The following is a 115,343-nucleotide window of genomic DNA, read 5'->3' as shown; positions in this document are numbered from 1 at the left end:
GACCCCAGCCAGATAAAGAAAATAGTGCGAGGCAACATACCTATGAGCCCTCCCCAAAAAAAAGATCTGAAACGAACTCCAGATATGGCCAAAACCACATTCATCAATCCGAAAGGTAATGCCGGCGAAATTCTAGCAAGAAATGTAGTTAGCCATTGCTTTTCCCCTACATTTTCAAATATTGTGGTTGATTTTGGAAATTTAGTTTGAACCCAGCTTTTAGTATTGGAGTCCAATTTTTGTGCTAAACTAAATCCAACGAGGGAAGCCAATTGATAGCTAATCACAACAGGAACAACCGCCTGTATTCCTAAAAAATAACCAGATAGTAACGAAATAAAGGTGGTGGGAGTTAAAGCCAATCCCATACTAAAAACACTAACCGTAAAGAACCCAAACCAATAAGAGATAGTGAACGTTCTAATCCACTCCTCTTCTACAAGTGCCAGATAAGAAATTGCCAATGTGGAGACCCAAGGAATTATGGTCATCCAGATCATGAGCATAAAAACGCCAATTGGTTTGTTGAAAAAGGAAGAATATTTGTGGTTATTCAAGTATGAAAATAGTCTAGACGAAAAAACATGGCGAATATGCGATATTGATTACATTTGTCGCTCAAAATCACAGGAGAATTATTTAAATTAAAGTGGTGCTTACCGAAGATAAGTAGTCTGAGTGAAGGCATCACCGCATTAAAAATAAGAAATTATGAAATTTGGTACCAAGGCCATTCATGCTGGTGTAGAGCCGGATCCAACCACAGGGGCAATTATGACCCCTATCTATCAGACTTCTACCTATGTGCAGCCGTCTCCAGGACAGCACAAAGGATATGAATATTCGAGAACTCAAAATCCGACAAGAGACGCACTTCAGAATAATTTGGCAGCATTGGAAAATGCGAATCACGGATTGTGTTTTGCTTCAGGTCTTGCGGCTACAGATGCCATATTAAAGTTGTTGAAGCCTGGCGATGAAGTATTAGCGTCAAATGACTTGTATGGTGGTACTTATAGAATTTTCACTAAAATTTATCAAGACTTTGGTATCAAGTTCAAATTCATCGACATGCGAGATTTGACAAGAATATCAGAGCACTTTTCGAATAAAATCAAAATGGTCTGGGCAGAAACCCCTTCGAATCCAATGATGAATATTATTGACATCAAAGGGCTTTCTGGCGTTTGTAAAAAATTTGGAGCGATGTTTTGTGTGGACAATACATTTGCAACACCCTATCTACAAAATCCATTGGACCTAGGTGCCGATGTGGTTTTACATTCAGTGACCAAATACCTATCTGGTCATTCGGATGTAGTGATGGGTTGTCTGATGACAAATCATGACGTCCTGAAAGAAAAACTAGCTTTTATTCAAAATTCTAGTGGTGCAGTTACTGGTCCTCAAGATTGTTTTTTAGCGCTAAGAGGGATTAAAACCTTGCATGTGAGAATGCAACGCCACTGTGAAAATGGAAGGCGCATTGCACACTTCCTTAAATCTCACCCTAAAGTAGGCGAGGTATATTGGCCAGGCTTTGAAGAGCATAAAAATCATGATATTGCTAAAAAGCAAATGAAAGATTTTGGCGGCATGATATCATTTGTGTTGAAAAATGATAAAATAGACGATGCGATCAAAGTGATGGAAAACTTAAAGCTTTTTGCTTTAGCAGAATCTTTGGGAGGCGTTGAGTCTTTATGCGGACACCCTGCGAGTATGACTCATGCGGCCATCCCAAGAGAAGAGCGAATCAAAGCCGGATTGAAAGATTCTCTTATCCGATTGAGTGTGGGTATTGAGGATGTGGAAGACTTGATTGCAGACTTAGAGAAGGCGCTGGCTTAAAAAAATTAAAGAAATACCGAAAGCCTGATAGTTAATTAATTATCAGGCTTTTTTTATTTCTCAGCCTTGAACTTTTGGGAGAGATATTTATATTTCATGGCCGCAGCAAGGTTGGAGTCAGATTTTTCGTAAGCGAGTTGATAGTAAATAGTTGCATTTTCTTTTTGATCTAAGTACTCATAAACCTCACCAAGGCTTCCATGCAAATCAGCAGAAGTTGGGTGTATAGACAGGCCATATTTTAGAAGGTTTATGGCTTCTTGAGGTCGACTTTGAAACAAGATACCAGCCGACTCACTAAATGCCCCAACGGGAATTTTAACCTGAAAATTATAGTTTTGATCAAGGGATTTGTAATAGTTCTTGATTTGAGTCACCCCTTGAAGAACCACTGAATCAGGAATGTAAAAGTCATTAAAAATAAATTTGAGACCCTCGTAAATGGCTTCGCCTAGAACGTCTACATGTGAAGAAGAATCCATCAATTCGAATTTATATTTCAAGTTTCTAGGTGCTATTTTTACTACAAGATTTTGATACTTTTTATGACCTATAGCTCTTGGGTCGGAACCTTCGGTTCCCACATATAAGTAGTTATTTTTATAGTTATGCTTGGGTAATTCTTCCGAAAGAAATGCCGCATTTTTGGGACCGATACCAGTACCTGACTGGATATGGGCGTCAAATAAATTTGGATTTTTTGCTAGAAATTGGAAGTTGACGTCAGCAGCAGATGACCAGCCATAAAGTATATCAAACCCATTGGTACGATAATTTTCATTGACAAAAGACATCAATTCAGATTCGATAAATTTTAGAAACTTAGCATAGTTGTTTTGATTATTTGGCCTGACATTTACATCCCGTAGGCGATCTATATTCGGTATTCCAACAACGATTAGTGGAGGCATATGCCCGAAAGTATTAGATAAAAAGCTCACTGTTCCTGCAGCAAAATCAAAGGCGTATTCGCCGTCAAGTACATATAATACGCCATAGCTGTCTTCATTGGTTGAATAATCATCAGGCAACTGAATGGTAATCAATCGATCTTCATTTAGTAAATTAGAATGAATGATACGCGATTTTTGTGCATGAGAAGGTAGGAGGTAGCCAAGCGATAAAATAAGGAGAGTAAAAAGCTTCATCAAAATATGATCTGTAGATTAGAAATTATTTCTAATCTACTTACTGGACAGAGGTCACGCAATGATGTGCCGACAAACTGTAATTTACACCAGCCCGAAAACCTAAACTACGTTCTATTCAGACCTGTTGGAAAGCACCTCATTCATATCAATAATGACTTCGTCTATTTCTCTTGCCGATTGTCTAATGTATTCCGCTATTTCTTCCCTTTCAGACGGAATTTCTGTATTGAGAATATCTACTAATCCAAGCAAACGAGCCACAGGGGCACGAGTTCGATGTGAATTGTGATAGGCCGCGGCTTTTATTTTGTCACTTTGCTCTACCACTTCCTTAGTTCTTCTTTCGATTTCACTTTCAAGAGTCTGGTTGATATGTTCGAGTTTATTTCTAAATCGCTTCTGGGCATGCTGTAACCTATAGAAATTGAAAGCAAGCAGACCGATACACAATGCAAGTAGCCCGAGCAACCAGTTGATTACGATATTTTGTCTGTTTTTTAGATTAAGATATTCAATTCTTTCTTCAGCTTGAGAAAGATCATTTTCAGCTTTAGATAGATCAAAATTGATCTGAGTTATGGACTTGTATATTTCATTGATTGCATCATATTGGCGATTCAAAGCCTCAAAAGCTGACTCCACATCGCCAGAAGCTTTATAGTATCTGTGGGCTACGTCCACGAATATTTCATGGAAGTATTTGTTCCTTAGGTGTTTTGAATAATCTTCAGCTTTTTTTAGATGAAACGACGCACTATCAATTTGTCCCAGTTGAAAATAAGAATCGGCCAAGACAGTATGCAGTCCTCCTATGCTTTCCACGCTATTTTTTGAAATAGAATACGATAAATCTTTTAATGCCAAAGGGATCATTTTCTCATATTCATGATTTAAATAATAGATGTATGATAAATTTCCAGTTGAGTTAAAATAAACCTGTTCGTCACCTCTTTCCTTGGCCATTTCAATCACGTACATCAATACCTGTTTAGCAGATTCCAAACTGTCCTTTTGAATATTAGATATGGTAGTTAGTAAGGTGGCTTTTTGATTCCACAAGACCATTTCAAATTTTTCATATTGCTCCTTGGTAGTGAAAAGTTTTGGAGACAGCTTTCGAAAAAGGGTAGATAATAATTGATGGGCAAGATCAATTTGACCTTGCTGAACAAAGAGATTAATCATGTAGTATTGAGCAATGACTTTCATGGTTATTTGATTATTTGCATCAAACTCATTCACAACTTTGGACAGTAGCTTGTATGATTTTTCGTAATCACCAAGTGAGGTATATAATTTCCCTTCTGCCATATCTATATAGGCTTCGTAATGATCAAGATCTTCAGATGCTGCATAAATAGTTTTGGCTTGAATTAACTCTTTCGTAGCGCGAGGAATGTCACTTATGATTAACCTGAGTGACTTTGCTATATGGCAGAAAAGTATGATTTCAGGCAGTTTAGTGTTCGATTGGATTGAATCGTAAAAATCTAGGGAATATTGGTTGTTTTCATCTTGAGCTAAGAATAGAAATGAATTTATAATTTCTTCACGATCTGTGAGATCCGATGAGGCCTTAGTGCTCAATGCAGTAAACGCCAGAAGAAGAAAGAGAAATAGGTTAGCTTTCATTTATTGTAACAGTCTTTTAAAAATAAAGCATTCAAATTCGATTAAAAAGCCGCTTCATATCTTTTTTGGAATCATCAGCTTGCCAAAAGAAATCCGATTGCCAGTTTTGAGAATTGAGGGCTTGTTTACTCGTTGGGATTTCCCAGGGAGGATAAATTCTGAATCCTCTTTTACCTTCTTTTTTTGATGTGGTAATAATGCCTTTTTCAATTAAGACACTTTTTGGGAAAACGAATTGTCCTAATTGTTGACTCTTCTTGATATTGATGACCAATAAGTCGAATACGTCATTTTCATCAAAGGGTTGGGTAATGCCTTGTGGTGACCTTTTCCAAACAGTCACAAACTGCCCCATTTTTTTGGGAGTCATCTTCGCATTTCGACTGATGATTTTAAGCCCATTAATTTCAAATCGACAGGCACCGTATGCCTTGCCCTCAGACTCTGTATTATAATTGGTGATAAAGAGGCCATTTGACTCGAATAAACAAGAATTAATTTCGACTAAAATTTGATCCATCAGCAAATCAAATGTTTATATCATAAACTAAAAAACCCCGATACTTAAACCAACTAGTACCGGGGTTTTAATCCAACAAATGACTTCCGACTAGGTTGAAGCCCCTACCAACTTCTATATGAGAAAACTACTTAGCATTCTATCTAGATTTATCATTTTTATTTGGTTAAGAACTTGTTGACTGAGTAAGCTGCTTTACGGCCTTCGCTGATAGCCCAAACCACAAGGGATTGACCTCTACGGCAATCGCCGGCTGCAAATACATTTTCTTTATTGGTGCGATACATTTCATCCTGAATGTTGCCACGCTGGTTTGTTTCGATGCCTAATTCTTCGAGCAAACCTTCTTTCTGAGGGTGCATAAACCCGATAGCCAGGTAAGCTCTCTCACATGGCAATACGCGCTCGGTACCTTCGATCTCCTTGAATTTGAAAGCAGCTTTGTCCGTCCACTCTACATCTACGACTCTAAGGCCTGTTACTTCGCCCTTATCGTTGCCGATAAATTCTTTAGTTAATACAGACCAGTTTCTTTCGCAGCCTTCCTTTTGTGAAGTAGAAGTTCTCAAGACCATTGGCCATTCGGGCCATGGATTTGATTCGGTTCTATCCTCTGACGGCTTATCCAGCAATTCTATCTGAGTCACACTTTCTGCGCCCTGACGAATGGATGTACCCACGCAGTCAGACCCCGTATCGCCACCGCCAATTACGATGACATTCTTGCCTTTGGCATTCATTTCAGATACTATTTCTGCATCTTCACCGGACACCACTTTATTTGAGTTTTTTAAGAATCTCATGGCTAAATGAATCCCATTCAATTCTCTACCTGGAATAGGAAGGTCTCTGGCCACTGTACTACCTGTACAGATGGCGATAGCGTCAAACTTTGATTCTATCTCTTTGGCAGAAATGTCTTTGCCAATCTCTACGCCACATTCGAATTTGACGCCTGATTCTTTCATTAGATTCACCCGTCTTTCAACCACGGTTTTTTCCAATTTGAAATCAGGAATTCCAAACCTCAACAATCCACCAGGTTGTGTATCTCTTTCAAAAACCGTCACCTCATGCCCTTGCTTGCAAAGTTGATCCGCAGCTGCTAATCCAGCAGGCCCGGAACCAATGACGGCAGCTGTTTTGCCTGACTTTATATTGACGGAATGAGAAGTTTCCCAGCCCTGAGCAAATGCTTCTTCGGCAATGGTCTTTTCGATATGTTCGATACTCACTGGGTCGTTATTCAATCCCAATACACATGAACCTTCACATGGTGCCGGACAGATTCTGCCAGTAAACTCAGGGAAGTTGTTGGTGCTTTTGAGAATGCTCCAGGCTTCTTTGAATTCATTGCGATATACTGCATCATTGAAGTCAGGAATTTTATTGCCCAGTGGACACCCACTGTGACAAAACGGAATCCCACAGTCCATACATCGAGCGGCTTGCTCGTTGGTTTCTTTTGGCGAAACAGGCTTTACAAATTCTTTGTAATGTTTCGTTCTTTTGTCCACTTCCTCATAGTCGAGGGTGTGTCTTTTATAAGTCAAAAATCCATCTACCTGTCCCATATTATGCGATCTTTTCTTGTTCCAACTTTTTCTTTTCCAATATCTGCTTGTATTCGGTAGGTATCACCTTCACAAATTTGTTTTTAGCAGTCTCCCACTGATCCAGGATTTTGAATGCCTTGTTACTCTTCGTATATCTTGAATGCTTGTTTATTTGATCCAGCAAGAATTCAAAATCTTCTTCACCTGGCGATTCTAGTTCGACCAATTCCATGTTGCATTTCGATGCAAAGTCGAAGTCTTCTACAAAGATATAAGCAATACCTCCACTCATCCCAGCAGCGAAATTTTTACCCGTTTCACCTAGCACGATTACTCTCCCACCAGTCATATATTCACAGCCGTGATCGCCGAGACCTTCCGTTACTGCTTGGGCACCTGAGTTTCTGACGGCGAATCTTTCTCCTGCCTTGCCATTGACATACAGTTCGCCTGAAGTAGCTCCGTAGAGACAAACATTTCCTACAAGGATATTTTCTTCAGGTACAATGTCAGATGCTTTGTGCGGGTAACAAACTACTTTTCCGCCAGATAGTCCTTTGCCAACATAGTCATTGGCTTCGCCTTCGAGAATGAAAGTAATTCCCTTGGCCAGGAATGCTGCAAAACTTTGTCCTGCCGATCCTGTGAATTTTACTTTAATCGTATTACGGTCTAAGCCATTAGGGCCATGAGCTTTTGCCAATTCGCCAGAAAGCATGGCACCTGTAGTTCTATTTTGACTATTGATAGGGAGGTTGATTCTAACTTTTTCTTTTTTGGTCAAAGCAGGCTGAGCGTCTTGGATCAATTGTCTATCCAATACCTTAGTCAATTCATGATCTTGGTCTTCCAACTTACAAGACAAGTGATCTTTTGGCTTGAATGGATTCTGAAGCAAAGCGTCCAAATCGATATTGCCTGCGTGATCCTTTGCCTTTTTTCTATCGAAGGTCAATAGGTCTGTTCTACCCACCAACTCAGTGATAGTTTTCACACCCAATTCAGCCATTATTTCTCTTAATTCTTCCGCTAAGAAGTTGAAGAAATTTACAATGTGTTCTACTTTTCCTGAGAATAGTTTTCTCAATTCTGGATTTTGTGTAGCCACACCTACAGGGCAAGTATTTAGATGACATTTTCTCATCATGATACAGCCTTCAACAACTAGCACAGCAGTAGAAACTCCCCATTCTTCCGCACCGAGGATAGCCGCTATGGCTAGATCTCTTCCAGTACGCATTTGGCCGTCAGCTTGCAACTTCACCTTTTTTCTCAAGTCATTTTTCTCAAGTGTTTGGTGCGTTTCCGCCAATCCAATTTCCCATGGAATTCCTGCATGGTGAACTGAACTGATCGGAGAGGCACCTGTGCCTCCATCGTGTCCTGCGATCAAGATGTTGTCTGCTTTCGCCTTGGCTACCCCTGCAGCGATCGTTCCTACACCAGCTTCTGCCACCAACTTCACATTGATGTCTGCTTTTTGATTGGTGTTTTTCAAATCATAAATCAACTGAGCTAAATCCTCAATCGAATAAATATCGTGGTGGGGAGGAGGAGAGATCAGGGAGACACCTGGTGTAGAGTGTCTGATTCTGCCTATTGTTTCATCCACCTTTTTCCCTGGTAACTGACCGCCTTCTCCAGGCTTTGCTCCTTGCGCAATTTTTATTTGAAGTTCATCTGCATTCACTAAATAGTGTGCCGTTACACCGAATCGGCCTGAGGCTACTTGCTTGATCGCCGATCTTGACAAAGTACCGTCTGCATTTGGTGCATATCTGATGGCGTCTTCGCCGCCTTCTCCACTATTCGACTTGCCTCCAATCAAGTTCATGGCTTTAGCAATGGTCGTATGTGCTTCTTCAGAAATTGACCCAAAAGACATCGCTCCAGTGGCGAATCTTTTCATGATTTCGGTAGCAGGTTCTACTTGATCAATCGGAATTGATTTTTTGGCATTGAATTCAAACATACTTCTCAAAGTGATGTTCTTCTCCGCTTGATCATTGATGGCTTTACTATAGGTTTTAAACAACTCATAATTGCCACTCCTTGTTGACTTCTGTAGAGAATGAATGACTTCTGGAGTGAAAAGGTGACGAACGCCATCTCTCTTCCATTGGTACAAGCCACCCGTTTCTAAGTCAGCTTTTTCATTGGCAGGAATGAAGGCTGCTTTATGATTCTCTAAGATTTCTTTTTCGATTTGTTCAAATCCTTTTCCAGAAATTCTGGAAGGCGTTCCTCTGAAACATAAATCTGTTACTTCAAGATCTAAACCTATAATCTCGAAAATCTGAGCAGATTCATAAGACTGAATGGTAGAAATTCCCATTTTAGAAAGGATCTTTCTCAAACCATAGCCAATTGATTTTCTATATTGTTCGAAAAGTTCATTGCCTGACTCACTCAAAGAAGCTCCCTGATGTAGTATAGTTTCTACAGTCAAATATGGATAAACAGCCGTGGCTCCAAATCCTACTAAAGTAGCGATATGGTGTGTCTCGACTACATCTCCGCCTTCGATGACCAAGCTAGTTTTAGCTCTGAGTTTTTTCTTTAATAAATACTGATGGACAACACCAGTAGCCAATAAACTAGGAATTCGTACTCGGTCGATAGATACTTCCCTGTTAGACAGAATCAAGATGTTAGCACCGGATTCAACAGATTTGGCCGCCTTTTTAGACAATGCTTTAAGAGCACTTTGTAAGTCATTGTCTTTGGGATCGTAAGTGGCGTCAATCACTTCAGACACAAATCCACTGAACTTTACATTTCGGATAAATTCAAATTCATGAGCAGAAAGCAATGGATTCTCAATTCTGATCTTTTGTGCATGTCCTGATGTATGCTCTAGAATGTTTTCACTATTTCCTAAATAATTAATAAGTGACATAACCGAACGCTCTCGAATTGGGTCGATAGGAGGGTTACTAACCTGAGCAAAAATTTGTTTCACATACTGCGCTAAGTGAGTAGGGGATTCTCGAAATACAGCTAAAGCCGTATCATTTCCCATAGATCCTAATGGCTCGGTACCATTTTTGATCATTGGCTCAAGTATAAACTTGATGTCTTCTTGAGTGAAACCGTTAGCCATTTGCTTTTGAAGCAAATCATCTGCTTGAAGGGTTTGCTTAAGAGGTTTGTCTTTAATAAAATCAGATAAATGGATTAAGTTTTTTTCAACCCAATCGTGATATGGTTGATCATTGGCCAGTTTGTTTTTAATTTCTTGATCGAATGAAACTATGCCTGTGGTTAGATCGACCATGATCATTTGTCCTGGCCCTAATCTTTCGTTTTTCTTGATAAGTTCTGGTGCAATTTCTACAGCTCCTACTTCTGAACTCAAAACCAATCGATCATCTTTGGTAGCAATGATGCGAGAAGGTCTCAGCCCATTTCTATCCAAACTTGCACCTATCGTGTAACCATCTGTATAGACCAAAGAGGCCGGCCCATCCCATGGTTCGAATATGGTAGAATGGAATTCATAGAAAGCTCGTTTTTCAGGGCTGATATCTGTTTCTTCTTGCCAGGCTTCAGGAACAAGCATGGCCATCGTGTGCTGCAGACTTCTTCCTCCCATGATCAGCAATTCAAGGATGCCATCTAAGTTGGCTGAATCAGAGAATTGTGAGTTACAGATAGGTGTCAGCACAGAAATCTCTTCTTCTGTAAAATCTGTCGATGTCAATAATGCTTCTCTTGACACCATTTTGTTGATATTGCCCTTGATGGTATTGATTTCACCATTATGAGCCAAGAATCGGAAAGGCTGCGCTAATCTCCATTCTGGAAAAGTGTTAGTTGAGAATCGAGAATGAACCATTGCTGTCGCAGAAGTAAATCTCTCATCGTTGAGATCTTTATAGTACTGACTTACTTGCCAAGTTCTCAATTCACCTTTATAAGTAATAGTAGAACATGAGAAAGAAGCAATATAAAAATCAGAAACTGGATAGGTTTCTCTGACCTTATGTTCAATATATTTTCTTAAGACATAAAGTTTTCTATTCAGCTCTTTGCCTTCGTACTCTCCCTTTTTAACAAATAAGTGATAGATCGATGGTTCAGATTGTTTGGCTATCCTTCCAATTTTTTTAGAGTCTACGGGCACTCTTCTAAGCCAGATGTTGTCAAAGTTTAATGCTTCAACAGCATCTTCTACTATTTCAAGAATTCCTTGTTTGTCGTGGCCCTTTGGTACGAATAGTACACCTACACCATATTTATTTTTTGCTGGAAGCGTGATTTTTTTCTCTTTGGCCACTTCATTGAAGAAGTCATAAGGTAGTTGAGTCAATACTCCTGCCCCGTCGCCAGTTTCTCCATCAGCTGCTACTCCACCTCGGTGCTCCATTTTCACCAACATGGTCAATCCATCTTGGACGATTTGGTGAGAAGGCACATTTTTTATCTGAGCGATAAATCCTATCCCACAAGAGTCACGCTCGAAGTCCGGAGAGTATAATCCCGTTGTTTTCTCGTTAATTTTCATATAGATCAAATGCTTACAATGGATAACCTCTCTCATTTTGGGGAAATTGTTGCTTGGGTTGCTAACAAGAGGTTTTCCGATATTGAGGAGTAAAACTAAATATTTTATATATTGCAAAAACTAAGTATCTAGGAATGATATGAAGTTCAACATTAACCCAATAATGTATAATGAATTGATTGTCAAACTATTACGAACTTAGAAAATACAATGGCCAAAACTTCACATGCACAGCCACTTTTTCAACTGATCCACGCTTTAACTAAATCTGAGAAGCGAAGTTTTAAATTATATGCAGGTAAAGTGAGCGATCCTGCAGAAGCAAAATTTGTTAAACTATTCGATGTTTTAGAAGTGATGGAAGTTTATGATGAAGAGCAGATCTTCAAAAAAATTCCAGAACTAAAGCGTTCTCAGTTAGCAAACATGAAGTCTCACCTCTTCAAACAGGTATTGATGGTACTGCGCCAAAGTCAGATTAAAACTGACGTAGATATCATGCTCCGTGAAAATCTGGATTATGTCAGACTACTTTTCAAAAAAGGTCTTTATGGGCAAAGCATGAAAATGCTTCAAAAGACTAAAGCAACAGCTAATAATTATAAGAAAAACATATTTAAGCTGGCATTGCTCAATTATGAAAAGAATATTGAGAATCAGCAGATGCTATCACTGGATCAAACCACATGTTTGAAGTTAGATAAGGATACCAAAAGCCTTTTGCGAAAAATTAATGTGGCTCAGGCTTTTTTCTCTTTGGCGCTTCGAATGAAAGCACACTTTCTCAGAAGCGGAATGGCTCGAAACGAGGATGAGCTGGAGAAAATCAATAAGATCTTTTATGGCAACTTACCTGAACATGATAAGACGCACTTATCATTTAGTGAGCAATACAATATGTGTAGGGCTTATTACTGGTTCTCTTATATCACCCAAGACTTCCAGTCTTGTGTAAAATATACCGAAATATGGGTGAGTATCTTCAAAGAAAGCAATCTTACTCACCTACGCCACGCGGAGTTTTTGAGAGGGTTGAACCGGCTTTTGCAATCACTATTCAGAATCAATGACGTAGACCGATTTAGTATTTATTACGAAGAATTGTTAGAATTCGAAAAGCTCTATGCCAAAGCGATTGATAGCAATAGTAAGCAGCTTTTAGTGAGGTGTTTGACGATTCAAACATTAAACAAATGCTTTCTAGAAGGGGACTTTAAACTATACGGTTCGAAACTCGAACGCTACCTAGGTAAACTAGAAGAGTCCATCGAATACATAGATAGCAACAATCAGTTGGTTGTGTTCTATAAGGCGGCTATTCTCTATTTTGGACTAGGTAAGTATGAAAAAAGTCTAGAATATCTTGATCGTGTGATCGACAATAAAAACGATCAGCTAAGAGAAGATTTGAAGAGCTTCGCCTATATATTATATCTAATCGTACTCTACGACATGCGAGATTTGGAGAACCTCAAGGCCATGAGAAATCGAGCTTTCGTCTATTTGCGCCAGCGTAATATTCTGGGTCAGTTTCATCATATCATCCTGCAATTCTTGAAAAAGACAGAAGACATCATGCCACTGGATGTGAAAGGTGAGTTGATTACGCTAAGAACTAGTCTGCAAGGGCTGCTTGATGATAAATTTGAATCAAAACCTTTACTCTACTTCGACATTATGAGTTGGCTGGAAAGTAAAATTACCAGTCGTCCTTTCCATGAAGTGGTGAAGGAACTGGCGGAGAGTAAGCATTAGATAATAATTCATTGTGGGGTATTTAATAAGGCCTCACAATTCTAAAAACTCTGCTCCCTTGCTGCTACATTCAATCTTATAGCGATTGACGTGAAATTTGTAGTTGAACTAAGTTCAGCAAGGCCGCTTGTTCTGTCTCGATATACATGTCGAAGGTCTATAAATAAATTGTGCTTCAGCATATAGCTAGCGGTTAAATCTAAGTACAACTGATCGTTGGAAACGCCTTGTCCGATCTCATTATTATATTCTTGAGTTCTTGTGGTATAATCTTTTAGTACATCGGCACCTAGGTTTATATTAGGCCCAGGGTCTGTACCGTATTGACTGATGATAAATTTGCTGCTTAAGTAAAGTTTTAGGATAGGCTGATATCGTGCTATAAATACACCTTCTTTGAAATTGGCACCAAGAGGATGAGCGAGTGGTTGCCTGTAATGAGCAAAATTTGTAAAGATCGATTCATGTGAATAGGTAAATGGTCTCGACACATTGTATTCTGCCTGCAGATCTAGATTTTTGATACCAAATGCGTTATAATATTTACCTCCAAGCTGAACCGAGAACTTGTTGCCCCACCAGCCATTTCCTGCTTTGAGTTCACTGATCACCATCTCGTCGAGCAATCCCTGTCCGTAAAATTGTACGCCTTTGGCGATGTTCCACTTCCAGTCAATACCAAAAAGCGCATTGTCAGGGCTGCCTGTGTATTGTTCGATAGAACGATAGAAAATAATAGGGTTCAAGTAATTCCATTCGAAAGCCGAGCCAGTACTATCTCCTCGATTGAAAATAATGGCTTCGAATACACCAATATTTAAATTATCAGTAATATTGATACTCAAATGATGTGAGGTCATGAATTTCTTAGGAAATTCTTCTGTTCCATTGGATCCAAATGAACTATAGGGAGCATCTGCAATAAGCTCAGTATATAAATTGGTGTATTGAATTCGCCAGACTTTGGTTTGAATCTTCAAGAAAGTACTCGGCGCACTAAAATCAGACAGTAACATCGAACGATAGCCATTCCCCACAAAGTTTTTGTCGTACCCAAATTGCAAAGCAATGTGCTTACTGGCGTTGAAAGTGAAGTAGCCTCGGGCGGTAAAAAAATCGACCCCATGTTCTCCGTACTTTTTCCAAAAGGCTTCATTTGGCACTACACCGCGATCCGTCGTATAGTCTTGTACATATTTAGGAAAAACTGCCTGCGATTCTTCTATGGTAGAATAAAACCCAATTTTGTCATCGATGGACCCCCTGATCTGCACACCGCGTGTATTGATGAATGGCGTTGACCCGCTATTGCTATCTCGACCGCCACTCAGATACAAAATAGGATTCACGCGTAGCTTGAAGTCTTTAGTGTTTACATGCAAAAAATCGGCTCTGGTGCGATAAATTTTCTTCAGAAATGATTTTTTGCTTCTCGCAGAATCCTCTCCCCAATATTCCCAATGGTCTGTTTTAATAAATTTTGCATTGAATTGATCTTGAGCAGAATTCAGGAAATCAGCAGAATCAATGGTAGCCACTATGTCTACCGCACGATAAGGCTTGAAACTGGTATGAACACTTTCACTAAAATTTTTATTAAGCACATCTGCCCGATCTATCAGGTGATAATAATCAGCATTCAAAGGCGCATAGATGCTTTGGGCAGTTACCGCAAAAGCTGAAATAAACAGCCCTATGAGTAGTATGATTTTCTTCATTGACACGCTAGCTTGCAATCCAAATTTGAGAATTTAAAATAAAAAGAGGCGCAACTGCTAAAATATTGTTTATCTCAGCCAAAAACAGCTTAAAGCATTTTTATTTAATAGTTTTGCAATTGATTGAGGTTTAAGTACTTTTGCAATCCTTTTCGTTAATAGGCGAAAAATTTAACAGAAAAGCACTATGGCAAAAACCATGGTGCACAAAAGATAAAAACATGAAAAAAGATATTCATCCAGAGTATAAAGATGTAATCTTCTTTGACACGTCAAGCGATTTCAAATTCATGACGAAGTCAACGATGACATCTGAAGAGACGATCAAATGGGAAGACGGAAACGAATACCCTGTGATCAAAATTGAAGTTAGCTCTGCTTCACACCCATTCTACACAGGTAAGAAACTTTTTGTGGATACTGCTGGTAGAGTTGAGAAATTCAACAAAAGATACAAGAAAAAATAATCTCCCCTTTCGGGTAAAAAGATTGAAGTCTTCAGGATATTTGTTCCTGAAGACTTTTTTATTTTCTAGCCCATGAACATTGCTCTAGCAGACCTATCTCAGCATAGGACGAAGTTATTTCCGTTTACACTCACCAGACCAGTGGCTGACCTAAGGGTTGGTATCCTCACTATCCGTGAAAAGTGGGAAAAGTACTTTCAGCAATCCGTAAACTTCCTTACAGTACCAGAACTTGAAGGGAAATACCCAAAACCAAAAGGAGAAACCCAATTGATCATTAATGGAGCCGTTTGTCCAGACGCAGGTTTATTGAACGCTATTCAACAACTAAAGGATAATGAGCTTCTTCGTCAGGGAGAAATATTTATTGCAGCCAAAGGGTTATTTGACGCTCAAGAACCAACCATAAATTTGCAGGGTTTTAATCCTGTGGAATATAATACTGACTGTACAGTGATCAACCGTAGCTGGGACCTGTTCTCTAATAATAAGGCTCAAATTCAATCTGATTTTGAATTACTAACTTCAGGTCGGACTTCAAAAAAAATCACTGACCCCCATACTATTGTATATGGGAAAGATCAAGTCTTTCTTGAAGAAGGTGTAGACATCAAAGCGGCTATACTCAATGCTGAAGAAGGACCTATCTATTTGGCAAAAAATAGCATTATTCAGGAAGGAGCTGCAATCCGTGGGCCATTCGCTTTAGGTGAAAACTCAAGGATTAATATGAATGCCAAAATTCGCGAAGGAGTTACGATAGGCCCCAATTGTAAAATAGGTGGCGAAGTGTCTAATTCTATTGTTTATGGAAATTCGAACAAGGCACATGACGGTTATTTAGGCAATGCTGTAGTTGGCGAATGGTGTAATTTGGGAGCGGACACTAATAATTCCAATCTCAAAAACAATTATGATGAGGTCAAAGCCTATGACTTTGAAACGAATGATTTTATAAAAACGGGTTTGCAATTTTGTGGACTGTTCATGGGTGATCATTCTAAAACGGCAATAAATACAGCATTGAATACAGGTACTACAATTGGCGTATGCTCGAATGTATTCGGAAGCGGTTTTCCTCCAGCATATATACCTTCATTTTCTTGGGGCGGTGAGAAAAAATTAGTGACTTATAAGTTCGAAAAAGCAATTGAAACTGCACGAAAAGTTTGGGCTCGAAAGAATATCGATCAGACAGAGGCCGACGAAAAGATTTTAAAAACTATCTTTGACCGCTCGATCAAAAAATAGTCATGAGATTCGCAGAAATTCCTGGACTTAGCGCGGCCAAACAACAATTGATTCATGCCATCAAAGGCAACCATGTGGCGCATGCTCAGCTTTTTTATGGACAAGAAGGGTCAGCTAATCTAGCTTTGGCATTGGCCTATGCTGCATATATCAATTGTAAAAAACCTACTGATACAGACTCTTGTGGGACTTGCGAATCTTGTAGCAAAATAGATAAATTGGTACACCCAGATTTGCAATTCGTCTATCCAGTAAGTTCAACTAAAAGCATCACTGGAAAGAACGTGGTCAGCTCTAGCTACCTCAAAGAATGGCGGTCTTTTTTAGGAGCCAATAAATATGGTTCATTGGTTGACTGGAGTGCGCACTATGGAGCGGAAAACAAACAAGCGAATATTTCTAAAGAGGAAAGCAGAAACATCATCAAATCTTTGACTTTAAAATCATTTGAAGCAGAATACAAAGTGATGATTATTTGGTTGCCTGAATATATGAATGTATCAGCAGCCAATGGCATATTGAAAATTTTAGAAGAACCTTCAGAGAAGACTTTGTTTCTTTTGGTTACGTGTGAATACGAAAGGCTTCTTACCACTATACTTTCAAGGTGTCAGTTGTTTAAAGTGCCAGCTTTTAGCGACGAAGAATTACAACAATTCTTAATAGATCAGAAGGGGGTAGAAGCAGACAAGGCAAAAAAAATTGCAGCATTAGCAGAAGGCAGCTTACAAGCCGCTGTAGAGCATATAGACAGTACCGAAGATGATGCTCATGTGATGTTTAGAGACTGGATGCGTCAGTGCTGGGGCAAGGATTTTACTGCATTAAATGGCACCAATGATTCTTTCAGCAAATTGAGTAAAACGGCTCAAAAGTTATTTTTGCAATATGCACTAAACATGATGCGACAAGCTGTAGTTTCTGAATATCTGATGGATGAAAAAGAAAAGTTGAATGACTCAGAAAAGGACTTTGCAGTAAAATTTGGTAAAGCTCTGACTACTCAGAAATTAGAGAAAATTAGCGAAGAATTTAGCAAAGCGCACTACCACTTGGAGCGCAATGCAAATGTGAAAATATTGTTTTTAGACTTGTCGCTTACCGTTGGCAGAATAATGACAGCAGCATGAAAATAAAGATTGGAACGAGGGGGAGTAAACTGGCGCTGTGGCAAGCTTATCATGTTCAAAATTTATTGAAACAACAAAGTGTTGATTCTGAGATTGTGACTATTGAAACTAAAGGTGATAAAATTCTAGATGTAACCATTGCTAAGATTGGGAGCAAAGGTGTCTTTACTGAGGAAATTGAAGAGCAACTCCGTGATGGTAGGATTGATATTGCAGTGCATAGCGCCAAGGATATGCAATCTACTTTGCCAGATGGATTTGAGATTATTGCTTTTGGTGAAAGAGAAAAATCTCACGATGTATTGGTGAGTCACAATTCCATTGATTTGGCTCAAAAGAATTTAGTTTTAGGAACCTCTTCAACACGCCGATTAGCTTTTTTGCAAAAATATTATCCAGGAGTCAAGACAGTACCTGTACGAGGTAATTTGCAAACGCGTATTCAAAAAATGAAAGAAGGGGCTTGTGATGCGCTTTGGTTAGCGTATGCGGGAGCACACCGTATGGAATTTGACGATATGATTGTTCATGAGTTTGATCCTGAAAAATTCATACCAGCTGTTGGGCAAGGCAGTATCGCCATCGAAGTGTTTCATTCCTTGGATGAGGAAAAGAAAACGAAGGTAAGAAATGCAGTCAATCATGAAATTAGTGAAAAGTGTTTGTTGGCTGAAAGATCTTTCCTGAAAAAAATGAATGGTGGCTGTAGCATACCGGTTTTTGGGCTGGCAAATATCGAAAATGATGTGCTTACCTTAAAAGGTGGAATCATAAGTCTGGATGGCCAAACTATCATCGAAAAAACCTGTTGCTCCACTACCAACGCCGCCCTAAAAGTTGGAGAAACTTTGGGTGAATATGTGCTAGAAAATGGAGGTCAAAAAATACTAGAAGACATTAGAAAACATCAATCTGACTGAATATAGAAATTAGAAAAAATGAAAAAACACATTTTATACGCTCTTACTTCACTTTTTATCTTTTCGTCTTGTGCCAAAGACAAAAAAGATGCAATCATCACAATTAAAACCTCTTATGGTGATATGAAAGTGCTTCTATATGAAGAAACACCTTTGCATAAAGCAAACTTTATCAAACTAGCAGAGGAAGGTCAGTATGATAGTACGGTTTTTCATCGGATCATCAAGGAGTTTATGATTCAAGGTGGGAATGTAGATGAAAAGAATGGCACGCAATCAAATGAAACCATTAAAGCTGAAATAGTTGATGGGTTTTATCATGAAAAAGGGGCGCTTGCTGCCGCACGACAAGGTGATCGGGTCAACCCAGAAAAGGCATCTAGTTGGTGCCAGTTTTACCTGATTCATGGAAAAACTTTTTCAGAGGCTGAATTGACAGTTGATCAGCGTAAACTCAATCAAGCAGTGAGTCAATTGATGCAATATGAGAGCCATGCTGATCTGCGAGATCAATTTATGGAGCTGCAGAAAAACAAGGACTTTGAAGGCATGAACAAACTGGCCTTAGAGTGTGTAGGATTGGCAGAAAAAGAGCTCAATATCAAATTGAAGAAAGACATCAGCCCAGAAAGATTGAAGCTTTACACAGAAGTAGGTGGAGCACCTCATTTGGATGGAGAGTATACGGTCTTCGGAAAAGTGGTGGAAGGACTAGAAGTGGTTGATAAAATAGCCGAAGTGGAAACCGGACGTGCTGACAGGCCAACAGAGCCAATTTATCTGTCAATGGAAATAGAACGAATTTCTAAAAAGAAAATCACTAAAATGTATGGATATGAATATCCAGAATAAGGCTCAAAAGGATAAATGGCTTTAAATCATTCGATTTTCGTAATTATCTCCTGCTTAAGCTAAATATTGTAAGAATAAATTTTGCTTTCAAATATTTTTTCTATTTTTCGGGATCAACCTGTAAAAACAATTAAGCCATGCCCATCATTGGAGAGCAGAAACTGGTCAAAAAATTAAAGGGTGGCTGTCACCAGTCTTTCACAACACTATTTCATTTATACGGAAAGAAACTTTATAATTTTTCCTATAAGTATACGCAGTCTCATGCAGAATCTGAGGAGATCGTACAGGAGGTATTTCTAAAAATTTGGAACAAGAGAGATACCATTAATGCAAAGCTTTCGTTCAATGCTTTTCTCATTACGATTGCAAAAAATCATATTTTCAATAGAATTAAGAAAGAAGCTAGTCGGCGACTGTATAGAGATCAAATAGAGCCTTCGGAACTTGTGACAAATGAAACCGAAAGTCGAGTAATATTTGCCGATCTGGAGAAAATAGCTAAAAATAATATAGAAAGTCTTCCACCAAAACGGAAACAAATATTCCTTTTAAGAAGGGATTCAGGGCTTTCTGTTAAAGAAATTGCTGACAAATTGGGTATAGCAGAAAGTACTGTTGAAAACCAAATGAACAAAGCAATCAAAACACTGAAATCTAACCTTTCAAATTTTTCTTAAAAAAAGTATAATCAGAGTGGGTGCTACGGGTAGCCAAACTGTATTCAATATGTAAACTATCAAAGAATTGAATTTTTTTAACAAATACAGAGCATTCAAGGCGGGCCAACTTTCTCAGAAAGAGACTGAGGAGTTTGTGAAATGGATGAATTCCAAAGAAGGGGAGGAAATAATTTTGGAAGAAATTGAGGATGATTGGAATTATTTGGATGCTAAGGAGGCGACAGATGAGACTAGGTTAGAATCTATTTTGACTCAGATTAAATCAGAAACTAAAGAAGAAAGAACGATTACTGCTAGAAGTAATTATTTCTCAAAAATAGCAGCTGCAGTTGCATTGTTAGTGCTGTTTGCAGGACTGACTTATTTGATCTTCCCTGAGTTGCAAACCCTAAACCAACCTCACCTAATTGTAAAGTCGAATCCTAGCGGGCAAAAGTCCACTCATTTTTTACCTGATGGTAGTAAAGTGTATTTGAATGCCGAAAGTTCAGTGAGTTTTATTGCTGATTTTGAAGGGGAATCACGAGAAATTGAGCTTAAAGGTGAAGCCTATTTCGAAGTTGCTAAAAACCCCAAAAAACCTTTTGTCGTGAGATCCAAACATTTTTCTACTACAGCATTAGGGACTGCATTTAATATTCGTGCTTATGGATCAGAAAGCAAACTTGAAGTGGCTCTTACCGAAGGTAAAGTCAAGATAGATTCTAAAGTTCTGCAAGACGAAATTTACTTAGTTCCTGGCGAAAAATTGAGCTATTCATCAAATTCAAAAACGACCGAAAGGGGTCAGTTTGATTTAGGAGAAGTGGTAGGCTGGAAAGATGGATTGATCAAATTCAGTGATGCAAGTTACGATGAGGTTAAAAACAGATTGGGCAGATGGTTTGGAGTTGAAATTCGTAGCAATAAGGTGCCTTCTAATGATTGGAGATATACAGGGGTTTTTGAAAATCAATCCTTAGAGATGATTTTAGAAGGGATGAAATTGACTAAAAATTTTGAATATAAAATGGAGCGAAAATCGGTGGAAATTATGTTTAACTAAAATGTAGCCTATGCCAAATACCTCTACCAGACTTATATTTCTTGGATTGATATTTTCATATTCTGTGTTTGCTGTAGCAGGCAACGATAAAAAATATGATAATATTAAAAACACAAAAGTAAGCCTAGAGTTAGAGGAAGCTACTATTGAACAGGTTTTTCGTGCGATTGAAAAACAAACACCTTATAGATTTGCCTACGATATTCGCGATATTGATATCAAAATTAGGATTAGTAACCCTAAGCGTGCCATCCCACTTTCTGAACTGCTCCTTAAAATTTCTGAAAAGAGTCAGTTAAAATTCAAACAAATTAATAAGACCATCAATGTTTATCGAACAGAGACAAATATTGATCCTTCTTCAGTCAAAAATCGCCATTTTAAAGTGGCAGGAAAAATTCTCAACGAAGAAGACGGCTTACCACTTGCTGGGGTATCCGTACGTGTTGTCGGTTCTCAAATTGGAATTATTTCAGATTCGGATGGAAATTTTGAATTAACTATTCCTGGCCAATCGGCAAGGCTTTCTATTTCTTATGTCGGTTTTGAAACGATTAAATTAGACGCAGAACCGTCTATGACTAATCTGCACATAGAGATGAAAATAGATATGCAAAGCCTCAATGACGTAGTAGTGGTTGGCACACGGTTCAATCCAAGATCGGTTTTGGACTCACCAGTCCCAATTGACAATATTTCTAGTCAAGAATTGGAATCTACTGGTCAGTTGACATTAGATCAAATGATTAACTTCAAAATGCAATCCTTTAATGCATCTCAGCAGACGGTGTCGGATGCTACTGCTCATTTCAATCCAGCAGACCTTAGAGGACTAGGCCCTAGTAGAACGCTCGTACTTATTAATGGTAAACGTAAAAACCCTAGCGCCCTAGTTTATATCAATGATACGCCAGGAAAAGGTGAAGTGGGGGTAGATATGCAAAGCATCCCAGTTGAAGCAGTTGAACGAGTTGAAATATTGAGGGATGGGGCTTCTGCACAATATGGTTCGGATGCAATAGCTGGTGTGGTTAATATAATTTTGAAAGAGGATGTAGAATTCACAACCATCAAAGCTTTTTCGGGCATCACCACGCAAGGAGATGGGTTTAATTATGGCTTTAGCGCTAATACTGGATTTGATCTTTTTACAGGCGGATTTTTGAATATAACCACTTCTTATAAACAACAAGAGTATACCAATCGTGCTGGAAAACCGGGTAAAGACGATTTTTTTGAAGCTGAAGGTTATGAAAATTGGGTTGACTCCAATCCTGATTTGGGAATGATTGTAGGTCAGCCGGACATGAGTACATTTGATGTGTTCTATAACGCCGAGATTCCTATCAATGAAAATTCTGAGTTGTATTCCTTTGGCGGTATTACTCTTAGGCAAGGAACTAGTTTTGCGCTGTACAGAGCACCCTACTGGGTTCCTGATCCAGATCATATTTTCCACAAAGATGATGAGGATTATGTTGGTTTTCATCCAACATTCGAAACGGATATAAGCGACAGAACTTTTGGATTGGGGATTCGAAGTGAGATCAAAGACTGGGCAGTAGATATCAGTGCAGTTTCTGGAACTAATACCGTTGCCTACCATATTGGAGAAACTATGAATACCATATTGGGTAGACAATCGCCGACGCGATTTGAGGCAGGCGGATATCAATTTAAAAACTTCATTAATAATATCGATCTGTTCAGAAGCATTAACAACTTTAATATTGGATTTGGATCAGAGTTTAGAGTCGAGCGATTTGAAGCATTTGCTGGCGAAAAAGCGTCGTATCAAGGCAATGGAGCCATATCATTTCCAGGTATTAGGCCATCCGATGAAGTGGATGAAAATAGATTCAACATTGGGTTATATACAGACTTAGAATTTGATAATGATGTTATCCTTATTGGGGGTGCAGCAAGGTTCGAGAATTATGAAGATTTTGGAAAAAACTTTACATGGAAGCTAAACTCAAGGTACAAACCATTCGGTGACTTAGTGTCCTTCAGGGCTTCTGCGAGTACGGGTTTTAGAGCACCATCCTTGCATCAGATCTATTTGAGCAATGTTCAAACACTCGTTTCTGATGGAACGATATCAAATCAAGGAACCTTCAATAATCATAGTCCTATTATTCGAGAACTTGAAGTTCCCAAATTGAAACAAGAAAATTCTTTGAATTTTTCTGCTGGAGTAGCATTACAACCTTTTAGAAGACTAGAATTCACCTGCGATTATTATGACATCACTGTAAATGATAGAATTTTATTCACCAATGAGATTGGTTCCGATGGAAATCCCAATACACTGACTCCGTTAGAGGATACCCTTAGGTCATATAATGTGACAAGTTTAAAATTTTTTATCAATGCAGCTGATACAAGGACAAAAGGTGTTGATGGTGTAGTTAGCTATAAAGAGGTCATTTTGGGGCCAGGCCTATTGGATGTTAGCCTTGCAGCCAACTTGACAACTACCACTATTGAAAGTGCTATAAGAGCTCCTGACCCTTTAAAGGAAACAGGCAATGAGATATTTAATAGGAAAGAACAAGCAAGAATATTATCGGCTAGACCTTCAAGTAAATTCTTGTTGGCGCTGGACTATGGACTTGGAAAACTATCAACAGGGCTACGTTTTACTCGCTTTGGCGAGGTAACATGGAGACATGCAGATGATCCTTTAAAGGATCAGACGTTTTCATCTAGAATAATTACAGACTTAAATATTAACTACAAACTGAGCCAAACGGCAACCTTTGGAGTGTCTATAAACAATTTACTAAATGTATATCCTGATGAAATAGATGCGAAAGGTGATCCATTAACCAATTTGGGAGGACGATTCAAATATGCCTGGGAGGTGAATCAATTTGGATACCTTGGTACGACGATATCTGCTCGATTGAGTACTCGATTCTAATATTTTCATTTATTTTTTTTTGATAGTAGGTGCTAAGGGCTTCTTAGTGGTAATATATATACATGCTTGTTATATCCATGTGCCAACAAATGTTAGTTGGCTTTTTGTTAAACTCTTAAACCAAACTTATGAAAAAAGTTTACTCAGCATTATTTATGATGCTTATGTTATCGGTTTCTGTAGCCTTTGCCCAAAAGACAATTTCGGGTACGGTTACGGATGGTTCATCCGGCGAGGCACTCGTGGGAGTGAATGTGATTGTAAAAGGCAGTGCTGTTGGTGCACTGACAGATTTGGACGGTAATTTTCGATTAGAAGCTGAAGAAGGAGCCGTCTTGATGTTTTCATTTGTAGGATACGCAACTACCGAAATTACAGTAGGTACTGCAACTTCTATTAATGTCACGCTATCTGAAGATGTAACGAACCTGGATGAGGTAGTTGTTACTGGTCTTGCAACTTCAGTAAAGCGATCAAATTTGGCCAGTTCTGTTGCTACTGTAAATGCAAAAACACTTACTGGAATTACTAATCAATCCAATATGGATGGTGCTCTTTATGGAAAATTCAAAGGAGCGGACATACGATCTAATTCTGGAGCGCCAGGGGGAGGTATCTCTATGAGACTTCGTGGAGTAACATCAATATTTGGTGATCAGCAACCTCTTTTCATTGTGGATGGTGTATATGTTGACAATTCATCTGTGTCTATGGGAAACAACATAGTTAGTGAAGCAGCTGGAGGAGGAAACCCATCTACGAATCAGGACGATGCTTCTAACAGAATAGCAGACATTGATCCAGAGGATATTGAAAATATTGAGATTCTTAAAGGAGCTTCTGCTGCTGCTATATACGGTTCCCGAGCGGCTGGAGGAGTGGTCATCATTACCACTAAAAGAGGGAAAGCAGGGAAGACTGTTGTAAACCTCAATCAAACTATAGGATTGAGAAAGCCGACGCAATTGCTAGGACTTAGAGACTGGACGCCAGATCGAGTGTTTGACAATTTTAATGATCCTGATCTAGCGGCAAACGATCCTTCAAACCCTGGAGTTGTACAACGAAATTTATATAATGACGCTGTGGCTAGTGGGTCTTATTATGATTATGAAAAAGAGCTATTTGATCATACCAGAGTATCTACGACAACAAGGCTTTCTGTTTCAGGTGGACAAGGCAATACTGATTTTTTTGCTGGTATAACATATAAAAATGAACCTGGATTGGTTAAGAATACTGGTTATGAAAAAGGGTCGTTTAGATTGAATATTGGTCAAAAATTAAATGATTGGTTAGATATTTATTTGACGAACAACTACATTAATTCTACTTCAGACCGAGGTTTTTTTAACAATGGTAACCAAAATAGAACACTTGGATATGCTTTGGCTTTTACTTATCCATGGGAAGAACTGCATCCTACTAATGGTGTTTACCCAAGTGGTGGTGCGGGCTCTAATGCTATAGAAACTGTTGATATAACGACCAACAGAGAAGAAGTAAATAGATATATAGGTGGAGCTACTGCGAATGTTAAAATTTTATCCCAAAAGAATAATCAATTGAAATTGGTATTACAAGGGGGGCTTGATCAATATACATTGAGAACAACTAGTATTTTCCCACAATCTTTGACATACTTTAGTAGTCCTACTTCATTGAGAGGGGCTTCAATTTCTGGTACAACCATTAATTCTAATTATAACTTTACCGCTACTTTAGTGCATTCTTACTATTTAGACAATGGTTTAAGTTTTACCACTCAGGCGGGTAGTTTTTTACAGGACTTTGATAAAAACACAGTTATTACAACTGCTACAGCTTTAATTGGTTCTCAAACAAACCTTGCTCAATCTACCAATGTTGGAACTCAACAGCTAATAACTCCACAGCGAGATAAGGGATTTTTCGTTCAAGAGGAAATTAATTTTGATGATAAAATTATTGGTACAGTTGGTATTAGGGGTGATAAGTCTACCAACAATGGGGACGCTGATGAGATGTATTTTTACCCAAAAGCCAGTGTTGCTGTAAATATTCACGAATTTGATTTTTGGTCAGTAGAATCGGTTAGTAATATTAAGCCAAGAATTGCATATGGCCAATCTGGTAGGTTTGCTAATTTTAATGATCGTTTTAATTTGACAAATCCTCAATTAATTGGCGTAAACTCAGGAGTAAGCCCTGCTAACCTAGAAGGAAACGCAACTGTAGGACCAGAAAGACAGATTGAATTAGAGTATGGAATTGATCTTGGATTCATTGGAAATAGAATAGGATTAGACGTCACTTTCTATAATAAGCGAATGGAAGATGTTCTATTGAGAGTCAATAGGGAACCTTCAACTGGGTTTACTCAAAAAGTGCAAAATGCTGCAGAATTAGAAAATAAAGGCGTTGAGCTAGGCTTGGATATTTCTGTAATACAGAATTCTGATTTACAATGGAATACGAGTTTTAAGTGGTGGAGAAATAGATCTAAGATTACCAAATTGGATGTTCCGGCTTTTAATGTAGGCGGTTTCGCAGCTTCTTTGGGTCAAATGAGAATCCAAGAAGGAAAATCTGCAACACAAATTGTCGGAACATATATTTCAGAAGGTTTGACAGCTGATGAGATAAGTGCAATTGACCCTGATGGAGATGGTTTTGCTGTATATGGCGATGCGGAAGCTGATTTTCAGACATCATGGTTTAACCAGATCAGTTGGAAGAACTTTGATTTCACGTTCTTGTTCCATTGGAAAAAAGGAGGAGATGCGATCAATTTGACAACTCTTTTATATGATTTGGCTGGTACAACTTGGGACTATGACGATATGGGAATAGATCCTGAAGGCATACTCACGAATGGAGCATATAGATCAAGTCAGGCATTTGCTAATCCAGAACCAATGATAGAGGATGCAGGTTATTTGAGATTACGTGAAATTGGAGTGTATTACACTATTCCAAAGAATGTGTTGCCAATGGTTAACAAATTCAAGGTGGGAATATCAGGGAGAAACTTGATCAATATTTTTGACTACAATAGTTACGATCCTGAGTCTTCAAACTTTGGGAACAATGTATTGGCGAATAATGTGGAAGTAACTCCTTATCCAGCCTCTAAATTTATCAATTTCCACCTCAACGTGACTTTCTAAATTTTAGATATGAAAATTATGAAAACATTAATAAATAACATTTATGCACTAGTTGCATTAATCATGGTCACTTCTTGTGGCCTGGATGATATTCCAAATCCAAATGCACCAACAATAGGTAGTTTTGAAAATGGCGCAACAAAGGCTGATTTGGATGTACTTGTAGTTGGGTTGGAAGCAGTTTCTAGAAATGACTTACACTTTCATTATCAGACTACGAGTATACTCGCTAGAGATTATTACGATTTGACTGGTATCGATCCTCGTTTCACTCAGGAGATATTAAAAGGGCCACTTGATAACAATGGCTTTCTAACTACGAGATCATATTCGGCATGGTATAAAATCGTTCAGTCAGCTAATCTTTTAGAATTAGCTATTGATAATTCTATTACTGACTTGTCTGATGAAGAAATCAATGGTTATTATGCTTTTGCGAAAACGATGAAAGCATATGCTTTGTTGATGGTTGCTAATAGACAATATACAAATGGTATTAGAATTGAAGTATCTGACAAAGATAATTTGGGTGCATTTCAATCTTATACAGACGCGTTGAGTGATATTAGGTCACTTTTGAACGAAGCAAATGATCATCTGACTGATGCAGGAGCTACTTTTTCATTTCCTCTAAGTGATGGATTTGGAGGTGCGACTGGCACAATCATTCCTGTAGTTGGAGACGATGATATTGTAGAAACTTTTGATATCCCTTCTGGTTTTGCTAAGTTCAATAGAGCAATTGCTGCCAGAGCTGCAATATATCAAGGCAATAAGGCTGATGTATTAACTCTACTAGGACAGTCCTTCATGGATTTAACCGCGCCACTAGACAGAGAAGTTGCGCATGTGTTTGGTCAAGGAGGAAATGAATTGACTAATTCGCAATATTACATCCCAAATCAGAGTGCCAATCAATTCATGGCACATGATTCTTGGTATGATGATGCTGAAGTAGGAGACAATAGGTTATCTAAAGTGGGATTGTTCATGGAAGAAAACGCTGATGGTGATGTGGTGCCGACAAGACAAAGTTTTGATGGACTTTCTGCTGACTATCAGGTGAGATTGTATTCAAGCCTTACTGATCCAGTTACAATGATTAGAAACGAAGAACTCATTCTTCTTTACGCTGAAGCGAATATAGGCACAGACAATGCTGAGGCAATAGCTGCACTAGATGTAATAAGAACTGCGGCAGGGTTGCTACCATATTCGGGTGCAACTACTGATGCTGCACTTGAAGATGAGCTTCTCGTTCAGAGAAGATATTCATTATTTGGTGAAGGTCACAGGTGGGTAGATCTGAGAAGATTTAATCGAATGGATGAAATTCCTTTGGATAGAGCTGGTGATAATGTGATTGATGCATTTCCAACTCCGGTTAATGAAAATGAAGTGTTGGGAGGCTAATCTCAAAGCACATTTTTACAATAAAAAAACGCCATTCAAAATGAATGGCGTTTTTTTATCAATTTAAAGGAATGCGATTATTCTTCATCCAACATATCAATATCTTGAATTAATACTCTTTTGGAAATGGCTTGACCTGTTTTAGTTGCGGCTAGACCACCTAAAGCAGTTTCTTTGTAGCGGGTTTCCATACTCTGTCCCACTTCTCCCATAGCTTCGGCGCATTCATCGACTGGGATTACGCTATCTACATCAGAGAGCGCGATTTGAGCTGAAGAATTGGCGATTGCAGCCGCACTTGCATTTCGTACGACGCAAGGTACTTCCACCAAACCAGCCACAGGATCACAAACCAATCCGAGCATGCACTGCAATGTCACGGCTACAGCATTAAATACCTGATCTATAGACCCACCTAAGCAATAAACAATGCTACCTGATGCCATGGCAGCTGCGCTGCCAGTTTCGGCCTGGCAACCACCTACTGCCCCTGCCAAAGATGCTTTTTGCTCTAATATAAGTGCAATTCCTGCACTAACCAGTAAAGCTTCATGAATACTCCGATCTTCAATTTTATGTATTTTTTGCATGGTGGTCAATACGCCTGGAAGGATACCTGAGGCGCCTGCAGTAGGAGCAGCTACTACGCGACCCATACAAGAGTTGACCTCTTTGGCAGCCAATGCGCTGGATATCAACGTCTGAAATTCTTTTGACAGGACAACTGTTTTATTTTGAGCTACTTTTTTAGCACCATTCTTAATCATCCCAGAGTGAGAAGACATATCTTCAGTCAGACCAGTTTCTACCGCTTCTTTCATCACTTGATAGGCTTTTTCTAAACCTGACCAAATGTCTTCTTCAGAGGCACCTTTTTGCTCAATCTCGTAATTCAAAACGGGCTCAAATAATTTTGAGCCTTCTTTTTCACAAAGGGCTTTCCAGCCTTTGAAATCTTCGAATAGAAACGACATAGTATTTTGGGTTAAATGTCTTCTAAAGTTACTAAGAATCTTGGCTGCTTGTTGTTAGGAGCAGCCAAGAATTAATTTGTGAATGTCTAAAACTCTGCGTTGCCTGGAGTTCTTGGAAATGGAATCACGTCCCTGATATTGGTCATGCCTGTTACGAATAAGATCATTCGTTCGAATCCAAGCCCATAGCCGCTGTGTGGGGCAGAACCAAACTTACGGGTATCTAAATACCACCAAAGTTCTTCTTTGGGGACACCCATTTCGTCCATTCTCTGCTCCAGTTTATCCAATCTTTCTTCACGTTGAGATCCACCAATGATTTCTCCAATGCCAGGAAATAAAATGTCCATAGCGGCCACGGTTTTGCCATCCTCATTTTGACGCATATAAAATGCTTTGATGTCTTTTGGATAATCCGATAGGATTACCGGCTTTTTAAAGTGTTTTTCTACCAAATACCTTTCATGCTCTGACTGCAAATCAGCACCCCAGGCATCTATGACGTATTTGAATTTTTTCTTCTTGTTCGGTTTTGAATTACGAAGAATATCGATGGCTTCTGTATAGGTAACTCTTTCGAATTTATTATCAACAACAAATTTTAATCGGTCCAGTAAATACAATTCTGGACGTTCCGTTTCTTTCTTGTTTTTGTTTTCTTCTACTTCTCTTTCATGTAAAAACTTCAAATCATCCTGACAGTTGTCCAATGCATATTGAACCAGATATTGAAGCATTTCTTCTGCTAAGTCAGCATTATCATCCGCATCAAAGAAGGCCATCTCTGGCTCAATCATCCAAAACTCTGCTAGATGACGAGTGGTGTTTGAGTTTTCCGCTCTAAACGTTGGGCCAAAAGTATAAATTTGACCTAAAGCCATAGCGGCTAATTCTCCTTCTAACTGGCCAGAAACCGTTAGGTTCGTTTCCTTGTCAAAGAAATCTTGCTTAAAATCAATTGTCCCTTCATCCGTTTTTGGAAGGTTGTCCAAGTCTAAAGAAGTTACTCTAAAAGTTTCACCCGCTCCTTCTGCATCAGATGCAGTAATGATTGGAGTATGGATGTTTAAGAATCCTTTATCATTGAAGAATTTATGTACCGCAAAAATCATCGCATGACGAATTCTATATACCGCTCCAAATGTGTTTGTTCTTGGACGTAGATAGGCAATATCTCGTAAAAACTCCAACGAATGTTTTTTTGGCTGGAGTGGATATTTTTCTGGATCTGCCTCACCTAACACTTCGAGTTCTTTGACATGCATTTCAACTGATTGCCCTGAACCTTGGGAGGCAACGATTTCACCTCTTGCAGCCACACAAGCACCAGTAGTGACTACCTTTAGAATTTCATCAGAAATGACATTTGGATCAGCCACCAGTTGCAAATTATTAATTGTCGAACCGTCATTGAGCGCAATGAACGCTACATTTTTGTTTTGTCTTTTGGTCCTTACCCAACCTTTTACAAGTAGACTAGTTCCTACTTCTGCCGATTTTAAAACCTCTAATACTTTGGTTCTTCTTTCCGTACTCACGATTCTCTAATTTTTAATTCAATAATTGCCTGATAATGAAGGCGGAACGCAAAAAAAAAGTATTTTAAGTTCCTGTGCAATTAATTGAATTTTCATTCTCTTTGCGCCAAGCAAATTCCACTCTAATAATAGAAATAACAGAATTATGAAGAAGTACGATGTGTATGGCATAGGAAATGCCCTAGTTGATTTAGTATTTGAGGTTGATGAAAAATTTCTTGTTGATCATCAAGTAGAAAAGGGGTTGATGACCTTAGTAGAAGAGGATAGACAAAATCAATTAATCAATGCCATCGACATTCATGAAAATATGATGAAGGGTGGAGGTTCTGCTGCCAACACAGTAGTGGCAACGAGCCAGTTTGGAGGCAGATGCTATTACTCTTGTAAAGTTTCGAATGATAATTTTGGCCAATTCTTTTTAAAAGACTTGGCACACAACAAAGTGGATACTAAACTAACTAAGGAAACTGCACCTGATGGGATTACTGGTAAATGTTTGGTCATGACGACTCCTGATGCTGAACGTACAATGAATACATTCTTGGGCATTACGTCTGATTTTTCAGTTCAGGAAATAGACGAAGAAGCGATCAAACAATCAAAGTATATCTATTCAGAAGGTTATTTAGTGCCTTCGCCTAGTGGTCGTGAAGCTATGCTAAAAGCGATGCAAGTGGCACGTGCTCATGATGTGAAAATAGCATTGTCTTTTTCAGATCCAAGTATGGTAAAATTCTTTAAAAATGAAATGCAGGAAGTGGTAGGTGATGGTATAGATCTATTGTTTTGCAATGAAGAGGAGGCTATGCTTTATACCGAAACTGAGAACTTAGCAGATGCACGTGAAGCTTTAAAAAAGATAGCGAAGAGATTTGCAATTACGCTTGGTAAAAATGGCGCAATTATTTTTGATGGTGATACCTTTATCGATATAGAACCCTATAAAGTTGATGCAATAGATACGAACGGTGCTGGGGATATGTTTGCCGGAGCATTTATGTTTGGTGTTACCAATGGACATTCCTATGCTGAGGCCGGAAAAATTGCCAGCCTAGCTTCTTCCAAGGTGGTCTCTCAATTTGGCCCGAGGTTAGATAAGAGTCTAATGGAAGAGATTCTAAAAAAGGCAATTCCTCAGGATTAGTCATAAAAAAAGGAGATGCTAGCAAGCTAACATCTCCTTAGATTGAGTTCTGAATTGTTTATCAGTGGTTGTTGTTGATAAGTATTTTATGTGTTTTACTTGAATTAGAATTCATATTTCTAACATCCATGAAGTAAACACCTGATTTTAAATAACTAGGAATTTGAAAATCAACTTTATTTTCTCCAGAAAGTAGTGAAATCGCATCGCTGTAAACAATCTGACCAGAGATATTTCTCATGGACAAACTGACGTTTCCAGCATTCAAATTATCGAATTGGATGCTCATGGTGTTTCCATTCACAACCGGATTTGGATATATAGACGAGGCTAATTCTACCTTTTTATTTGCCGACAATACTACATTCTGAATTTCCAGATCATCAATTGACCAACCCCAGCCATTTGTAGACTCATCACTGTTTAGTCTAAATCTTATCAAGATTTCATCTCCTGGGTCAAAAGTATCAGTCAGTGTAATTGATCTTTGCTTGGCATTAGCAGAAACGGGACTTGCACTATCTTCAAATAATGTTTCCCAATCAGAATCAGCACTAGCATCATATGAATCAATCAAAGGAAGCCAAGTTGCACCATCAAGTGAACCTTCAACTACAACATAATCGTTATCTGGTTCAACTACTACAACTTCCGTAAATTCAATTTTGTTTGCTTCTGAGTCTGAACTTACAATAATAGGTGTCTTCAATAAGTACGTATAGTTAGCTCCGTTTTTATAATTATCTGGGGTATTGATAGAGTTACCCCCTAAGCCAGCTCCTGAACCAATTTCAAATCCATACCCATAAAAATCAGAAGTTGTGGATTCAAAATCATTGACATAAGACTCCACGGGATCCTCATATGAAATTGGAGAGCTTGTCGAAATTCTTGAGACGTAGGGTAGATCATCAAAGTAAGATCTGGCATAAATCTCTGAATTTTTTTCTAGCGTAGTGCTTGTAACAAATTCATAGTCTCCAGCACTTCTGGTTTCTTGATCGGAATGAATCATCTCTCCATCGACATAGATTTCTAAGGCGGTTGATTCAGAAATTAGCGATATAGTAATTACAGCATCATCATTTATTGAATTACTAACGAGTGAAATTTCAGGATTATATCCTTGCTCAGGTAATTCAGAAATGGTTGTACTAAATATACCACGTCCATGCGTACCAACAATTATTTGATCATCTACTTGTTTCAATTCCCAAATCGACACTGCAGGCATGTCAGCATCCAATATATGCCAACTAGCACCATCATCAGTTGATTCAAAAATTCCAATTTCAGTTCCTACCCAAATTGTAGAAGTTTCATGTGGCATAACACACAAATCATAAACAGCAACATCTGGAAATCCAGTGGTACTGCTTGATCCAGTTCCGAAGCCAGAAATGTCTTCCCAAGTTTCTCCCTGGTCTTCTGTCTTTAATATTTTTGGGCCTTTTGCAAAGGAGAATAGTGCATATGCTGTTGATTCTTCTGTCGGGTGAGTAGCAAGACCAGAAATCTGTCCTAATGTAACATCTTCAAAATTACTAGTTGCTGTAAACGATGCTCCACCGTCGGTTGATACTTGTAAACTTTCACTATCAGACATTGCTCCACCTGCCCATACGATATTATTATTAGCCTTAGAAATTTTAACATCAAGAAAGGATCTTAATGCCCAATTTTCGGAAATAGGTATTAACTCCCAGTTAGAAGCAAAATCCGTAGATTTGAATACACCTCCTGCACCAACGGCAAATACGATATCAGGATCAGAATCTACATTTTCAATTTTAGTATTAAACGGCGACTGTTCACCGTCACCTGATCCGGTTAAACCACTCGTTGCATTTGTAAATGTTGCTCCACCATCGGTAGAGACCTCTATACTGTTGTAATAAACACAACTTAGCAGCATATCAGGGTTTTGGCTATGCCATGCCACACCAAAACCATCTCCACCATTTGCTCTTCCGTAATCAGCAGTTGCTGATCCTTCTGTACCTGATGGAGTCATCCAAGTTCCATTGTCCTGGGCGCCACCTATGTACCTGTTTGCACCAGGCATTTTATCCACTGCGTAAAACTGTGTTGTATTGTATCCAGATCCTGAGAAGGTCCAATCTCCATCATTGAATCCTGGATCTGTCCCAGAATTTGATTTATATAACCCTCCATCATTAGTCAATATCAATTGAAACTCTTCGTTCTCTTCATCAGTTATAATTGAAACAATGTTATGATTGTCAGGGTGTACGCCTTCAGTTGATGTGGCTCCTTGAGTTTGAGAAAATGAATTTTTTCCACTGAACTGACCGTAAGCATCAGTGATATTATCTGTGGTCATCATTTTTCTAACTATTGTGCCCCAGTTAATGACAAATTCTGATGTTGGTAAGTTTTCAGCATCCCATGTTTCGTCTTCTGCAAGTACTGGCCAAATAAAGAACATATTTTCAAATACATGCCCACCATCTGTAGACATATTAGAATTAGGCGTAGTGTCATCATATTCTTCAGAACTAATAAACAAGTATTCTCTTGAATGATTAGTTCCATCCTCACCATCAGTAAATGCCTCGATTAGATTGAATTCTCCATCCTCCTGCTGATCTCGGAAAGCTGCCATTAGCTGGACATCATTGTCAATATCCCATACTTCAAAAGGAACATCAACATAATCTTCATATTGATAATCGGCATCTGGTACACCTGCAGCTTGTTTGTTTACAGTAAATCTGTGAGCTTTTTGACCAATACCAGAACCAAATCGAATTTCTACAGAAGCGGAAGCACTTTCACCCACAGAAATTGTCCCACCATTGGCATCAGCACTGAAATTCACTAAATCCATGAAATCAGCTCCTTCTTCTACATTAGTCACCTGTGGATCACTTGTTTCTTCTCCTTCAGCCATTGTGAATTTAAACATATTGACTCCTGCGACATACACTACATCCTCATCGAATGGATGGGCAAGTATTGTATGATCATACCACCCTTGATCTCCAAGAAAATTTGGAACGCCATTCGTATCAGTCAGTTGATTCCAATTTGCACCAGCATCTGAGGAAACATATAGCTCAGGAATATATGAGCTTGCATCTTCTGGGTCTCTTGGCCCTTCATTTGAAAGATATAGTCTGTCAGTATTGACTGGTGATATAGCTAGCTCCATTCTGCCACTTGGAAACAATCCTTCACTCATATCTGTCCAAGTATCCCCAGCATCTGTCGATTTCATGACTCCAGTAGAATTTATTGTTACATACTGTATATTGAAATCATCAGGGTCGGCTACTATTTGCTGTACTCTTCCTGAAGTTGAGCTATAAACTTCCGTCCAACTAGTCCCTCCATCTTCGGATTTAAAAATACCAGAAGTAAAAGAAGCAAATAATTGATCATTGTTGTTGACAGATAAAAGTATATCCGCATCGCTAGGGTCTACTATCATACGGTTGACAACTTGGAAGTCATCATTGTCTGCAGTAGCGTCCAGTTGTACCCAAGTTTCGCCAAGGTCAGTTGATTTAAAAATACCGTTTCCTTTTACAAATCCAGCACTTGCACCCCAGCCTTCACCTGTGCCTGCATATAAAATATTTTTATCCGAACCTGCCATTACTATTTGTGAAATAGCAAGATTGGGCATGTCTGTTGATTTGTTAGTCCATGAGCTTCCGCCATCTGTGGTTTTCCATATTCCACCACCTGCTGCACCAGCGACCCATGTATCAGCATCGTCCGGATCAATTACCACTGCACGAGTTCGGCCAGGTACATTGCCAGGTCCTCTTTCATCAAAAGTCAATGTAGGGCGTGAAGCGAATTTCGCTAAAGGATTTACTTTGCTTTCAAGTATTCGAGCCTTGTTAAGTTCATTCATTCTATAATTTGAGCCGTATGCAGGCTTGCCTTCTCCATCTCGAGTTTTAAGCTCATTGAGCATGTTGGCATACATACTTGGCATATCGGATTTTTGGTATCCAGGCGTGCTGTGTTTTTTCTTTTTCAATTCATATTCTGCATCTAGCTTTTCTTGACCAGTTTTAAAAAAAACTTCTTGGTCTGATTCATTTGTAATGAAATCAGAATTTTGAATAATCGATTTGTTCCAAATCAGTACGCCCGATGCAACGACTGAAAGCAGTAGTAGTAATTTTCTCATTTTTCGTAACTTCATGGTTTTTTGGTTTTTTTATTAATGTCGATTTGTACTGTATTGGATTGGTTTTCAGAATTAACAATACCTGGCATGCTTCTCTTTTCAATCGTCGAATTATCTATCCACTTGACATATCCATTCAAAGCTGATCCTTGGTATACAATTTCTTTATTGTCCAATTTATATACTGCAAACTTGATTGTCTTAGCATTTTTTTCACCTGTTTCTTTCCAAGCCAGAACATATGAACCTTCCTCATTTTCTGAAGTTTGAAAGTCTTCACCGACGATCTCAATTAGTTTGGTACTTAAATTATCAACTTGATTGGAAGCGATTTTTTTTGGATTTGAGGTCAAGCAAGAAAGAATAATGCATGACAACAGCAACAGTGAAAATGGTATTTTCATCTTGGGTTTGGTTTTTTTGCTAACAAAGTAGGTATCAAAAATAAGAAGATCATTTGCTTTTATCTTGAAACCAACCTCAATAATATTGAAAATGACTGGAAAAATATTCTAAATCAATAAATTAATTTGGGTTTTGCGAGGATATATGAGTAAGGAAATTAAGTTTCAATAGTTTCACTATTTCTTATTTTTCTTATGAAGCTTAAAATTTTACATATTCCAAAGGATGGCTTTTTCCTTTCTAGGTACATTTGTTGAAAATTAGAGAGATATGAATTCTACACTTAGATATAAAGCAGACAACGAATTTGAAGCAACAAATCAGGCAGGAAATACAGTGGCTATGGATATGTATCCACAAAGCGAAAAGAAGGATCAATCACCGATGGATTTGATGCTTTCAGCAATAGCTGGATGCGCTGCAGTCGACATTGTATCTATGATTAAAAAGAAGCGCAGAACTTTTGTAGATCTGAAAGCAGAAACAACTGGCAAAAGGGCAGAAAATCACCCAAAGAAATTCACAAAAATTCATATTAAATATATTATTACTTCGCCTGATCTTACAGAAAAGGAAGCTGAAAAAGTGATCGACCTAGCTGTGAACAATTATTGTAGTGTGGCATCATCTTTGGATCCATCTATAGATCTGACACATAGTTTTGAACTTGTCAGATAATTTCTATTTCAAAGGGCTACTAACGATATCCAAATCTTTGTTAATAATAAAATGAACGAGCCGCTCTGGAACGGTTTCAAAGTATGGCTGAGCGAGGTCTGAACTGCCAATGATATGAATGGCGTGTTCTCCTGATTTCAGAAAATGTGTAGTTCGGTATGGAGTAGAAGCTCTTAGGAATTTTTCATCCGACCATTTTCCTGAATTATTTATCTTTATTACGTACGATGCAAATCCTCCGTTAACATTAGAATACTTACCAGCGTTGTCCTGAATTTTGGAATAATTGCCTGTGATCAGATATCCGTCATCCAAAGCCACTACACCTACCAGATCCCCGACTACTTCCTTGGTGTACTTCCAAAGTAGATCGCCAATTACGTTATAATTAGCAACTATAACCTGAGCAGATTTATTCATGTCTTTCGTCAATTCACGACCATTAAAACCAATTAAAAATGTGTTGGTTTGTTCTTCAAATTCAATAATTCTTGGAAAATCATCAATTCCCAGATTCCGAACCATTAGTTGTTTTCCCTCTTCACTATAAGTAAAAAGTGTATTTAGTTTTGCACCTGTTTCCATATGAGTGCCATTGAGTACAAACGTACATCCAGCTTGTCCTCCTACCATAGCACTCAGAACGGTATGTGAATCCGCCTTCACACTATCCATTTGTAAAGAAAAATCTTTATACCAACTTACCGTTTGATTTGACTCTACTCGACACACATAGGAAGTAACCAGATTGGATTTATTATCTAAATAGATACCGCCTAAATACGCTGACCCATCTAGGTTGGTTGATTTATGTAAGGTCACTCTTTGGGCTGGTTGAAGGGAATCTAGGTTAGGATTGCTGGTAAAATTGGGTATGGATATTCTACGGTACTTTACAGTGTTTTGAATCGAGTCTGAAGTGTATTTGACTTGAAGTAAACGCCTTGTATCAGCTAAATATGCATCGAATTGACTCTGATTAGTAGATCTTTCTTGTGTAATCGTCTGGTTCAAGCCAGACATACCAGCATAATAGTCGTCAATATATCCTTTGTACTTCTGATAAGAATAACCTGTGTTTCTTGTCTCAACATGTTGTAAGAGCGTATCAGATTTTGTAATTAAATTCAATAAATAGCCATAATGACTTATTTGCCGTTCTGGTAATATTTTCATGGTTTCTGTAGAGACCTTATTCAATTGTTCTTGTATAAGCAATTCATGTTTTTTCTCATTATATAAAAACAGAGGCTCGACCACAGATTTTAAATCATATTTTCTTAAGGTAAAGAGGAATTCTTTATCAACATCTATAGGCTCTATTTTTCCATTTAACACATCTTGCTCTACTTGGTTGATTTTGGCAGATATGATTTTTTCATTTTCAACCATCATTGCTCTAAGAGCCCCTATATTTTTATCTATATACGCTTTAGTATCATCCACCCATTTGGCATAATCCCAAATTGGAATTTCTTTTTGCTTTAGAAAATTGATTTCTACAGCAAGTCCATCTAACTTATAAATGCTAATGGAGTCAATTTTAATTTCTTGATTGTAGCCTATATCATACCTATTGGTTTTTTGCTTGTAAGATTTGAAATATTTTAAACTTTCGTTGTAATTGGATTTTATATCATCAAATTCTTTTTCCATTTCAATGCCATACAACAAGTACAAATCTTTGATCGAAGCATGTTGACTTATGATTTTGGTAAAAGTTTGATTGGCTTTTGAGTAGTGCGTATAACTACGCGTAAAGTCGTCGTAGATGCCTGGCATATTTATTTCAAAGGCATCCATTTCCTGTCGAGCCTCTAGAATGGCTTTTTGTATTGAATCTAATGAGACGCTATATCGCCCTTTTTCGTCATAGATGGCAAAATTGATGTATTCTTCCTTATGTTTCTTGACGTCTTTTTCTGTGATGAGCTTTTCACAATTATCGAAGGCTTCTTTAGCCAAAAGGATATTGGCCATAGCCTTTTTATAGGCAGTAATGGGATCACTTTCTTGGAATCTTTTATTATATATTAATCCCAGTTGAAGATACATGCTTGGATTTTCTGGATCGGCCTCTATCAAATTTTCTAAATCTGCTACACCCACTCCTGGCTCGCTATTTAGAATTCCAGGTAGTAAATCTTCATACTTCACTTTTTTTTGTGCTACAATTGTACCCAAGAAGCTCAACTGAAAAATCAATAAAAGAGAATAGATCAATGTCCTTTTCATGGTCAATTTAGATTTTCAATATTTTTAGGATTACTCTTCTATTTTGGGCTCGACCTTCGTCTGTGTCGTTGCTCACGAGTGGCTGCGACTCTCCATAACCCACTGGAGTGAAACGCTCTCCTTCAATTTCATTTTCTCTTAAAAACTCAACGACACTTATGGCTCGTCTGTCAGATAGAAGCTTGTTGTATCGGGCAGAGCCAACATCATCTGTGTGAGCTGAAATTTCAACAACCATCGTAGAGTTGGCATACATCAGACCTACTACTCGTAATAACTCATCATATGAATTTTCTGTGAGCTGATCTGAATTAGATTCAAAAAGTATGTCTTTCAGTGTGAGGTTGGCGCCTACTAGCAGCGGTTGAAGCTTCATATCAACAACCGCATCTCCAGCTGCTTTTCCATCTTCATGTACTATACCATCTTCAGTCACGTCCAAAACAGTCGTATTGTAGGCATACCCCTGATCGCTAGTAGCTTCGATTTCATAGCGATCGCCTACACGCAATCCGACAGCTTCATTGCCTTCTACGATTATAGTTTCATCTCGATTTCTGTTCCTAATCCTTACTCTGGATCTCACTTTTGAGTTGTTTGTTAAATCAGCTACATTGATGGTGATTTCCTTCTTTTTGGGGATGAGTTCAATATCCTTTTCAAAAGAAGGGTACATCATTAAGCCAGAGGCGTCAAAAACAAAATATTCACTCTCGAAGTTTTCCTTATCAATGAACACTTCATAAGCGGCTCCAAGGGGCAAGTCTAATTCGAGCTGCCCAGTAGCCGGATCACTTTCTAAATCCATTAGTACGCTTCTTTCGCCTTCCACTTTTACTTTTACCAAAGCTGAAATAGGCTCAAAAATTTCTACATCATAAATATTAAGCTGGAGTTTGGCACTTTCGTACAGCACCACATCGTATTCAATTTCTCGATATTCATCAATGTTCGTTAGATCGTATTGCGTGGCGTACGTAGTATAACCTTCTTTTCGAAATTCTACATTGTAGCTGCCTCCCACGGCTAAAACCAAACTGAATTTCCCATCTTTTGGATTGCTATTTAATAGCATCAGCTCCTCTGATGTAAATGCATCTCTCACGATAATTTCAGTCGCCAGACCTTCATTAGTCTTTCCACTTTTTACAATGCCTTGGATTACATTGTTTCTGAATTGCTGAAAACTAGGAGGAATATCAACTTCATAAATGTCATTGGTATGGATGTAGTACATTTTGTCTCCTTGTGCTGCAATGCATGGAAACTGATCATTTTCCGACGTGTTTACATAGGTTAGTGGAACAGGTGTGGTCCAATCTCCAGCATCATCTAAGAACGATTGGTAAAGGTCATATTTACCCAATCCTCCCAGTCTGTTTGATGAAAAGATAAGTGTCCTGTTATCAGCCATTATTCTAGGGGCTTTTTCACAATCTTTGTTGATGGGATAGGGGAGCTTTGTAGGGTTAGACCATTTGCCATCCTTATTAATTTCAGATTTGTAAATAGCATAACAAGTTTGACCCTCAGTCAGATCTCTAAGTTCTTCATCTTCTGGCCCTTCATCATTGACTCGTACGAAATAGAGGGTTTTTCCGTTTGATGAAATGGATGGGAATCCATCAAACCCAGGTGTATTAATAGGTTCTCCAATATTAATTGGGCTTGACCAGCCAAATTCCTCTCTTGTAGCATAATATATATCGTCAGCTCCTATACCTCCTGAAAATGAGCTGAAAAAATACATCGTATTCCCATCAAAACTAATATTTGGTCCTCCTATAAGATCATTGTCACTCCCGTAATTATTGATGCTATCGACAGGAATTGGACTCCCCCAATGTCTATCTTGATCTAAAAGTGCTTCATAAAGCTTATAAGAGCCAGTTTGGTTAGATTCAAATATCATAACCTTGCCATCTGCCGATATAGATGGGGCATACTCGATAGATTCGGTATTAATATTATCAACTCTTTTGCTCGTGTTTTTATAATATTCGAGCGAGTCAAACATGGGTGTTGAATCCACTTCCTGACCATGAGCTATATGAATCATCATTAGAAACGACCATGTAAACCACAGTAGGGGTTGCATAATTCTCATAGCATTTAATTCCCTAGTATCACAAAAGCGCCCCAATAGTAGGGCTGTTTATATTCTTTTTTCAATGATTTGATAGCTTGGCGAAAGGCATCTTTTTTCGTTTCTCCATTTATCCAATTGCTATAAAACCGTGACATTAATTTTTGGGTTGTTTCGTCATTCACTTTCCAGAGGCTCATGATCAAATTATCAGCTCCAGCAACTATAAAGGCTCTTTGTAGGCCATATACACCTTCTCCGTTTTTTACTTCCCCAAGTCCTGTCTCACAAGCAGACATCACAACCAATTCAGTTTCGTCGAGGCTCAAGTTCATGGCCTCATAAGCAGTCAGAATTCCATCTTCATCATATGGAAGGGATTCACCTTGCAATGTTTTTGAGGCACCAGCAAGTAGTAATCCTGAACGAAGTAAAGGATTGAATCTGGCTTCTTGCGTTTGAATACCTTCGTTTGCATCTGCTTTGATGGTCATGTCAGACATAAAAAATCCGTGAGTGGCTATATGAAGCAATTTTGGGTTGTTCACCTTTTTAACATTCACTTCATTGGCTTCTGCAGCTTCATATTTTTCATACTTCCAAAAATTCTGATCTAATGTCTCAGCAATATTATTTATTTCTATTAATGTACCTGGTAGAGAAGAGATGCCAGACTCAAAGCCACGCTCAGTAGAGGCTGTACTTGCTACAGCTTCTCCACTGCCAAGTTCATAGTCCGGAAAGCCGAAAATGGAAGCTCGACTGGACTGAGGTGTTTGGCTGGAAGTTTCATTTTCTGTCAGTTCTTTGGTATTACTCAATAGATCGATAGCATATTTATCAAACACATATTCTTTTTTGTCTGGATCATAAAGTGTGTTGATGTTGATTTTGTTGTAAACTCCGTCTGATGACAAATAGATTCTTTTGGTGTCTTTTAAAAGTTCGTCGATGGGTTTCCAGAATTGACCATAAGACCTTGGGTTTTCTATCTTATAGACGATCATATTTTTGTATTGCTTAAAATACTTCAGCTCCATATTTACCCCATCCTCAATTACCACAAGTTCTGGAAATGTTCCTGGTGTTCCTGAAAGAACCAGAGCTGCGTAGTAAATCGAATCATTTTTGGTATTCTTTTTTATTCTTAGAATTTCAATAGCTTTTTCTTTTTCGCTAATTTTTGATTGCACATCAACCCAACTGATCGTTTGTTGATCATATTCTCCTGCAAATGCCGTTGACATTTTTGAAATCTCTTTTTCCAAAGAATTGGTATTCGCTTGCATAGTGGCAATGCTGATATTATTCCTTTTTAGTTCGTCATTGGAGAGATTCAAGCTTTTAACGAGCTCTTCCTTTGCCGCTTGCCATTCATTAAATTTTGCAATAAGTGCGGCATCACCACTATTCATTATTGCATTTCTAATTTTGTTACTAGCATTAAGCAATAAGGCTTTGGTCTGAAGTTGTAAATCGTATAAGTCTGCCAGCATCTGATTCATCACCAATTGATCTCCACGCTTGTGAAAAACGAATTCTACAGCAAAGTCCTGGTAGGCTTCAAAAACGGGTTTTATTTTGGCATAAAAGGCACTTTTTTCTTCTTCACTAAGCGAAGGGAAATAACTGTTAATACTTTCCAGATAGGACTGAATGGCTGTACGATAATTATTTTGGGCCCCATTAAAATCTCCTGTCTTTTGTTTTACAGATGCTAAACCATAATAGGAATAGGCGAGATCAGGGTGATTGGCGTTGAGTAATTTGGAGCGCAATGCTACGACTTCTTTGAATAGACTTTCTGCTTCTTCAAATTGCTCTTGTTCTTGTTTTAGTACCGCTAGATTATACAATGTACTAGCATAAGAGGGGTGCTCTTTACCAAAATTCTTTTCTGCAATTTCTAATGACTGGGCATATAATCTGGACGCTTCATCGTATGCACCGAGCTCTTCCAGAATAGAAGCTAAGTTGTGCAGCGTTTTGGAGTAAAGGGGGTGCTCAATTCCCAATATGATTTTGTCAATTTCGAGCGCTTCTTCGAGTTGAGTTTTACTCACCTCAACTTCACCTTCCATATAATTCAATGAGGCTAGGTTTTCTAATGCAGAAACATAGTCTATGTGGTATTTCCCAAAAGTGGATTCAAATATGGTCATTGCACTTTCCAGCTTTATTCTTGCCGCTTTGGTATTGCCCATTTTCATGTAGAGCAGCCCAAGTTCGTTGCTGGTGTTGGCATAATAGATATGTTCTTTACCAAGACTTTTTTCATAAAAATCAAGAGATTTTATAAGGTACTCTTCAGCTTCTCCGAAATTTCCCATTGCTCTATTGATGACACCAAGATTGCTTAGCGTGTAACCTTTTGACACATCATCAAAAGCACTCGATTTGATTTTTGTTTGATAGACTGATTCTAAAATTTCCTTGGAATTTGAATACTTCCCGAGCGTGAGATAGAGAACGCCAATGTTTTCGTAAGATGAGATGTAGGAAGGATTTTCAACTCCAAAAAGTTTTTTCTTAGTTTCTAACGCTTGAATTAACTTTTCTTCGGCAAGTACAAACTCATTATTAGCCTGTAGAAATGCCGCATAATTTCCAAGAAAATTGACGTATTGCAATTGGGCTATATCAGCTTGGGATTCATAAAAGGGTCTTATTTCTGCATACAAGGCTTCTGCTTGTGACAATTGATTCATACTTGTATACAGAGAAGCCAATCGAGCCTTTACATCATTCGTTTCGCTTTGATGATTATTGGTCAATGGTAGAATTTGCTTCAAGGTGCTTTCGGCATCAGCATATTGGCCTAATGCAATTTGAGCCGTTGCCTTGGATTTTAATAGAGGTATTAGTTGTGAAGTATTAGAACCTGCTTGTTCAATAGCTTGCTCACTTTTATCCAATGCCTCCTTCGACATGCCTTTATCAATCAAAAGAAGCGTGGCTCCGTTCATTGCCAATAAATAGGGTTTCAAAGCAGCCGGAGAAGACAGATTCGCTTGGTCTATCGTCTTATCAAAAGTGGTTTGGGCCAATTCGAAGTTTTCATTCATATAATAAATATTGCCAAGATTGGCCATTGCGATAAGATAAGCTGGGTCATTTGGGTTTGTGTTTTTGGCTACCACTTCAGACATCAGGTTTTCGGCTTGTTGCAGTTGTCCTGTCCTTTGATACAGCAATGACAAATTATTGAGCGCAATGAGGTAATCTTCATGATCTGTAGCGCTCAAATTTTCAAAAATACCAATGGCGGCTTCATAATAATTAACGGCATTAATCATTTCCCCATTTTCTTCGTAGGCAGATGCTATTTTGACTTCTATGCTGGCGAGTTGCTCTGATGACCCTTGATCTTTGTAAGCTTCGTCGAGCGGAAGTAAAGCTTCAATGGCTTCTTTCGGCTGACCGCTAACTAGGCAATAATCTCCGTAGGTGTATAGAATGTTGGCGTATTCTGGTGATTGTTCTTCTGAACGGTCCATGATGGCAAGAGCAGACTTAAAAAGTGGATCACATGCCTCCCAATCCAAAAGGTAGTAATACGTAATCGCCAGATTGCCTTCTATTTCAGCAATTTCCAGATCATTATCGGCGTGATACTGAAGCATTAAATTTTTTGATTCTTTCAACGCATTTTGTGCAAGCTCAAAATCGCCGTTAGCCGAATAGAGTAATCCAATATTATACAAAGTGATGGCAAAGTTCTCGTCGCCATTTTTTTGTAATTTGATGAGTAGCTCTTTTTCCTTGATTGCATATTCGAGACCTTCTTCAAAAGTCCCCTCATCATAACAAATCAAGGCAAGTTGACGGAGAATAGATGCAATGTTTGGGTGTTCGGCAGACTCTGCCTGAGTCAAAAGATCCAAGGATTGAAGGCATTTTTCTTTAGCAGCTGCGAGGTTGTAATTATTGTAATCTTCTATACTCTGATTGTATAGACTGTGCCAATCTTGCTGTGCCATGGACACAGTCATTGTACCACAAAAAACTATTAAGAAGCAAAAAAATTTCAAAGCGCTCTTCTTTAAAATGTTAAAATCCAAATTGTAAGTAATGCTTCTTTTCTCTAATGAAGAATCTCCCAATCTATACTATATCGTGCTATTTCTTTATCATTTATGGGTCGCATGTCTACTGTATATGGGCCTCCCGGTTTGTCGGGTACTATGTAGGCGGTTCCTAAAAGGTCGTTGGGTGAGATTACATCATGATCCCATACTTCTATGGCTGCTTCCTCGTTGGGAATTAGACCTGTTAGTTCAACCTCCAATGCATGCTTGGTGTTAATTCGAACGTCTTCGTGCTTTTTGTCTATTGGCCAAACTTTCTTTCCTCTAAACTTCAGAAATATATCATCAAACTTTTCTTCATCGTTTTGAAAACAATGCAGCGTTTTTAGTCTAATGGTTAGCTTTTCGCTCATACACGAAGTAATTTAGTTAGTAAAAGAAATTCAAGCAGTTGGGACTAATTTAATAAATTCTGAGAGGAAATTGCCATTCATTGAAAGTATTATACATTCATCAATATTTTAAGAGACCGGAAGATGGTGGGAGCTTGAGATCATACCATTTGGCGAGGGAATTGGTCAAAAGTGGAGTAGATGTTACCATGATAACCGCACACAATCATTCATCCAGAAGACGAAAGATAGTAGCCGGTATTGATGTGATCTATTTGCCAGTAAAATATGGTAATGAGATGAATTTTGGTAAGCGTAGTAGGGCGTTCATTAGATTTATGTTATTGGCTATTTTGGAATCTACTCGTCATCGTCAAATAGATTTCTGCTATGTTATGACAACTCCGTTGTCTACTGGTGCAATTGCCTTATTCAACAAGATAATTTTAAGACGCCCTTATATTTTTGAGGTGGGTGACTTATGGCCGAAAGTGCCCATAGAAATGGGTTTGATAAAGGCTAAATGGAAGCAGAAGTTGTTGGCCTGGTTTGAAAACCGATTTTATCGAAATGCCAAAGGTCTAGTTGGGTTGTCCGAACCCATTTCTAATCATTTGCATTCAATTGCTCCTAGAATTCCTTTTCAAACTGTATTCAATATTTCGGATTGTGGAGGATTTGTTCCATCTGACAAGAAGCAGGTCTGGATTGAAAAATATCAAGTTCAAAATCAGTTTGTAGTGAGCTATACAGGGACATTCGGATTAGCTAATGATTTGATTCAGTTGGTTGATTTTGCTAAGGAAGTAGAAGGTCTGCCAATAAAATTTATGATGGTTGGTAACGGTGCTGAAAAAGAAAAAATCAGAAAGAAGGTTGATGAGATTGGTCTTCAAGATGTTCAAATATTTGATGCAATGGATAAGACTCAATTGCTGGAAGTGATCAATGTTTCAGATGCTATGATGGTTTCGTTTGCAGCCTATGATTCACTGCATACCGGAAGTCCGAATAAATTTTTTGATGCACTGGCTGCTGGCAAGCTAGTGGTGGCTAATTTCCGCGGATGGTTAGGTGATTTGATTGAAAGTGAAAATTGTGGAATTGTGGCTCAGTCTCCTGAAGAGTATAAACAGAAAATAAAAACCTTCATTGACGACGATAAAAAATTGACAACTTTTCAGGTCAATGCACGAAAATTAGCCGAGCATAAATTTGAGCTAAAGATTCAATCCAAAATACAGCAAGACTTTATAGCTCAACTATTTAATTAGATTGATTTCTCGGTTTATAGTTGGATAACTGAAAAACCTTATGTGCATCCTTTTCGGCCATTAGATCTGTGAAAGAAACCTCCGGATTTTCATCCATATACTTTCTTACAATTTGCCATCCCAGCCATGCACCTACTCGACCTGGGCAGTCTTCACTTATTTCAGCAATATTAGGGCGTTCACCAATAAACTTGTTTTTTAGAAAGTGGCTGGTTTCATAGAGCATTTCGTTTTCAATTATATTGGCCCAAATGATCTCTTGATTGGTTTCTACAGCACGAAGTTCATCCGTACTGTACCCAATAATAAGTGAGTCTGCTTTGCAAGGCAGTGCTTGCTCAACGAAATAATACGATTTTCCTAAGTTGACCATATCGGCCAACAAAGTGCCATGTGACTGATCGGCTAGATTAAATTCATTTGAAACAAAGCTCAACAGAATGGGTGATAGGCTTTCCTTCATGTATCGTTTCACAATATACCTTGGAATGTCATTGGGAAAATATCTCCCATTCTCTCCAGCAAAATAATCTAATCCCAAAACGATCAATGAGTCTGAGATGTACATATCGTTATAAAAACCGGTGATGATGGTTTGAATTTTGGGGATTTGAGTCTCTGGATAATGGTATTTGATGAACTGATAGGCTGACGTTAACTCTGAAATGTTATGGTTGAAATTCGAAAAATAGGATTTTGAATCACTTATCAAAGTGTCTATCGAAGGCTGTTGGAGTAATTTGAATAACCTTTTGGCCAAAATAGTATCATTGGGATATTGGTTTGCATCCAAAAAGAAATCCGTCATTGTTCTATATTCCTGAAAAAAAGCTAACGTCTGATCTACGCTCTTCAATTTTTTAAACTCATCCTCAAGCCTTTCTACCTCGATATTGACTGTTATTTGTGTGAATTGGTCTGATTGATCACATTCATCGCTTTCACAAGAGTTTAGCGTTGTGATTCCGATGGCACAGACAGATATTAATAGAATAAATTGATAAATTGTTCGCTGCATCAAGTCTTTGGACTTTAGATTTGTATTGGATCCACCCCTTAATGAGGTGTCCTATAAAGAATGGCAAAACTATTTATTTATTTTAATTTCTCATGAAGAAAGTTATACCTGTATTCCTGATGTCGATTACATTTTTAGGTTATGCACAGCCAAAGTTGGGCTTAGTTGTTGGGCCGAGCATTTCAATGAATCGAGTGACTTATATAGATGACAACAATTTTGATTATAAGAATGATGGCGCAGCTTTCAAATTTAGATTTGGATTGGAAGCAGATTTTATGCTGTCAGAGACGTATGCTTTTAGCACGGGATTAATTTTTGCCCCTAAGCGAGCTGGGTTTTCAATCAGTCCTTTAGACGGATCAGCACCAAGTACTGAAGACTATAAAGTTCATTATTTGCAATTACCAGCCACATTAAAATTATTCACTAGCGAAATTCAGCCAGACCTCAAGCTGTTTTTCCAATTAGGTTTCAAAGGAGAGATTAAGCTGTTTGATGAACCTTTCAAAGAAGATTATGAGCTAATTGAAGAGTTTCATCTTTTTGATTGTTCGTTTACAGGAGGTGTAGGTGTGGAATATGGTGCTGGGGTCAATACTATACTATACGGCGGGATCTTTTACGACAGAGGTTTAGTCAATATCATTAAGTCATCAAATGCCGAAAATGAACTGACGTCTAAAATGCACACGTTGGACTTGAAATTGGGCCTGAAATTTTAAGCAAAAAAAAGATCGAACTTAAAGTTCGATCTCTTCTCCTAATCCATTAAGGAAATTATATTGTGTAATCGGGACAGAGGAATCTTCTACCAGATTAATCCATCTTCTATATTTGAAGTACCATTTCCATTGCCTTGATATGAGGCCTTTTGTAAAAAAGGCGTACAAATATGGATGCAATGAAATAGCCAGTTTCTTTTCGTTTTGCTTCACGAGCAAGTGTTCCAAGTCTTTTTCTACCTGATCAGTTACTAATATCGAAGCAGTGATTTTGCCTGTGCCATTACAGGTAGGGCAAACTTCTCTGGTTTTGATATCAACCTCTGGTCTTACTCGCTGTCGAGTAATTTGCATCAAGCCGAACTTAGATAATGGAAGAACGGTAAACTTTGAACGATCCGTTTTCATTTCCTCCTTCATTTTCTGGAAGAGCAGTTTTTTGTTTTCTGCTTTTCTCATATCAATGAAGTCGACTACGATGATACCACCCATGTCTCTCAAGCGCAACTGACGAGCAATCTCTTTTGCTGCATCCAGATTTACCTTTAGAGCGGTATTTTCTTGATTGTCTTCAGCATTAGATTTGTTGCCACTGTTTACGTCCACCACGTGCAACGCTTCAGTATGCTCAATGATCAGATAGCCACCACCATCTATGCTTACAGACTGTCCAAACAGTCCTTTCAGTTGTTTTTCAATACCGTAAGACTCAAACATTTTGACTCTTCCAGTATACAACTTTACGATTTTCTCTTTCTCAGGAGCAATGTCATGAATAAAGCTTTTTACATCTTTGTAAAGCTCCTTGTCGTCTACAACTATGCTGTCGAACGATTCATTCAATACATCCCTTAGAATAGAGTTGGCGCGATTCATCTCGCCAATGACTTTTTCGTTTGGTTTTACTTTCTTCAGTTTTTGCATTCCTGAAGACCATTTTTCCACCAATCCGCTTAGATCTCTGTCTAATTCAGCTACGTCTTTTCCAGATGCAACGGTTCGAATAATGACTCCGAAATTCTCTGGCTTAATAGAGGTGATTAGTCGAAGCAAACGCTTCCTTTCATTACTGTCTCCAATTTTTTTGGAAACACTGACAGCATCGGAAAATGGTACTAGTACCAAATATCTTCCGGCTATCGACAACTCACTGGATAGTCTGGGCCCTTTTGTTGATATAGGTTCTTTAACAACCTGTACGAGAACTCGTTGGTTTTTCGTTAAAACCTGATTCATTTTCCCCAACTTATTAATATCGGGCAATCTTTTGAATCCATTCAGATTCTTCCCAGTGATTTTACCGGAAAGCACCTGTTTGGTGCATTTCATTAAGGATTGCAATTGGGGGCCGAGATCTAGATAATGCAGAAAGGCATCTTTTTCGTATCCAATGTCTACAAATGCGGCATTTAACCCAGGAACTACTTTCTTTACAGATCCTAGGTATATGTCGCCTACATTGAATTGATGTCCATTATCGTCTTGATGGAACTCGGCTAATTTTTTATCTTTTAATAGGGCTATTCGACATCCATTCTGAGTTGAATTGATTATTAAATCGTTACTCAAAATTGATATGTTTTATAGGTTCAAATATTAATTCAAACAACCCAAGAAAGCACAATTATTTTTTCTTGTGTCGGTTCTTTCTTAGCCTCTTTTTTCTTTTGTGAGTAGATATCTTATGTCTTTTTCTTTTCTTACCGCAAGGCATAATCTAAATTCTTTAAATGTTCTAAATTCGTTTAATTTCTTTGCTCTGATGATTAAGAAAATCTTGTCATCTCGGCATTCCTTATATTTTCAAATTGCCTTTTATGATTCACTAACCATGGCAACTCTTAAATTCTTTACTCAGGTACTACGATGCTGATTTTGAAATAATTAAGAACAGCACCTTCCCAAATAGTGCGCAAAGATAGCACTTTTTTTAATCTTAAAAAGAAATAATTTCAAATCGCTTGATTGTGATTCTTGGAAGCTAAAATTGTATTAATTCAGCAACCGCTTCGAGTCAGCAAAAGCACAGATTATCAACTGATTTTCTTACTGGTTTTTATCTTTTCAATAAATACCTTAGAAGGCTTGAAGCTAGGGATATAATGCTCATCAATGATGATGGCGGTATTTTTTGAGATATTTCTTGCAATTTTCTTGGCGCGCTTTTTATTTATGAAACTACCAAATCCGCGTACATAAATATTTTCTCCGTCCGCCATAGAATTTTTCACAACAGAAAAAAAAGCTTCTACTGATGCCTGAACGTCTAATCGGTCAATTCCTGTCTTTTCTGCTATCTCGTTGATCACATCTGCCTTTGTCACCTCTAATTTTTTAGGTATAAATAATAAGATAAATAAATTACAAAGTAATTTAGTTGCCTGAAATTCAGCGATTTCAGAGGGCAAATAAACACAAAAAATCATTTATTGAGAAATATTAATAAGCCTTTAAAGGCAGATCAGCAACATTCAAAAAAAGATTGGTTTTCAACTCAACTACTGGAATGGTATCATATACACAAACGAAACTTACCTTGGCGAGAGACCAGAGACCCATTCAAGATTTGGTTGTCAGAGATTATTTTGCAACAAACGCGCGTGAATCAGGGCCTTCCTTATTATTTGAAATTTACTGAAGAATTTGAAACCATTGAAGATTTCGCTCAAGCAGATCTCGACGAAATTCTTAAAATTTGGCAAGGGTTGGGGTATTATTCTAGAGCCAGAAATATGCACGAATGTGCAGCTATGATCATTGAAAAATATGATGGCCATTTTCCGAATAACTATCAGGAACTACAAAATTTAAAAGGTATTGGAAAATACACAGCCGCTGCAATTGCTTCTATTTGTTTCAATGAAGCAGTTCCTACTATTGATGGAAATGTTTTCAGATTGACCTCAAGATTTTTTGGAATTTCTGATGATATAGCTAAAGCAAGTAGCTTCAAAATTTTCTTTGATAAAGGATTACAGCATATTCCTGAACATGAGCCTGGCAATTTTAATCAAGCGATGATGGAGTTTGGAGCTACTGTATGTGTTCCAAAATCTCCAAATTGTGAGGATTGCATATTTTCTAATCTGTGTTATGCTCATCAACGTGATATGATAGATGCACTTCCTGTGAAATCAAAAAACATTAAGATTAAACATAGGTATTTCAATTATCATGTTTTAAGGTACAAAAACCAAATATTGATTCGTCAACGCACTTCTGGGGATATTTGGGCTGGACTATATGAATTCGATTTGTATGAGAGCGAAAAGAGTCTAAAAATCAGTAACTTTGAAAATGCAAAACTGCTGTATTCAACGAATGAAATAATTCATCAGTTGACGCATCAAAAATTGCATATACAGTTTGGAGTATTTGAGTTGAATTCGGAACAAGCATTTGAGGAAATAAGAAATGAAAAGTTGATGAGTACGGTTTCTGTAAATGCGTTAGGCGATTATGCTGTTCCAAAACCGATTGAATTGTTTTTGAATAAGGAGTTTTGTCAGTAAATTCAATATTAGAATCAACCTTAATAACAATAAAAAATGGCAGGAGTAAATAAAGTGATCCTTTTAGGGAATTTGGGTAAAGATCCAGAAGTAAGACATTTGGAAAACGGCAGGGCTGTAGCGAATTTTTCTATAGCCACTAGCGAGACCTATAAGAACAAACAAGGAGAAAAAGTAACAAATACAGAGTGGCACAATGTTGTGTTGTGGACTCCATTGGCTGAAATAGCAGAAAAATATTTAAACAAAGGAAACCAAGTTTATATTGAAGGAAAATTGACTTCCCGCTCTTATGAAGACAAAGAGGGAGTGACTAAATATATCACTGAAGTGGTAGGTCGCGAAATGACCTTGTTGGGAGGACCTTCCAGACCTGAAGGTGGTGGGGTCCCTGCTGCGGACAACAGTTCTAGCAGTAGCCAAGCTTCTAATGATTCTGCCCCTGTTGAAGAATCCAACGAAATCGATGATTTACCGTTCTAATCAAAAATTGTAATATACACTAATGGACGACCCACTTCCGGGAAATTTTGTATTGACAGCCTTACTGACCAGCAGTGAAATTTATCTATTGGTTTTTAGCCTAATCGGTATTGGTCTTTTGTTTTTAGGATCCGCGTTAGTTTCTGGTTCTGAAGTGGCCTATTTTTCATTGTCACATGATCAACTTCTAGATACTGAACAGGCCCAAACGAAAGCTAGAAAGAAAATAGGGCGATTGTTGGGCCATCCCAAACAACTGCTTGCTACTATCCTAATTTTGAATAATTTTATCAATATTTCGATAGTCATGCTGTCCACGTATGTGACGGCAGCTTTATTAGGTGATGTACTTTCAGGTGGTGCTATTATTCTGACTTTAACAGTAGTCATTACGTTTTTGATGGTTTTTTTAGGAGAAATTGTACCAAAGGTGTATGCCAATCAAAATAATATGGCATTTGCTAAGCGTACTGCCACCTTGCTTTCACTTTCTTTTAAAATTTTCCATCCATTGGCATGGTTACTTATAAAAGTAAGTAATGTCATTGAGCGTCGGATCGAAAGAAAAGGGTATCGCGTGTCAGTCGATGATTTGAACCAAGCACTCGATTTGGCGGCAGAAGATGAAACCACTGAAGAGGAAAAAGGTATTCTGAAAGGAATTGTAAACTTTGGAACCTTATCCGTTAAACAAGTGATGAAATCACGAATGGATATCACGGCCATTGATCTGGAAACAGATTTCCATGAATTGATGAATCAAATAAATAAAACTGGTTATTCAAGAATTCCAGTTTTTAAGGAAACCATAGACAAAATAGAAGGCATACTTTATATCAAAGATTTATTGCCACATGTAAGTGAAGAGGACCATTTTAAATGGCAAGAGCTGTTGAGACCTGGTTTTTTTGTGCCTGAAACCAAAAAGATAGACACCTTGTTCAAAGATTTTCAGGAAAAAAGAATTCATATTGCCATCGTAGTGGACGAATATGGAGGAACTTCTGGTTTGATCACAATGGAAGATGTGATTGAAGAAATTGTAGGAGAAATCAACGATGAATTCGATGAAGACTCCGATGTAGCGTATAGTAAATTAGATAACAACACTTTCATTTTTGAAGGAAAGACATCACTGATGGATTTTTGCAAATTGGCTGGTGTAGATCATAAGAGTTTTGACAATGTGAAAGGGGAAAGTGAGTCCCTTGGCGGGCTCTTATTAGAGATCAATTCCATGCTACCAAATGCAGGGGAGAAAATCATATTTGAAAAATTCCAATTCACTACTGTAGCGGTAAATGATAAACGAATTAAGAAAGTAAGGGTGCATATTACGAGATGATGAGAGGTTGGGCTGTAGTTTTATTGTTGGTGGTTGTGGGATGCGGAAGTAATAATTACAATCCCAAACCGAAAGGGTTTAATAGGGTGGATCTAAAACCAGTAGAATATCAAATTTTACCTGACTCCTTTCCATTTCAAATGGAATATTCAAAACAAGCTACGATTTTGAAGGACAGTTCTTGGATTGCAGAAAGATATTGGTTTGATCTTTATTACGAAAATTTGGGTGCGAATATTCAAGTGACGTATAAACCAGTCCAAAATGATAGAAATCGATTAGAAGAATTTTTAATGGATTCGTATAGGCTGACTTCCGAACACAAAGTAAAAGCGTATGCAATAGATGAAAGCATCATCACGCTAAACAATGGAATTAAAGCCACGGTGATGGAGCTTTCTGGTGAAGTCCCAACTCAGTTTCAATTTCATGTTACAGATTCGACTAATCACTTTTTACGTTGTGCACTTTATTTCAAAACAGCAACTCAAAATGATTCACTTCGCCCTGTAATCAATTATGTGAAGATGGACATGTTGCATATGCTCAATACACTTACGTGGGATCAATAATCCATTGGCATGTCGGGCTTTATGGATACAAAAATAGAGTTTCTAAAAGGGGTTGGCCCTACAAAAGCTAAGCAGCTTAAAGAAGAACTCGGTATTCTCACTTTCGCTGATCTGATTTATCATTTCCCTTTCAGGTATGAAGACCGTTCGCAATTTCATACTATCAATCAGATCGATATTAATGCCGAAAACGTTCAAATCAAAGGCTTAATTGATCGCGTGGAAACGGTCGGTACTGCAAAAAAACAAAGACTTACTGCTATACTCAAAGACTCCACAGGGCATATCGAATTGGTTTGGTTCAAAGGGGTGAAATGGATGAAAAGTAAGTTGAAGCCTGGAGTACCATATATCGTATATGGCAAACCATCACTATTTCAAACTAAATTTTCAATTAGCCATCCTGAAATAGAAGTCCTAACGCCTTCGAATGAAACAGGTAAAAAGACAATGATCCCTGTTTATGCGACAACTGAGAAGCTCAAAAGAAAATTTGTTGACAGCAAAGCCATTGCTAAGCTTCAACTAGAGCTCATAAAATCCAAAGGCTTTAATGTGATTGAAACGGTTGACGAAATCGTACGAAAGGAATTCGGATTGGTTGATTTGAATACGGCTTTAAGAAGCATTCATTTCCCTACGGACATTCAAGCTAAGAATCAGGCATTAGAACGACTCAAGTTTGATGAACTGTTTTTTATACAATTAAAAATATTCAGAGAAAAGTCTGACCAAAAGGAAGTACATAAGGGGATCATTTTCCAAAAGAGTCATTTGGTTCATGAATTTTATGAAAATCACATTCCTTTTGAACTGACAAAGTCTCAAAAACAGGTGATCAAAGAGATATATACAGATTTACATTCTGGCTATCAAATGAATCGATTGTTGCAAGGAGATGTAGGGAGTGGCAAGACCATTACAGCATTTGTTTGTATGCTGATAGCCATAGGAAGTGGATTCCAAACCACTATAATGGCTCCTACTGAAATACTGGCTATCCAGCATTTTCAGGGTCTTGCCGAGTATTGCCATAAGCTTGGGCTTAACATTCGGCTGATTACGGGTTCGACAAAAAAAAGTAGTCGAAAAAAATATTTGGAAGAACTGGCTTCGGGCGAAATGAATATTCTGGTAGGCACGCATGCATTGATTGAAAACGATGTGCAGTTTAATCGTCTTGGCCTGGCAGTTATTGATGAACAGCATAGATTTGGAGTAGCACAACGCGCCAAGCTATGGCAGAAAAACAAACATGTATATCCGCATGTTTTGGTTATGACGGCTACTCCTATTCCACGTACATTGGCCATGACACTCTATGGAGATTTGGAAGTTTCTACTATTCGAGAATTGCCTAAAGGTAGAAAGCCGATTAAAACATCCCACCTCTATGACTCTTCGAGATTAAAACTCTTTGGATTTATTCAGCGAGAAGTTGATTTGGGAAGGCAAGTTTATATTGTTTATCCTTTAATTGAGGAGTCTAGTACATTAGACTACAAGGATTTGATGGATGGTTATGAAAGTATTGCCAGAGCATTTCCTAGAGTTCCATTAAGCATCCTTCATGGAAGAATGAAGGCAAAGGATAAAGATTATGAAATGGATCGTTTTGCTCGTGGCGAAACAAAAATTATGGTTGCAACTACAGTTATTGAGGTGGGTATAAACGTCCCCAATGCTTCAGTGATGGTAATTGAAAATGCTGAAAGGTTCGGCTTGTCTCAACTACACCAGCTTAGGGGAAGAGTAGGCCGTGGAGCGGATCAATCGTACTGTATCTTGATGGCAAAAAATAAAATATCGAAAGAAGCAAGAGCACGTATTGGTTGTATGGTAGCAACAACAGATGGCTTTGAAATAGCCGAAAAAGACTTGGAGTTGAGAGGCCCAGGTGACTTGATGGGAACACAACAAAGTGGGTTATTGGATCTGAAAGTAGCAGATCTCACCACAGATGGTGAACTACTGAAACGAGCCAGATCTATGGCTGAAAGTATTATTGAAAAGGACCCAGAGTTGAGTAATCCTGAATATTCCCGTATGTCTCGTCACCTAAAAAAGAATCAGATGGCTACCTTAAAGTGGAGTACTATTTCTTAGAAATAAAAAAACCATCCAGAAGCTATCTGAATGGTTTCAATCTCATTTTACAATGACTTTAAGAGCCCGAACCTGCTTCTTCAGTAGGTGCTTTTAATCGAGCAATGGTGTATGATTTTTTCTCCTTGTGACCACAATATCCACAAGTGAAGGATTTTACTAGTTCACCGTCCTCGTCAGCGGTGGCTGATCGAACAACTTCCTCTTTATTGACTCTCAAGGTCTGGTAGTTACACTCGTTGCATTTCAAAGCATGCAGACGGCCGTTGTACTTTTCGATTTTAGTGTATCCCGATTCTTCATCGATCCAAACATCGTAGTCAACCGAAAATGCATCTTCCTCAGCTTGCATCCCTTCATCCAAGTACACATCTTCTTCCTCTTCACTCAATAATTTCATCTTACGCCCTTCTGGTGAAATTCTAGGAGAGAATCTTAGAAGTTTCAATCTCTTTTCGATGTAGAATGGGTAGTAGAATTTTAAAATATTTTGAACGATTACACCTGCAATGATGGCGAACATGGTACTTACAAAAAGGCGTACAAAGAACCACATCATGCCAGATTCTGCAACTAAAGTATTGGCATAGACAGCCAAAGCGATGATGATCAACAGTGCACTATACCATAGTAAGTTGATTTCATACATGTTGATGTAGTCATACTTTTCTTTATGGTCTTTGGTGATCATCAATTTGAATAGATGACCGACAAGGATCAATAAACCGACAGCTGCAATCGCATACGAAACATAATTTCCGTATAGATTCCAGGTATCTAGAAGGCCTTGATCAATTTTATTCATAGCGTTAAGCTTTTAGTAAAGTGGATTCTAATATTGTCTGCCGTTATTTTCAACAAATGCAACTTGCCATCAGTTGGTCGAGCTTATTTCCAAATATAGATAAAATGAACTTCTGTAGGAGTTAAGCGGAATTAAATTTATAAAAAAAAACAATGAGTTCAAACGATTAATATACGGACATTCATGTTGGAATATTCTAATTGGGACTGAATAAAATGCAAAAAGCCATTCCGAATTTTCGGAATGGCTTTTTCGTGTATTTTGTCTAACGGTTTTAGCCGTTCATAGAAACCAAAAATTCTTGGTTGTTTCTTGTTCCTTTCATTTTGCCAAGCAAGAATTCCATCGCTTCGTTTGAATTCATGTCGTCCATGAATTTTCTCAAAATCCAGATTCGAGCCAATTCTTCTTTGTCGATGAGCAAATCTTCTCTTCGAGTACCAGAAGCAGGAATATCGATAGCAGGGTATACTCGCTTGTTGGAAAGTTTTCTGTCCAATTGAAGTTCCATGTTACCAGTTCCTTTGAATTCTTCAAAGATGACTTCATCCATTTTAGAACCAGTCTCGATCAAGGCCGTAGCAAGGATAGTCAATGAACCACCATTTTCTACATTTCTAGCCGCTCCAAAGAATCTTTTTGGTTTGTGCAAGGCGTTGGCGTCCACACCACCAGAAAGAATCTTTCCACTAGATGGTACCACTGTATTGTGAGCTCTTGCCAATCTTGTGATTGAATCCAAAAGGATCACTACATCGTGCCCACATTCCACCATTCTTTTTGCTTTCTCAAGAACAATGTTGGCCACTTTTACGTGTCTTTCAGCTTGCTCATCAAAAGTAGAAGCGATGACTTCAGCTTTTACGCTTCTTGCCATGTCAGTTACTTCCTCAGGTCTTTCATCGATCAATAGGATCATTAGATAAACTTCAGGGTGATTTTCAGCAATTGCGTTCGCTACATTTTTAAGCAAAACAGTTTTACCTGTTTTTGGCTGAGCTACGATCATACCTCTTTGTCCTTTTCCAATCGGAGAGAACATGTCCATTACTCTAGTAGAGTAATCGCTAGGCTTGTAGCTCAAGTTTAATTTTTCTTCTGGAAAAAGTGGAGTCAGATATTCAAAAGGAACCCTGTCTCTAATCTCTTCCGTAGTTTTCCCATTTACAGAACTAACTCTCAGTAGAGCGAAGTATTTTTCGCCGTCTTTTGGAGGTCTAATTTGTCCAAGTACGGAATCACCTGTTTTCAAACCAAACAATTTGATCTGAGAAGGAGATACATAAATATCATCTGGGCTAGCTAGGTAATTGTAATCACCAGACCTTAGGAAGCCATAACCATCTTGCATGATTTCCAATACGCCGCCATTTTCGATGACACCATCAAATTCTTTTACTTTTTCGTTGTACTCAGCTCTCTTAGACTTATGATCAGGTCTTCTGTCCCTTCTTTCTCCTCGATCATTGCGATCGCCACGGTCTTTTCTTTCCTCTTTATCTTTAGGCGCTCTGTCCTTAGATTCAGCTTTAGCATCCTCTTTCTTTTCGCCTTTAGGTTTGTCAGATTTTTCAGCTCTGTCTTTACCTTCTGGTTTTTTGGACTTTGAATCAGCTTCCAGATTAAAGTCGCTCAACAAATCGTCAGAAGACTTAGATTTTTTCTTATCTGGTTTAGACTCTTTTTTGTTTTCTGCTTTTTCAGCAGGCTGATCTTTCTTTTGCTCTTCGGCTTTTCTATCAGCCGCTGGCTTAGGGTTGATCGCTTGCTCGTCTAGAATTTTGTATATCAGATCCTTCTTCGCAGCTTTCTTGTAGTTTTTGATGCCCAGACTCTCAGCAATTTCTTTAAGCTCAGATAGCAGTCTGTCATTCAATTCTTCAATTTTATACATGATAATTAATTAGTAGAAATTGTGCTTAATGATATAAGCGTCTTGAAATGAAATATTTTTGAAATATTATAGTAATGAAGATTGGCCTATTGTGATTAACTGGTTAGCTATCTAAGCCCAAATGCATATAAGTGCCACAATTATATGACAACAATTATTATAACACAAATTTACTCAAAAATATTTGTATTGCCTCTAATTGCTCGAAAAGTACATTTTTATTCCCTGATTCTTTAAGCATCTATAGCGTACGTGTCAGATGATCATATAAATTTGCCATTCAAAAAAATTGAGAACCTTATGTTAATCGTTTCAGACATTAGAGAAAACAAGCTGGAATTCATCGCAGGGCTAGAAAAAAGAGGCATATCAGATGCTGAGGCACTATTGGAAGAAGTTCTAGCGTTGGATGAGAAAAGAAAAAATACGCAAACACAGCTCGATGAATTGTTAGCTGAGTCCAACAAAATCTCTAAGTCGATTGGATTGTTGATGAAAGAAGGTAAGCAGGATGAGGCCAATGAAGCAAAAAATAAAACTTCAGAACTAAAAGCTCAGACTAAAGAATTAGGACAGGTATTGGAAGAAACCAGGCAATTGCTTGAGGATCGCTTGTATCAAATTCCTAATATTCCAAATAAAGAAGTTCCTACTGGCAATAGTGAAGAAGACAATGAGGTGCTTTATACCGTTGATAAGATTCCAGAAATGGGAGACGATGCTCTACCTCACTGGGACTTGATCAAGGATTATGATATTATCGACTTTGACCTAGGTGTGAAAATTACCGGAGCTGGTTTTCCAGTATACAAAGGTAAAGGCGCACGATTGCAACGTGCTTTAGTCAATTTCTTTCTAGATGAAGCGAATCAACAAGGTTACGATGAGGTGCAACCACCGGTGGTAATCAATGAAGCTTCAGGTCGTGGAACTGGACAACTACCAGACAAAGAAGGTCAGATGTATCAGATCACGGACTCTGACTTGTATCTGATCCCAACTGCTGAGGTGCCTATCACAAATCTTTATAGAGATGTGATCATTGATGAAAAAGACCTGCCGATTAAAAATGTCGGTTTTACTCCTTGCTTCAGGAGAGAAGCGGGTTCTTGGGGAGCACATGTGAGAGGACTGAATAGATTGCACCAATTCGATAAAGTTGAAATCGTACAAGTACAGCACCCAGACAAATCTTTTGAGACTCTGATGGAAATGAGAGATCATGTAGAAGGGCTTTTGAAAAAGCTGGAACTGCCATACAGAATATTAAAGCTTTGTGCAGGTGATCTTGGCTTTACTGCAAATATCACTTATGATTTTGAAGTGTATTCTGCTGCGCAGAAAAGATGGTTGGAAGTGAGTTCAGTGAGTAATTTCAAGGCCTATCAGTCGAATCGCTTGAAGTTGAGATATAGAGACGCTGAAAACAACAAACATTTGCTTCATACATTGAATGGTAGCGCTTTGGCTTTGCCTAGAATAATAGCGGCAATACTAGAAAATGGACAAACTCCAGAGGGTATTAAAATCCCAGGAGCTTTGCATCAGTATACTGGATTCGAAACTATTTCGTAGGATATACGAACAATAGGCATGAATCTAAGAAAGGGAACTGAAGCTGATCTACCAAGGCTTCATGAGCTAATCATGGAGCTTGCCATTTATGAAAAAGGTGAAGATCAGGTATCCAATACCATCGAACGAATGAAAGAAGAAGGTTTCGGACCTTCTCCTGTATTTGGGTTTTGGGTGATCGAGTTGGATGGAGAAGTAGTAGGGGCGGCTGTGTACTACTGGCGCTATTCTACCTGGAAAGGCAAAAGATTGTATCTCGAGGATTTGATCGTGACTGAGGCACTAAGAGGCAAAGGAGGAGGCAAAATACTTTTTGACAAAATGCTCGATTTTGGAAAAGAAGAAGGTGCCAGCGGTATGATGTGGCAGGTGCTGGACTGGAACGAACTAGCGATCAATTTCTACAAAAAGTACAATACTTCTTTCGACGAAGAGTGGCTCAACTGCCACATTGATTTTGATTAATTCAGAAGTCTTGCCCTTTCAGAGTCACCTGAAATAAGTGCTAGTCCACATGCTCAAGCATAGTTCGAAAGGCTACAAATTTGTCTTTAAATTTCTCTGTATGCTCAGCTTGTAAAGCTTCCGCATGATTCTCCTGATATTCATTTATGTGACTGATGCTGTCTGCAAAATATTGGATGGCATAGGTGATAGCACCTTCTTGTTCATGAGAAAGTAGCTTGAAGATTTTTCGATCCACAAACATCCCAGTGTCCATCACTTTAGGTATGTGATCGTCTTTCATCCAAGTGAGCCAATCAGCTTCAATGTTTTCGTCTAGGCTTACGGTAACGTTGTATAAAATCATGAGGCAAAGTTAGGTAGAAATCACATGCTCTCAGAGTTACTCGAAGAGAACTCTGAGACTACATGCTCAGAGTCCCTTTTTGGTGACTCTGAGAGAAAATAAACTCTTCCAAAGTTCTAACTTTTGAAGAGTTTATTTTTTAAAACAACCCCTCAATTGTCCCTTCATCCGTAATGTCAATTTTCTCAGAAGCAGGATATGCTGGTAGTCCCGGCATACGCATAATATCTCCAGTGATGGGCACTAAGAACCCAGCGCCAGCGGCAATTTCAATCTCACGGACGGTCACTATAAAATCCTTTGGTCTTCCCAAAAGGGCAGGATTATCTGATAAAGACTTTTGAGTTTTTGCGATGCAAATGGGCAAACCAGACAACCCAAGTCTCTCAATTTTTCTGAGGTTTGCTTTTGCTTTTGCTGTGTAGTCTATGGCCTTAGCACCGTAGATTTTTTTGGCGATGATGTCGATTTTCTCTTCAACTGGTAGGGACCAATCATACATGGGTGTGAATTTTACATGGTTGGCTTCCACGGTAGCTACTACATCTTTAGCCAATTCAATGGCTCCTTCACCACCTTTGGCCCAAACATCCGCTAACTCTACTTTTACGCCCAATTTTTCACATCGCGTTCTTATAAGTTTTATTTCTGCTTCAGTGTCTGACGTGAATTTGTTGATGGCCACGACAGGCAGAATGTTGAACAGACCAATATTTTCTATATGCTTCTCCAGATTGGCCAGTCCTTTTTCTAGAGCCTGGAGATTTTCTTGTTGCAAATCAGCGACAGCTACACCTCCATGATATTTGAGTGCTCTGACAGTGGCTACCAAAACAACGGCTTTTGGCGAAAGCCCACCTGATACACATTTGATATCAAAGAATTTTTCTGCTCCGAGGTCAAACCCGAAACCCGCTTCTGTCACCACATAATCTGATAAAGACAATCCAGTCTTAGTTGCGATAATAGAATTAGTGCCTTGAGCGATATTGGCAAAAGGGCCACCATGTATGATGGCTGGATTGCCTTCCATAGTTTGCACTAAATTGGGCATGATGGCATCTTTGAGCAATGCAGCCATGGCGCCATGTGCTTTTAGATCACGGGCATAAATAGGCTCTTTGTTGTAAGTAAAGCCTATGAAAATATTTCCGAGTCTTTTCTTAAGGTCTGAGAAATTTTCGGCCAAACAAAGGATGGCCATGATCTCGGAAGCAGCGGTAATATCAAAACCTGTTTCGCGAGGTACACCAGAAGTGGTGCCGCCTAAGCCCACTATAACGTCTCTCAAGGAACGATCATTCATATCCATGACACGTTTCCAAGTCACTGTTCTAGGGTCTATACCCAGAGAATTGGCTTTGTTCTGAATGTTGTTGTCAATAAGTGCGGCTAAAAGATTGTTGGACTTCTCAATAGCAGAGAAATCCCCTGTAAAATGAAGGTTGATGTCTTCCATAGGAAGCACTTGAGAGTATCCACCCCCAGTAGCACCGCCTTTGATGCCGAAGACTGGACCTAGCGATGGTTCTCTAAGAACAACAGTGGTTTTCTTTCCAATTTTGTTGAGCGCTTCAGTCAAACCGATCGACATGGTAGTTTTTCCTTCACCAGCAGGCGTTGGGGAAATGGCCGAAACTAAGATTAGATTGTTTTTACTGTACTTTTCTTTGTCAATGTAAGTCAACGGAATTTTTGCTTTTGTTTTTCCGTATGGGATCAAATCTTCAGAATTGATATTAAGTTTCTTACCAATATCTACAATTGGCAAAAGGGTAGCTTTCTTAGAGATTTCTAAATCAGAATTCATAGGTAATGTTGTTTTTTAATCAGGATAAAGGCAGAATCGTCATTTTCAAAAATGCTTTGTCTTATCATTAAACCAAGTTATCATTATTTTCCAGAGGTTCATCGAACTTTTTTACAATTGGTATTTGCGGGTTTTACATTTACTCAAGTAAATCTTAAACCCACCACATCATGGAAGCGCACAAGATCGAACGAATGGAAGAAGTTTGGAAAACTATTGAAGGTTATTCCAATTATGAAGTATCAAACTTAGGTAGGATACGAAGGAAAGCACGAAAGACATTCCACGCTGGGTCGAATAAAGATATTACGCTCAAGGAAAAAGTAATGAAGCAGCGCTGGAACAAAACCTGCAAATGCTATTTTATGGATCTGCTAAATGATGATAGGAAAAGGAAAACCGTATACCCTCATCGTGAAGTGGCTTCCGCTTTTTGCATCAATATCTTGCCTGAAGACTACACTATGATTGTGCATTTGGACAACGATCCTAAAAACAATAATAGTTCAAACTTGGAATGGGTATCTCCATCTGAGCACATGGCGTTTCAGTTTGAAGTAGGAAACAAAAACAATTTCAAGGTTTGGAGAACCCGCAAGGAAAAGTATGAAAATGGTTTCAAAGCAGGAACGATATTTAAAGGGAGACCTAGAAAAATTATGGCCTAGTACGGATAAGTAAAAAGGGCAGCTCTAGCTGCCCTTTTTTGTTATATTTTCATCACAAACCATTTGGCTAAGGTTTTATAATTCACCTTAGTGCCATGCATAAATATGCCAATGCGATAAATTCTTCCAGCCATCCAGGTAGTAGCGCAGAAGCCTGCAATGAGTAGTGAAACAGACAAGGCCAACTCCCACAGGGGCACATCAAATGGCAAACGCATCATCATAATCACTGGAGAGGTAAAGGGTATGATAGACAGCCAGAATGCCATAGTACCATGAGGTTCTTGTATGACTATAGAAATCATCATCATTGAAAATATCAAAGGCAATGTGATAGGCAACATGAACTGTTGAGAATCTGCTTCACTATCCACTGCTGAACCAATAGCAGCCAACAAGGCTCCATACAATAAATATCCTCCTAAGAAATAAATTAAGAAGCTTACAAGAATGACAGGAATATCAATTTGATCCGTGATGCTCATGATATCAAAAGCTTTGTTTTGCGCCTCTATTTGCTCTGCGTCTACTCCGGCTTGACTTACCATTTGTTCCGTGGCAGTCTGTTGATCCATGATCAACGAGGAGGTCACTGAAGTCAGTGCAGTGGTCATTACCGCCCACAAAACAAACTGAGTGAGCCCAACTGCTGCAATACCAATAATTTTACCCATCATCAGCTGAAAGGGTCTAACTGAGGCGATCATTACTTCAATGATTCTACTTGTTTTTTCCTGTGTTACGCCACGCATGATTTGCATGCCGTAAATGAAAATGAACATATAAAGGAGAAATGAAGACACGTAGCCTACGCCAAATGCGATTCCTGAGTTACTTTCACTTTCATCTCCTGTGTCAGATAAATTAATGGTTTGAATATCTACTTTAGCTCTGAGATTGTCAATGAGTTCTTGATCCAAGCCAGAGTTCGCCAGTTTTTCATCTTCAATAATGCCTTTTATTCTTTTTTCGATTCCACCTTCTACAGCTATCCCGGGACTTTGAGTTGAATAAAATTTAATACCATCTGGTTTATCCAAATCTAATTTTGGGATATGCAGCAGTCCAAAAATCGCATCACTGGTGAGTAGAGATTGCTTGGTCTCTTCTACATCAGCTTGAATAAACTGATACGTGATCGTCTCTGTGTTTTCTATCTGATTTTCAAAAAAGCCTGATTCGTCTATCACCTGAATGAGCTTTTGATCACCCTCTCTGGTAGCAGACCAAATGACGATTGCCATCATCCCTGCAAATAGAATAGGGCCTAAAATAGTCATGATAATAAATGACTTCTTTTTTACTCTGGCGATGTATTCGCGTGCTATGATAAGTCCGATCTTATTCATGATTAGTTGGCTTTACAGTGGATATAAAAATGTCATTGATAGAAGGAATTTTTTCGTTGATGGAAACAATCTTTGTTTTTGAAGTAATGAAATCAACCAGATCATTTACCGAGTGAGTTGCTCCTATTTTCACTTCTGATCTAATTATATTATCATCCATGGTTTTGGTATGCAACACTTCAAATCCATTATCAGAAATTGGAATCTCTCCTTCGTATTCAGCTATAAAGGTATGGTCTCGGTATTGATTTTTGATGTCCTTTTTGGCTCCATTGATCAATATTTTAGAATGGTGGATTAGCGTAATTTGATCACATAACTCTTCTACAGATTCCATTCTATGGGTTGAGAAGATAATGGTTGCTCCTTTCTCTTTTAGCTCCAAAATTTCATCTTTAATCAAATTAGCGTTGACCGGGTCAAAACCAGAAAAAGGTTCATCTAAAATAATCAGTGATGGGCTGTGAACCACTGTGGCGATGAATTGAATCTTTTGCTGCATTCCTTTAGATAGGTCTTCTACATTCTTATTGTGCCAATCCATTATGTCCAGTTTTTCCATCCAGTGCTTGATAGAAGCTACAGCATCTGGTCTACTCATTCCTTTCAGACGAGCCAAAAAGATCAATTGATCCGAGACTTTCATTTTTTTATAAAGTCCTCGTTCTTCGGGTAAATAGCCGATTTTCCTTACATCCTCGGCAAGCATTGGAGCTTCTTTGAAAAGCACCTGCCCACTGTCTGGCATGATGATTTGAGTTATAATTCGTATCAACGTGGTTTTACCTGCTCCGTTAGGTCCTAAAAGACCAAAAACACTATTTTCAGGAATGCCAAATTCGATGTGATCTAGCGCTTGGTGGTCTCCATAAGATTTAGAGACTCCATTGATTTTTACTAAGTTCAAAGTCGATTGATTTTTGATTTGCTACATAGGTAGCAAAAGACATTCAAATATTACAGAAGGGAGAAAATTACTTCACGTATTCAAATATGATATTGCCTAAAGCGACATCTACATTGAATTCCATCAAGTTTTTGGCGCTGGCGGAATAACTTCGATTCACATAAACATTGTCGGAAACTTCTTCGAATGCCTGGCTAAGTGAGATGTTACAAAGAGGCGAACTTTTGAAATAGATGATCGCAGGGTAGTCGTTTTCGGGGACAATAATTTTTAATTTACCTGCCCCGACGCTTACATTAACTTTACAATACTCGGTGACTCCTTCGCTGAAATCTAATACCGCAGTTCCGAACCCTACGTCCGCTATTACTACTTTAGCTTTGGATTTGTTTACATTTTTAGTCATCAAATTGCCCACATCTACATTTACAGAGAAAGTATCCATCACACACTTATTCATGGAGTTGTCGTCGTACATGATTTTGACATTGGCACTTCCAGATTCGATTTTGAATTTCGACACAGGCAAATTGGAAAGATTCACATACGCATCTCCTACTCCATATTTTAAATCCAAATCGTAGACTTTTTGATCCGCTAAAAATACTTTCCAGAAATTCTTTTCCGACTTTTCGTTGCCAAACATGCTATAAGAAATGGCTTGACTCAATCCTTTTTGATTGTAATCTTCGAGAAATAAGTTGACTTGATTGCGGTTTTTGTTGATTTCGGTATGGAAGGTGGGGTTTACTTCAGAAAAGGAGGGGTTGCCGTAGATGGTGACAGGATCGTCGTTGTCTGATGGATTGATAAAACAAGTGCCTGAGGTGGCTTTTAATGAAAAAGCGACCGTATCAAAAGACGATTCATCCTTCACTGAATAAAACTTTTTCAGTTGACAATGTCCTTTCATCCCACATACCAATGTTGCTAGTACAACAATATAAACCCTTAACATGTCCCTACGTACGGAATTTTTCTCATTCTGGTTCGATTCCTTCGATGATTATCACAATTCAATCGTCGAAAATAGAATGAATCAGTCGAAATCAAAAATTTAGACTTGTATGTATCAATAAAAAGACCTCTTACTATTCGATGTAAGAGGTCCTTTTTATTCTCCGTCGTGGATGCAATGAAACAATGACGTTATCTATTGATTCTAAAAGAATTCTTTGATTTTCTCAAAGAAGCCTTTCTCTCCTTTGCCTGGGTTAGGCGTGAAGTTGTCTGAATCTCTCATGCTTTCCAGTTTTTCCTTTTCGTCTTTCGACAAGGTTTTCGGTGTCCAAATGTTCACATGAATCAGTTGATCACCTTTGCCGTAGCCATTAATATCCTTGATACCTTTGCCTCGTAACCTCAAGATTTTACCTCCTTGCGTACCTTGATCTATTTTGATTTTTACTTTACCGTCGATCGTTGGCACTTCCACTGAGGTACCTAAGACAGCATCAACAAAATTGAGATACAAGTCATAGACAATGTTGTTGCCTTCCCGCTTCAATTCTTCTCCTTCTTGCTCTTCGATTACGATCAATAGATCTCCAGGCATTCCTCCGCCTGGGGCTTCGTTACCTTTTCCTGACATGGATAGCTGCATGCCATCTACTACGCCAGCTGGAATTTTCACTGGAATCACTTCGTCTTTATAAGTCAATCCAGAATTGTCAACACCATGTGGTTTTTTGTCGATACTTTGGCCTGCGCCGTTACAAGTAGGACAAGTAGAAGCAGAGACCATTTGGCCTAGCATTGTATTTACCACTTTCTTTACCTGACCGCTCCCATTACAAGATTGACAGGTTTTGAAAGTAACTCCTTCTGCTACTACTAATCTGTTGACTTTAATTTTCTTTTCTACACCGTGAGCAATGTCTTCGAGGGTAAGCTTGAGCTTAATACGAAGGTTGGTGCCCTTACGAGCTCTGCCACGGCCTCCACCGCCACCGAAGAAGCTGTCAAATGGACTTCCACCACCTCCGCCGCCACCAAAGATGTCGCCAAATTGAGAGAAGATATCGTCCATGGACATGCCACCGCCACCGAATCCGCCGCCGCCAGCTGCTCCACCCATACCAGCGTGACCGAATTGGTCATAGCGCTGTTTTTTTTGAGCATCACTCAAAACTTCATAAGCTTCTGCGGCTTCTTTGAAATTTTCTTCAGCTTGTTTGTCGTCTGGATTTTTATCTGGATGGTATTTGATTGCTAGTTTGCGATAAGCTTTTTTGATCTCATCAGCAGCTGCAGATTTTGATACTCCCAGTACTTCGTAATAATCTCTTTTTGCCATAATTATGCTCCGGTTACCACTTTCGCAAATCTGATCACTTTGTCATTGAGCAGATAGCCCTTTTCCACCACATCTACAATTTTGCCTTTCAATTTCTCTTCAGGCGCAGGTATTTGCGTGATGGCTTCGTGATACTCTACATCAAATTCGGAACCTTTGTCGGCTTCGATTTTTTTCACTCCTTTTTGCTCAAGGATGCCTTTAAATTTATTGTAAATCAAGTCAATACCTTCTTTCACAGATTTCACATCTGCTTCATCGGTCATTGACTGTTCTGCTCTTTCAAAATCATCCAATACTGGTAATAAAGTTTGCAGCAAACTTTCATTAGCAGAATTGATAAGCTCTAATTTTTCTTTAGAAGTCCTTCTTCTGAAATTTTCAAATTCAGAATATAGCCTGAGGTATTTGTCTTTGGATTCATTTACCTCTGCTTGAAGTTTTTCCTCAGCACTTAATTCGACCTGCGGTTCTTCCTTGGTCTCCTCTTTTTCCTCTACGGTTTCTTCGTTCTTCACCTGTGGTTCTTCCACAACCGTCTCTTCCGACTTCTTGTCAGCTTTTTTATTGTTTTTCGCCATTAGTATTCACAATTAAATGCGTCATTGATTTGGCAATTACTTTGCCAAGGGAAAATCTGTGACAGATTGTCCTAAAATCTTTTTGTTCTTCAAAAAGTTGTCAGGTTAGGCGTTGATACTTTTCCAAATCATATCCTTAAGCGGATCTAGGTTTTTCTGTGCAACACTAGAGATAAATATGGAAGGAAGTTCAGTTGGAACTTCTTTTTTCATTTCTTCCATGAGCTCATCATCCAGCATGTCTGATTTGGTAATAGCCAGCATTCTTTCCTTATCCAAAAGTTCAGGGTTGTATTTGGTTAATTCCTTCAAAAGGATTTCATATTCCTTCTTGATATCATCGGCATCTGCTGGCACCATGAATAAGAGAATGGAATTCCTTTCAATATGCCTTAAAAATCGAATGCCCAATCCTTTACCCTCAGCAGCGCCTTCTATAATTCCTGGAATATCCGCCATCACAAAAGATTTGTGATCTCTATAAGCCACCACACCCAGGTTTGGTACCAAAGTGGTAAATGGATAGTTGGCAATTTCAGGTTTTGCTTCTGATAGAACAGAAAGTAATGTTGATTTGCCAGCATTTGGGAAACCCACCAATCCCACATCTGCCAAGACTTTCAATTCAAGAATCATCCACTCTTCGATGCCCTCTTCTCCAGGTTGAGCATAATGTGGTGTTTGATTAGTGGCGTTTTTGAAATTGTCGTTTCCTAATCCGCCACGACCTCCTGGGGTCAATATAATTTCTTGGCCGTCTTCAAGAATCTCAACTCTTTTTTCACCAGTTTCAGCTTCTCTAGCTATTGTTCCTAATGGAACTTCTAATATAATATCCTGTCCTTCAGATCCACTTCTATTTCCACCTTCCCCAGGTTTGCCATCTTCTGCTATGGCATGCTTTTTATAACGTAAGTGTAGGAGCGTCCAAAGCTGGCGATTGCCTCGAAGTATGATGTGACCACCACGCCCTCCATTACCGCCATCTGGGCCGCCTTTTGGGACGTGTTTTTCTCTTCGGAAATGTACCGAACCAGGCCCACCATTTCCCGAACGGGAGCAAAACCTTACGTGATCAATGAAGTTTGAAGATGCCACTTGTTAATATTTTTATGTCATGTCGACGAAGGAGACATCTTATCTATGTTGTGAAGACTTCTCCGCTACGGCGAACCGTTTTCGTCGAAATGACAAAAGTACAGTGTTTATTTGAAGTAGGTTAAAGTCTTATAGTACAAAACGGTCAAACAAAAAATGACAAAATTTAATTGACAGCAATTAGATTTTGTCATTTGAAATTTGTGATTTCTTACAGTCCGTCCATCACTCGACGAATCGCCAAGTAGATTTCTTCGATAGCACCTACACCATGGATTTTGTTGTATTTGCCTTGCTTCTCGTAAAACTCAGCTACTGGAAGCGTCTCGTTTTTATATACTTGGATTCGATTGTCAATTTTAGCCTCGTCTTGGTCGTCTGCTCTACCTGAAGTTTTTCCTCTTTCGAGCAATCTAGTTTTCAATTCTTCGTCAGGTACGTCGAGCGCAATCATACCACTGATAGAAGTGTCAAACTCGTTGAGCATATCTTCGAGTGCTACTGCCTGAGCTACGGTCCTTGGAAACCCATCAAAAATAAATCCTTGAGGATCTATAGTTGTTGAAATTTTATCTTTTACCATGCCGATGACCACTTCATCTGGCACAAGATTTCCTTCATCCATATATTTCTGAGCTAATTTGCCGAGCTCAGTTCCTTCTCCTAGATGTTTTCGAAATAAATCACCAGTTGAAAGGTGTACTAATTTGTATTGTTCTATTATTTTTTCACTCTGCGTGCCTTTACCAGCACCGGGAGGGCCGAATAATACGATATTTAGCATGATTTATATATTAGTGTGTATGATTAGTATGCTACAAAAAAGGGGCAAATATAATAAATTAATTGGGGCACGGTTAGGGCTTCAATTGATACAATTCGGTAAGATTTCTACCCTTACCTTGATAGTCCATGCCGTAGCCCACAACGAATAGATTAGGTATTTCTTTTCCTATGTATTGAAGCGCTATTTTTTGTTGATAGGCTTCAGGTTTGAAAAACAAGGTAGCCGTACTTATAGATGTCGCATTTTTACTCTTCAATATGTTCATAATGTGAGCTAAGGTGGTGCCACTATCTACAATATCTTCTACTATCAATACATGTTTTCCAGCCAAATCTTCATTGACGCCAATGAGGTCATGGACTTTGCCTGTGGATGTAGTGCCTTCATAAGAGGCAAATTTAAGGAAGCTGATTTCTGGATCAATAGTCATGTATTTGACCAGATCAGCTACAAAAAGAAAAGCGCCATTCAGTATGCCGAGAATCAGCAAATCTTTGCTGGCAAAATCATTATCTATTTGCCTTGCTAATTCTTTGACGCAAGATTGAATTTGATCGGCAGTCAGGTACTCTTCGAAATGTTTGTCTCCAACTTGGATCATAGGTTTTTCATTAAGTATTGGTACAGATGGATCATGGCGTCGATGTCATCTTTGTGCACTATTTCGTCCGGTGAATGTACATGATCTTCCGGAGCTCCTACAAAACACCAATCAATAGGATAAGGTGACAATTGAATTTCTCTACCATCACTGCCTCCGCTTCTTTCCACTTCTATTTGATATTTTACACCTGAAGCGTCTGCGAGCGCTACTATTTTATCTACATATTCTCTTCTTGGGATGCTCATATCGCGTAGGGAAATAGCCACGCCATTCCCATGCGTTACACCTTCAGTTACCCAGGTAATGTCAGAGACCAGTGCTTGTTTGATTTGATAATTTTCATACATCCATTTGCATAAAAAAGGCACGGTGCCTCCGCCATGTTCTTCCCAGCAAGAAAAAATGATGAGGCCGTCCTCAAGTGTTTCGGCTACTTTCAAAGCATTCAATACACCCAGCCGATTGTCCATATAGCAGGATTGGACATAGTCGTCTGTTTCCCTGAAATCAGATTTGAATACTAAGTCTGTACCAGACTCGATCCCTCGCCCAAAATCATAAAATAAATGACCCTCTTCATCTTTGAGTTTGCATTCAATAAGTCCCATGGCATCTTGTCCGACTAATCGATAGCCAGTTTCAGTTTCTGGCCCTCCAATTGGTATGAGTTGATTTTCATACCGAACGGTAAAACCTATGGAATCAATATGAGCAAATATGGCTGTCCTTGGTTGGCCAAATTTTAGAATCAAGCAGTCTTGAAATTCATCTCCATGAATCATTTCTGGTTGTACTTTCCAACTTCCTTTATTCTTATTGATATAATCGATGAGAAATTCGGTCATGGCAGATTCATTGCCAGAAGGAGCGAAGACCCCACAAAGGGTTTTTAATAATTGTATATCTGCAGGCTGCATATATTCTTTTGAAAATCGAAGCACAAAAATCATTGTTTTTCAACTAAATCAAATAGGTGAACGTAATTTTACCGCCGAATCTTATAATTCTATGTTCGAAGAAATTCTGAAGTACTTATTAATTTATAGCTCAAGTGGTATCAAGTTTGTTTTTGGACCTGTGTTTGGTGCGTCATTTGGCTACAGTGTTTTCTTCACGGGTACATTGACCATCCTTGGGATGATGACTACCGTGTATCTGTTTACTTATTTTGGGACTTATATCAGACACTTTACACAAAGCGTATTTAGATCTAGAGACAAAAAGGTATTCACTAAGAAAAACAGAAAGTACGTTCAACTTTGGTTGAAGTATGGAGTGGTGGGGATGTCCTTTCTTACGCCAGTACTACTGTCTCCTTTGGGGGGAGCTATTCTTGTGAATGCTTTTGGTGGGCGAAAAAAAGATATCATCAAGTATATGTGGATGAGCAGTATCTTTTGGGGATATCCGATGACTTGGGCAGTGAAGTTTGCCGGACATATGATCCCATTCCTTAATTTGGGAGGGCAGTAAATTTTCTCCGACTCAACCAATCTTTTAATCATTTTCTTACCTTTACTCGCATGAGTAAACCTGAGAAGAAATTATTCCTGCTAGACGCATTTGCCCTGATTTATCGCGCACATTTTGCCTTTAGCAAAAATCCAAGAATCAATTCCAAAGGCATGAATACCAGTGCCGTATTTGGGTTTATGAATTCCCTTTTGGAAATCCTTAGAAAGGAAAAGCCTACTCATATTGGGGTGGCATTTGATACAAGTGCCCCTACCTTTAGGCATGTGCAGTTTCCCGAATACAAAGCCCATCGTGAAGAAACGCCTGAAGATATCCGTACAGCCACACCTATTATCAAAGACATTCTGAAAGCATTCAATATTCCAATTCTTCAATTGGATGGATTTGAAGCAGATGATGTGATTGGCACTTTAGCCAAGGCGGCTGCTAGAGATGGGTTTGAGGTGTTCATGATGACGCCGGATAAGGATTATGCACAATTAGTAGAAGATCATATTTACCTCTACAAACCCGCCTACATGGGCAATGGTGTGGATGTGCTTGGTATCCCTGAGGTGTTAGCCAAGTTTGAAATTGAGAAAGTAGATCAGGTCAGAGATATTTTAGGCTTGGAAGGAGATGCGGCTGATAATATTCCTGGAATACCTGGTGTAGGGAAGAAGACAGCCATTAAATTTTTGCAGGCATATGGAACTGTAGAAGGGCTGCTAGAAAATACAGCTGATCTGAAAGGAAAAATGAAAGAAAAGGTGGAAGCATTTGGGCAGCAAGGTATTCTATCTAAAGAATTGGCTACAATCAAAATCGACGTGCCGATCGACTTTAATGAGGAGGATTTAGCACATTGCGAACCTAATGAGGCCAAGGTCAAGGAAATTTTTGAAGAACTAGAGTTTCGTACCATGCTCAAAAGAATCTTTGATATTGATGAGGCACCAACTACTTCTGCAAAAACGCCTGCAAAAAAGAAAGCACCTGCACCATCTCAGCTTGGATTGTTTGGTGATACGGCAGTAGAGGTGCAAGCTCAAACCACAGTTCAAGAAAAGAAAAATTCGAAGAACCACAAGCACGAATACCATTGTATTGATACGCCAGCACTCAGAAAGTCTTTAGTGAAATATCTTTCACTGCAAGAGGAATATTGTTTTGATACAGAGACCACAAGTGTCAATCCAGAAGAGGCGGAGTTGGTAGGAATTGCTTTCGCTTATGTGCCTGGTGAGGCTTATTATGTGCCAATTCCCGCAGATCAAAAAGAAGCTCAGACGATTGTGGAAGAGTTTAGATCTGTTTTGGAAAATGACAATATTCAAAAAATAGGTCAAAACTTGAAATACGATATTCAAGTGATGAAGAACTATGGAGTGGAAGTAACGGGCAAAATGTTTGACACCATGCTTGCTCACTATCTCATCGATCCAGAGTCCAGGCACAAGATGGATGTGTTGGCGGAAAATTACTTGAACTATACGGCTATTCCGATTGAAGACTTGATTGGTAAGGGCAAGTCTCAAAAAAACATGCGTGACATTCCTGTGGCTGATGTAGTAGACTATGCGGCGGAGGATGCGGATATTACGCTTCAGTTAAAGCTCAAACTGGAAAAAGAAATTGAAGAAAGGGGACTGGAAAAATTATTGCACGAAGTTGAGGAACCACTGAGTATTGTATTGGCAGATGTGGAGTATGCTGGGGTCAAAATTGATACTAATGTACTCGGTGAAATGTCGAAAGACCTCAACGAGTTGAGCGTAACCGCTCAGGACAAAATTTTTGAATTGGCAGGGCAAGAGTTCAATATCAACTCACCAAAACAAATGGGTGAGATTCTGTTTGATAAATTGCAGTTGGTGGACAAGCCCAAGAAGACGAAGACAGGCCAATATGCTACTGGAGAAGAAATTTTGTCCAAGCTGGCGCCAGAGCACGAGATTGCTGAACGCATTTTGGAATTCAGAGAATATCAAAAACTGAAATCTACCTATGTGGATGCTTTGCCGCTTTTGATAAGCAAAAAGGACGGACTAATTCATACAGATTATAGACAAGCAGTAGCTGCCACGGGTCGACTGAGTTCGAATAACCCAAACCTTCAGAATATTCCTATTCGTACTGCCAAGGGGCGTGAGATAAGAAAAGCTTTTGTGCCAAGGAGTAAAGACTATACTATTTTCGCGGCAGATTACTCTCAAATAGAGTTACGTATCATTGCGGCTTTCGCCAAAGATGAAAGTATGATTCAGGCTTTCAAAGATGGGCAAGATATTCACTCGACTACGGCATCAAAGGTATTTGATGTACCAATGGCGGAGATGACTCCTGATATTCGGCGTAAAGCCAAAGAGGTAAACTTCGGATTGATTTATGGCATTTCAGCATTTGGCTTGTCGCAAAATATTGGTATTTCCAGAACTGAAGCGGCAGAGATTATTGACTCCTATTTCACTCAATTCCCGAACATCAAAAGGTACATGGATGATCAGGTGAATTTCGCTAAGGAGCATGAATATGTGGAGACGATTTTGGGTCGTCGCCGCTATTTGAGAGACATCAATTCCAGAAATGCCACTGTTAGAGGTTTCGCAGAGCGAAATGCAGTCAATGCGCCTATCCAGGGAAGCGCCGCGGACATCATCAAAGTAGCCATGATCAACATCCATGATTGGATGAAAAAGGAAAAACTTAAATCCAAAATGATTATGCAAGTGCATGATGAATTGGTCTTTGATGCCCATAAGGATGAACTATCAACTCTCCAGAAAAAAGTAGAAGAATTGATGAAAAATGCACTACCAATCGATGTGCCGATGGAGGTAGGAATGGGTACAGGAAATAATTGGTTGGAGGCGCATTGATGAAATGGCCATCCTCTTATTGCCTTGCAAAAATGAAATACTACCGGGAATCCTTTGTTCACTTTGAATTAAGTCTTTCCAGGCTGAATGAATCTATTGTCATTTTAACATAAATGTACCTACATCGTTTAGGATTGTTTATTTTTAGACAGGATTAATGCGAATATTGTAAAATTGTACTATTAAGATATAAGGTCACTTATACGACTCTGTATTGACTTATAAATATTATTTATCGGGTAATAGATACATTTCGTCGAAAACCTATCTTTTTCTCAACACTTTAAATTTCTTTTGCAGCTCAACCTCTCCTACCCAGCCCAACCAGCAGCAGTAAAGAAGCAGTATAGAGAGAATAATGAAGAGAAAAATTATATTATGCGCGAGCATACTTGGACTAGGTATGCGTGTGTCAGCACAATGCCCAACAAGTGGCACTATATCATCTGATTGTACTACAACTGGTGACTTAACCGTAAGCGGTGGTTCCCTAATTGTGAATCCCGGAGTGACCATGACTGTAACTGGTAAACTCACATTGAAGGCCAGTGGTTCCATCACTGCATCGAGCGCAGATATTGTCTTAGGAAGTTTTACTGATGGCAATGGAAATAACACAATTACAGGTGGAACATATACCATTTCGGGTGATTTGAGTACTAGCGGAGGTGGAGACCTCTTGATCGATGGAGCAACTATAAATGCAACAGGTGCTGCAAGTCTTACTGGAGCAGATATTACTGTATCAAATAGTACGATCAATTCTGGTTCTTTAAGTTCTAATTTAAATACGCTAACACTTTCTAATAGTAATTTCACTACCACAGGAACAGGTGATTTCGAACTCGAAGAAGCTACTGTTACTAGTTGTACATTCAATATTGGCGGAGACCTATTTATAGACAGTGGAACAACCACGGTGAGCGATTCTGATTTGGATGTAGGAGTGGGTTATGCCGACGGTGTATCTCAGACTGCATTATCTATGAATGGTGGCGGTAAATTGTATCTTAATAATAATACGACCTTGGATGTAAAAGGGCATTTGCAGAATAATGAATTGTATATCAATAATTCTCATGTAGTTATCACAGGTGATTTTGACAATAGAGGCTCGGAAATTTTAGAAGTGAGCAATGGCGGATCGATCAGCATAGGAGGAGATTTTGACAATGGCGGTAGTGGCAGTACCACTGCAGAAAGCGGAGGTACTATAGATGTTGATGGAGACTATGACAACACTGGAGGTGGTACTACTACTGTAGATGGAGGTGGCATGGTCGTAGGTGGCACTTATTCAGGAACAGATCCTACTGTAACTGGTGGAGCAGACGAAAACTGTAGTGGTGGAGGTGGTGGTTGTTGCGGATCCGCTTGTGCTAGTATGCCAGTTTCCTTACTTTCATTTGATGTGGATATTCAACTGGATCACATAGCCCTTTCTTGGAAAACAGCTAGTGAGTTGAACAACGATCATTTCAATATCCATCGCTCAACTAATGGAGTAGATTTTGAGATTATAGACTGGGTAGCTGGTCATGGAACAACGAACGAACAGAAAAAGTACGAACTCCAGGATTATCCTTCACAAAAAGGCATCTATTATTACCAGTTGGAGCAGGTAGACTATGATGGGGCCAATGAATTTTTTCCTATCAAGAAAGTCAATTATAAATTGAATCAAAATGCAGGCCTTACCATATACCCAATGCCAGTTGCATCTGGCGAGGATTTTTACATCAATTATTCAGGGGAGGAGCAAATAATAGCAAAAGTTTATGACCTCACGGGGAGTTTAAGTTTTGAACTTCCATATAACATTGAAAGTGGAAAGATTAGGTTTGATGCTTCTTCTCTTTTGTTACCTAGAGGTATTTATGTAATACAAATCAATATGGGTGCAGAGGTATATGCACAAAGGATTAATGTTAAATAACACAGTTATTGAGTTTGGCTTTGTTCACCAATAGCTGTGACAACCAATTTTCTTGATCCGCCATAGTTACGATGTTCGCAAAGGTAAATCCCTTGCCATGTGCCAACATTGAGCTTCCCGTTGGTGATAGGAATAGAAACGGAACTGCCTAACAAAGAAGACTTGATATGTGCTGGCATATCATCAGCACCCTCGTAAGTGTGCTTATAATAGGGAGCATTTTCTGGCACAAATTCATTGAAGTGGCTTTCGAAATCTTGTCTTACCGTAGGGTCAGCATTTTCATTGATGGTCAGGCTGGCCGAAGTGTGTTTGATGAAAACTTGTAAAATGCCGATCTGAATATCTTTTATTTCAGGAATGACATCCAGAATTTCTTCAGTCACCAAATGAAAACCCCTTGGTCTCGGGTTAAGAGATATTTCTTTTTGAATGCTTGTCATATTCTAAATTCAGTCATTCCATTCATTAATCAAAATAGCTTTGAGACAAATTATTGAATTAAGGAATGGGTACTTCTAAGGATTTCTAAGTAAATTGAAGCTTCAAAAAGCACGTTTTATTTCAATCAGCGCATTAGACAAGGGTGAATCACGCTTCACTTTTTTGATTAAATGCTCAGGTTGAATTTGTCAAAGTCAATTTGAATTTAGACAACAGTGAAAAACTACTACGGGCTTTTGATCATATTTTGCTTGTCCTACTCTGCTTCGAGTCAGACCAAGTTTATCATTGAGTCTCTGCCAGAGACAACTCCAGCCCAAGATTCGATCTTTATTACAGGCACTTTCAATAACTGGAATACAAGTGATCCAGAATATCTTTTGCGAAAGCAGCCCAACGGTCAATTAGCTGTTATTCTATATTTTACCGAGCCAGTAATAGAATACAAATTTACCAGAGGGGATTGGTTGAAAGTAGAAACCGGGACGGAGAATGAGTACATTCCTAATCGAACTTTGGTTAGTCGATCGTCATCAGAGCCCATACCGATAAGAATTAAAAATTGGCAAGATTTAGGTGGTGCCCGAAGTTTTGAATATTTGATATTTTATTACTTCTCAATTGCATTCTTGTCTATCATACTGTTGACACTTTCATTTAGAATTTTCAAAAAAGATCCGAATAGAAGACGGATTTTTGTGACTTTGCACGGGTTTTTTGGTATGCTCTATTTAAGCGCTGTAGCTTATTTTGTGGTCAATCCCATCTGGCAAAGTTATTTGATTATTTTGGGTCAGGCACTCATTTTTGTCTGGGGCCCTATGGCTTACTTATTTATCAAACAAGTTGAACACAAGGAAAACCTGACAGTTACCTATCATTATTTTATTCCTGTCATTCTTGCTTCTTTGATTGCTTTTTTGAGATTGATGAATCTTGATTTTTTCAGCTTCTTCTCTTTATCGATAAGTGGATTTTTAACTTGGGGGAAGGCATTATTGATGGGAGGAGGAGCCATGATCACACTTTACTATTTGATCAAAGTGATTGGGGATTTGAAATGGAGTAAAATAACAGAAAGACCGTATTCATTTTCCCTTTGGGTCTTAATTCTTAATGGTGTGAGTCTATGTTTTGTGTTTTTTAGTCTTTATACTGACGGGTGTGGTCTGACCAATGGGAACTTGGGTGAATACAAATGGTTTTTTGTTGTGCTTTCGCTATTGGTTTGGACAGAGGTAATTGCGTTGTGGAAAGACGCGCAATTTTTTAAAGAAAAACCACAGGTTCTACATATTGATAAAGCTGATGAGCTATTGCCCAAACTCCGTGATTTAATGGAAAAAGAAAAAGTGTATCACGAGGCAGAATTGAGCGTTAATCGCTTGGCAGAATTGATGGAGACTAAACCGCATATACTATCTAAGCTATTGAATGAACACTTTGAACAAAATTTCAGAGACTATGTCAATGGTTATAGAGTTGAAGAATTTATTGATTTAGCCAATAGTGGCAAATTAGAAAAACTCACCTATTTGGGTTTGGCTCATGAGGTGGGCTTCAATTCTAAGTCTACATTTAACCTAGCCTTCAAAAAAATCACACATAAGAGCCCCCGAGAATATTTCAAAGCTTATGCCCTTTAACCGTCAAAATATCAGTTAGTTACGAGTTGTATCCAAGTGTTGTATATTTTAGTTTCTTGGCTGATTTTAGAAAATAGGACGTTTTTCATCGTCTTCAAGGGCACATTTGAAGACTTGATTAATAGTTAATCAGGCGGCATTTGAGAAATGCTGTTACTTTCAAAATCTAATCGACATGATCAAAAAAATTACATTAATGATTTGTTGCTCATTTCTGTTTGCCACGGCCAGTCAGGCGCAGGATGATGTAATGATGCAAGCATTTTACTGGAATCTTCCAGTGGATGAAACCAACCTAGACGGAGACTGGTGGGACAATCTTGCTGATAAGTCAACTTATTTGAAGAATGCTGGCTTCACAGGCCTATGGCTTCCATCACCAGCCAAAGGAAATTGGGGAATTGTGGACATGGGCTATGGTATTTACGATCACTATGATCTGGGTAATTATAATCAAAAAGGATCAATCGAAACTCGTTTCGGAAGTCGATCCGAATTGGAAGATATGATTGCAGACATGCACGACACCAGTGGAGGCCAGCCTAAGATTGAAGTGTATGCAGATATCATTTTGAATCACGTCTATTCTAGCGACGAAGACGAAGAATCGAACCCAGCAGTGAAAGATTACACTTTTGCTGAGGCTTATACCAATGGTTCTCAGCATGTACCTTACCCTTCCAATGAGATCAAATGGGTGATTCCTAATGCTGGAACAGGCGACTATTATATAAAAATCAAAGGGTTCGAAATGGACTGGGGTAGTTATGACAGTCGCGGATACGAAGTGACCATTGATTGGACTGGCTCAGGAGATAATTCAACTTATACTTGGGAAAGTGAGCCGAACGGTGGCAATGGAGATACAGATGTTTTTCCGGGATCTGGACAAATCATGAGAGGATTTATTGGTTCGTCATCTGACATTGATGAATATCAAGTGACTGTATCAAGTGCTCATGACATTGTGATTAAACTCAAAGCCATAGATAATACAAGTGGCTGGAATTGGGGCAACCAAAACCATGGTTTGTATCCTGCTGAGGTGTGGTACAATGGCAATAATCTGGCAAGTACCACTTTGGAAGCCAGAACCAATACGGGCATTAGCTATGCCACTCATACAGGTTCTGGAGAGCCTAACTTGACCTGGAATTATTCGCACTTTCATCCAGTAGATGGTAATGACTGGTTGGGAGACTGGGGAGGCGATGAGATTATCCCTAATACCAAAGGTTTTGGAAATGACTTTAATACCTACAGTAGTGTAGTACAAGATCGCTTCGAAGATTGGGGAGAATGGTTGTCCAATGAAATCGGATTTGACGGCTATCGATTGGACTTTGTTAGAGGATTTCAGGCCGACTATGCAGCCGATTGGGTAAATAGTTTGCCTTTACTAAATGGAAACCAACGGTTTATTGTAGGTGAATACTGGGGATCGGATTCAAGAATCAACGACTGGGTGAATGACCTGGCAGCAGATGGAGCTGATGCCGATGGATTTGATTTTCCATTGAAATCTTCTTTGACCGATATGTGTAATGGCAATAGCGGCTATGATATGCGCTGGTTGAACAACGCCGGTATGGTCAGAAATGGAAACGGTCATTCGCTGCCTGGTACTTCCGTAGTGACATGGTTGGACAACCACGATACAGGCAAGGAGCATGACAAATGGGTAACTCAAGACTGGAAAATGGGATATGCTTATATCCTGACACATGAAGGTCGCCCTTGTGTATTCTATCCTCACTACTACAACGTGACACTGGTAGATAACCATGATTCGAATACGACTGTAACTTCTCCAGCCAGCCTCCAAGAGGACATCAACAAATTGATGTTCGTAAGATCCACCTATTTAGGAGGAAGTCTTGAAGTGCTGAGTGATGTAGGGAACCCATATCCATCTGGCGATGCACATGATGTATACGTTGCAAGACGTGCTGGAAATGGAACCAAGGATGGTGCGATTGTAGTGATTAATAACAGTAGTTCGACTAAAGGGCTATGGGTGGACATCACCCCTTCAAGCTGGTCTAATTGGGACAATACTGTTTTGGTGAATGCTTTTGATAACAGCCAAACTACTCAGGTCTATGGAAGCGGTAGAGCTTGGGTAGAAGCACCTGCTCGGGGATATGCTGTATATGTAAAACAAGGTGAATATGTAGCTTACTCCGCTCCATCAGCAAGAACCATAGACTTAGGTTTTGAAGAGACTTTAGAAAATAAATTAGAGTTTAATGTATCTGAGATTTTCCCTAATCCAGTGGTGAATGGCTTCTCTAACTTAGACGTTGATTTGCCCGAAGATGGGATTGTTTCAATTGAAGTTATTGATTTGTGGGGTCGTGTAGAAAGACAGATTAAAGTTCAGAAATCGGCTGGACATCATACCATCCAGCTCGATGTGCAAAACTTACGAACGGGTTATTACCTCTATAAATTTGCATACAGAGATCACGTGACACAGACCAAACCATTTTTAGTAAAGAACTAGAAGCTATTAGTTTCAAAAAGGTGAGCTCCCCAATTAGGATTGGGGAGCTTTTTTTATCCTAGATTTTAATTTAATGGTGCTGATCTTACTTGTTTCTTGTCTTCAATTATTGAATTTGATAAAACAGACAAAAAATAATTTACAGGTATAGGTATTAGGCATATGTACCTAGATGGTTAGGTGAAAATCTTATGGGTAAAGTAGGTAGCTGACGGTATTTTGAAATTATAACGGGTAAAATAACTTTTATAAGTTGTGAAAATTTTGAAGACTATATAGTTTACTGCATCAGCTTTTAAATGACAACCAGTAAAACCTAACCATGAAACAAACTGATCTAATGAAAGATGAGTGGTGCCACATTTGGTACGACTCGGAGCTAAATGCCATAGGCGCCAACTGGCAAGGTTTTCCAAAAGTGAGACATGTAAGAGAAAGTTGCGAATTTATGAGCAGCTTCATTAAAGAGAATAATGTCAAGCATCACTATAGTAATCAACTAAATCTAAAGGTATTAAGTAAAGAGGTTGGAGAGTATCTAAATTCAGACTGGTTCCCCAATGTTGAAAAATTAGGTCTTGAAAGAATTGCTGTGCTTGTCTCTTTTGATCCCTATGTTAAGGCTGCAATGAATAAGGTGAATAAAAGCTATCTTGGGAATGGAGATCTTGAAATTTTCACCTTTGGATTAGAAAAGGAATGTTTGAACTGGTTGAAGGTAAGTCGTTCGCCAATTGATGAGACACAGCAACTAGTCAACAAAATCTCGGCCTTTCAAATGCTAAAGGTGGAGGAAGAAGTAAAAAAACTGGATCCGCTTGGTATTGACGAATATGTTAGCCTAATTCCGAAATTAAATGCTGATGGAGATGCTGATGGGTTGGTAAGTCTACTGAGTCGTAAACTTCCAACTCCGGAGCAATTGGATGGGTTTGACTTCTATACATCTCTGGCTTCAATGAGAGACATTGGAATTTTTCTAGGTTCTATCAAAAGACATGATATAGAGCCAATTGAAGCCATACCGCATTTGGAATATGTATTAGACGAATTAAGTCGTAAAACAAACCTTCCTCCAAGAGATACCTTACTTCACTATACCGTTTGGAATCCAGATGGTCATCGAAAAAGAAGGTACACCTCAGTAAAAGATGAGCTTGATTTAATGCATAGCGTGACAGAATCATTTCCTGCAATGGAAGGTGCAATTGACCACCTTATCAAGTTGCATCATACACCAATAGATTCTCCATATTATGAAGAACTTTGTGAAAAAGCAGGTGCTGACTTTAAGCACGTTATTCAGGCTATAGTTTTTGCGCATAGAACAGTTTCACCAGAATTCTTTGCAAGAGAGCTTAGGTTTTACTATGACCCAATAGTATTCAACAATGAAGAACTTATCGGTCCAGGCGCGGTGGAGCTACCTATGTTTGTTTATGATCATCTGCTTTGGAGTTCTCAAATTATGAACGAAGAGTATGTGGAATTTAAAACCAAATACCTTCCATTCAATTTGTCCTTTATGCGTGATATTTATGACTTCTATTCAGGAAAAGAGAGTCTGGTGGATGTGGCTATCCGTATGCTTGAAGAAAAACCAAACGATCAGGTGGTAGCCTCATCTCAGGCACTTCTTAAGCTGTGCAATATGCAAAAGAGCTTCAGGATGCCACATAAAAAATTGGCAGAAGAGTCATACAAATATCAAGAAGAAACTGGGCAAGACAAAGGTAGTGGAGGCTATTCTACAGATATTCTTCAATTTATTCTTGAAGCCAATAGTCAACGGATTGATTCGCTAAGTAGTTCTATAAACAAACTGACTCAAATCAAGGAGACGAATTGACAAAATATTAATAAACCAAACCTATCCGCAACATTATTTGTCACAATTAATTAATCAAATTATTTTAAAAATGGGGAAGAATTTAATATTCGACAAGAAGTTTTGCAAAATTGAAATGGACAATTCAAGTGGAATCCTGTATACCAAATGGTCGGGATTTATTCAATTGAATCAGGCTAAGGAGGGTAGTGAATTTATGACAAAATACATCAAAGAGAATGGTGTGAAACTTCACTTGAGCGACCATCTTGATTTGAAAGTGGTCACGGAGGAATTAAAGGATTATTTGACCAAGGAATGGTTTCCTGCAGTTGAGAAAGTTGGATTGAGAAAGGTATCAGCATTGGTTTCGACTAATATTTATGCGAGGTCTAGTGTAGATGATATTAATAGTCGGGTGCAACTAGGAAATCTTACAATTGAGAATTTTAACACAGTAAAAGATTGCGAAGACTGGCTTTTGAAGTAGTTATAATGCGAAAAAAGCCGGACGAGCATGTCCCAGTTTACAATTGGCAGTGTCGTGAGAAAAGTTACTTTAATAAACCTGGTAATTAAATATTAAACTACATGAATTCAGTTAAAAAAGAAGTCGTTGTAATTGGTGCTGGTCCGGCTGGACTTCAGCTCGGTTATTTTTTTGAAAAATACAGTATAGACTATGTTATACTTGAGAAAGCTGAAGAGGCGGGTGCTTTTTTTAGGCAATTTCCACGTCACCGTAAGTTAATTTCGATAAACAAGGTGCATACCGGTTTTGAAGACAAGGAAATTAATATGCGTTTTGATTGGAATTCTCTCTTGAGTGAAGAGTATGAACCGTTGTTCAAAGACCTAACCAAAGAATATTTTCCCGATGCAGATGCTTTTGTTGAGTACCTCGATAATTTCAGAAAAAAATTTAGCCTGAAGGTCGAGTTCAACTCTAATGTTGAGCAAATATCTAAGGTCGATGACGAGTTTCGTATCGACTTGGGAAATGGCAAAAAGTATACTTGTCCTAACGTAGTAGTGGCTACAGGTACATCTTTGCCTTATTTACCAGAGATTAATGGTATTGAACATGTAGTGCCATATACTGAGTGTTCAGTTGATACAAAAGAATTCGAAAACAAAAGAGTACTGATTTTGGGAAAAGGCAACTCAGCATTGGAGACGGCAGATCATCTAATAGCAAGTGCGTCAAAAATCCATGTCTGCAGCCCCAATACGGTTAAAATGGCGTGGAAAACCCACTTTGTTGGTCATGTTAGAGCAGTAAATAATAATTTTTTAGATACCTATCAGCTAAAATCACAGAACGCTTTGATAGATGGGAATATTGACTTGATTGAAAAATTACAAGATGGCACATTGGCTGCTACGATTAAATATGGTAATGCGGATGGAGAAGTTGAACAATTAATTTATGACGCTATTATAGCGTGCACTGGCTTTAAGTTTGACGCTTCCATATTTGATGATCAAGTAAAACCACAATTAACAATTGACGATAGGTTTCCTGATCAGAATGAGAAGTGGGAATCTGTAAATGTGAAAGGTCTGTATTTTGCGGGAACGATTACCCAAATGAGGGATTTTAAAAAATCCACTTCCGGTTTTGTTCATGGTTTCAGATACAACTGTGAATGTCTCTTTCATATTCTTCACAAGAAAATAAAGGGAAAGGATTGGCCATATTCAAACGTGAAGGCTGAGTCCAAGGAAATGACCAATTTGATAATTCAAAATATAAATAGAACCTCAGCACTGTGGCAACAATTTGGATTCATTTGTGATGCCATTTTAATAGATGGTGGTGAAGCCAAGTACCTTAAGTCTATTCCAGTGGACTATCTTCATAAGCAAGCCCGTCCAAATTTGGATGAGTATTATACAATTACATTGGAGTATGGTAATGAAATATTTGAAAAAGCGGCTAATCCCTTTAATATTAGTAGGGTACACAGGAATGACATAAAGAATGCAAATAAGAGTGCTTTTTTACATCCCATAATTCGTAAAATTTACAAAGGTAGGCAAGTGGCAGAGCATCACGTCATTGAGGACTTTGAAAATAAATGGGACGAACAACCTATTCATATTCAGCCGCTGATTGATTTTTTTGAGCAACATTTGTTATCTGATAACCGTTCGGATCTTCTTAAAAATTGGAAGGATTCTGAAAATATGGAAAAGGCACTTGTGTAAAGTGTACTAGTTTTCGGTATTTGACTAACCTCCCAAAATTGTAAAAGTAGCAGAAAAGCAATTTCTGCTACTTTTTTAATTTGCTAGTATTCTATCTAGATGGTTATAATAGTAATTACAACTTTTCTTACACTACTGTGATCAAGATGCTCACAGATAAATTACTCTGACAGATGAACAAGCTTTAAGTGATATTTGTTTTTGTTCATGATGGCATGATTACAAATTCTCCAAAAGAAAATTAGTCATCATTGTGTACAAATGAATCTGAGTTTTAGTGCCTCGAAGGCTATGCGCTTTGTCAGGGTAGTAAAAGGAGTCGAACTGCTTTCCTTGATTGATCAGCTCATTTTGCAGGGTAACTGCATTTTGGAAATGCACGTTGTCATCTCCGGTACCATGAATCAATAGGTACTCAGAACGCAATTTCCCAGCATTTCTAATGATCGAATATTCGTTGTATCCTTCAGGGTTATCTTGGGGTCTTCGCAGGTATCTTTCTGAAAAAATGGTGTCATAGAATTTCCATAAAAATGGAGAAACAGCAATACCAGCTTTGAATACATCTGGACCCGTCTCTAGAGCTAAAGTAGAAACATATCCGCCATAGCTCCATCCCCAAATGCCAATTCTTTCTTTATCAACAAATGGAAGTGTGCCTAAATATTGGGCTGCTGCTACGTGATCCTGAGCTTCCATTTTACCCATTTTCAAATAGGTCATTTTCTTGAATTCTTCGCTTTTTCCACCCGTACCTCTACAGTCGATACCTACTACGATGTAACCCTTTTGTGCCAACAGCTGATGCCACATAAAATGCCTGCCTTGCCATTCATTTTTCACATCTTGCTTACCTGGTCCGCTGTATTGATAGATAAGCAGGGGATACTTCTTGGTACTATCCATATCAGCCGGCTGCACCATATAGGCGTTGAGTAGTTTCTTATCGGCAGCCTCTATTTCGAAGAGAATTTTTTCGGTCAACCCATACTCAATTACGGTTTCCTTGAGTTTTGCATTGTCTTTTAGCACTTTGACTAACTTGTTTCCTTTTGTGGACATGAGAGAAACTTCCAATGGACTGGTTGCAGATTCATTAAAACTGATATAATACTTGAAATCTTTGCTCATGTCAATAGTATTAATGCCAGGCTTTGTACTCAACTTCAGTTTGCCTTTTCCTTTATAATCTACATGATATACATGTCGGTTTAACGATGACCCCTCAGTGGAACTATAATATAGCACTGGTGTCTTCGAGCGTTGGTCTAGTGTGATTAATTTTTCAGCATTATAGGCTCCAGAAGTGGCCTTGTATTCTAATTGACCATCCATACGATGGATGTAGAAATGTTTGTAACCTTCACGCTCTGATGACATGAGAAAATGCGTACCGTTGTCCAGATAAATCCATTCATTCGTGTAAGTGGCGTGGATGTAAGTTTTTGTTTTGTCTGTCAGGATGTTGGTAGCTGATTTGAATTTGGTGCTATAGTGAAATATATCCTGTTGGTTTTGTAGTCTATTGAGTCTTTTAATCGCCAATATCTCTGGGTCTTTGGTCCATTGAACATTGGGGATGTAAATATCAGTTTCTTTACCTAAGTCTACAATTTGGGTAGTGTTGTCTTTTAGATTGTAAACTTTGATGGTTACAATAGAATTCTTTTCACCTGCTTTTGGGTACTTGTACTTATAGTCTCTTGGGTAGAGTGCGCCATCGTCCCAATATTGTAGATTGTATTCTTTTACTTCGGTTTCATCAAATCGATAATACGCCAATTTCTCGGAATTTGGAGACCAAAAAAATGCTTTGGTCATGTAAAGCTCTTCTTCATACACCCAATCGGCAGAGCCATTGATGATACGGCCTTTTTTTCCATCTTTGGTCACTTGGTGTTCACTCATATTGACCAATTTCACAAAGTATAGATTATTGTCACGTACGAAAGCTACGTTTTTATTGTCAGGAGAAATAGTGGCGTAGGATTGTCGTCCATTCGGTGAAAGTTTTTTCAGCTCTTCTCCTTTGAATGTAAAGATATAGTACTCAGCAGTAAATGATCTCCTATAGATTCTTTTCTTGTCAGTTTGAAGGAGAATTTTTGATTCGTCAGGCGTGAAGTTGTAATCGTCAATTTTCAGATTCAGTGCTTTACCGTCAATAATTACAGAATCAGACAGCCCTGTAGTCACATCATATCGTAAGATTTTATTTTCTTCTAGTGCTGTGTAATACTGCCCGTCATTCATCCAATTGAGACTTCTCACAGTCTCTTGTTTGAATAATTTCTTTTCGTAGATGTCAGAAACTGTGAGTTTCTTTTGAGCAGATGTGATTAATGCAAAAAGTAGCAGCAGTATCGTGAGATTCAGTTTCATAGTAAATGGTTTTTTGACTGATCACAAATATAAAATAATGCCTGAAAGTGCCTAGTGTTTAATCAAGTGTCCTTAGATGGATGATTTTGAATGGTTAAGGAGAGCAAACCTTACAGGCTTTCAAAACCTGTAAGGTTTCAATGTTCAACAATCCTCCTCACACTCACAAACCCCACCCACATTGCACCGTAAGTGCTCAATAAAATTATTGATGTAAGCAGGCGCTTCGGGCTGATGGAGATGTGCTGCATACCACGTTCTGTATAATCCTTTTTTTGTGACAGGCACTAATTCAAGATTGTTATCAGTCAAATAGGGCTTTACCATCCAACTGGCCATGACTTGTACACCTAAGCCTGCTTTAATCATTTGCAGTACAGCATCCGTCACTTGTATGGGCATTACCTTTTTGGGTTTTACGCTTTCTGGCATCAATACTTGGTTGAACAAAGTAACAGATTCAATGGGGTAAGAATGAATAAATACATTCTGTTCTCTAAAATCTTCGGCCTCTACGTAGGGTTTTTTGGTCCATGGATGACCTGCGGGCACTACAGCCATCATTTCATCCCGAAACAATTCGGTATAAGTCAGCGCAGGATGCTCATTGTAATCGCTTGTGATTGCCAAATCCAATTCCCCATCCAAAATTAATTTGTCCGGGTTTTCTGTGACTCCAGGAAATATTTCAATATCTACTTTGGGAAACTCCTTATTGAAATCTATCATTAAAGTCGGTAACCAATGGTAGCACGTATAACACTGGGTAGCCAGTCGAACGAGCCCTTTATCTCCATTCACGTACTTTTTGATTGAATTTTCGGTTCGGTCAATTTCTTTCAGGATTTTCTTAGCAGAATCTAAGACAATCTGCCCTGCACCTGTGAGAATGAGTTTCTTATTGACCCGATGAAAGAGTTGAGCACCAAGGTGTGTTTCTATTTCCTTGAGTTGATGGCTCAATGCGGATTGTGATAAATAAAGGTTTTCCATGGCTTTAGTTAAGCTGCCTTTGTCGGCCACTTCCCGTACCAGTTTGAGATGGCGTAGTTCCATTGGTTTGTTTTGAGGTATTAGTTTTATTCATGGAATTGACTAAATCAATTCATCCAATTCATGGAACGAAATTTTAAGTCGGGCGTTTCATTCCTCATCATTTAATTTTTTATAGCGGGAACTTTTCCGCTAGACTCTAAACATAATCGATATGGAAACACCAGCACTACATTTGAAAATTGCCAAGCTGAATGGACAAGGGTGCATTCAGATCGAGCAACCTGAGAAGCTACAAAGGCGAACCACCACAACCAGTGAATTCGACTTAGTAGAATATCTCAAGGAAGTAAAGACTCCTCATATTGGACTCATGTCTTTCATCAAATAACCAACGAAAGTCTCGTTGGTGCTATCGCCATCGGAACTAAAAACTGTTGGCGGTAGCCAAAAACTTTGTCTTAATTTTACAACCTATGAAACTAAAAAACCTACTCTTGCTATTATTGTTGGCGACCCTTTGGGGACCATCATTTCTATTTATCAAAATAGCCGTAGTTGAAATTTCACCAATTACTTTGGCGGCTTTAAGGATTGGGCTGGCTGCTGTACTTTTAAATATATGGCTTCTGATCAAAGGCTATGAATTCAACAGATCATGGAATTTTTGGAAGCACGTGACGATTGCAGGCTTTTTTGCGCACGCCATACCATTTGCTTTGATCAACTGGGGCGAGCAGTACATAGATAGCTCGATCGCCTCTATTCTGAATGGATTGACTCCATTAGCAACAGTTTTAATTGCCAACTTTGCGATTGCTGATGAGCGCATGACTGTAGAACGAATCGTTGGAACTACTCTTGGTTTTATTGGTTTGTTGGTGCTTGTTTCACCTGAGCTAGTCTCTGGTGTAGATGCTTCTGTATTAGGCATTGTAGCAGTGGCCGTAGCTGCGATTTCTTATGGTGTCGCTTTGGTGTATTCTAGGTTGCACTTGATGAAAGAGAAGCCGTTGTATGCACCAAGCTCTCAACTATTAGTCACGTCTGTTTATTTAATTCCTTTTGCGTTGATGGTTGAGGGACCAGCTTCCTGGGCGACATTGTCATGGGAATCGATAGGATCGCTTGTCATTTTAGGGACCTTTGGGACCGCTCTCGCTTTTGTGATTTATTATAAAATATTAGCTAGTGCCAGTGCTTCCTACCTCTCTTTGGTCACTTACTTGATGCCGATATATGGCGTAGCTTTAGGGGTAATATTTTTGGATGAAATTTTGGCTGTTGAAGCTATTATAGGTGCAGCTCTAATATTATTTGGCATCATGATAGCCAATAAAACTATTAGCATTCCTCTCGGCAGGAAAGCGATTAAAGTGACTTAATCTTATCATGGAATCCATGTAAGTTTATCTTATTTTGGTATAGATAGGCAGCCGACTAACGGGTCGGCTGCTGTTATATTAGAGCATCACCAGTGCTTCCATATAAAGTTTAGTGAGCTTTTCTTCATAATGCACGAAATCCTCAAATATCGGTATCCAGCCTGTTTTAACGCTTTTAGCAAATTCCATCGCTTCTTCATCATTTACGTCCACACCTACGATATAAAAAGGACTGAGTACATTGACATGGGACATCATATTGCTAGCTTCTGTTCCATTTTGTTCAAGTAATAGCTGCATGGCGTAAATTTCAGCCAGTTTTCTGTACAACTTGTATGAAATATGCTGACTAATTGAATTTTCCTGAGCGATCTGCCAAGCGTAATTTTTCACACTTGCTGATTTGAGACGTAGGATTACATTTTCAGGGTTTTTAGATAATTGGATTAATATGTCTTTATGGTAAGCTAGTTTATCTTCGACTTCTATAAAATTTTCTTGAATTTCGAGTTTGACACCTTCAAGGTAATGGCTTACCCTTTCTTGTTCAATTTGATTGCTGTAGTAGGTGTTGAGCCCAAAAGCTAGTAAAATACCTAGTACTACAGTGACAAATTCGATCAGATAATTGGTCCAAGGTAAATTCTTCATGCCTATTTTATTTTATGAGCATGAAAATACTAAATCTCTATTGAATTACATATTCCTTCTATACTGACCGCCCACTTCAAAAAGCGCATTGGTAACCTGCCCCAAAGAACAATGTTTAACACATTCCATTAAAGCGTCGAAAATGTTTTCGTTGTGAATGGCAGTCTCCTGTAGTTTCTTCAACGCAGAATCGGATTCTTTACTACTGAATTCTTTCAAATTGTTCAACATTTCTATCTGATACTCTTTTTCATCAGTTGTAGCTCTAATAACCTCTTGTGGAATTACAGTCGGGGAGCCTTTAGACGAAAGGAAAGTGTTCACTCCAATAATTGGGAATTCGCCAGTATGCTTCAAGGTCTCATAGTATAAGCTCTCCTCCTGAATTTTACTTCGTTGGTACATGGTTTCCATCGCACCCAATACGCCTCCTCTTTCTGTGATTCTGTCAAACTCATCTAGTACGGCTTCTTCCACCAAATCAGTCAGTTCTTCGATGATAAATGAGCCTTGAATTGGATTTTCATTTTTGGCTAGACCAAGTTCTCTGTTGATAATCAACTGGATGGCCATCGCTCGTCTTACAGATTCCTCAGTAGGTGTAGTGATCGCTTCGTCATAGGCATTGGTATGCAATGAATTACAATTGTCGTAAATCGCATAAAGTGCTTGAAGAGTGGTTCGGATATCGTTGAAATCGATCTCTTGTGCATGCAATGATCTGCCGCTAGTCTGAATGTGATACTTCAGCATTTGTGAACGACTATCTGCTCCGTACTTTAGTTTCATGGCTTTCGCCCAAATTCTTCTGGCCACTCGACCGATCACCGCATATTCTGGATCAATACCGTTCGAGAAGAAGAAAGATAGATTTGGCGCGAATTTGTTGATATCCATGCCTCTCGAGACATAATATTCCACGAAGGTGAAACCGTTGGATAGCGTTAAAGCCAATTGGGTAATTGGGTTAGCGCCTGCTTCAGCAATGTGATAGCCCGAAATGGATACAGAATAGAAATTTCTCACATTCTGATCGATGAAATACTGCTGTACATCACCCATCACACGCAATGAAAACTCTGTAGAGAAAATGCAGGTGTTTTGTGCCTGGTCTTCTTTTAGAATATCGGCTTGGACAGTTCCTCGAACTTTGGTCAAAGTATCTACTTTGATTTTATTGTAGATCTCTGCGTCCAGTACCTGATCGCCAGTGACGCCAAGTAGCATCAAACCTAATCCATCATTGCCTTCTGGCAATTCGCCATTATATCTTGGGCGTTTGTCTTCTCGGCCTTTGTAGATGGCAGCTATCTTTTTCTCAATTTCTTTTTCGAGGCTATTTTCTTTGATGTACAATTCGCATTGCTGATCTATAGCGGCATTCATAAAGAAAGCGCAGATCGTTGCTGCAGGACCGTTGATGGTCATGGATACTGAGGTAGTCGGATCTGAAAGATTGAAGCCAGAATAAAGTTTCTTGGCATCATCCAAACAGCAGATGTTTACCCCAGAATTACCAATTTTTCCATAAATATCAGGTCTATGATCCGGGTCTTCCCCATAAAGTGTGACGGAATCAAAGGCTGTAGATAATCTTGCTGCAGGAAGTCCTTTGGATACGTAATGAAACCTTCTGTTAGTTCTTTCGGGGCCACCTTCTCCAGCAAACATTCTAGTTGGGTCTTCGCCTTGTCTTTTGAATGGAAATACGCCAGCGGTGTATGGAAATTCACCGGGTACGTTTTCTTGCAAGTTCCATTTCAAAATATCACCCCAACCTTCGTACTTCGGTAAGGAAACCTTTGGGATTTTGGTATGAGAAAGTGACTCAGACTTGGTTTGAACTTTGATGTCTTTGCCTCTGACTTGGTAAACAAATTCGTCTGAATTGTAGTTGTCTACTTTGGCTTGCCATTCGTCCAATATTTGTTGATTTCTAGGGTCGAAATCAAGGGAAGTTTCTTTGTAGAGCTCTTTAAGTTTACTATTCAGCGCTTCATCCTGCGACAAGCGCATGGTCTTGTCTATTCCGTATAGGTTTTGGGCAATTTGCCTTTGCTTTTCTGCCCATTGATCATATTCTCGAATACTATCGGAGATTTCAGATAGATAACGGGTTCTTTTAGGTGGGATGATAAAGATTTTCTCAGACATCTCCTCCGAAGATTCGAATGAGGACCTCAAATCAGCACCAGTTTTTTCAGCAATTGAATCCATGATAATCCGATAGAGCTTGTTCATTCCCGGGTCGTTGAATTGAGAAGCAATGGTACCAAAAACAGGCAAGTCATCTACATTGGCATCAAAGAGTTGGTGGTTTCTTTGGTATTGTTTTTTAACATCTCGAAGAGCATCTAGTGCACCTCTTTTATCAAACTTATTCAGTGCAATAATGTCAGCGAAGTCTAACATGTCGATTTTTTCCAACTGAGTGGCTGCTCCATACTCAGGAGTCATTACATACAAAGACAGATCAGAATGTTCTATAATTTCTGTATCTGATTGACCAATACCACTTGTTTCTAAAATCACTAAATCATACCCTGCCGTTTTCACCACGTTCACGGCTTCTTGTACATATTTAGATAGCGCGAGATTTGATTGTCTGGTCGCTAATGAGCGCATATATACGCGCGAATTGTTGATGGCATTCATGCGAATACGATCACCTAGTAAAGCACCGCCAGTTTTCCTTTTTGAAGGATCTACAGAGATGATGGCAATATTTTTATCCTCAAAATCAATCAAAAACCTTCTGACTAATTCGTCCACTAATGAAGATTTTCCAGCTCCACCAGTTCCTGTTATTCCTAAAACGGGTGTTGTTGAAGTTTCAGATTTTTTATCAATATCTTTAAGTAAATCTGCAGATTGTTCAGGAAAATTTTCTGCAGCTGAAATAATTCTGGCAATTGACTTGGCATCTTTTTTATCTACCTGTTTGAATTCTCCGTTTAAATTTTCTCCGATAGCAAAATCACTTGATTTGACCATATCATTGATCATGCCTTGAAGTCCCATGGCTCGGCCATCGTCAGGTGAGTAAATTCTCGAGATTCCATATTGATGGAGCTCTTCTATTTCAGTAGGTAAGATAGTTCCACCTCCACCACCAAAAATTTTAATGTGCCCACTTCCTTTTTCATTGAGTAGGTCGTACATGTATTTGAAATATTCCACATGTCCACCTTGATAGGAAGTAATCGCTATGGCCTGAGCATCTTCTTGTATGGCACAGTTGACAATTTCATTTACTGAACGGTTATGCCCCAAATGAATCACTTCTACACCCGTAGACTGGATAATTCTCCGCATGATATTGATAGCGGCGTCGTGCCCATCGAACAGCGATGCTGCGGTAACTATACGGATGTGATTTTTTGGATGATATGGATTGATTTTGTTTTGGGTCATACCTGTGAAATTTTAAGACCGCAAAGCTAAATAATAAATTGTTTTTCGCTGTTTTAATTAAAGAAAGGATAATTCAATAAATCTGTGATAGAAGCTTACCAAAGCTAATTTTGATAGAAATCGATTTGAAGGAACTCAGAATGGATTGAGGATTTTCGCTAAAATGGTTATATATATCGTACAAGTTTAAAGGAGGTTTTTTGGGATTCTCCGTCTCGCACATATTTTACCACAATTTTTTTACCTGGTTTCAGTCTTAATAGAGTAGAAAAGTCCGAGAATTTCAAGCTTTCAAGTGAATAACCATTAATAGTTTCAATCCTGTCTCCTACTCTTAATCCTGCTTCAAATGCCGGCGAGTTTACTCTTACAGAACTCACTCTCAATTTATCCAAGTTTTTGCCATCAGCTACTATATTCATACCACTCATATCATGTTCAAATCCTTTGTTGTACAGGCTGCTTTTTTTGAGGTATAAATTACTTCCAAAGTAGTCAAAAACAACATTAAACCTAGATAGTAGTTCTCCTCCTATCGTTCCATTTCGGCTGCCACGTTTAATCGCTGCACCATAATCTCCTTCGATTGGAAAAGTAGCAATGGGCTCTTCAAATTCGAATTTGCCCACTTTGATAGATGTCATTCTTCCAAGGTAACCATTGATGTTTCCTCCAAGACCACGGCCTATGACTGAAGTAATATTTTGTTCAGGGATAAGAGACTCGTCTTCAGGATTATCCAGTAATACGGCGTGACTTGCACCTGAATCAACCATTAAATGCATTTTTCTTCCTTCTTCTTCGTTTTTCATCATCGTAACCTCGATATACGGTTTTGTGTTGACTACTCTCATAGGGATTTTACGATAGGATCGCTTAGCTCGAAATTTTTTTGGTTCGTGGAGTACTAAGTAATTTTCATCGTAATTGATTTCTACAACAAATCGACTAAAAATGTCATAACCAATAACTCCAAACACATCGGTACCAAGATTATTCTTCAATTCCAAATAATCTTCTTCTAATACAAGAAGTGCTTGGTTTATGCCTGATTCTACTCCTCCAGGTAGACTAAGAGATACTTGTTGAGCAATTTTTGCCTTGATTGAATCCTCAGCTCCTGGCCCTTGAATAGTAATGTTTTTAGTGTAATTAAGTCCTAAATAATCTCCAAATACTTTTTCTGTAAGAATTGGATATTGAACTCCAGTATCTAATATGAATTTGAGAGTAAGTGAATGATTGATAGTGATCGGAATTACGATCAGATTATTGTATCGCTCAAATGGAATGTATGTTTTGTGCACGTCAGGCGGAAAATCAAAGCCCACTTGTTGAGACACACCTTGCCTTACTAATAATAGAAGGGTAAATAATAATAAGTATGTTCTCAATTGTTTCATATCTCGCGCCTCGGTGTCTGAATATTTAACAATCTGGGACAGAAGAATCCCTTATGGAAAGGAATAATTTACAATAAAAAGTATGAAAAAGCTACACGAACGGTAGTTTATTAGGATAGATGTCGTTATTGTACAAGATATAAACGGCACTAGACTGGTATTTGAATAGGCATTTCCATTCATCTTTTTACATTTGCAGAAAAAACCTCATGTTAAGACGACCCAGAAGAAATAGAAAAACGTCTGCGATAAGAAATATGGTTGAAGAAACCAGACTTTCCACGCATGATTTTATGTACCCCTTGTTTCTATTGGAAGGCAAGTCTCAGTCTGTAGAGGTGGAGTCTATGCCTGGTATTCATAGACTTACAATTGACTTGATGCTTAAGGAAATTGAAGATTGTATGAATCTTGGCATAATGTCTTTTGATATTTTTCCTGTGGTCGAAGAAAAGCATAAAGACAAGCTGGCTACTAAAAGTCACAACCCTGATTTCTTTTATTTGAAGGCATTAGAACAGATTAAAGAAAAGTTTCCTGAAGCTTGTATCATGACAGACGTGGCGATGGATCCATATAGCACGGATGGTCATGATGGTATTGTAGATGAGTATGGAAACATTCTAAATGATGAATCATTAGAAGTGCTGGGCGCAATGGCATTAGCACAGGCTGAAACAGGAGTTGACATCATAGGTCCTTCTGATATGATGGATGGTAGAGTTGAATATATCAGAGATATTTTAGATGATAATGGTTTTGAGGACACTTCAATTATGTCTTACACAGCAAAATATGCAAGTGCATTCTATGGGCCATTCAGGGATGCTTTAGACTCAGCTCCAAAGTCTGGAGATAAAAAGACTTATCAAATGAACCCAGCCAATTTAAGAGAAGCTATTATTGAAGCTGAACTCGATGAAGAAGAAGGTGCGGACTTTCTAATGGTCAAACCGGCTTTGGCCTATTTGGATGTCATTAAATTACTTCGAGACAATTTTGATCTGCCGATAGCAGCATACAATGTGTCTGGAGAGTATGCCATGATTAAAGCTGCTGCTCAAAAAGGATGGCTCGACAATGACAGTACTATGATGGAAATGCTATTGAGTATGAAGCGAGCAGGTGCTAAAGTAATCCTGACTTATTTTGCGAAAGAAGCTGCGCAGTTGATAAAATAAAAAACACCTCTTCAAGAGTAGAAGAAGTGTTTTAAAATTCCAATTCATACGACCTATTCCGAATCTTTCCAATAGCTAATTATTCGGACCTTATGGTAATTTTTTTAGTTTTAAAGAAAACCCAAGTTCTACTATAGAACTTGGATTCTCATAAACTGCGCTTTCTTGATACAAGTATATAAAGCAAAACCATCCTAGAATTTTATATTCGATGGACGAATAGAATGACTCGATCACCATTGCAAAAAAAACGGTGATTCGACAAGAAGCCATATGGCGTCGACCAGTACTAGAATATGAAGGATTAATAAATTTTGGAGGTTAAATAAACTCCATAATGCCCGATTTGCTCATTGAATTGAGGGATCTCAATTTCGAAATCAGCTTATTTCTGAAGTCGGAGCTTATGTTGGGAAACCGATCAAGGATGACAAAATTATGAGACTGATTACTATTTCTAATAGTATCAATGTATCGTTTTTTGTCTCCGAATTGATATTCCTTCTCAGCGGGATTGTACCAAATGAATTCAGTCTTCATTTATTCAAATAGTAGAATTAGTAAATGGGATATTCCAAAAGTACAAAAAAGGGTGAGTTTTAATATGATTTTTTGAGAAAAAATTGCTAAGGAATAGCAAGTGAAGATTTGGATGACCATTGCCAGGAAAGGATGGCTCCTGATATCAAGTGCCATACACCCCACCACGCAGCAATAATGGCCATTCCTCCAAGTCCATTGAAATAGTCAAAGATAATCACCAGTGCCAACCCTGAATTTTGGATGCCTGTTTCAATCGCGATACTTCGAGTTTCAGGTTGTCCCAACTTGAAAAACTTGGCTAATGAAAATCCTGTAGTCAGCGCCAGTGCATTGTGAATGAGCACTAGAACTAGAAAATTGAAAATGTAATCTACGAAGTGATTAAAATTTGAGGTTAGGGCACCAACTATGAATGCTGCAAAGATAATAATAGAGAGACGCTTGATGGGTTTGGCAATTTTTAAAGTGGTTTTTGGGTATTTTTTATTGACATACATGCCAAGGGCTAGTGGGATAACCAAAATGAAAATGACGGTTACAACCACATCTAAAATATCGAGTTTTACAGCTTGTAAAATAGAGGCTGTAGGTTGGTATTGGTTGGCCCAAAATGTAAAATTTAGTGGAGTAGTTATGAATGCCAAAGATGAAGTTATCGCCGTCAGACTAACAGAAAGGGCGACATTACCATTGGACAAACTAGCATAAAAATTAGACACATTTCCTCCTGGGCAGGCAGCTACTAGCATCATGCCGAGCGCCATACTTGGCGACGGTTCTAGCAAAAACACCAATACGAAAGTAAGAAGAGGCAAAAGAAGAAGTTGAGACACTAATCCAATAAAAATGGGTTTTGGCGCTTTGAGTAAGTATTTAAAATGATGGATTTTTAAGTCAAGTGCCACTCCAAACATAATTAGGGCGATACAAGCATTTAATAAGAGTAAAGATTCTTTATTAAAGGAAAGAGCGACGTGATCTAAATTTTCATACATATGAATAAGAATATTGTCGCAATATATTTGAAAACAAAGAGATATTCTAGCCGTTTAATTTGGCTTCGTACGAATCAGTATCATTCAGAATTTTAAGAGCCTCTTTGATTTCTTCATCTTTATTGAGTGCTGCCTCTACTTGACCAGATGTATAGTAGTATCTCAAAATGATTTGTTTTTCGAGTTGATTTTTTATTTCTGTTTTGAAAGTGGTTAAACCATTTGATTTTATTTTTTCAACAGAAGTTCCAATGTTTTCAATTTCAGAAATCAACTTATTGTAAACATCGTCCTCTGTAGCGGCTTCTTTTAGAAGTTCTAACGTGTTTTCTACTTGGGAAGGGTTGTCAAAACTTTTTGTTTTCATCCAAAGCACAAATTCTTGATACTCTTCATCTGATAGTTGAAAGTTTTGAGGAGAATCTATGCTATCATGAGCGTAATAGTAGTTTGTTGCATATTCGAATATCAATCCACTTTCGGAAAGATTTTCAGCATATGACGAAGGCGTCGGTTTGGAAACGATTATATCTGGATCAATTCCTCCTCCATCATACACAATTCTGTTGTTAGTGGTACGAAATTCTGTTTTTAATGAGTCGGCTACTTTTGTAGCGCTACCATCTGCTTTTCGCTGGGCATAGTCTAATGCTTGGATACACCTTCCACTTGGGATGTAATATTTGGCAGTTGTTACTTTAAGTTGAGAGTTGAAGGACAACTTTCTTGATACTTGAACCAATCCTTTACCGTATGATTTTTGACCAATGACCACCGCTCTGTCATAATCCTGAAGCACACCTGAAACGATCTCTGAGGCGGAAGCACTACCGTCGTTGATAACAACGGCAATTGGAATATTTAAATCTAAAGGTTCAGATTGAGCATTATATGAATGACTCTGCGCATCTATTTTCCCTCTGGTATCTACAATTTTGGATCCTTTTGGAACGAATAAATTGCAGATATCCACTGCTTCATTGAGTAGGCCCCCAGGATTTTCTCTGAGATCAATGATCAATTTGGTTGCGCCTTTTTCTTTTAACTCTAAGACAGTTTTTTTGACATCATCCGCTGCATCCCTGGTAAATTCACTTAATCGAAGATATCCAGTTGAATTGTTTAGTACCGTAAAATAACTGATGTTAGGAATTACTATTTTTTCTCTTTTAGTTGTAAAATTGAATTTTTCAGTGCCATTCCGCAATATTTTTACTTGGATGTCAGAGCCTGACTGACCCTTCATCAATTTGCCAGCTTGTTCGTCAGATAGATTGGTCAATGGAACTCCATCTACTTCTGTTATCACATCACCAATTTTAATTCCTGCTTTCATAGCAGGAGAATTTTCATAGAGATTGAGCACTATATGTTCGTCATTAATTTTATTTGACTGGATTCCCAGTCCTCCATATTCTCCTGTAGCATTGGTTCTAAAATCCTCAATATCGTCTTCTGGGATATAGACCGTATACGGATCTAATTTTTCAAGCATGGCATCGATGCTTGTTCTAATCAAAGTGTTAGGATTTACATCATCAACATAATACTTGTTGATTTCAGAGTAGAGTGAAGCAAAAATCTCAAGATTTTTTGCCATTTCGAAGTGTTTATCATCACTTGAAAAGGAAAAAATACTGATCAGAAATACTGGTAGCAGAACCCCACCGATTATAATATTTTTTACTTTACCCTTCAATTTCATATCTATCTAATACGGGAATATGATTTTTTGTTGCCTTCAGTAATGCTTAAGCAATGAAATTTAATTCTAAATGTCAAAAGTAAGTATATTTTGAATAAGTAGGCCTTGTTGTATATTCATGAAATAATTCTGTTAAAGATTAATATAATGCAGATAAGTTATATCTTCATGTAGATTACATATAATGCTCAAATCATGATTCAAATTCGCTTGAAGTCTATAGTTCTTATAGTTTCTATTTGCACCATTTTTCTATCTCAAAACTCTTTGGCTCAAGAAAATATAGCAACAACTAGACCCACCTTATCAGTAGGCCCCTGGGTATTGCCAGAGCATAGTTTTCAATACGAACAAGGTGCTCAGTATGTGGACGTATCTGGTGAAAGTATGGCGTATGATGCTATGTTTAGAGCGTCGCTTTCAAGATCCACAGAAATACGAGTTATGGTGCCGTCTCTAGAATATAAATTTGCAACGTTCGGCGTAAAGTGGATGATGCTACAACCAGAAGGTAACAAACCAGGCGTCGGTTTCTCTGTCAATATGGGAACAAAAGTGAATGCATCCGATTCTGAGCAAAATTTTCAGGTTTTGGGCTATCGAGTCGCGGTAAATAAAAAACTGTCGGATAATCTAGTTGGCTTTGTAAATGCTGGAAAGGCTGGGGACGGGTATTTTGGCGATGTTACTCTGGCCTATGGGATAGGTGATAAGTTCACAATAACTGGTGAATATTGGCATCACGAATATTGGCAACAGCTACATACTTCCTTTATGTATTTAATTAATTCTGAAACACAAGTGGATATTAATGGAGGTTATTTGATGAATGCTGTGGGCGACTATACTATTGGAATTGGTTTTGCCAGAAGATTTAAATACAACGGGCCAAGAAACGATAATTACTAATGGTTCGTGATAAGACTTCTAGATATTGAAATAATATACTAACCCGGTGGGTTGTTAAGTCTAGCCGCGCAGTTCAAACAAAACCTGGATCGCTTTGGCAAATCATCTTCACCACAATTTGAACAGGTCACTGGCCCCAATTTTCTAGCATCTGTCATCATTTGGCTAGTTACAATACCGGTTGGGACAGCTATGATAGCATATCCTAAAATCATTAAAACAGATGCAGCCGTCTGCCCAAATATGGTCTGCGGAGCAATGTCTCCATAACCTACTGTGGTAATCGTCACAATCGCCCAATAGATGCTTTTTGGGATGCTGGTAAAACCATTTTTACCGCCTTCGATCAAATACATCATCGTACCAGCGATGACCACAATACAGACGACCGTACCCATGAAGACCACTATCTTGTGCCTACTTCCCCACAGCGCAGTACCGAGCTGCTGTGCACCACCCATGAAGTGCGTCAACTTCAAAATCCGGAATACCCGAATCAGTCTAAAAGAGCGGATCACAGATAAGGAGTGGGTGCCAACGATAAAGAAACTGAGATAGGTAGGTACGAGCGAGAGTAAATCTACGATGCCCATAAAACTAGTTACATACTTCAGAGGTCTGGGTGAAGATAAAATACGTGCGAGATATTCTATAGAAAACAGGAAGGTAAATCCCCACTCGATCATTCGAAGCTCTTCGCCATAGTGTGTTTCTATGTCGTTTACACTTTCTAGCATTACGATCAACACACTGGTCAAAATGGCAACTAACAGCGCCAAGTCAAATAACCTTCCAGCTGCGGTATGATAACCAAAGATTACTTCATGTATCTTTTGTTGCCATTTTTTCATGTTAGAGTAATCTTGATCCATTTTGATTGAACTTGCTGGGACAAGTAAAATTAGTTCGTTGTTGAAATTGCCTTAAAAGTAATAATTTAAGCTTAATCTATCGTGAAATGTAGATTAGGTGACCCATGAACACCTCGTACAAAATTTACAATATTTCAACATGAAATTTATAATTATTCAAAATAATGAGTTGCCAAAGAAAAGTACATCTAAGCTAAAGGTGATTATGTTGTGAAAACCATAATTTTGCCACCATGGAAAGTGCACTAAAAGGATTGGCGAAGAAACTCGAAGGAGAGTTGTACTGGGATGAGACATTGCGCAAGCTGTATGCCACTGATGCCTCAGCTTATAGAGAGTTGCCTTTGGCTGTTGCACTTCCCAAATCCAAATCCGATTTACAAGCGCTTATAGCTTTTGCAAATACAAACAAAACTTCATTGATTCCTAGAACAGCTGGCACCTCTTTAGCTGGTCAAGTGGTTGGTAGTGGAATTGTAGTTGATGTCTCCAAACATTTCAATAAAGTCCTAGAGGTTAACGAAAAAGAAAATTGGGTGAAAGTTCAGCCCGGTGTGATCAGGGATGACCTCAATAGACACTTGAAGCCTTTTGGTTTGTACTTTGGCCCGGAGACTTCTACAGCCAATAGAGCCATGATTGGTGGAATGGTGGGTAACAATTCTTGTGGCTCCAATTCGGTGGTTTATGGTAGCACGAGAGATCACTTACTGGAAGTCTCTGGCTATCTTTCAGATGGCAGTGAGGTCACATTTTCCAGCCTTTCGGCTAATGATTTCGAAGAAAAGTTGACACTCGATACGCTCGAAGGTGAAGTCTATCGCAATGTGCAAAAAATGCTCTCTTCTGAAGAGTACCGAGCAGAAATAGAAAAAGAATTTCCAAAGTCTTCGATTCCTAGAAGAAACACGGGATATGCAATCGATCTTTTGGCTATAAATCAGCCTTTCAAAAAAGATGGTGAGCCATTCAACTTCTGCAAACTAGTGGCGGGGTCAGAGGGTACTTTGATGTTCATCACAGAAATCAAAGCAGGGACAATACCCATTCCTCCAAAGGACAAAGCACTCATTTGTATTCATTGTGAAGATGTCAACGAGTCTCTGTTGGCCAATTTGGTAGCCCTTAAATATGGCCCACATGCCTGCGAATTGATTGATCATTACATACTCGAATGCACTAAGGAAAACATCGAGCAGCAAAAGAATAGATTTTTTATCGAGGGAGATCCGGGAGCAATATTGGTGGTAGAATTAGCAGCTTCCAACGATGAAGATTTGGATAATTTGGTGTTGGACTTGATTTCTAATTTGAAGAAGGAAAAGCTTGGTTATCATTATCCAGTTCTCAAAGGGGGGGATGTTGGTAAAATATGGAATTTACGAAAAGCGGGTCTCGGCTTATTGGCAAACATCCCAGGAGATGCCAAAGCACAGCCAGTGATTGAAGATACTGCAGTAGATGTAAATGATCTGCCTGCTTATATCAAAGAATTTAATGAAACGCTGGACAAATACGACATGAAATGTGTGCATTACGCACATGCAGGATCTGGAGAGTTGCACTTGAGACCTATTCTCAACTTGAAGACAGAAGAAGGTCACAAGATGTTCAGGGTAGTGGCCGAGGAAATCTCCAAGTTGGTAAAAAAATATAAAGGCTCATTGAGTGGCGAACATGGAGATGGTCGATTGAGAGGAGAGTTTATCAAAGAACAAATCGGAGAAAAGAACTACGAGCTGCTCAAAGAAATAAAAAAGGCTTGGGATCCTAATGGTATATTCAACCCGGGTAAAATTACAGACACTCCTCCCATGGATTCCTGTCTAAGATATACCTCGGATCAGAAAGACGATGAAATCAAAACCTATTTCAATTGGGATAAAAATCAAGGTGTACTTCGCTCGGCTGAACTCTGCAATGGTTCTGGAGATTGTAGAAAATCTGCTGGAAGCGGAGGCACGATGTGTCCGAGCTACATGGCTACTCAGAATGAAAAAGACACCACTAGGGCACGAGCCAATATCTTGAGAGAAATTCTAACGCATTCCGACAAAGCCAACAAGTTCGACAATGAGGAAATCAAAGAAGTACTCGACCTCTGCTTGTCTTGCAAAGGCTGTAAATCTGAATGCCCTTCGAATGTAGATATGGCTAGACTCAAGGCCGAATTCCAACAGAATTATTATGACGCCAATGGATTGCCGATCCAAACACGTATGATGGGTGAGTTTGCCACGAATATGAAATTGGCTTCTAAGGTGCCTGCTCTTTACAATTTTGTATTTGGCAACAAACTGACAGGCGGGATTGCCAAGGCAATCATGGGCGTACATCAGGATCGCTCTATGCCTCCGATTGCGTCTCGTACGATGAGCAGCTGGTACAATCAGAAGAAAGGAAAATTACTAAGCCGACAATCGGACAAAAAGGTCTATGTCTTTTGTGATGAATTTACCAACTATTTGGATGGCGAAATAGGCATTAAAGCGATTAAACTGCTCGACAAATTGGGCTATAACGTTATTATTCCTGAACACAAGGAATCTGGCCGTGCCTTAATTTCAAAAGGGATGGTGAAGAAAGCTAAAACCATTGCAGATCAGAATGTAGAGTTACTAGTAGACTTGGTGTCAAATGAAATTCCATTAATCGGAATAGAGCCTTCTACCATTCTAACCATTAGGGATGAGTATCCAGATTTAGTCAGTGAGTCATTAAGAGAAAAAGCTAAAAAATTGGCTGATGCCTCAATGACTATTGAAGAATTTTTGGCGAGAGAAACACGCCGGGGAAATATCAAAAAGGAGAAGTTTTCCAGAGAGCAACGAAACTTAAAAGTTCACGGACATTGTCACCAAAAGGCATTATCCTCTATTCAGACTTTGAAAGACACACTTTCCATTCCTGAAAATTATAAAGTAGAGGTCATTCAATCTGGCTGTTGTGGTATGGCTGGCTCATTTGGTTATGAAAAAAACCACTATGAGGTATCTATGAAAGTAGGTGAGTTGGTGCTTTTTCCAGCGGTAAGAAAAGCATCTTCGGATACCATTATTGCTGCTCCAGGTACAAGTTGTCGTCATCAGATTAAAGATGGCACTGGCAAAATTGCCAAACATACGGTAGAAGTGCTTTGGGATGCGCTGGTCTAACTATTTCGGATCGATCAAATGCCAAAATACTCCTTAAGCTTGACACGGAATTCGTCAAGATTCAGGATGTTTTGTTTCTCCTTTTTACCAATTTCAGTAATAGTCAATTTCGAATCAGTTAATGTGACTCTGCCAATGGGCGTGGCTCTTGTGATTAGTTTTTGCTTTCTGAAATGTGAATTTTTGTTGTTTTGATGATCGTCACACCTATCTATAAATTCAATTAATTGTCGTTCCTTAGCAGTAAAAAGATACTTCGGTTCAAAATCAATTGAATTTTCAGACAGATGGAGTATGTATTCATCATCAATGGTTTTGTCGATTCTGAAATATCGGTTGTAGTCCATCTGCACTAAACCGACCTGTAGCAACTTGGGCTGAAGAAAAAGGTCTCCAAATCCTACATCCACTAAATAAATCTGATCTTCGAAATGAACTAGAATAGCTGCATGATCAAAGGGGGGTCTCAATTCTCCGTCTTCATAAGTCTGAGCAGAAATAAGATGACAGCTGAACCCAAGTTGGGAAAGCAAGTGATAGAATAGCCCGTTCAATTCATAACAGAAGCCTCCACGCTTATTCAAAACGATTTTATTATATATTCTTTTTACATCCAAAATAATCTGATTGCCCATGTGGATGTCGAGATTCTCAAAAGGGATATTTATTAAATGAGACTTATGAAGAGATTTTAAATATTTGAGGTTAGGTACCCTTTCTCTTTGGCATTTTATTCTTTGCAGATATTTGTCCACATCTATTTTAGGCAACTTTGATTGATTTCCTAATGTGTTAAATGGAGTCATGTTGTTGAAATTTATTTACCCAATTGATCCATTTTACTCGTCATTAAGTCAATTTTATGTTCGAGAGATTCTACTTTTTCCTTGAGTTCATTGATATTTTCCTGAATATCTTCATCCTCAATAAAATAATCGGTAATCGTGCCTGTGAGTGTAGAGAACATAATCATACCCAGTAAAATTAGCGCTACACTCAAAAATTTTCCTTCTACTGTTACAGGTGGAATGTCTTGCAAAAAACCTACTGTGATTGTAGTGACAGTGGTCCACCACAAACTGTCTGACATCGAAGTAATATGCGGGTTTGCATTTCTTTCCAAATGGTAAAAACTTAATGTAAAAAACAGAATAATCATGCCGCTTATGAGCATGAGATTGCGGAATGTATTGAAAGAATTTTTTCTACTAAAGGCGTTGAATATATACTTGGCGGATCTCAGTACTCGCAATATTCTAATGACTCTTATTATTCTTCCCATTCGAAGCGCTTCAACCGTAGGAATGGATGAAACTAAATCGATCCAATTGCCTTTAAAATATTTCCACTTATCGTTTGCTCTAAAAAAGCCATTAAAAAAATCATAGAGGAAGAGCATGCAGATCGCAAAGTCTATCCATGATAGAATTTCTTTGAGTTCTACAGGATAGTCAACAATAGTGCCTACATAAAGTTCTACGACAACATAGATAGAAAGAATAAGGAGCAGATTTTGAAACCCAGATGACTTTTGATATGCTTCGGTTTCCATGGTTGCAAATTTAGTTTCTCAAAATTGTTAGCTTATCTTGGGCTGTTCAGGCTAATATAAAAAATATTTAATTTTTCTAAGTTTGTATTAGCAAATCGTACGACGAATTATTTACTTCTTAACATTATGAAAATATTGATCACCGGATCCAATGGTCTTTTGGGACAAAAGCTAGTCAAGTTGCTGTTAGAAAAGGACATGGAAGTAATAGCGACCTCCCGCGGTGCTAACCGCGTGACTTATTTGTCAAAGCCGTTTGAATATTCTGAATTAGATATTACAAATGCAATACAGGTGGATGAAGTCATAAAGAAGTACAGGCCAGATGCTGTCATTCATACAGCAGCAATGACAAATGTAGATCAATGTGAAAAGGAGCAAGCCGAATGCAGAAATCTAAACGTAGACGCTGTAGGCTTGTTAGTTCGGGCATGCGAAACGAGTAACATCCATTTTATTCATCTCTCCACGGATTTTATTTTTGATGGAGAATCAGGGCCATACAGAGAAGATGATCAGCCAAATCCGATTAGTTTTTATGGACAGAGCAAATTGGATGCGGAGGAGATTGTAAAGCAAGCGAATTGCGATTGGGCTATTCTTCGAACAGTTTTGGTTTATGGTATTACACCTGGTATGAGTCGTTCTAATATTATTCTTTGGGTGAAAGAAAACTTGGAAAATGGGAAGCCTCTGAATATTGTAGATGACCAATGGCGTACACCAACCTTAGCTGAAGATTTGGCTACAGGTTGTTTTTTAGTGGCTAAACAGCGTGCTACGGGAGTTTTTAATATTTCTGGTGAAGAAATGCTCACGCCTTTTGAGATGGCTAAGAAAACAGCTGATTATTTTAATCTGGATTTCTCTTTGGTGACCAAAGTAGACGCAAGTACTTTCTCTCAGTCAGCCAAGCGCCCACCAAAAACTGGATTTATTCTGGACAAGGCAAAGGAAGTATTGGGCTATCAGCCACACTCCTTTGAAGAAGGAATTAGCATTTTGGATGAGCAAGTGTGAAGTCTGGGAGAATAAATGTCCTCCCAGAGTAAGCTTACTTCATTATTCATTTCTTAGTGCATTCACTGGATTAGATGTAGCCGCTTTTATCGCATGAAAACTCACCGTGAGTTGGGAAATTACTACAGCTAAAACAGATGCCAATACAAAAGCCATCCAAGGCATTTCTACATGATAAGCAAATCCAGAAAGCCATTCGTTTAGAAAGTAATAAGCGACAGGTGTAGCGATCAAACAAGCCACCAAAACTGGTTTGGTAAACTCAGTGGAGAGCAGCAGTACGACAGTTTTGATGTTGGCTCCTAATACTTTTCTGATTCCAATTTCTTTGATGCGTTGCTCAGCCGTGAACATAGATAGTCCAATTAACCCCAAGCAAGCAATGAAAATGGCCAACCAAGTGAAGCTTACTATCAAGGAGGCGAAGTTCTCATCGTTTTCGTATTGTCTGCCAAATTCTTCATTGAAGAACACATATTCAAAAGGATAATTGGGATTTACCTCGACCCAAATTTCTTCTATTTTTTGAAGTGTACTTTTTAAATTTTCCTGACGAATTTTGAGGGACATTACACTGTTACTTATAGCAGTTGGTCTATAGGGTAAGATAATTGGCTCTATTTGATGTCTCATGTTGGCAAAGTGAAAATCTTTCACCACGCCTATGACAGTAAATTCATTAGGCCCCTGGCTAATTTTTTTACCAATGGGATCTTCCCATCCTATAGCTTTTGCAGCCGCTTCATTCATAATGAGACTTGCAGCAGAATCTGATTTAATTGCTTTAGAATAATTCCGCCCTTGCACAATTTCCATTCCCATTAGATCGAAATATTCCTCGTTGACCCCCATACTGCTAACAATCCAGACATCGTCTTCATCAGCTCCCTCAGGAAGAATGCCTCTTCTGCCTACTCCTCTTCCGGGCATCGACCCTGACAGTCCCATCATTTCGATATTAGGAATTTGAGCAAGCCTGTTTTTTAATCTTTCACCCGAAGTTCTAAGGCTTTGATCCCCTAAGTTGATGGATAGAATTTGCTCATCATCAAATCCTTTGTCGGCCGATTTCAGATAGTCGAGCTGATAGTAGACCGTAATAGTTCCAATAATCATGGTGATGGAAGCAGTAAATTGCACCACCACCAGCAACTTGCGTAGCCAAACGCCTGAAGTACCTGTTTTGAAATTGCCTTTGAGGACTTTCAAAATGGAGAAGCCAGACAATAAAAATGCAGGGTAAAGTCCAGCAACAATACCCAACCCAAGCACTGATCCAATTATCCATAGCACAGTGGATGTGTCGCCTACTAAGTACATCAAAAGGTTTTGATCAATGCCAAAGTCCAAAAATGAACTAACTACAAAAAGCCCAACCAAAGATAAAATCAGAGAAAAGAAGCAAATCACTACTGACTCGGATAAAAACTGGAACGCCAGCTGTCTTTTGCTGGCACCCATAACCTTACGCATACCTACTTCTTTGGCACGATTGGCTGATCTGGCAGTAGATAGATTCATAAAATTGAATGCTGCTATCATTACCACAAAAAGCCCCACGATTGCCAAGGTATACAGGTAATTGATGTCGCCTTTGTTCGCATTGAATACGTCGAACAAAATACCTGATGAACTTAAATGCGTTTCCGTCAATGGTTGTAACGTCACCTTAAAATTATCGCCTACATTATTGTTTCGAATGATTTCCTCCATCTTGGTTTTCACTTCCTCAATGTTGGCTGTTGGACTAAGTGATACATATTCTACCATCGATATGCTAGTCCAGCTATTCAGATAATTGATGGTATTGCTGTCGCTTTCTGTAGGCACCATGGATACGAGAAGGTCAAATTCCATAGAAGTAAATGGCGAAGGGTCTTTCATCACGCCAACTACTTCCAAATCTGTGGAATTATCAACTTTAATGGTTTTGCCAATGGGGTCTTCTTTCGAAAATATCTTCTTGGCCATGGTTTCTGTCAATACAGCTGTGTTTGGTGCTTGCAGGGCAGTGGGTTGATGACCAGAAATTAATTCGTAATCGAAGATTTCGAACAAGCTGGGTTCCACATAGACCATATTTTCCGTATAGATTGGAATCTTGTTGTACTCCACTAATGAGCGACCATTCGTGCTGATACGTACACTGTTTTCTACACTGGTCAGCTCATTTTTCATGGTCTCACTCAAGGCAGGTAGCGTGATACCAACAAGATTGCTGGTGACTCCTAGTGCCTCATCTATTGTGAGAACCCTGAAGATATTGTCAATGTTGGAATGGAATCTGTCGTAGGATAATTCCTTTTTGATATAAGTAAAAATGAGAAGGGCGCAGAGAAAGCCAATAGTCAATCCGCCAATATTGATAAAGGCAGTAGACTTACTTTTAAAAAGATTGCGAACAGCGAGTTTGAAATAGTTTTTGACCATGAGAGTTGAGTTTTTCTAATTTGAGATGAATCTAATCTAGAAAAAGTTCTGTTTCTGGTCAATGAAATTGTGATGGGTGGCGGGCGAAATTTGGATTTAAAATGGACAAGTTAGATAGAAGACAAAGACCTGAATGCCATTCGGGTCTTTGTCTTCTGATTTTAGTTATCAATTTCTTTTTATCACTTTGAAAGATTTTACCTCATGGTCTAGCGTGAGATGGACTTGATAAATCCCATTTGGTAATTGGCTTAGCTGGTCTACTTCGTAAATCAATTCATTGCTTCTGAGCATGGAATGGAAGATAGTCGCACCATTTATATTTCGGATGGTCAATTCGTATTTGCCCAACGGTTGGTTTGGAAGCTCAATTTGAAAAGTTGATGTAAAAGGAACTGGATAGATTCGAACATTGTCAAGTATCTTATTAGTCACTTCGGTGACTACTATTATGCTTAGTGTTCCTTCTTCAAAATCAAATTTGTATTGATCGTCATCTCCATCGGATAATTCTATGGCGTAATCACCAGCAGTACTCAATTCAGTAGCTGTCGTGCTTATGGTAGGAGGAGTATCTATCACTTGCTCATCGTCTTCACCTATAAATCCAGCATATGAAAAACTTAATTCCGGAATGGGTTGATTCATCTGGATTTCGAGATCTTCTGCTTTCACTACTAATGTTGCTTTTGTGGTTGTAAAGGTTTGTGACACCTCTGGTGCTGGTAAATAAGACTCATTCCCTTCTTGTGAAGCAAGAATGCTTACTTCTCCTGTGCCGTTGATAGAGACTTCATTGCCTGAAATACTGGCTGGCCCAGATGTGACGGCATAAATTATTTCTAAACCAGAAGTGGCTGAGGCTTCAAGTTGAAATGTATCACCATATACTTTTTCTGTTATTTCATTAAAACTGATTGTTTGACTCTCCGCTACTGAAAATACTTCAAAAGATTGAATGATCGACTCAGCTTCTAGGTAGTTTTGGTTTCCATTTTGTATGGCTTCTACTTCGAAGGTGCCAGCTTCGTTTATGGTTAATTGATTTCCCAAAATCACACCATTACCTTCAAGCAATGCAAATTCTACCGTGAGGTCAGAGGTTGCAGATGCTTGTAAAGTAATGGGCGAGTCCTCGAGCGATTGATCGCCTATTGTTGTGAAGTTTATCGTTTGTTCCAATTTTGTTACCACTAGCTGTTCAGAGATCTCACTTGGTTTATAAGTTAAATCTCCTTCGTGGTATGCGGTGATATCCACAGTCCCTGCTCCAGTTATTTGGACCTGCATACCTGCTTCCGTTGTGATGATTGTTGCCACTTCTTCATCAGACGATTTGAAAGAGACCTCGTTGCCAGAGGAATTACTGGCACTCAATGAAAGATTGTCGTCACCCACAGTCACCTCATCCACCAATTCGAAAGTAATGATTTGATCTTCCCTATTATCTGGTACTGTGAAGTCAAGAGCGGTGATACTGCTCTGCAAATTGTCGCTTTCATCTTCAGCTATTAGTACCAATTGGTAGCTTACACCCAGCTCCAGTGAAGTAAATACAGAAATGTATCCTGAATTGTACGATCCTTGATGAATCGCTCCTTCTACTTCAAGATTGGACAAATCATTTACAGATGGAAGCGCAGCATTCTCGGCAATTATTGCGGCATAAATGGTTCCGTATTCATCGGTATCCGCGGTAAGCGACACTTCCATATTTGAAACATCTGTGATTTCTGGGTTGTCTGTAAAAGAAGGTGGTGTGCCATCCTCTGTTTCAAAATAGGAGGAATAAGCATATTCACTGAGGTTGTCATTTTCATCCTCGGCTACAAAATATAATTCATATTCCTGATTGTCAATCAAACCAGTCAATTGGAATTCGTAGGTCTGATCTGCTTCTGCTGCTATACTGCCAAAGGCTGGAGCAGATTCCCCGGAACCAAGCTGTTCGCTTTTCACTTGTGTCGCGCTTGGTGTATCACCATCATTTGGATCTAGCACATAGTAGAATGTTCCTGCTTCATTGAGTGAAAACGAGAATGTGGCTGTAGTCTCTGTCAGTTCTACTTGTGTGAGGTAAGTAGGAGAAATGACTGGTGCAGTTTCATCCGATGTAGTAGCCGTGAGTTTTACAGGATCTGTGCTATTTCCAAAGTTATCTTCTGCCACCACAAAAAAGTCGTATTCCACCTGAGTGGTGAGGCCAGTGAACTCTACGTAGATATTGGTTCCCAAACCATCGGCTTCAGAATCCGCTACCCCAATAGCTTCCTGCCCTTGATAATCCTGTCCAGCTATGACTTGACTAGCGGAGGGTGAAGAGTTGCCTTCTAGTTGTGCAATAGCATAGACTGTCACTTGTTCATCCACACGTGTGTGAATCTCCACTGCAGTTTCATTGATAGTGGACACTTGCGGATAGCCCGCATTAAAGACTGGGTCTATGTCATCGATTGTCGTGAAATCGATTTTGGTAGCGCTAACCTGTAGATTTTCAGCTGCGTCTTCAGCTGCTAACCAAACATCATAGTCTGTGTCTTCACTCAGATTATTGAGTGTAAACCCAACTGCACTTGCAGCAACTGACCCCTCGTCCAGTGCCTGATAGTTCCCTCCATTTTTGAGATTAGGAGGGTAATGTGTGGAACTGCTGCTACGAAAAACGGCATAATACACCATACCTGTTTCTTCATTGAGGTCAATTTGTACTTCAGCCTCCAGCGAAGAAATGGTGCCCATTTGCGGATATCCTTCGCTCCATGTGGGCCTCGAATAATCTCCGGTAGTCACTTCCAGTTTAGTTACCACAGATTGAACATTGTAACTTTCATCGGCAAGAACTAGGTAGATGTCATATTCGGTTTCTTCTTCAAGTCCACTTATTTGTGCATGATTTGCATATTCTACACCAGCAGTTAAATTATAGGCCGATCCTTTTTTTAATGCATCTTCTCCCGAAGCATTTTTCCCTGCTTCTATTTGTTCGGCAGTAGGCTGGGTGCTGCCATCGGGTTCTACGATGTAATAGACACTTCCAAGCTCAGTAAGTTTTAGTAATATCCTGTAGGTATTAGAAAGGTAATACTCAAACTTTGGATAGTCTGTATCAAAAGCCAGTGTAGAGGGCTGTTGTACCGTTAGTGTTCGCTGAAGAGATGGGGCAGCACTGTGATAGGTATCACCACTTTGGCTGGCTGTGATGGTGGAGGTGCCTTCCCCAATAATTGTGATCTGAGCGCCAGAAACGGTAGCCACAGATGTATTCGAACTGTGGTACGTAACATCTAGATCAGCTGAAGAGGTCCCGTCCATATCTAACGGGTCGTCTCCTTCCGTAGCGACCAATTCAGAAGTTGACCAATTTATGCTTTGATCGATTTTTACACCATCGACTAGCACAGGTAGTTTAAGCTTAATGCTTTCCTCTCCGGTGAATGGGCTCACAACTTTC

General features: G+C 38.7%; 82 protein-coding genes (2 of these 82 running past the window's edge). 38 read left to right on the top strand and 44 right to left on the bottom strand.

Features of this window, described 5'->3' with window-relative positions; translation table 11 throughout:
* Positions 1–557 carry the 5' portion of a VTT domain-containing protein gene (locus ABJH98_RS19095; RefSeq protein ID WP_348309381.1) on the bottom strand. It extends 115 nt beyond the left edge of the window, so 557 of the gene's 672 nt are visible here — the first part of the coding sequence; its start codon is at positions 555–557; its stop codon lies off the left edge, out of view.
* Between the two features lie 154 nt (positions 558–711).
* Here ABJH98_RS19095 and ABJH98_RS19090 point away from each other — a divergent pair, with 154 nt between their 5' ends.
* Positions 712–1,851: a PLP-dependent aspartate aminotransferase family protein gene (locus ABJH98_RS19090; RefSeq protein WP_348309380.1), complete on the top strand. Its 1,140-nt coding sequence runs from the start codon at positions 712–714 to the stop codon at positions 1,849–1,851.
* A gap of 53 nt (positions 1,852–1,904) precedes the next feature.
* Here the strand turns inward: ABJH98_RS19090 and ABJH98_RS19085 are convergent, their stop codons facing one another.
* The 5 genes from ABJH98_RS19085 to gltB form a co-directional block, all read right to left on the bottom strand.
* A complete protein-coding gene (locus ABJH98_RS19085) occupies positions 1,905–2,999 on the bottom strand; it encodes an alpha/beta hydrolase-fold protein (RefSeq protein ID WP_348309379.1) in 1,095 nt (364 codons plus the stop codon).
* 114 nt (positions 3,000–3,113) lie between these two features.
* The gene (locus ABJH98_RS19080; RefSeq protein ID WP_348309378.1) at positions 3,114–4,634 is read right to left on the bottom strand and encodes a hypothetical protein; all 1,521 of its coding nucleotides are present in this window, start codon (positions 4,632–4,634) and stop codon (positions 3,114–3,116) included.
* A gap of 31 nt (positions 4,635–4,665) precedes the next feature.
* The gene (locus ABJH98_RS19075) at positions 4,666–5,154 is read right to left on the bottom strand and encodes a MepB family protein (RefSeq protein ID WP_348309377.1); all 489 of its coding nucleotides are present in this window, start codon (positions 5,152–5,154) and stop codon (positions 4,666–4,668) included.
* A gap of 158 nt (positions 5,155–5,312) precedes the next feature.
* A complete protein-coding gene (locus ABJH98_RS19070) occupies positions 5,313–6,728 on the bottom strand; it encodes a glutamate synthase subunit beta (protein ID WP_348309376.1) in 1,416 nt (471 codons plus the stop codon).
* A 1-nt stretch (position 6,729) separates the two neighbouring features.
* Complete coding sequence (gene gltB, locus ABJH98_RS19065) at positions 6,730–11,217, bottom strand: glutamate synthase large subunit (protein ID WP_348309375.1); 4,488 nt, start codon at positions 11,215–11,217, stop codon at positions 6,730–6,732.
* A gap of 210 nt (positions 11,218–11,427) precedes the next feature.
* Here gltB and ABJH98_RS19060 point away from each other — a divergent pair, with 210 nt between their 5' ends.
* On the top strand, positions 11,428–12,972 hold the full coding sequence (locus tag ABJH98_RS19060) for a hypothetical protein (RefSeq protein ID WP_348309374.1): 1,545 nt from the start codon (positions 11,428–11,430) through the stop codon (positions 12,970–12,972).
* A gap of 41 nt (positions 12,973–13,013) precedes the next feature.
* Here ABJH98_RS19060 and ABJH98_RS19055 read toward each other — a convergent pair whose 3' ends face one another.
* Positions 13,014–14,690 carry a hypothetical protein gene (locus ABJH98_RS19055; protein WP_348309373.1) on the bottom strand — a complete coding sequence of 559 codons (1,677 nt, stop codon included), beginning with the start codon at positions 14,688–14,690 and terminating at the stop codon, positions 13,014–13,016.
* Between the two features lie 221 nt (positions 14,691–14,911).
* Here ABJH98_RS19055 and ABJH98_RS19050 point away from each other — a divergent pair, with 221 nt between their 5' ends.
* From ABJH98_RS19050 to ABJH98_RS19005, 10 genes are all read left to right on the top strand, one after another.
* A complete protein-coding gene (locus ABJH98_RS19050) occupies positions 14,912–15,157 on the top strand; it encodes a type B 50S ribosomal protein L31 (RefSeq protein WP_348309372.1) in 246 nt (81 codons plus the stop codon).
* Between the two features lie 72 nt (positions 15,158–15,229).
* On the top strand, positions 15,230–16,408 hold the full coding sequence (locus tag ABJH98_RS19045; protein ID WP_348309371.1) for a GlmU family protein: 1,179 nt from the start codon (positions 15,230–15,232) through the stop codon (positions 16,406–16,408).
* Positions 16,409–16,410: 2 nt separating this feature from the next.
* On the top strand, positions 16,411–17,538 hold the full coding sequence (gene holB / locus ABJH98_RS19040; protein ID WP_348309370.1) for a DNA polymerase III subunit delta': 1,128 nt from the start codon (positions 16,411–16,413) through the stop codon (positions 17,536–17,538).
* On the top strand, positions 17,535–18,458 hold the full coding sequence (hemC, locus tag ABJH98_RS19035) for a hydroxymethylbilane synthase (RefSeq protein ID WP_348309369.1): 924 nt from the start codon (positions 17,535–17,537) through the stop codon (positions 18,456–18,458). Before holB ends, hemC begins: the two co-directional genes overlap by 4 nt.
* Before the next feature lie 18 nt (positions 18,459–18,476).
* Positions 18,477–19,310, top strand: coding sequence for a peptidylprolyl isomerase (locus ABJH98_RS19030; RefSeq protein WP_348309368.1), 834 nt, complete (start codon positions 18,477–18,479; stop codon positions 19,308–19,310).
* Positions 19,311–19,447: 137 nt separating this feature from the next.
* Positions 19,448–19,990, top strand: a complete 543-nt coding sequence (locus tag ABJH98_RS19025; protein WP_348309367.1) for an RNA polymerase sigma-70 factor — start codon at positions 19,448–19,450, stop codon at positions 19,988–19,990.
* Positions 19,991–20,057: 67 nt separating this feature from the next.
* Entirely contained in the window at positions 20,058–21,038 is a 981-nt protein-coding gene (locus ABJH98_RS19020; protein ID WP_348309366.1) for a FecR domain-containing protein, read from the top strand.
* A 10-nt stretch (positions 21,039–21,048) separates the two neighbouring features.
* Positions 21,049–23,964, top strand: coding sequence for a TonB-dependent receptor (locus ABJH98_RS19015; RefSeq protein WP_348309365.1), 2,916 nt, complete (start codon positions 21,049–21,051; stop codon positions 23,962–23,964).
* 128 nt (positions 23,965–24,092) lie between these two features.
* Positions 24,093–27,113 carry a SusC/RagA family TonB-linked outer membrane protein gene (locus ABJH98_RS19010; protein WP_348309364.1) on the top strand — a complete coding sequence of 1,007 codons (3,021 nt, stop codon included), beginning with the start codon at positions 24,093–24,095 and terminating at the stop codon, positions 27,111–27,113.
* Positions 27,114–27,131: 18 nt separating this feature from the next.
* Positions 27,132–28,526: a RagB/SusD family nutrient uptake outer membrane protein gene (locus ABJH98_RS19005; RefSeq protein ID WP_348309363.1), complete on the top strand. Its 1,395-nt coding sequence runs from the start codon at positions 27,132–27,134 to the stop codon at positions 28,524–28,526.
* 77 nt (positions 28,527–28,603) lie between these two features.
* Here ABJH98_RS19005 and sdaAA read toward each other — a convergent pair whose 3' ends face one another.
* Positions 28,604–29,500 (bottom strand): L-serine ammonia-lyase, iron-sulfur-dependent, subunit alpha, encoded by an 897-nt coding sequence (gene sdaAA / locus ABJH98_RS19000; protein WP_348309362.1) that lies wholly within the window; start codon positions 29,498–29,500, stop codon positions 28,604–28,606.
* A gap of 86 nt (positions 29,501–29,586) precedes the next feature.
* Positions 29,587–31,038: an asparagine--tRNA ligase gene (gene asnS / locus ABJH98_RS18995; RefSeq protein WP_348309361.1), complete on the bottom strand. Its 1,452-nt coding sequence runs from the start codon at positions 31,036–31,038 to the stop codon at positions 29,587–29,589.
* Between the two features lie 145 nt (positions 31,039–31,183).
* Between asnS and ABJH98_RS18990 the strand changes: the two genes are divergently transcribed.
* Positions 31,184–32,185 (top strand): adenosine kinase, encoded by a 1,002-nt coding sequence (locus tag ABJH98_RS18990; RefSeq protein WP_348309360.1) that lies wholly within the window; start codon positions 31,184–31,186, stop codon positions 32,183–32,185.
* 61 nt (positions 32,186–32,246) lie between these two features.
* Here the strand turns inward: ABJH98_RS18990 and ABJH98_RS18985 are convergent, their stop codons facing one another.
* Entirely contained in the window at positions 32,247–36,368 is a 4,122-nt protein-coding gene (locus ABJH98_RS18985; protein ID WP_348309359.1) for a T9SS type A sorting domain-containing protein, read from the bottom strand.
* Positions 36,365–36,757, bottom strand: a complete 393-nt coding sequence (locus tag ABJH98_RS18980) for a hypothetical protein (RefSeq protein ID WP_348309358.1) — start codon at positions 36,755–36,757, stop codon at positions 36,365–36,367. Before ABJH98_RS18980 ends, ABJH98_RS18985 begins: the two co-directional genes overlap by 4 nt.
* Before the next feature lie 271 nt (positions 36,758–37,028).
* On the opposite strand from ABJH98_RS18980, the gene ABJH98_RS18975 reads away from it, so the two are divergent.
* Positions 37,029–37,436 (top strand): OsmC family protein, encoded by a 408-nt coding sequence (locus tag ABJH98_RS18975; RefSeq protein ID WP_348309357.1) that lies wholly within the window; start codon positions 37,029–37,031, stop codon positions 37,434–37,436.
* A 3-nt stretch (positions 37,437–37,439) separates the two neighbouring features.
* Here the strand turns inward: ABJH98_RS18975 and ABJH98_RS18970 are convergent, their stop codons facing one another.
* The 4 genes from ABJH98_RS18970 to ABJH98_RS18955 all read right to left on the bottom strand — a co-directional run bounded on the left by ABJH98_RS18970 (position 37,440) and on the right by ABJH98_RS18955 (position 46,198).
* Positions 37,440–39,671 (bottom strand): hypothetical protein, encoded by a 2,232-nt coding sequence (locus ABJH98_RS18970; protein ID WP_348309356.1) that lies wholly within the window; start codon positions 39,669–39,671, stop codon positions 37,440–37,442.
* A 7-nt stretch (positions 39,672–39,678) separates the two neighbouring features.
* A complete protein-coding gene (locus tag ABJH98_RS18965; protein ID WP_348309355.1) occupies positions 39,679–41,733 on the bottom strand; it encodes an OmpA family protein in 2,055 nt (684 codons plus the stop codon).
* Between the two features lie 50 nt (positions 41,734–41,783).
* Positions 41,784–45,737, bottom strand: a complete 3,954-nt coding sequence (locus tag ABJH98_RS18960) for a tetratricopeptide repeat protein (protein ID WP_348309354.1) — start codon at positions 45,735–45,737, stop codon at positions 41,784–41,786.
* A 104-nt stretch (positions 45,738–45,841) separates the two neighbouring features.
* Positions 45,842–46,198 (bottom strand): hypothetical protein, encoded by a 357-nt coding sequence (locus tag ABJH98_RS18955; protein WP_348309353.1) that lies wholly within the window; start codon positions 46,196–46,198, stop codon positions 45,842–45,844.
* An 80-nt stretch (positions 46,199–46,278) separates the two neighbouring features.
* Here ABJH98_RS18955 and ABJH98_RS18950 point away from each other — a divergent pair, with 80 nt between their 5' ends.
* Positions 46,279–47,451 carry a glycosyltransferase family 4 protein gene (locus tag ABJH98_RS18950; RefSeq protein WP_348309352.1) on the top strand — a complete coding sequence of 391 codons (1,173 nt, stop codon included), beginning with the start codon at positions 46,279–46,281 and terminating at the stop codon, positions 47,449–47,451.
* Here ABJH98_RS18950 and ABJH98_RS18945 read toward each other — a convergent pair.
* Positions 47,444–48,469 carry a gliding motility lipoprotein GldB gene (locus ABJH98_RS18945; RefSeq protein ID WP_348309351.1) on the bottom strand — a complete coding sequence of 342 codons (1,026 nt, stop codon included), beginning with the start codon at positions 48,467–48,469 and terminating at the stop codon, positions 47,444–47,446. The genes ABJH98_RS18950 and ABJH98_RS18945 overlap by 8 nt on opposite strands.
* Before the next feature lie 92 nt (positions 48,470–48,561).
* Between ABJH98_RS18945 and ABJH98_RS18940 the strand changes: the two genes are divergently transcribed.
* Complete coding sequence (locus ABJH98_RS18940) at positions 48,562–49,194, top strand: porin family protein (RefSeq protein ID WP_348309350.1); 633 nt, start codon at positions 48,562–48,564, stop codon at positions 49,192–49,194.
* Positions 49,195–49,212: 18 nt separating this feature from the next.
* Here ABJH98_RS18940 and ABJH98_RS18935 read toward each other — a convergent pair whose 3' ends face one another.
* Both ABJH98_RS18935 and ABJH98_RS18930 read right to left on the bottom strand, forming a co-directional pair.
* Positions 49,213–50,763 (bottom strand): Rne/Rng family ribonuclease, encoded by a 1,551-nt coding sequence (locus ABJH98_RS18935; RefSeq protein ID WP_348309349.1) that lies wholly within the window; start codon positions 50,761–50,763, stop codon positions 49,213–49,215.
* Between the two features lie 464 nt (positions 50,764–51,227).
* The gene (locus ABJH98_RS18930) at positions 51,228–51,518 is read right to left on the bottom strand and encodes an HU family DNA-binding protein (RefSeq protein WP_348309580.1); all 291 of its coding nucleotides are present in this window, start codon (positions 51,516–51,518) and stop codon (positions 51,228–51,230) included.
* A gap of 105 nt (positions 51,519–51,623) precedes the next feature.
* Here ABJH98_RS18930 and mutY point away from each other — a divergent pair, with 105 nt between their 5' ends.
* From mutY to recG, 5 genes are read left to right on the top strand one after another with little or no spacing between them, the layout of a single operon-like run.
* Positions 51,624–52,706 carry an A/G-specific adenine glycosylase gene (gene mutY / locus ABJH98_RS18925; protein WP_348309348.1) on the top strand — a complete coding sequence of 361 codons (1,083 nt, stop codon included), beginning with the start codon at positions 51,624–51,626 and terminating at the stop codon, positions 52,704–52,706.
* A gap of 36 nt (positions 52,707–52,742) precedes the next feature.
* A complete protein-coding gene (locus ABJH98_RS18920) occupies positions 52,743–53,189 on the top strand; it encodes a single-stranded DNA-binding protein (RefSeq protein ID WP_348309347.1) in 447 nt (148 codons plus the stop codon).
* A gap of 22 nt (positions 53,190–53,211) precedes the next feature.
* On the top strand, positions 53,212–54,534 hold the full coding sequence (gene gldE / locus ABJH98_RS18915; protein ID WP_348309346.1) for a gliding motility-associated protein GldE: 1,323 nt from the start codon (positions 53,212–53,214) through the stop codon (positions 54,532–54,534).
* Positions 54,534–55,106, top strand: a complete 573-nt coding sequence (gene gldD / locus ABJH98_RS18910) for a gliding motility lipoprotein GldD (protein WP_348309345.1) — start codon at positions 54,534–54,536, stop codon at positions 55,104–55,106. Before gldE ends, gldD begins: the two co-directional genes overlap by 1 nt.
* Before the next feature lie 9 nt (positions 55,107–55,115).
* Positions 55,116–57,212, top strand: coding sequence for an ATP-dependent DNA helicase RecG (gene recG, locus ABJH98_RS18905; RefSeq protein ID WP_348309344.1), 2,097 nt, complete (start codon positions 55,116–55,118; stop codon positions 57,210–57,212).
* A gap of 58 nt (positions 57,213–57,270) precedes the next feature.
* On the opposite strand, the gene ABJH98_RS18900 is transcribed toward recG, so the two are convergent.
* Positions 57,271–58,017, bottom strand: a complete 747-nt coding sequence (locus ABJH98_RS18900) for a hypothetical protein (RefSeq protein ID WP_348309343.1) — start codon at positions 58,015–58,017, stop codon at positions 57,271–57,273.
* A gap of 274 nt (positions 58,018–58,291) precedes the next feature.
* Positions 58,292–59,911, bottom strand: coding sequence for a transcription termination factor Rho (rho, locus tag ABJH98_RS18895; RefSeq protein ID WP_348309342.1), 1,620 nt, complete (start codon positions 59,909–59,911; stop codon positions 58,292–58,294).
* 300 nt (positions 59,912–60,211) lie between these two features.
* Between rho and serS the strand changes: the two genes are divergently transcribed.
* Positions 60,212–61,486 (top strand): serine--tRNA ligase, encoded by a 1,275-nt coding sequence (gene serS, locus ABJH98_RS18890; RefSeq protein WP_348309341.1) that lies wholly within the window; start codon positions 60,212–60,214, stop codon positions 61,484–61,486.
* 18 nt (positions 61,487–61,504) lie between these two features.
* Entirely contained in the window at positions 61,505–61,951 is a 447-nt protein-coding gene (locus ABJH98_RS18885; RefSeq protein WP_348309340.1) for a GNAT family N-acetyltransferase, read from the top strand.
* A gap of 40 nt (positions 61,952–61,991) precedes the next feature.
* On the opposite strand, the gene ABJH98_RS18880 is transcribed toward ABJH98_RS18885, so the two are convergent.
* Entirely contained in the window at positions 61,992–62,297 is a 306-nt protein-coding gene (locus tag ABJH98_RS18880; RefSeq protein WP_348309339.1) for a DUF4286 family protein, read from the bottom strand.
* Positions 62,298–62,436: 139 nt separating this feature from the next.
* A complete protein-coding gene (locus tag ABJH98_RS18875) occupies positions 62,437–64,107 on the bottom strand; it encodes a formate--tetrahydrofolate ligase (protein ID WP_348309338.1) in 1,671 nt (556 codons plus the stop codon).
* A gap of 170 nt (positions 64,108–64,277) precedes the next feature.
* Here ABJH98_RS18875 and ABJH98_RS18870 point away from each other — a divergent pair, with 170 nt between their 5' ends.
* A complete protein-coding gene (locus tag ABJH98_RS18870) occupies positions 64,278–64,775 on the top strand; it encodes an NUMOD4 domain-containing protein (RefSeq protein ID WP_348309337.1) in 498 nt (165 codons plus the stop codon).
* 41 nt (positions 64,776–64,816) lie between these two features.
* Here ABJH98_RS18870 and ABJH98_RS18865 read toward each other — a convergent pair whose 3' ends face one another.
* From ABJH98_RS18865 to ABJH98_RS18825, 9 genes are all read right to left on the bottom strand, one after another.
* A complete protein-coding gene (locus ABJH98_RS18865; RefSeq protein WP_348309336.1) occupies positions 64,817–66,124 on the bottom strand; it encodes an ABC transporter permease in 1,308 nt (435 codons plus the stop codon).
* Complete coding sequence (locus tag ABJH98_RS18860) at positions 66,117–67,031, bottom strand: ABC transporter ATP-binding protein (RefSeq protein WP_348309335.1); 915 nt, start codon at positions 67,029–67,031, stop codon at positions 66,117–66,119. The genes ABJH98_RS18865 and ABJH98_RS18860 overlap by 8 nt, the downstream gene beginning before the upstream one ends.
* 67 nt (positions 67,032–67,098) lie before the next feature.
* Positions 67,099–67,989, bottom strand: a complete 891-nt coding sequence (locus tag ABJH98_RS18855) for a hypothetical protein (RefSeq protein WP_348309334.1) — start codon at positions 67,987–67,989, stop codon at positions 67,099–67,101.
* Between the two features lie 204 nt (positions 67,990–68,193).
* Positions 68,194–69,327, bottom strand: a complete 1,134-nt coding sequence (gene dnaJ, locus ABJH98_RS18850; RefSeq protein ID WP_348309333.1) for a molecular chaperone DnaJ — start codon at positions 69,325–69,327, stop codon at positions 68,194–68,196.
* 2 nt (positions 69,328–69,329) lie between these two features.
* Positions 69,330–69,908, bottom strand: a complete 579-nt coding sequence (locus ABJH98_RS18845; RefSeq protein WP_348309332.1) for a nucleotide exchange factor GrpE — start codon at positions 69,906–69,908, stop codon at positions 69,330–69,332.
* Positions 69,909–70,013: 105 nt separating this feature from the next.
* Positions 70,014–71,006, bottom strand: coding sequence for a GTPase ObgE (gene obgE / locus ABJH98_RS18840; protein ID WP_348309331.1), 993 nt, complete (start codon positions 71,004–71,006; stop codon positions 70,014–70,016).
* A gap of 211 nt (positions 71,007–71,217) precedes the next feature.
* The gene (locus ABJH98_RS18835; RefSeq protein WP_348309330.1) at positions 71,218–71,790 is read right to left on the bottom strand and encodes an adenylate kinase; all 573 of its coding nucleotides are present in this window, start codon (positions 71,788–71,790) and stop codon (positions 71,218–71,220) included.
* A gap of 73 nt (positions 71,791–71,863) precedes the next feature.
* Positions 71,864–72,394: a hypoxanthine phosphoribosyltransferase gene (gene hpt / locus ABJH98_RS18830; RefSeq protein WP_348309329.1), complete on the bottom strand. Its 531-nt coding sequence runs from the start codon at positions 72,392–72,394 to the stop codon at positions 71,864–71,866.
* Positions 72,391–73,347, bottom strand: a complete 957-nt coding sequence (locus ABJH98_RS18825; protein WP_348309328.1) for a M20/M25/M40 family metallo-hydrolase — start codon at positions 73,345–73,347, stop codon at positions 72,391–72,393. Before ABJH98_RS18825 ends, hpt begins: the two co-directional genes overlap by 4 nt.
* Before the next feature lie 58 nt (positions 73,348–73,405).
* Between ABJH98_RS18825 and ABJH98_RS18820 the strand changes: the two genes are divergently transcribed.
* From ABJH98_RS18820 to ABJH98_RS18810, 3 genes are all read left to right on the top strand, one after another.
* Positions 73,406–73,870: a hypothetical protein gene (locus tag ABJH98_RS18820; RefSeq protein WP_348309327.1), complete on the top strand. Its 465-nt coding sequence runs from the start codon at positions 73,406–73,408 to the stop codon at positions 73,868–73,870.
* A gap of 50 nt (positions 73,871–73,920) precedes the next feature.
* Positions 73,921–76,731, top strand: a complete 2,811-nt coding sequence (gene polA, locus ABJH98_RS18815) for a DNA polymerase I (RefSeq protein WP_348309326.1) — start codon at positions 73,921–73,923, stop codon at positions 76,729–76,731.
* Between the two features lie 358 nt (positions 76,732–77,089).
* Positions 77,090–78,667 (top strand): T9SS type A sorting domain-containing protein, encoded by a 1,578-nt coding sequence (locus tag ABJH98_RS18810; RefSeq protein ID WP_348309325.1) that lies wholly within the window; start codon positions 77,090–77,092, stop codon positions 78,665–78,667.
* Between the two features lie 5 nt (positions 78,668–78,672).
* Here ABJH98_RS18810 and ABJH98_RS18805 read toward each other — a convergent pair whose 3' ends face one another.
* The gene (locus tag ABJH98_RS18805; protein ID WP_348309324.1) at positions 78,673–79,110 is read right to left on the bottom strand and encodes a secondary thiamine-phosphate synthase enzyme YjbQ; all 438 of its coding nucleotides are present in this window, start codon (positions 79,108–79,110) and stop codon (positions 78,673–78,675) included.
* Positions 79,111–79,326: 216 nt separating this feature from the next.
* Here ABJH98_RS18805 and ABJH98_RS18800 point away from each other — a divergent pair, with 216 nt between their 5' ends.
* From ABJH98_RS18800 to ABJH98_RS18780, 5 genes are all read left to right on the top strand, one after another.
* Positions 79,327–80,757, top strand: coding sequence for a helix-turn-helix domain-containing protein (locus ABJH98_RS18800; RefSeq protein ID WP_348309323.1), 1,431 nt, complete (start codon positions 79,327–79,329; stop codon positions 80,755–80,757).
* A 175-nt stretch (positions 80,758–80,932) separates the two neighbouring features.
* A complete protein-coding gene (locus ABJH98_RS18795) occupies positions 80,933–83,263 on the top strand; it encodes a T9SS type A sorting domain-containing protein (RefSeq protein ID WP_348309322.1) in 2,331 nt (776 codons plus the stop codon).
* Positions 83,264–83,585: 322 nt separating this feature from the next.
* A complete protein-coding gene (locus tag ABJH98_RS18790; RefSeq protein ID WP_348309321.1) occupies positions 83,586–85,112 on the top strand; it encodes a monodechloroaminopyrrolnitrin synthase PrnB family protein in 1,527 nt (508 codons plus the stop codon).
* 70 nt (positions 85,113–85,182) lie between these two features.
* The gene (locus tag ABJH98_RS18785) at positions 85,183–85,581 is read left to right on the top strand and encodes a hypothetical protein (protein ID WP_348309320.1); all 399 of its coding nucleotides are present in this window, start codon (positions 85,183–85,185) and stop codon (positions 85,579–85,581) included.
* A gap of 101 nt (positions 85,582–85,682) precedes the next feature.
* The gene (locus ABJH98_RS18780) at positions 85,683–87,302 is read left to right on the top strand and encodes an NAD(P)-binding domain-containing protein (protein WP_348309319.1); all 1,620 of its coding nucleotides are present in this window, start codon (positions 85,683–85,685) and stop codon (positions 87,300–87,302) included.
* Positions 87,303–87,521: 219 nt separating this feature from the next.
* Here ABJH98_RS18780 and ABJH98_RS18775 read toward each other — a convergent pair whose 3' ends face one another.
* Positions 87,522–89,684: a S9 family peptidase gene (locus ABJH98_RS18775; protein ID WP_348309318.1), complete on the bottom strand. Its 2,163-nt coding sequence runs from the start codon at positions 89,682–89,684 to the stop codon at positions 87,522–87,524.
* Between the two features lie 144 nt (positions 89,685–89,828).
* Positions 89,829–90,740: a LysR family transcriptional regulator gene (locus ABJH98_RS18770; RefSeq protein ID WP_348309317.1), complete on the bottom strand. Its 912-nt coding sequence runs from the start codon at positions 90,738–90,740 to the stop codon at positions 89,829–89,831.
* 151 nt (positions 90,741–90,891) lie between these two features.
* On the opposite strand from ABJH98_RS18770, the gene ABJH98_RS18765 reads away from it, so the two are divergent.
* Both ABJH98_RS18765 and ABJH98_RS18760 read left to right on the top strand, forming a co-directional pair.
* Positions 90,892–91,068, top strand: coding sequence for a hypothetical protein (locus tag ABJH98_RS18765; protein ID WP_348309316.1), 177 nt, complete (start codon positions 90,892–90,894; stop codon positions 91,066–91,068).
* An 85-nt stretch (positions 91,069–91,153) separates the two neighbouring features.
* A complete protein-coding gene (locus ABJH98_RS18760) occupies positions 91,154–92,062 on the top strand; it encodes a DMT family transporter (protein WP_348309315.1) in 909 nt (302 codons plus the stop codon).
* A 78-nt stretch (positions 92,063–92,140) separates the two neighbouring features.
* On the opposite strand, the gene ABJH98_RS18755 is transcribed toward ABJH98_RS18760, so the two are convergent.
* From ABJH98_RS18755 to ABJH98_RS18745, 3 genes are all read right to left on the bottom strand, one after another.
* Positions 92,141–92,713, bottom strand: coding sequence for a hypothetical protein (locus ABJH98_RS18755; RefSeq protein WP_348309314.1), 573 nt, complete (start codon positions 92,711–92,713; stop codon positions 92,141–92,143).
* A gap of 45 nt (positions 92,714–92,758) precedes the next feature.
* On the bottom strand, positions 92,759–96,127 hold the full coding sequence (locus ABJH98_RS18750) for a methylmalonyl-CoA mutase family protein (RefSeq protein WP_348309313.1): 3,369 nt from the start codon (positions 96,125–96,127) through the stop codon (positions 92,759–92,761).
* Positions 96,128–96,294: 167 nt separating this feature from the next.
* Positions 96,295–97,530 (bottom strand): aspartyl protease family protein, encoded by a 1,236-nt coding sequence (locus ABJH98_RS18745; protein ID WP_348309312.1) that lies wholly within the window; start codon positions 97,528–97,530, stop codon positions 96,295–96,297.
* A gap of 209 nt (positions 97,531–97,739) precedes the next feature.
* On the opposite strand from ABJH98_RS18745, the gene hemB reads away from it, so the two are divergent.
* On the top strand, positions 97,740–98,711 hold the full coding sequence (gene hemB / locus ABJH98_RS18740; RefSeq protein ID WP_348309311.1) for a porphobilinogen synthase: 972 nt from the start codon (positions 97,740–97,742) through the stop codon (positions 98,709–98,711).
* A 626-nt stretch (positions 98,712–99,337) separates the two neighbouring features.
* On the opposite strand, the gene ABJH98_RS18735 is transcribed toward hemB, so the two are convergent.
* Together ABJH98_RS18735 and ABJH98_RS18730 are read right to left on the bottom strand one after the other, a co-directional pair.
* Positions 99,338–100,249 carry a bile acid:sodium symporter family protein gene (locus ABJH98_RS18735; protein WP_348309310.1) on the bottom strand — a complete coding sequence of 304 codons (912 nt, stop codon included), beginning with the start codon at positions 100,247–100,249 and terminating at the stop codon, positions 99,338–99,340.
* Positions 100,250–100,295: 46 nt separating this feature from the next.
* Positions 100,296–101,849, bottom strand: coding sequence for a S41 family peptidase (locus ABJH98_RS18730; RefSeq protein WP_348309309.1), 1,554 nt, complete (start codon positions 101,847–101,849; stop codon positions 100,296–100,298).
* 300 nt (positions 101,850–102,149) lie between these two features.
* On the opposite strand from ABJH98_RS18730, the gene ABJH98_RS18725 reads away from it, so the two are divergent.
* Positions 102,150–102,863 (top strand): hypothetical protein, encoded by a 714-nt coding sequence (locus ABJH98_RS18725; RefSeq protein ID WP_348309308.1) that lies wholly within the window; start codon positions 102,150–102,152, stop codon positions 102,861–102,863.
* Between the two features lie 38 nt (positions 102,864–102,901).
* Here the strand turns inward: ABJH98_RS18725 and ABJH98_RS18720 are convergent, their stop codons facing one another.
* Complete coding sequence (locus ABJH98_RS18720) at positions 102,902–103,735, bottom strand: ion transporter (RefSeq protein ID WP_348309307.1); 834 nt, start codon at positions 103,733–103,735, stop codon at positions 102,902–102,904.
* A 233-nt stretch (positions 103,736–103,968) separates the two neighbouring features.
* On the opposite strand from ABJH98_RS18720, the gene ABJH98_RS18715 reads away from it, so the two are divergent.
* Positions 103,969–106,890: an FAD-linked oxidase C-terminal domain-containing protein gene (locus ABJH98_RS18715; RefSeq protein WP_348309306.1), complete on the top strand. Its 2,922-nt coding sequence runs from the start codon at positions 103,969–103,971 to the stop codon at positions 106,888–106,890.
* Between the two features lie 14 nt (positions 106,891–106,904).
* On the opposite strand, the gene ABJH98_RS18710 is transcribed toward ABJH98_RS18715, so the two are convergent.
* A complete protein-coding gene (locus tag ABJH98_RS18710) occupies positions 106,905–107,696 on the bottom strand; it encodes an arylamine N-acetyltransferase (protein ID WP_348309305.1) in 792 nt (263 codons plus the stop codon).
* Between the two features lie 11 nt (positions 107,697–107,707).
* Positions 107,708–108,442: an ion transporter gene (locus tag ABJH98_RS18705; RefSeq protein ID WP_348309304.1), complete on the bottom strand. Its 735-nt coding sequence runs from the start codon at positions 108,440–108,442 to the stop codon at positions 107,708–107,710.
* Positions 108,443–108,568: 126 nt separating this feature from the next.
* Between ABJH98_RS18705 and rfbD the strand changes: the two genes are divergently transcribed.
* Positions 108,569–109,462, top strand: a complete 894-nt coding sequence (gene rfbD / locus ABJH98_RS18700; protein ID WP_348309303.1) for a dTDP-4-dehydrorhamnose reductase — start codon at positions 108,569–108,571, stop codon at positions 109,460–109,462.
* 42 nt (positions 109,463–109,504) lie between these two features.
* Here the strand turns inward: rfbD and ABJH98_RS18695 are convergent, their stop codons facing one another.
* Both ABJH98_RS18695 and ABJH98_RS18690 read right to left on the bottom strand, forming a co-directional pair.
* Positions 109,505–111,892, bottom strand: a complete 2,388-nt coding sequence (locus ABJH98_RS18695) for an ABC transporter permease (RefSeq protein WP_348309302.1) — start codon at positions 111,890–111,892, stop codon at positions 109,505–109,507.
* 168 nt (positions 111,893–112,060) lie between these two features.
* Positions 112,061–115,343: the 3' portion of an MBG domain-containing protein gene (locus ABJH98_RS18690; protein ID WP_348309301.1), read on the bottom strand. It continues 605 nt past the right edge of the window; only the last 3,283 of its 3,888 coding nucleotides appear in the window; the start codon falls outside the window, past its right edge — the gene reads right to left on this strand; the stop codon is at positions 112,061–112,063.

The sequence above is a fragment of the Reichenbachiella sp. genome, assembly GCF_039969095.1.
Lineage (GTDB): Bacteria > Bacteroidota > Bacteroidia > Cytophagales > Cyclobacteriaceae > Reichenbachiella.
Note: the sequence above shows the minus strand (reverse complement) of the source record. Positions and strands in the feature narration are given on the sequence as shown.

What these genes read in the sequence shown, in the direction of transcription:
- ABJH98_RS19090 (WP_348309380.1), top strand. Translation starts at nt 712, where the DNA reads ATGAAATTTGGTACCAAGGCCATTCATGCTGGTGTAGAGCCGGATCCA.
- ABJH98_RS19085 (WP_348309379.1), bottom strand. Translation starts at nt 2,999, where the DNA reads ATGAAGCTTTTTACTCTCCTTATTTTATCGCTTGGCTACCTCCTACCT.
- ABJH98_RS19080 (WP_348309378.1), bottom strand. Translation starts at nt 4,634, where the DNA reads ATGAAAGCTAACCTATTTCTCTTTCTTCTTCTGGCGTTTACTGCATTG.
- ABJH98_RS19075 (WP_348309377.1), bottom strand. Translation starts at nt 5,154, where the DNA reads ATGGATCAAATTTTAGTCGAAATTAATTCTTGTTTATTCGAGTCAAAT.
- ABJH98_RS19070 (WP_348309376.1), bottom strand. Translation starts at nt 6,728, where the DNA reads ATGGGACAGGTAGATGGATTTTTGACTTATAAAAGACACACCCTCGAC.
- gltB (WP_348309375.1), bottom strand. Translation starts at nt 11,217, where the DNA reads ATGAAAATTAACGAGAAAACAACGGGATTATACTCTCCGGACTTCGAG.
- ABJH98_RS19060 (WP_348309374.1), top strand. Translation starts at nt 11,428, where the DNA reads ATGGCCAAAACTTCACATGCACAGCCACTTTTTCAACTGATCCACGCT.
- ABJH98_RS19055 (WP_348309373.1), bottom strand. Translation starts at nt 14,690, where the DNA reads ATGAAGAAAATCATACTACTCATAGGGCTGTTTATTTCAGCTTTTGCG.
- ABJH98_RS19050 (WP_348309372.1), top strand. Translation starts at nt 14,912, where the DNA reads ATGAAAAAAGATATTCATCCAGAGTATAAAGATGTAATCTTCTTTGAC.
- ABJH98_RS19045 (WP_348309371.1), top strand. Translation starts at nt 15,230, where the DNA reads ATGAACATTGCTCTAGCAGACCTATCTCAGCATAGGACGAAGTTATTT.
- holB (WP_348309370.1), top strand. Translation starts at nt 16,411, where the DNA reads ATGAGATTCGCAGAAATTCCTGGACTTAGCGCGGCCAAACAACAATTG.
- hemC (WP_348309369.1), top strand. Translation starts at nt 17,535, where the DNA reads ATGAAAATAAAGATTGGAACGAGGGGGAGTAAACTGGCGCTGTGGCAA.
- ABJH98_RS19030 (WP_348309368.1), top strand. Translation starts at nt 18,477, where the DNA reads ATGAAAAAACACATTTTATACGCTCTTACTTCACTTTTTATCTTTTCG.
- ABJH98_RS19025 (WP_348309367.1), top strand. Translation starts at nt 19,448, where the DNA reads ATGCCCATCATTGGAGAGCAGAAACTGGTCAAAAAATTAAAGGGTGGC.
- ABJH98_RS19015 (WP_348309365.1), top strand. Translation starts at nt 21,049, where the DNA reads ATGCCAAATACCTCTACCAGACTTATATTTCTTGGATTGATATTTTCA.
- ABJH98_RS19010 (WP_348309364.1), top strand. Translation starts at nt 24,093, where the DNA reads ATGAAAAAAGTTTACTCAGCATTATTTATGATGCTTATGTTATCGGTT.
- ABJH98_RS19005 (WP_348309363.1), top strand. Translation starts at nt 27,132, where the DNA reads ATGAAAACATTAATAAATAACATTTATGCACTAGTTGCATTAATCATG.
- sdaAA (WP_348309362.1), bottom strand. Translation starts at nt 29,500, where the DNA reads ATGTCGTTTCTATTCGAAGATTTCAAAGGCTGGAAAGCCCTTTGTGAA.
- ABJH98_RS18990 (WP_348309360.1), top strand. Translation starts at nt 31,184, where the DNA reads ATGAAGAAGTACGATGTGTATGGCATAGGAAATGCCCTAGTTGATTTA.
- ABJH98_RS18985 (WP_348309359.1), bottom strand. Translation starts at nt 36,368, where the DNA reads ATGAAGTTACGAAAAATGAGAAAATTACTACTACTGCTTTCAGTCGTT.
- ABJH98_RS18980 (WP_348309358.1), bottom strand. Translation starts at nt 36,757, where the DNA reads ATGAAAATACCATTTTCACTGTTGCTGTTGTCATGCATTATTCTTTCT.
- ABJH98_RS18975 (WP_348309357.1), top strand. Translation starts at nt 37,029, where the DNA reads ATGAATTCTACACTTAGATATAAAGCAGACAACGAATTTGAAGCAACA.
- ABJH98_RS18970 (WP_348309356.1), bottom strand. Translation starts at nt 39,671, where the DNA reads ATGAAAAGGACATTGATCTATTCTCTTTTATTGATTTTTCAGTTGAGC.
- ABJH98_RS18965 (WP_348309355.1), bottom strand. Translation starts at nt 41,733, where the DNA reads ATGATGATTCATATAGCTCATGGTCAGGAAGTGGATTCAACACCCATG.
- ABJH98_RS18960 (WP_348309354.1), bottom strand. Translation starts at nt 45,737, where the DNA reads ATGGCACAGCAAGATTGGCACAGTCTATACAATCAGAGTATAGAAGAT.
- ABJH98_RS18955 (WP_348309353.1), bottom strand. Translation starts at nt 46,198, where the DNA reads ATGAGCGAAAAGCTAACCATTAGACTAAAAACGCTGCATTGTTTTCAA.
- ABJH98_RS18945 (WP_348309351.1), bottom strand. Translation starts at nt 48,469, where the DNA reads ATGCAGCGAACAATTTATCAATTTATTCTATTAATATCTGTCTGTGCC.
- ABJH98_RS18940 (WP_348309350.1), top strand. Translation starts at nt 48,562, where the DNA reads ATGAAGAAAGTTATACCTGTATTCCTGATGTCGATTACATTTTTAGGT.
- ABJH98_RS18920 (WP_348309347.1), top strand. Translation starts at nt 52,743, where the DNA reads ATGGCAGGAGTAAATAAAGTGATCCTTTTAGGGAATTTGGGTAAAGAT.
- gldE (WP_348309346.1), top strand. Translation starts at nt 53,212, where the DNA reads ATGGACGACCCACTTCCGGGAAATTTTGTATTGACAGCCTTACTGACC.
- gldD (WP_348309345.1), top strand. Translation starts at nt 54,534, where the DNA reads ATGAGAGGTTGGGCTGTAGTTTTATTGTTGGTGGTTGTGGGATGCGGA.
- recG (WP_348309344.1), top strand. Translation starts at nt 55,116, where the DNA reads ATGTCGGGCTTTATGGATACAAAAATAGAGTTTCTAAAAGGGGTTGGC.
- ABJH98_RS18900 (WP_348309343.1), bottom strand. Translation starts at nt 58,017, where the DNA reads ATGAATAAAATTGATCAAGGCCTTCTAGATACCTGGAATCTATACGGA.
- rho (WP_348309342.1), bottom strand. Translation starts at nt 59,911, where the DNA reads ATGTATAAAATTGAAGAATTGAATGACAGACTGCTATCTGAGCTTAAA.
- serS (WP_348309341.1), top strand. Translation starts at nt 60,212, where the DNA reads ATGTTAATCGTTTCAGACATTAGAGAAAACAAGCTGGAATTCATCGCA.
- ABJH98_RS18885 (WP_348309340.1), top strand. Translation starts at nt 61,505, where the DNA reads ATGAATCTAAGAAAGGGAACTGAAGCTGATCTACCAAGGCTTCATGAG.
- ABJH98_RS18880 (WP_348309339.1), bottom strand. Translation starts at nt 62,297, where the DNA reads ATGATTTTATACAACGTTACCGTAAGCCTAGACGAAAACATTGAAGCT.
- ABJH98_RS18875 (WP_348309338.1), bottom strand. Translation starts at nt 64,107, where the DNA reads ATGAATTCTGATTTAGAAATCTCTAAGAAAGCTACCCTTTTGCCAATT.
- ABJH98_RS18870 (WP_348309337.1), top strand. Translation starts at nt 64,278, where the DNA reads ATGGAAGCGCACAAGATCGAACGAATGGAAGAAGTTTGGAAAACTATT.
- ABJH98_RS18865 (WP_348309336.1), bottom strand. Translation starts at nt 66,124, where the DNA reads ATGAATAAGATCGGACTTATCATAGCACGCGAATACATCGCCAGAGTA.
- ABJH98_RS18855 (WP_348309334.1), bottom strand. Translation starts at nt 67,989, where the DNA reads ATGTTAAGGGTTTATATTGTTGTACTAGCAACATTGGTATGTGGGATG.
- dnaJ (WP_348309333.1), bottom strand. Translation starts at nt 69,327, where the DNA reads ATGGCAAAAAGAGATTATTACGAAGTACTGGGAGTATCAAAATCTGCA.
- ABJH98_RS18845 (WP_348309332.1), bottom strand. Translation starts at nt 69,908, where the DNA reads ATGGCGAAAAACAATAAAAAAGCTGACAAGAAGTCGGAAGAGACGGTT.
- ABJH98_RS18835 (WP_348309330.1), bottom strand. Translation starts at nt 71,790, where the DNA reads ATGCTAAATATCGTATTATTCGGCCCTCCCGGTGCTGGTAAAGGCACG.
- hpt (WP_348309329.1), bottom strand. Translation starts at nt 72,394, where the DNA reads ATGATCCAAGTTGGAGACAAACATTTCGAAGAGTACCTGACTGCCGAT.
- ABJH98_RS18825 (WP_348309328.1), bottom strand. Translation starts at nt 73,347, where the DNA reads ATGATTTTTGTGCTTCGATTTTCAAAAGAATATATGCAGCCTGCAGAT.
- ABJH98_RS18820 (WP_348309327.1), top strand. Translation starts at nt 73,406, where the DNA reads ATGTTCGAAGAAATTCTGAAGTACTTATTAATTTATAGCTCAAGTGGT.
- polA (WP_348309326.1), top strand. Translation starts at nt 73,921, where the DNA reads ATGAGTAAACCTGAGAAGAAATTATTCCTGCTAGACGCATTTGCCCTG.
- ABJH98_RS18810 (WP_348309325.1), top strand. Translation starts at nt 77,090, where the DNA reads ATGAAGAGAAAAATTATATTATGCGCGAGCATACTTGGACTAGGTATG.
- ABJH98_RS18805 (WP_348309324.1), bottom strand. Translation starts at nt 79,110, where the DNA reads ATGACAAGCATTCAAAAAGAAATATCTCTTAACCCGAGACCAAGGGGT.
- ABJH98_RS18795 (WP_348309322.1), top strand. Translation starts at nt 80,933, where the DNA reads ATGATCAAAAAAATTACATTAATGATTTGTTGCTCATTTCTGTTTGCC.
- ABJH98_RS18790 (WP_348309321.1), top strand. Translation starts at nt 83,586, where the DNA reads ATGAAACAAACTGATCTAATGAAAGATGAGTGGTGCCACATTTGGTAC.
- ABJH98_RS18785 (WP_348309320.1), top strand. Translation starts at nt 85,183, where the DNA reads ATGGGGAAGAATTTAATATTCGACAAGAAGTTTTGCAAAATTGAAATG.
- ABJH98_RS18780 (WP_348309319.1), top strand. Translation starts at nt 85,683, where the DNA reads ATGAATTCAGTTAAAAAAGAAGTCGTTGTAATTGGTGCTGGTCCGGCT.
- ABJH98_RS18775 (WP_348309318.1), bottom strand. Translation starts at nt 89,684, where the DNA reads ATGAAACTGAATCTCACGATACTGCTGCTACTTTTTGCATTAATCACA.
- ABJH98_RS18770 (WP_348309317.1), bottom strand. Translation starts at nt 90,740, where the DNA reads ATGGAACTACGCCATCTCAAACTGGTACGGGAAGTGGCCGACAAAGGC.
- ABJH98_RS18765 (WP_348309316.1), top strand. Translation starts at nt 90,892, where the DNA reads ATGGAAACACCAGCACTACATTTGAAAATTGCCAAGCTGAATGGACAA.
- ABJH98_RS18760 (WP_348309315.1), top strand. Translation starts at nt 91,154, where the DNA reads ATGAAACTAAAAAACCTACTCTTGCTATTATTGTTGGCGACCCTTTGG.
- ABJH98_RS18755 (WP_348309314.1), bottom strand. Translation starts at nt 92,713, where the DNA reads ATGAAGAATTTACCTTGGACCAATTATCTGATCGAATTTGTCACTGTA.
- ABJH98_RS18750 (WP_348309313.1), bottom strand. Translation starts at nt 96,127, where the DNA reads ATGACCCAAAACAAAATCAATCCATATCATCCAAAAAATCACATCCGT.
- ABJH98_RS18745 (WP_348309312.1), bottom strand. Translation starts at nt 97,530, where the DNA reads ATGAAACAATTGAGAACATACTTATTATTATTTACCCTTCTATTATTA.
- hemB (WP_348309311.1), top strand. Translation starts at nt 97,740, where the DNA reads ATGTTAAGACGACCCAGAAGAAATAGAAAAACGTCTGCGATAAGAAAT.
- ABJH98_RS18735 (WP_348309310.1), bottom strand. Translation starts at nt 100,249, where the DNA reads ATGTATGAAAATTTAGATCACGTCGCTCTTTCCTTTAATAAAGAATCT.
- ABJH98_RS18730 (WP_348309309.1), bottom strand. Translation starts at nt 101,849, where the DNA reads ATGGCAAAAAATCTTGAGATTTTTGCTTCACTCTACTCTGAAATCAAC.
- ABJH98_RS18725 (WP_348309308.1), top strand. Translation starts at nt 102,150, where the DNA reads ATGATTCAAATTCGCTTGAAGTCTATAGTTCTTATAGTTTCTATTTGC.
- ABJH98_RS18720 (WP_348309307.1), bottom strand. Translation starts at nt 103,735, where the DNA reads ATGGATCAAGATTACTCTAACATGAAAAAATGGCAACAAAAGATACAT.
- ABJH98_RS18715 (WP_348309306.1), top strand. Translation starts at nt 103,969, where the DNA reads ATGGAAAGTGCACTAAAAGGATTGGCGAAGAAACTCGAAGGAGAGTTG.
- ABJH98_RS18710 (WP_348309305.1), bottom strand. Translation starts at nt 107,696, where the DNA reads ATGACTCCATTTAACACATTAGGAAATCAATCAAAGTTGCCTAAAATA.
- ABJH98_RS18705 (WP_348309304.1), bottom strand. Translation starts at nt 108,442, where the DNA reads ATGGAAACCGAAGCATATCAAAAGTCATCTGGGTTTCAAAATCTGCTC.
- rfbD (WP_348309303.1), top strand. Translation starts at nt 108,569, where the DNA reads ATGAAAATATTGATCACCGGATCCAATGGTCTTTTGGGACAAAAGCTA.
- ABJH98_RS18695 (WP_348309302.1), bottom strand. Translation starts at nt 111,892, where the DNA reads ATGGTCAAAAACTATTTCAAACTCGCTGTTCGCAATCTTTTTAAAAGT.